Origin of the sequence: Pseudomonas sp. BS3782 TE3695, assembly GCF_050435305.1 — a bacterium.
Taxonomy (GTDB): Bacteria; Pseudomonadota; Gammaproteobacteria; order Pseudomonadales; family Pseudomonadaceae; genus Aquipseudomonas.
Map to the genome: position 1 here is coordinate 5,867,399 of NZ_JBNDKB010000001.1, position 115,343 is coordinate 5,982,741.

A 115,343-nucleotide genomic window follows, 5' to 3' on the forward strand; every position below is an offset into this window, starting at 1 on the left:
AAATCTCCGGCGATATCAATTCCTTTATTCAAACTACCGTTTGAAGAGAATTTACCAATCAGAATGCCATTAGAAGGCCACCCCCAGCCCGTCGGGGCCGGACCGGCAGGAGGCAGTGGAGCGGGTGCCGGCTTGTTGGCGACGGACGGTGCAAGCACTGTTGTAGTGGTCGTCGCGCCATTTGCCTGGCGCCGAATTACGGTGGTTTTACTCGACGACGAAGGCGAGGAACTGGACGAACTCACTACCGTCGTCGGCGTTGAACCGCTGCGACCGTCGAAGCGAATTGTCTGACCCGGATGGATCGTGTAAGGCGTAGGAATGTTGTTCCGTGCTGCGAGGGCTTTGTAGTCCCAACCGTAGCGAAAAGCGATCGAGAACAACGTGTCCTTGGGGCGGACAACGTATTGGCCGGTGGTCACGGCCGGACGCTGGGCGACCGCTTTGTTGCGATCGACGACGCTCGCACTACCTGATTTGGTGCTGGAACAGCCGACTAACAAGGTACTCAAGACAAGGCCAGTCACCAGACGCTGAAAGCTCGTTTTACCCATTCGCTGCGCAATGACTGTGAGACTCACCCGCCGCTCCCTTTGTGGTGGCTGAAAATATGGATTGCCGTGCTCCGGCACGAAATGTCGCAAGTATAACGGGCCGGACAGGCTTTAACTTTAATGAAGCGGATTCGCTTCGCGCACACGTTTGCTGCCTGAAGATGAATTGCGTTTAAACAATCGATGCCGCTGTAAGACCCGGTCAATCGAAGAGAATTCAGCGCGCTGAAACAAATGCTCAGGCCAACGGCCCGTTGAGCAATGGGACAAAGCGCACCGCCCCCAGAACACGTCTGGAAAAGCCCTGTTCCTCACGGATGATCAACATCAATTGTTGAACTTCACCGGAGCCGACCGGAATCACCAGTCGCCCACCCGGTGCCAATTGATCGAGCAGTGCCTGAGGCACATCGGTGGCCACGGCGGTGACGATGATGCCGTTGTAAGGTGCCAATGCCGGCCAGCCTTCCCAACCATCGCCCCAGCGAAATACCACGTTGCGCAGGTTCAGTTCCACCAGGCGCTCCTTGGCCCGGTCCTGCAGAACCTTGATGCGCTCCACGGAAAAAACCCGCTCGACCAATTGCGACAGCACGGCCGTCTGGTAACCCGAACCGGTGCCGATTTCCATCACCTTGTCCAAAGGACCGGCTTCCAGCAGCAGCTCGCTCATGCGCGCCACCATATAAGGCTGGGAGATGGTCTGGTTATGCCCGATCGGCAGCGCCGTATCTTCGTAGGCTCGATGAGCCAGCGCCTCATCGACGAACAGGTGACGCGGCGTGCGGCGGATGACTTCCAGCACCTTGGCGTTGGAGATGCCTTCTTCATAGAGGCGCTGAATCAGACGCTCGCGGGTCCGTTGCGAGGTCATCCCGATACCGCGATGCAGAATATGATCTTGTTCACGAGCCATTAACGCAGCCCCTCCAGCCAGCCATCGAGACTTCTGAAGGCATCATTAAAGGTGCGGTCCAGTTGCAGTGGCGTGATTGAAACATAGCCTTGCATCACCGCATGGAAATCGGTACCCGGGCCGCCATCTTCAGCGTCCCCCGCGGCGGCAATCCAGTAACCGGATTTACCCCGCGGGTCGACCACTTTCATCGGTGCAGCAGCGCGGGCGCGATGGCCGAGGCGGGTCAGCTGGATACCGCGGATGTGCTCCAGCGGCAAGTTGGGAATGTTCACGTTCAGTACCGTGCGCGGTGGCAGATCAAGGTCCGCGTGAGCCTCTACCAGTTTGCGCGCAAAATAAGCGGCTGTGGGAAGGTTCTCTACTTGCCGTGAGACGAACGAAAAGGCAAACGAAGGACGCCCAAGGAAGCGCCCCTCGAGGGCCGCCGCCACAGTGCCGGAATACAGCACGTCATCCCCCAGGTTGGCCCCCAGGTTAATGCCGGAAACCACCATGTCCGGCTCGAGCTCCAGCAAGCCGTTAAGGCCCAGGTGCACGCAGTCGGTGGGTGTGCCGTTAAGGCTGATAAAGCCGTTGGCGAGGATTTGCGGGTGCAACGGACGGTCGAGCGTCAGCGAGCTGCTGGCGCCGCTTTTGTCCTGGTCCGGGGCGATAACCACGCATTCGGTGTAATCCGCCAGCGCAGCATAAAGCGCGGCGAGACCGGGTGCGGCTACCCCATCGTCGTTAGAAATCAGAATACGCATGGGCTGTCCGTCTGCCCCACCGGCACCAGATCGACGAGTTCACGCACCAATACGGTGGCGAAGCATCCGGCCGGCAGGACGAATTCCAGTTGCAGAATGTCCAGCGAGGGATAATGCCACGTCAACCCGCCAATGGGCAGCCGCAGGATGCGACGTTCGTGGCTCATTCCGGCGTTAATCAACCAATCGCGCAGATCCGCTTCGCGCGCGGCGATTGCCTGCTCCAGTTCATGGACTGCGCCTGACGTCGGCGAGTCACCTTCGCCCCACTGCGGGCCGGTCGGGTGCAGGTCGAGAATCGACAGACGAGGATCGCTGCATTCGGCTTCACCCGCCGGGAAGAAACTGCGGCTGTCGGTGAACGCCAGCAGATCGCCCACCTGCGCGCGCTGCCAGGTGCCATCGGCGACGCGCGCCGCCAACACTTGATTGAACAGAAAACTACGGGCGGTGGAGAGCAAACGCGAACGGACGTTGCGCTGCTCCGGCAGGGCCTTGCGCGCTGCCCAGGCACGAGCATCGACCACGTTGCCGCCGTCAAAGCCGAAACGCTGGGCGCCGAAATAATTGGGAATACCTTGCTTGGCGATCAGTTGCAGACGCGATTCGATCGCCGCCTTGTCACCGGTGAACTGGGTCAAGCGCAAGGTGAAGCCGTTGGCCGAGTGGGCACCGCGTTGCAGTTTGCGTTTATGCCGACCGGTCTTGAGTATTTTCAGCGTGTCGTTTTCCGCCGCCGACAGATCAGGATCGGCCTTGCCCGGCAGTTGCACGCTGAACCATTGGCGAGTCAGCGCCTGACGGTCCTTGAGGCCGGCATAGCTGACGGTGCGCAACGGCACACCCGCCGCCTTGGCGATGCGCCGTGCCGCTTCTTCGGTATTCAGTCCGCGTTTTTCCACCCAGATCCACAGGTGTTCGCCGTCGCCGCTCAGGGGAATATCAAGGACTTCATCGACCTGGAAATCTTCCGCCGTGGCTTTCAGTACCGCGCTGCCCAAGGCTTCACCATAGGCCCGGGGGCCAAGTAATTGCGCCTCGTTCATGCGCGCAGCAACAAGGCAACGGAGTGCACGGCAATGCCTTCTTCGCGACCAACAAAGCCAAGCTTTTCGGTAGTGGTAGCTTTCACGTTCACTTGATCCAACTCAACTTGAAGATCCGCGGCAATCAGCGCGCGCATCGATTCGATATGGGGGGCCATTTTCGGGGCCTGGGCGACGATGGTGTTATCGACGTTGCCAACTTTCCAGCCTTTGGCATGGATCAGTGCGACGACATGACGCAACAGCACGCGGCTGTCGGCCCCCTTGAACTGCGGGTCGGTGTCCGGGAAGTGCTTGCCGATATCACCCAGCGCGGCAGCGCCGAGCAAGGCATCGCTCAAGGCGTGCAGCAGGACGTCACCGTCAGAATGGGCGAGCAGCCCGAAGCTGTGTGCAATCCGCACGCCGCCCAGAGTGATGAAATCGCCTTCAGCGAAACGGTGCACATCATAGCCGTGGCCAATACGCATAAAAAAACGCCCCGATTTTTGTCAGGGCGTGATTCTACCTGCATTAGAGGCCTAGAGCGCGTCCGTGATGCTGCAAGTGGTCATCAATGAAGCTGGCGATGAAGAAATAACTGTGGTCGTAGCCCGGTTGCAGACGCAACGTCAGCGGATGACCCGCCAGTTTGGCGGCCTGTTGCAAGGCGTCAGGCTTGAGCTGGGTCGCCAGGAAATCATCGCGATCACCCTGATCGACCAGCAGCGGCAATTTCTCGGCCGCCTCGGCGATCAACACACAGGCATCCCACTCGCGCCACTTCGAACGATCCTCTCCCAAGTAACGGGAAAAGGCTTTCTGGCCCCAAGGGCAATCAATCGGATTGTTGATCGGCGAGAACGCCGACACCGACAGATAACGCCCCGGATTGCGCAACGCACAGACCAATGCGCCGTGGCCACCCATGGAGTGACCGCTGATGCCACGCTTGTCCGATGCCGGAAAATGCGCTTCGACCAATGCCGGCAATTCCTGCACGACATAGTCATGCATCCGATAGTGGCGAGACCACGGTTCCTGCGTGGCATTCAGATAAAACCCGGCACCGAGACCGAAGTCCCAGGCGCCATCCGGATCACCCGGCACATCGGGACCGCGCGGGCTGGTGTCCGGCGCGACGATGATCAGCCCCAGCTCGGCGGCCATGCGCATGGCGCCGGCCTTTTGCATGAAGTTCTCGTCGGTGCAGGTCAGGCCAGACAACCAGTACAACACCGGCAATTTACCGCCCTGCTCCGCGTGCGGCGGCAGGTACACGGCAAACACCATGTCGCAGCCGAGCACGTCGGAACGGTGCCGATAGCGCTTGTGCCAGCCTCCGAAGCTTTTCTGACAGGAGATATTTTCCAGGCTCATGACCGACCTCAGAAATGGATGACGGTACGGATGCTTTTGCCTTCATGCATCAGGTCAAACGCCTTGTTGATATCTTCCAGGCCCATCGTGTGGGTAATGAAGGTATCCAGCGGGATCTCGCCGGTCTGGGCCATTTCGACATAGCTCGGCAACTCGGTACGCCCGCGCACACCACCAAACGCCGAACCGCGCCAGACGCGACCGGTCACCAATTGGAACGGACGAGTAGAGATTTCCTGACCGGCGCCGGCCACGCCGATGATCACCGACTCACCCCAACCTTTGTGGCAGCACTCAAGTGCAGCACGCATCAACTGGACGTTTCCGATGCATTCGAAGGAAAAGTCGACGCCGCCATCGGTCATGTCGACGATCACTTCCTGAATCGGACGATCGAAGTCTTTCGGGTTTACACAATCGGTCGCGCCCAATTGCCTGGCGATCTCGAACTTGGCCGGGTTGATGTCGATGGCGATGATCCGTCCTGCCTTGGCTTTGACCGCGCCAATCACCGCAGACAAACCGATGCCGCCCAGACCGAAAATGGCGACGGTGTCACCTGGCTTGACCTTGGCGGTGTTGATTACCGCGCCGATGCCGGTGGTGACACCACAACCCAGCAGACAGACTTTTTCCAGCGGTGCTTCTTTAGGAATTTTGGCGACGGAGATTTCCGGCAGCACGGTGTACTCAGAAAACGTCGAGGTGCCCATGTAGTGGAAAATCGTTTCGCCCTTGTAGGAAAAACGCGAAGTGCCATCCGGCATCAGGCCTTTACCCTGGGTCGCACGAATTGCCTGGCAGAGGTTGGTTTTGCCCGACAGGCAGAATTTGCACTTGCCGCATTCCGGGGTATACAGCGGGATCACATGGTCGCCGACCGCGACTGAGGTCACGCCCTCGCCAATCGCTTCAACCACCGCGCCGCCTTCATGACCCAGGATCGACGGGAAGATACCTTCCGGATCAGCGCCCGAGAGGGTGTAGGCATCGGTATGGCAAACACCGGAGGCGACGACGCGCAGCAGAACTTCCCCAGCCTTGGGCATGGCGACATCGACTTCAACGATCTCGAGGGGTTTCTTGGCCTCGAAGGCAACGGCGGCGCGCGACTTGATCATGCTGACTCTCCAGTGAATAAAAACGAGACAAGGAGTGTAATACAGCGACATACGATGAATAATCAGGACAAAAGCAAAACATTATTGCCATACAGGGATAATCCTGATGTCCGAAAACCGCTGGGAAGGCATCGATGAGTTCGTTGCCGTGGCCGAGTGCAGCCAATTCACTGCCGCGGCCGAACGCCTTGGGGTGTCTTCCTCTCATATCAGTCGCCAAATCGTACGTCTGGAAGAACGCCTGCAAACCCGTTTGCTCTATCGCAGCACCCGTCGGGTCACATTGACCGAAGCCGGGCAAACCTTTTTGCAACATTGCCAGCGTTTGCAGGACGGTCGCGAAGAAGCCTTGCGCGCTGTCGGCGACCTGACCAGCGAACCCAAGGGCATGTTGCGCATGACCTGTGCCGTGGCTTACGGCGAACGCTTCATCGTGCCACTGGTGACTCGCTTCATGGGGCTGTACCCGCAACTGCGCGTCGACATCGAGCTGAGCAACCGCCCGCTCGATCTGGTGCATGAAGGGCTGGACCTGGCCATCCGCCTCGGCCGCCTGCAGGATTCAAGACTGGTCGCAACGCGCCTGGCACCACGGCGCATGTACCTGTGCGCCTCACCGTCCTATCTGGAACGGTATGGTCGCCCACACAGTTTGTCGGAATTGAGTCGCCATAACTGCCTCATCGGCAGCTCGGACATCTGGCAACTGGAACAGAACGGGCGGGAATTTTCCCAGCGAGTGCAGGGAAACTGGCGTTGCAACAGTGGGCAAGCGGTGCTGGATGCCGCCCTGCAAGGGGTCGGATTGTGTCAGCTGCCGGATTACTACGTGCTGGAATACCTGAAAAATGGCGAATTGATTTCGCTGCTGGAAGCCCATCAGCCGCCGAACACAGCCGTGTGGGCGCTTTATCCACAGCAACGGCATCTGTCGCCGAAAGTGCGCAAGTTGGTGGATTATTTAAAGGAAGGGCTGGCCGAACGGCCGGAGTATCGGGCTTGAGATCAAAAAGATCGCAGCCTTCGGCAGCTCCTACGGGTGTACACATAACCTTGTAGGAGCTGCCGAAGGCTGCGATCTTTTAGCGGCGGTTAGCCCAACGCTGGCGCAACCATTCAAGGTCTTCAGGACGAGTGACTTTGATGTTATCGGATCGCCCTTCAATCAGGCGCGGCGCCAAACCCGCCCATTCCATGGCCGAAGCTTCATCGGTGATGACAACATCGGCCACCAGGCTATCGGCCAATGCCCGATGCAACGCGCCAAGGCGAAACATCTGCGGTGTATAGGCCTGCCAGATCACGCTGCGATCCACCGTTTCCAGCACGCGTCCATGCTTGTCGACCCGCTTTAGGGTATCGCGCGCAGGCACCGCCAACAGACCGCCTACCGGATCGTCAGCCAGCTCACTGAGCAATTTATCGAGATCATCACGCGCCAGATTCGGTCGTGCAGCATCGTGCACTAACACCCAATCCTCATCGTCAGCGCCTTGGGCATGCAGATGCAGCAAGGCATTGAGCACCGACCCGGAACGCTCGGCGCCGCCCTCAACCCGTTGAATACGCGGATCGGTAGCACATGCCAGGTTCGGCCAGTAAGGATCGTCGATTGCAAGACTGACCACCAACCCCTTCAAGGCAGGATGATCGAGGAAACAGCCGAGGCTGTGTTCGAGAATAGTGCGCCCGCCCAGTTGCAAGTATTGCTTGGGACGGTCCGCGGCCATACGGGCACCGACGCCCGCGGCTGGAATCACGGCCCAGAAGGCCGGTAACGAATTAATCATTGGGCCAACTGGTAAAGGGTTTCACCGTCCTTGACCATGCCCAACTCATGACGAGCCCGTTCTTCAACGGTCTCCATGCCCTTTTTCAATTCGCTGACTTCGGCGTCCATCACCCGATTGCGCTCCAGCAACGCCTCGTTCTCGGCGTGTTGATCCGCAATCTGCTGCTTCAGCTCGGCCACTTGCGCCAGACTGCCATTACCCACCCACAGGCGGTACTGCAGGCCGGCCAGCAGCAAGAGCAAGACGAGAAACAACCAATTGGGACTGCGCATCGAATATCAGGTATCCAGTGAAAAAAGACAGCCATGCCAAAACTTTGAAGCTTCTGATAGCACGAAGCCTGGAAGAACCAGGCTTGTGCTCTTAAGGCATCAGATTAGTGGCAAATCCATCGCTGCTGCGATTTTTCCGACACAATCCGGTGTCTTTTTATCGTTTACCACTCAGCCGCGAAACTCGCTACGACCGTTGTACTTGGCTTTGCCATTCAACTGCTCTTCGATACGCAGCAGTTGGTTGTACTTGGAAACGCGGTCGGAACGGCACAGGGAGCCGGTCTTGATCTGGCCAGCCGCAGTGCCCACAGCCAGGTCGGCAATGGTCGAATCTTCGGTTTCGCCGGAGCGGTGCGAGATGACGGCGGTGTAACCAGCGGCCTTGGCCATCTGGATCGCTTCCAGGGTTTCGGTCAGGGTGCCGATCTGGTTGAACTTGATCAGGATCGAGTTGGCGATCTTTTTATCGATGCCTTCTTTCAGGATCTTGGTGTTGGTCACGAACAGATCGTCACCTACCAGCTGAGTCTTCTCGCCGATCTTGTCGGTGAGGATTTTCCAGCCAGCCCAGTCGGACTCGTCCAGACCGTCTTCGATGGAGATGATCGGGTAACGCTCGGTCAGGCCTTTCAGGTAATCGGCGAAACCTTCAGCGGTGAACACCTGGCCTTCGCCGGACAGGTTGTACTTGCCGTCTTCGTAGAATTCGCTGGCTGCGCAGTCCAGTGCCAGGGTCACGTCAGTGCCCAGCTTGTAACCGGCATTGGCCACGGCTTCGGAGATCACTTTCAAAGCGTCTTCGTTGGAGGCCAGGTTCGGTGCGAAACCACCTTCGTCACCGACGGCAGTGCTCAGGCCGCGAGCCTTCAGAACGGCTTTAAGGTGATGGAAAATCTCGGTGCCCATGCGCAGACCTTCCGAGAAAGACTTGGCGCCGACTGGCTGAACCATGAATTCCTGGATGTCGACGTTGTTATCGGCGTGCTCGCCACCGTTGATGATGTTCATCATCGGAACCGGCATCGAGTAAACACCCGGGGTGCCGTTCAGGTTGGCGATGTGAGCGTACAGCGGCAGGTCCTGGTCCTGTGCTGCTGCCTTGGCCGCAGCCAGGGAAACGGCGAGGATCGCGTTGGCGCCCAGGGTCGCTTTGTTTTCGGTTCCGTCCAGCTTGATCATCGCGTGATCCAGCGCTTTCTGGTCGCTTGGGTCTGCACCCAACAACAGGTCACGGATCGGACCGTTGATGTTGGCGACAGCTTTCAGAACGCCTTTGCCCAGGTAACGGCTCTTGTCGCCATCACGCAGCTCGAGTGCTTCACGCGAGCCAGTGGAAGCACCGGATGGCGCGCAAGCGCTGCCGATGATGCCGTTATCGAGAAGCACATCTGCTTCCACAGTGGGATTGCCACGGGAGTCGAGAACTTCACGACCTTTGATGTCGACGATTTTTGCCATTGTTGTGAACACTCCAAAGTTGACGAAAACGACGCAGCTGAAGGAAATCTTTGGTCGTCGGCAAGTGACAGACAGCGGGCAGGCTTGCGGACGACAAGGCTCAAGCCCGAGGGCCTGAGCGTTAAACCGTGCAGTACTTTACCGGAGAATCGGGGTTTACGCGGTTTCTACTGTCGGAAAACTTTTAACCAATTCGTCCAGTGCCTTGAGCTGGGCCAGGAAGGGTTCCAGTTTGTCCAGACGCAAGGCGCAAGGGCCGTCGCATTTGGCGTTGTCCGGGTCCGGGTGCGCTTCGAGGAACAGACCGGCCAGCGACTGGCTCATGCCGGCCTTGGCCAGGTCGGTGACCTGGGCACGACGACCGCCGGCTGAATCGGAACGACCGCCAGGCATTTGCAGCGCGTGGGTCACGTCGAAGAACACCGGGTATTCGAACTGCTTCATGATGCCGAAGCCAAGCATGTCGACGACCAGGTTGTTGTAGCCGAAGCTCGAACCGCGTTCGCAGAGGATCAACTGATCGTTACCGGCTTCTACGCATTTGTTCAGGATGTGTTTCATTTCCTGAGGCGCAAGGAACTGGGCTTTCTTGATGTTGATCACCGCGCCGGTCTTGGCCATCGCGACCACGAGGTCGGTCTGGCGCGACAGGAAGGCCGGCAACTGGATGATGTCGCAGACTTCAGCGACGACCGCTGCCTGATCAGGCTCATGGACGTCGGTGATGACCGGCACGCCGAAGGCTTGCTTGATGTCCTGGAAAATCCGCATGCCTTCTTCCAGGCCGGGGCCACGGTAAGAGGTCACAGAAGAACGGTTCGCCTTGTCGAAACTGGCCTTGAACACGTAAGGGATACCGAGTTTTTCGGTGACCTTTACATACTCTTCGCAGACCTGCATCGCCATGTCGCGGCTTTCCAGCACGTTCATGCCACCGAACAGCACCATTGGCTTGTCGTTGGCAATCTCGATGTTGCCTACGCGGATGATCTTCTGTGCCATCAGGTTTACGCCTTCTTCTGGTGTTGGGCCAAAGCGGCTTTGACGAAGCCGCTGAACAACGGGTGACCGTCGCGTGGTGTCGAGGTGAACTCAGGGTGGAACTGGCAAGCGACAAACCATGGATGATCCGGCGCTTCGACCACTTCAACCAACGCGCCATCACCGGAACGACCGGAGATTTTCAGACCAGCCTCAATGATTTGCGGCAGCAGGTTGTTGTTCACTTCGTAGCGATGACGGTGACGCTCGACGATCACGTCCTTGGCATAGCAATCGTGCACCAGGGAACCTGGTTCAAGCAGGCAATCCTGAGCGCCGAGGCGCATGGTGCCGCCCAGATCGGAGGTTTCGGTACGGGTTTCGACTGCGCCGGTGGCATCTTCCCACTCGGTGATCAGCCCCACGACCGGGTGACCGCTGGTGCGATCGAACTCGGTGGAGTTGGCGTCTTTCCAGCCCATGACGTTACGAGCGAATTCGATAACGGCCACTTGCATGCCCAGGCAGATACCCAGGTATGGAATCTTGTTTTCGCGAGCGTATTGAACGGCAGTGATCTTGCCTTCAACGCCACGCAAGCCAAAGCCGCCCGGTACCAGAATCGCGTCGACGCCTTCCAGCAGCGCGGTGCCCTGGTTCTCGATGTCTTCGGAATCGATGTAGCGCAGGTTGACCTTGGTGCGGTTGCTGATGCCGGCGTGACTCATCGCTTCGATCAGCGACTTGTAGGCGTCCAGCAGCTCCATGTACTTGCCGACCATCGCGATGGTGACTTCATGCTCCGGGTTCAGCTTGGCATCCACCACCGCTTCCCACTCGGACAGATCGGCGCTGTCGCATTGCAGGCCGAAACGCTCGACGACGAAATCATCCAGGCCCTGGGAGTGCAGAATGCCCGGGATCTTGTAGATGGTATCGGCGTCTTCCAGCGCGATCACCGCACGTTCTTCAACGTTGGTGAACTGCGCGATCTTGCGACGCGAAGAGATGTCGATCGGGTGATCGGAACGGCACACCAGCACGTCTGGCTGCAGGCCAATGGAACGCAGTTCCTTGACCGAGTGCTGGGTTGGCTTGGTTTTGGTTTCGCCGGCAGTGGCGATGTACGGCACCAGCGTCAGGTGCATCAGCATCGCGCGCTTGGCGCCGACTTCGAAACGCAATTGACGGATCGCTTCGAGGAACGGCTGCGATTCGATGTCACCCACGGTGCCACCGATCTCGACCATGGCCACGTCGGCATCGCCGGCACCCTTGATGATCCGGCGCTTGATTTCGTCGGTGATGTGCGGGATCACCTGAATGGTTGCGCCCAGGTAATCACCACGGCGCTCTTTGCGCAGGACGTGTTCGTAGACACGGCCGGTGGTGAAGTTGTTGTTCTGGGTCATGGTCGTGCGGATGAACCGCTCGTAGTGACCCAGGTCCAGGTCGGTCTCGGCGCCGTCGTGGGTGACGAACACTTCACCGTGCTGGAACGGGCTCATGGTGCCCGGGTCAACGTTGATGTACGGGTCCAGCTTCAGCATGGTGACCTTAAGTCCCCGCGCCTCCAGGATGGCCGCCAATGAAGCCGAGGCAATGCCTTTCCCCAATGAAGAAACAACACCGCCCGTGACGAATATGTAGCGCGTCATGAAAAACCCTAGAAGTCTGCGTTAAAGCGGTCCGAGCCGCCGGGGAAAGCGAAGGAAGGCCGAAGCCCCCGATCACCTGCATTAATTACAGTGCACCTTTCAAAAAAACCGCCGCGTTGGGACAGACCGGCAGATGAAACACCGGTAGGTTGCTCGCTACACATTTTTTGGAATCGCCCAGCAAAGACTGCTTGGTAATCGGCAACTCCTGCGATTCAGGCGAATCCACAGAAGTTGTATCAAGAAGGGAGCGTAGTCTACCGGAAAGCCCCTTTCAGCTCAAACCTTGATCTTCGACTTGCGGCTGCCAATGCAAATGCCAGCCATCTTGCTTACCGCCATTTAGCCCCCGCAGATTCGCCACCGCCAGCAATTGCTGGTCTCTGTAGACCAGCGGCAATCTGCCACGGGTGAATCCCGGCACACCGCTTTCGTTGAGCAAACGCTTCAGGTCACGGTGGCCACGACCGGGCAGGTTCATGACCTCGCCTCCCTCACGATAGCGGATCAGCAGCGGGCCAGCGGGGATCTGACCGGTAAATTTGAGTACGCCATTATCCGGCAACGCCAACGATACCGAGGGATCAGCCCATAACACCGGGGATGGCGGAATGCGCAGCCAGCCACCCGACAACCACCACAGACGTCCGCCCGCGCGATGCAATTCACCCGCCGCCAGCCGCCAGACCGGATGCGCATCGCCGGTCGCATCGCGCACATTCTCCCAACCCGACCAATGGTCACTGTCCGGCAAAGTCGTCAGCGGTTTGAGCCAATGACTTAGCGCGTTGCGCTGACGCGCATCAGACAGTTTTTCCAGGGGGGCCAGCGCCAGCGACGGCAAAGCCAGCCAATCGAAATCACTGATGGTGCTGGCGTGGGCCAGATCGATTTGCGCCAATTCGTCGAGCAGTTCTTGCGCTTCGCTCAGATGCGCAGCGCTGCGTGCCATGGTCGCGACCGCTTGTGGCCAGCGCGCAGTCAACACCGGGAACACCTGATGACGCAGATAATTGCGCGAGAACTGGCAGTCCTGGTTCGACGGATCCTCGATCCAGTTCAACTGGTATTCAGTCGCGTAGGCCTCAAGTTCGGCACGGGTGACATCGAGCAAGGGTCGTAGCAGATGCCCGCGACCCAAAGGACGCTCGCTCGGCATTCCTGACAAGCCTCTCACCCCTGCCCCACGCATCAGCCTAAACAACAGGGTTTCTGCCTGATCGTCGCGGTGTTGGCCGGTGAGCAGCACGTCACCGACGTGAGTCGCCGCGATGAAGGCGCCATAACGCGCATCCCGCGCCGCGCGCTCAAGGCTGGCGCCGGGTTCAACCTGAACACGCACAACCTCTAGCGGCACGCCCAACGCATCACAGACCGACTGACAATGCTCCGGCCACGCATCAGCCGCAGCCTGAAGGCCGTGGTGGACATGGATGGCGGTCAGTGCCGGCAGGGATTGGGTTTTCGCAAGGTGCGCGAGCAGGTGCAGCAGGACGGTGGAGTCGAGACCACCGGAGAACGCGATGCGCCAGGTTGTGGCGTTGCGCCACGGTGCAAGATTCAGCAAGAGTCTGGCAGGCAAATCAATCGTGGGCTGACTCATATCGATCACTTCGCACAAATCAAATGTGGGAGCGGGCTTGCTCGCGAAGGCGGTTCAACATTCAACACATCAGTCGACTGTTATACCGCTTTCGCGAGCAAGCCCGCTCCCACATTATTAAAGCCGAGGTCAGATCAGAGACCGTAGCTCATCAAACGCTCGTAACGACGGGCCAACAGCGCCTCGTTATCGAACTTCTTCAACATCGCCAGTTGCGAGCTCAGCTCAGCGCGGATCGAGGCAGCCGCAGCAGCCGGGTTGCGATGAGCGCCGCCCAATGGCTCGCTAATCACTTTATCGACAATGCCCAGGCCCTTCAGACGCTCGGCAGTAATGCCCATGGCTTCAGCAGCATCCGGGGCTTTCTCGGAAGTTTTCCACAGAATCGAAGCGCAACCTTCCGGCGAAATTACGGCGTAGGTCGAGTACTGCAGCATGTTCAACTGATCGCAGACGCCGATTGCCAATGCACCACCGGAACCACCTTCACCGATCACGGTGGCAATGATTGGGGTTTTCAGACGAGCCATGACGCGCAGGTTCCAGGCGATCGCTTCGCTCTGATTGCGCTCTTCGGCGTCGATGCCCGGGTAAGCACCCGGGGTGTCGATGAAGGTCAGGATCGGCATTTTGAAACGCTCGGCCATTTCCATCAGGCGGCACGCCTTGCGGTAGCCTTCCGGACGCGGCATGCCGAAGTTGCGGCGAACCTTCTCGCGCACTTCGCGGCCTTTCTGGTGACCAATGATCATCACCGGCTGATCATCCAGACGGGCAACACCACCCACGATCGCGGCATCGTCGGAGAAGTGACGGTCGCCGTGCAGCTCATCGAACTCGGTGAAGATGTGTTCGATGTAGTCCAGGGTATACGGACGTTTCGGGTGACGCGCCAGACGTGCGATCTGCCAGCTGGTCAGCTTGCCGAAGATGTCTTCGGTCAGCGTGCTGCTCTTGTCCTGCAGGCGGGAGATCTCATCGCCGATATTCAGCGAATTGTCATTACCGACCAAGCGCAACTCTTCGATCTTGGCTTGCAGGTCGGCGATCGGCTGTTCGAAATCTAGAAAATTCGGGTTCATAGGCGTCCGTCTTGGGTCGACCTTCCAAGAGAGCTTGGGCCGGCCGGTTGTCTATTCGCGCCCTACCTTAAGGGACAGGCGCGTTCAGGTCGAGATTAAAAATTCGGGTCGGGATCAGGTGCGTTCCAATGGTAAGGAATGGCACCTTGCCGTCAACGGTATTGGAGGAAGACGTTGTCACGCCCGAACTGGTCACGCAGAGCTTGAATCAAGGCATCCGCCGGGTCGATTCGCCAGGTCTCGCCGAACTGCAACAAGGCCTTTGCATCAGGACTGGTGTACTCCATGGTGATCGGACACGCGCCGCGGTGGCGCTTGAACAGCTCACCCAGCCAGCGTAGCTGATCGCCCTTCAAATCCTTGGTGTGCAATTTCAGGCGCAGGCTTTCGGCCAGGTTGGTGCGCGCATCTTCCATGCTCATCACGCGCTTGACCCGCAGGCGCAGACCGCCAGAGAAATCGTCATTGCTGACTTCACCTTCGACCACCACCATCGCGTCGGTCTGCAACAGCGACTGCGCGGAATGGAAGGCATCGGCGAACAGCGAGGCTTCGATCCGTCCGGAGCGATCGTCGAGGGTGATGAAACCCATCTTGTCGCCCTTTTTGTTCTTCATCACCCGCAGGGCGATGATCATGCCAGCGACCGTCTGGGTATCGCGAGCGGGCTTGAGATCGATGATGCGCTGACGGGCGAAGCGACGGATCTCGCCTTCGTACTCGTCGATCGGGTGACCGGTCAGGTACAGGCCCAGGGTGTCTTTCTCCCCTTTCAGGCGTTCCTTGAGGGTCAGTTCCTTGGCCTTGCGATGATTGGCATAGACGTCGGCGTCTTCCTCGACGAACAACCCGCCAAACAGGTCGGCGTGGCCACTGTCGTGGGTGCGTGCGGTTTGTTCGGCAGCCTTGATCGCCCCTTCCATCGCGTTCAACAAGACCGCACGGTTCTGGTCGATGCTGGCCTGATAGGCTTTGGGTTCATCATGGAAATACGGACCCAGACGATCCAGCGCGCCGCTGCGGATCAAACCGTCCAGGGTGCGCTTGTTGATCCGCTTGAGATCGACACGGGCACAGAAATCGAACAGATCCTTGAACGGTCCGTCCTGACGCGCCTCGGTGATCGCTTCCACCGGCCCTTCACCCACCCCCTTGATTGCGCCGAGGCCATAAATAATGCGGCCTTCGTCATTCACCGTGAACTTGAACTCGGAAGTATTCACATCCGGCGCGTCGAGACGCAGCTTCATGGTGCGAATTTCTTCGATCAAGGTCACGACCTTGTCGGTGTTGTGCATATCCGCCGACAGTACCGCGGCCATGAACGGCGCCGGGTAGTGGGTTTTCAGCCACGCGGTCTGGTACGACACCAGGCCATAGGCGGCGGAGTGGGATTTGTTGAAGCCGTAACCGGCGAACTTTTCTACCAGGTCAAAGATGTTACCGGCCAGGTCGGCGTCGATATTGTTGGTGGCACAACCTTCAATGAAACCGCCACGCTGCTTGGCCATTTCTTCGGGTTTTTTCTTACCCATGGCGCGACGCAGCATGTCTGCACCGCCAAGGGTGTAACCGGCCATGACCTGGGCAATCTGCATCACCTGTTCCTGATACAGGATGATGCCGTAAGTCGGCGCCAGGACTGGCTTGAGGCCTTCGTACTGGTAATCCGAGTGCGGATACGCGAGCTCCGCGCGACCGTGCTTACGGTTGATGAAGTCATCCACCATGCCCGATTGCAACGGGCCCGGACGGAACAGGGCCACCAGTGCGATCAAGTCTTCAAGGCAGTCGGGCTTGAGCTTTTTGATCAGCTCTTTCATGCCGCGCGACTCGAGCTGGAACACCGCAGTGGTTTCAGCTTTTTGCAATAGCGTGTAGGTCGGTTTGTCGTCCAGCGGGATAAAGGCGATATCCAGCGGTGGCTCGTTGACCTTGGCACGATCGCGGTTGATGGTCTTCAGCGCCCAGTCGATGACCGTCAGCGTCCGCAGCCCCAGGAAGTCAAACTTCACCAGACCGGCCGCCTCGACGTCGTCCTTGTCGAACTGGGTTACCAGACCATCACCCGCTTCGTCGCAATAAATCGGCGAGAAGTCGGTCAGCTTGGTCGGCGCGATTACCACACCACCGGCGTGTTTGCCGACGTTACGCACAACGCCTTCAAGCTTGCGCGCCATTTCCCAGATTTCCGCAGCCTCTTCATCGACCTTGATGAAGTCGCGCAGGATTTCTTCCTGCTCGTAGGCCTTTTCCAAGGTCATGCCGACTTCGAACGGAATCATCTTCGACAGACGATCCGCCAAACCGTAGGACTTGCCCTGCACCCGCGCCACGTCACGGACCACCGCTTTGGCCGCCATGGAACCGAAGGTGATGATCTGGCTAACCGCGTTACGGCCGTATTTCTCGGCCACGTAATCAATCACCCGGTCACGGCCGTCCATACAGAAGTCGACGTCGAAGTCGGGCATGGATACCCGTTCCGGGTTAAGGAAACGTTCGAACAGCAGGTCATATTCCAGCGGGTCAAGGTCGGTGATCTTCTGCACATAGGCCACCAGCGACCCGGCACCCGACCCACGCCCCGGACCGACCGGCACGCCGTTGCTCTTGGCCCACTGGATAAAGTCCATCACGATCAGGAAGTAACCGGGGAAGCCCATCTGGATGATGATATCCAGCTCGAAATTCAACCGGTCGACATAGACCTGACGCTTGGCTTCGTAGTCTTCGGTGGTGTCCTTGGGCAGTAGAACGCTGAGGCGCTCTTCCAGACCGTCGAAGGAAACCTTGCGGAAATACTCGTCGATGGTCATGCCATCGGGAATCGGGAAGTTGGGCAGAAAGTGCTTGCCCAGTTTCACCTCGATGTTGCAGCGTTTCGCGATCTCAACCGTGTTTTCCAGCGCCTCGGGCAAGTCGCTGAACAGCTCGGCCATTTCCTCGGCACTTTTGAGGTATTGCTGATCGCTGTAATTCTTCGACCGCCGCGGATCGTCGAGGGCGCGGCCCTCACCGATGCACACGCGGGTTTCGTGGGCTTCGAAGTCTTCCTGCTTGATGAAACGCACATCGTTGGTGGCCACCAGCGGCGCGCCGATTTTCGTCGCCAGGGCCACGGCGCCGTGCAGTTGTTCTTCGTCATTGGGGCGGCTGGTGCGCTGGACTTCCAGATAGAAGCGATCCGGGAACACCGCCATCCACTCGCGAGCCAGGGTTTCGGCTTCGTCCGGGTTGCCGCTGAGCATGGCCAGACCGATCTCGCCCTCTTTCGCCGCCGACAACATGATCAAGCCTTCGCTGGCTTCAGCCACCCACTCGCGTTCGATGATCACCGAGCCATTGCGCTGGCCGTCGATGAAGCCACGGGAAATCAGCTCGGTGAGGTTGCGATAGCCCACCGCATTCATCGCCAACAGGCTGATCCGGCTCAAGGGGTTGTCCGGATCCTTGTTCGACAGCCACAGGTCGGCGCCGCAGATCGGCTTGATCCCCGCGCCCATGGCCGCTTTATAGAATTTGACCAGGGAACACATGTTGTTCTGGTCAGTGACCGCCACGGCAGGCATGTTCATGCCGACCAGGGTCTTGACCAGCGGTTTGATCCGCACCAGACCGTCGACCAGGGAATATTCAGTGTGCAGGCGTAGATGGACGAATGAAGCCGGCATAGTGATCCTGTCTAGAAACTAGAAACGTAAAGACAACAAGGCCCGGATTGTACCGGGCCTTGAGTAAAACATCAGCCTGCGACTAACTGCCCAACAGGTTTTCCAGCGCTTCGTAAGCCTCACGCACTGGCGCGAACGAACGGCGGTGGATCGGCGTGGGACCGAGACGCACCAACGCTTCCAGATGAACGGGCGTCGCGTAGCCTTTGTGGCTGCCAATCCCGTAACCCGGATAAATCAATTCGAACGCGGCCATTTCTCGATCACGGCTGACCTTGGCCAGAATCGATGCCGCAGCGATGGCCGGTACCTTGCCATCGCCCTGGATTACCGCTTCCGCTCGCATCGAGAGTTTCGGGCAACGGTTGCCGTCGATCATCGCCAGTTTCGGCTGAATGTGCAGCCCCTCGACCGCACGCTGCATGGCCAGCATGGTGGCGTGAAGAATATTCAGCTCGTCGATTTCTTCTACTTCAGCCCGAGCGACATACCAGCTCAGAGCTTTTTCGCAGATTTCGTCGTAAAGCGCTTCGCGACGGGCTTCGGTGAGCTTCTTCGAATCGTTGAGGCCCAGGATGGGGCGGCTCGGATCGAGGATCACTGCCGCCGTCACCACCGCACCGCACAGCGGGCCGCGACCGACTTCATCGACACCCGCCACTAGATCTACAAGTTCATCGACCAACATAAAATCCAGACCCAGCTGCTTACTCGCTTTGCTCATTATGCTCTGCCAATCAGGTTCAGTACCGCATCCGCAGCCTGATTGGAGGCATCCAAGCGCAGCGTTCGGTGGATTTCGTCAAAGCCTCGGGTCTGCTCCTGGCCACCTTCGATCAGTGGCGACAGGGTCTGGGCCAAGGCCTCAACCGTCGCATCGTCCTGCAACAACTCCGGCACCAGCAGGCGCTGGGCCAGCAGATTCGGCAACGAGACATAGGGACTCTTCACCATCCGTTTGAGAATCCAGAACGTCAGCGGTGCCAAGCGATAAGCGACCACCATCGGCCGCTTGTACAACAGTGCTTCCAGCGTAGCGGTGCCCGAAGCGATCAACACGGCATCGCAAGCCGCCAGGGCCAGATGGGATTTGCCATCGAGCAAAGTCAGTGGCAGATCACGACCAGCCAGCAGTTCTTCAAGCTGGGCCCGGCGCTGCGGGCTCGCGCAGGGCATGACGAACCGTACGCCCGGGCGCATGGCCCGCAAGCGCTGGGCAGTGTCGAGGAACAGCGCACCCAGGCGCCCGACTTCACCACCCCGGCTACCGGGCATCAGGGCGACTAGCGGCCCATCCGGCAAGCCAAGTTCGGCCCGCGCTGCGGCGCGATCAGCCTCAAGCGGTATCGCATCGGCCAGGGAATGACCGACAAACCGCACCGGCACACCCTTCTCTTCATAAAATTTAGCTTCGAACGGGAACAGCGTCAGCATCAGGTCGCATCCTTCGCGAATCTTCAGCACCCGCTTCTGCCGCCAGGCCCAGACCGACGGGCTGACGTAATGCACGGTCTTGATTCCGGCCTGACGCAGTTTGAGTTCGATATTGAGGTTGAAGTCCGGGGCATCGATACCGATGAAAACGTCCGGCTTCTCGGCGATCAGGTCTGCGACCAGTTTCTTGCGACGCGCCAAGAGTTCGCGCAGACGGCCCAGCACTTCCACCAGCCCCATGACAGAAAGGCGCTCCATCGGGAAATACGAGGTCAAGCCTTCAGCCTGCATCAGCGGACCGCCGACACCGATGAACTCGACTGCCGGATGCCGAGCCTTGAGCGCGCGCATGAGGCCCGCACCCAGAATGTCACCGGAAGCCTCTCCCGCCACCAGCGCAATACGCAAATTGGCCATGGTTAACGGGTGATGCCGCGGGTCGAAGACTGGATGGAGTCACGGAACACCGCGACTTCCGGGAACTGCAGCGAGGGTTCGGCCAGCTCAGCCAGCGCCTGCTCGACCGTCAGGCCCTGGCGGTAAACCACCTTATAGGCACGACGTAGCGCGTGGATCGCATCTTCGCTGAAACCGCGACGACGCAGGCCTTCGAAATTCATGCTGCGGGCTTCGGCAGGGTTGCCGAATACCGTGACGTAGGCGGGAACGTCCTTGCCAATGGCAGTGCCCATGCCGGAAAAACTGTGGGCACCAATGTGGCAATACTGGTGAACCAGGGTAAAACCGGACAGGATCGCCCAGTCTTCAACGTGCACATGGCCCGCCAACGCGGTGTTGTTGACCAGGATGCAGTGGTTGCCGATAACGCTGTCGTGACCGATGTGGGCATAGGCCATGATCAGGTTGTGATCACCCAGGGTCGTTTCCGAACGGTCCTGAATGGTCCCGCGATGAATCGTCACGCCTTCACGGATGACGTTGTGGTCACCGATGACCAGACGGGTTTCTTCGCCCTTGTATTTCAGATCGGGTGTGTCCTCGCCTACCGAAGAAAACTGGTAGATGCGGTTGTGCTTACCGATTCGGGTCGGGCCCTTGAGAATCACATGCGGCCCGATCACTGTCCCCTCGCCGATTTCCACACCTGCGCCGATGATCGACCAAGGGCCGACTTCGACGTCGTCGGCCAGAATGGCCGTCGGATCGATGATTGCGCGAGGGTCAATCAAACTCATAGTTTGCGTTCCGCGCAGATGATTTCAGCGGAGCAGACTGGCTTGCCATCGACCGAAGCCTGGCATTCGAACTTCCAGATCTGACGCTTGCAGCTCAGGAACTTGGCTTCCAGGATCAACTGATCACCTGGCAGCACGGGCTGACGGAAGCGCAGTTTGTCTGAGCCGACGAAGTAGTAAAGCGTGCCGTCGGCAGGCTTCACGTCGAGCATTTTGAAACCAAGGATCCCGGCAGCCTGAGCCATCGCTTCGATGATCAATACGCCCGGCATGATTGGATGCGCAGGGAAGTGACCATTGAAGAACGGTTCGTTGATGCTGACATTCTTGTAGGCGCGAATGCGCTTGCCTTCCACATCCAGATCCACGACCCGGTCCACCAGCAGGAACGGGTAACGGTGAGGCAGGTATTCGCGAATCTCGTTGATGTCCATCATTTCGGGGGGAAGCCTATGTAAAGATTGGGAGCGCGCGATTGACGCGCACTCCTCTAGCAAATCAAGGAGGCAGTCTAACGGCTGTGCACACTTGATATGGAAATGGTATCAGCCATCTGATGAAGCATTACCGTCAGGGGTCACGTCCCCTACACGCTTTTCCAGCTGTCGCAGTCGTCGCGCGATGTCATCGAGCTGACGGATACGGGCCGCGCTTTTGCGCCATTCGGCTGCCGGTTGCATCGCCGTACCGGAAGAATAGGAACCCGGCTCGGCAATCGAGTGGGTCACCATGGTCATCCCGGTCAGGAAAACGTTGTCGCAAATCTCGATATGGCCCACCAGCCCTACGCCACCGGCGAGCATGCAATGCTTGCCGATTTTGGTGCTGCCGGAGATCCCCACACAGGCGGCCATGGCAGTGTGATCACCGACCTGGACGTTGTGAGCGATCTGAATCTGGTTGTCGAGCTTCACACCATTGCCGATAACGGTATCGGCCAGTGCGCCGCGATCGATAGCGGTATTTACGCCTATTTCCACGTCATCGCCGATCGAGACTCCGCCAATCTGGGCTATTTTCTGCCAGACGCCTTTCTCGTTGGCAAAACCGAAGCCTTCACCGCCGAGCACGGCACCGGATTGAATCACCACCCGCTTGCCGATGCGCACATCGTGATACAGCGTGACACGCGGAGCCAACCAGCCGCCTTCGCCGATTTCGCAGCGCGCACCAATGAAGCAATGAGCCCCAACGGTCACACCTGCATCAATACGCGCAGCACTTTCGATCACCGCAAAAGCACCGATGCTCGCCGCCGGGTCGACCACCGCATCCGCCGCCACCACCGCTGTCGGATGAATACCGACAGACGCCTTGGGCTTGGGATCGAACAGGTGGGAAACGCGTGCGTAGGCCAGGTACGGATCAGGCACCACCAGCGCATCACCGGCAAAAGCCTCAGCGTCAGCGGCCTTCAGCAATACAGCAGCGGCCTGACTGTCAGCCAGGTATTTGCGGTATTGAGGATTTGCCAGAAAGCTCAACTGAGCTGGGCCAGCCTCTTGCAAAGTGGCTAGCCCAGTAATTGCTTTCTTCGGGTCGCCACGCAAGGTGGCGCCGAGGAACTCGGCCAACTGGCCGAGCTTTATAGTCGCTGTCATGGGTTACTTCAGCTGATTCATGCGCTCGATAACCTGGCGAGTGATGTCGTACTGAGGCTTGACATCAATCACTGCGCCACGCTCGAAGACCAGGTCAAAAGCACCTTTCTTGATGACTTCTTCCACAGCGCTGTCCAGTTTCGGCTTGAGCTGCTTCAGCATTTCACGGTCGGCAACGGCCTTGGCTTCGTTCAGTTCCTTGGACTGGAACTGGAAATCACGGGCCTTTTGCTTGAACTCGAGCTCCAGACGTTCACGCTCGCCTTGCTGCATCTTGTCGCCACCAGCCATCAGGCGATCCTGAATACCCTTGGCGCTGCTTTCCAGGCTTTTGAGCTTGGTCAGTTGCGGGCCGAACTTCTTCTCGGCGTCCACGGCGTATTTTTTCGCCGCATCGGATTCCAGCAAGGCCATCTGATAATTCAGTACGGCGATTTTCATATCGGCAAAAGCCGGTCCTGCAACCAGTACGGTCGCCAGGAGAACCAATTGAGTCAACTTACGCACGATGCACTCCTACAAAATCCATTGTCGTTATCTTGGGTCAGACGCTTAGAACGTCTGGCCGAGGGAGAATTGGAACACTTGAGTCTCAGCGTCATCCGGTTTCTTGATCGGCATGGCCAACGCGAAGCTCAAAGGACCCAGTGCGGTAACCCAGGTCACGCCGAGACCGACGGAGCTGGCCATATTGCTCAGACTGATGTCGTTGCATTCGGTTTGAGCGGTCGAACCGACATTGGCATTCGTCGTTTTGTCACACTTGGAGTCGAATACGTTACCCACATCCCAGAATACCGAAGTACGCAGGGAACGCTGATCCTTGACGAATGGCAGCGGGAACAGCACTTCGACACCACCCTGGATCAGAACGTTACCACCGAATGGCAGCGGATCCTGGTCCGGGTCGGCGACCGTACCGGCGTTACCCGTGACAGCCTGACCACGACTAGGTGTACTGCGCGGACCCAGTGTACTGTCCTTGAAACCACGAACCGAGTTGAAACCACCAGCATAGTAGTTCTCATAGAACGGCAAGCCATCAGTCGAACCGTAGCCATCGCCATAACCCAGTTCGGTATGAAGACGCACAGTGTAGTTTTCAGTAATTGGCTGGAACAACTGGCCACGGTAATCAAGCTTGAAGAACGACAGATCGCTACCCGGAGTGGTGGTTTCCAGCGTCAGGCTCTGGGAATGGCCACGGGTCGCCAATACGCCTTTGTTCAAAGTGGACTCGGACCAACCGGCCGAAGCCTTGAAGTTCAGGTAGCTATCACCTTCACGGTTAACGAAGTCGAAAATCTCGTCAACGGTGTATTGGCCGGTCTTGATATCGTCCTGCTGTGCCGATAGACCGAAGGTCAAACGCGAAGTCTCGCTGATCGGGTAGCCCACGTTCACGCCCGCACCCAGGCTATCTACCGCATAGCTGGTGAGGTCGGCGTCAAGCTCATCGTAGTCGGTAGTCCGATAGAAAGCGTTGTAACCCAGGCTCACACCGTCAGCAGTCCAGTACGGGTCGACATAACCGAAGTTATAGCGGCTCTGGTACTCACTGCGGGTCAAACCGACGCTGACCTTGTTACCGGTACCGAGGAAGTTGTTCTGGGTGATCGAACCACCGAGGATCAGACCTGCACTCTGGGCGAAACCGACGCTGGCGGTAATCGAACCGGATGCCTGTTCTTCAACGCTGTAGTTCACATCAACCTGGTCATCGACACCAGGCACGGCCGGCGTCTCGACGTTGACTTCCTTGAAGAAGCCCAGACGTTCCAGACGCGTCTTGGATTGATCGATCAGGTAAGTCGAAGCCCAACCGCCTTCCATCTGACGCATTTCACGGCGCAGCACTTCGTCTTCGGACTTGGTGTTGCCACGGAAGTTGATGCGGTTCACGTAAGCACGCTTGCCCGGATCGACAGCGAACGTGATGTCGACCGTATGGTCTTCATCATGGGGCTGAGGCACGCCGTTGACGTTGGCGAAGGTATAACCCTCGTTACCCAGACGACGGGTGATCAGTTCGGACGTAGTGGTCATCAGCTTGCGCGAGAACACCTGGCCTTTCTGGACCAGCAACAGGGACTTGACCTGGTCTTCAGGCACTTTCAGGTCGCCGCTGAGCTTGACGTCACGAACGGTGTACTTCTCGCCTTCGTTGACGTTGACGGTGATGTAGACGTGTTTCTTGTCCGGAGTAATGGACACCTGGGTCGAGGCGATATCCATATTGATATAGCCGCGGTCCAGATAGTAGGAGCGCAGACGCTCCAGGTCACCGGAGAGTTTTTCACGAGCGTACTTGTCATCGTTCTTGAAGAACGACAACCAGTTGCTGGTCTTGAGTTCGAACAGGTCGATGAGGTCTTCATCAGGGAAAACAGTGTTACCCACCACGTTGATGTGCTGGATAGCTGCAACGGTGCCTTCGTTGATGTTGACCTTCAGGCCCACGCGGTTACGCGGTTGTGGCACCACCTCGGTATCGACGGTAGCGGAGTAGCGGCCCTGAGCGACGTACTGACGCTGCAACTCGTTACGTACGCCTTCAAGGGTCGCGCGCTGGAAGATCTCGCCTTCAGCCAGACCGGATTGCTTGAGGCCCTTCATCAGGTCTTCAGTGGAGATCGCCTTGTTGCCTTCGATCTCGATACTGGCGACTGACGGACGCTCGACTACAGTAATGACGAGGACGTTGCCATCGCGCCCCAGCTGGATATCTTGAAAGAACCCGGTTTTGAACAACGCACGAGTGGATTCCACCAGGCGACGATCATCCGCCTGTTCGCCGACGTTCAACGGCAAGGCACCAAAGACGCTACCCGCGGAGACCCGCTGTAGGCCATTGACGCGAATATCAGAGATAGTGAAGGACTCGGCGTGAACTTCGGCGATCATCAATACGGTGAGAACCGCAGTTAGCAGCAGACGTTTCATGAAGTCCTTTCTTATTCCAACTGGCAATAAAAACTGCCGCAAAATGCGGCAGATTCGCAATTCAGCGAAGCGTTACAGTCGACCCAGATCATTGACCAGAGCAAGCAACATCACCCCGACCACCAAACTGATACCGATCTGTATCCCCCAACTTTGCACCCGATCCGACAAGGGGCGACCACGCGCCCACTCGATCAGATAAAACAACAAATGCCCCCCATCCAGTACAGGAATGGGCAACAAATTCAGAACCCCCAGGCTAATACTCAGATAAGCAAGGAAATTCAGGAAATCGGCGACGCCCGACTGGGCAGAAGCGCCCGCCACTTTAGCAATGGTTATCGGTCCACTCAAGTTTTTTACCGAGAGCTCACCGAACAACATTTTCTTGAGCGAATCGAGCGTCAGCACGCTCATGGTCCAAGTGCGTCGGGCACCTTCGCCAATCGCAGCCACCGGACCGTAACTGACTTCGCGAATCATCTCTGGTGGCCATTCGACCGCTTTCACCCCTGCACCCAGATAACCACTGGGCGACTTGCTCTCGCCACGAGCGGCCAATGTCACAGGGACGTCGATTTGAGCACCATCGCGCTCGACCCGCAGCATGATTTTGGTATCCGGATGCATACGCACGATATCGACGACTTGCTGCCAGTCGTCCAGCGCCTTGCCATCAAGGGCTAACAAGCGGTCACCGGCTTTCAGGCCGGCAGCCTTCGCCGGCCCTTTCGGATCAAATTCGGCCAGGACGGGTGGTAACGCCGGACGCCAAGGGCGAATGCCCAACGAGCGAATCGGATCTGGCTCCTCAGCCCCCTTGAGCCACTTGTCCAGCACCAGCTCACGGGGTGAGTCCACCGTTGAGCCCTGCTCACGTACCAGCAATTGAACGGCACCGCTCTCGCCCAGACGACGGATCAGTTGCAGATTCACCGCGGCCCAGCCGGAAGTTGGCTCGCCATCGACAGCCATGATTTCCTGGCCCGGGCTCAAACCTGCCTTGGAGGCAATACTGCCAGACTCGACCGCGCCGATAACCGGCCGCACCTGTTCGCTGCCCAGCATTGCCAATGCCCAGAAAAAAACCATTGCCAATAGAAAGTTGGCAATCGGGCCGGCCGCGACGATGGCGATGCGCTGACGGACGGATTTGCGATTGAAGGATTGATCGATCTGGTCGACCGGAACCTCGCCTTCACGCTCATCGAGCATCTTAACGTAGCCGCCCAACGGGATGGCGGCGATGACGAATTCAGTGCCTTTGCTGTCGTGCCAGCGCAGCAACGGCATGCCAAAGCCCACGGAGAAACGCAGCACTTTGACCCCACAGCGACGCGCGACCCAGAAATGGCCGAATTCGTGAAAGGTGACCAGCACACCCAGCGCTACCAGGGTGCCGACAATCATATAGAGCGCGCTCATGTACTTTCTCCGCAATCCTATCAGTGCTGCATGGGGCAACGTATTGCAGCACTTATCGCCCGTGACGGCTCAACCATTGCCCGGCCAGTACCCGTGCTTTCGCATCAGCCGTAAACACTGCCTCGAGATCATCCACTGCAACCACAGGCTCGAGGTTCAATACTTCCTCGATAATACTCGCGATTTCCAGGTAGCGAACCCGCCCGTCGAGAAAGGCCGCCACCGCCACTTCATTCGCGGCATTGAGCATGGCCGGCGCGCTATTGCCAGCTTCGGCGGCTTGACGCGCAAGGCGAAGGCACGGAAAACGCTCCTCATCGGGCGCCTGGAAATCCAGGCGAGCGATGGCAAACAGGTCCAGCGGCGCAACACCCGAGTCGATTCGTTCCGGCCAGGCCAAGGCATTGGCGATCGGCGTGCGCATGTCCGGATTGCCTAACTGCGCCAATACCGAACCATCGATATAGTCGACCAGCGAATGAATCACGCTCTGGGGATGAATCACCACTTCGACCTGGGACGGCGTGGCATCGAACAACCAGCAGGCCTCGATCAGCTCGAGCCCTTTGTTCATCATGCTGGCCGAATCCACCGAAATTTTGCGCCCCATGGACCAATTCGGGTGGGCACATGCTTGCTCGGGGGTAACATGCTCCAGTTCGGCCATGGGCGTCTGCCGGAACGGGCCACCAGAGGCTGTCAGTAAAATCCGACGCACCCCGACCGCGCCAAGCCCACGAGCGAAATCCTGTGGCATGCACTGGAAAATCGCATTGTGTTCACTGTCGATCGGCAGCAGCACTGAACCGCTTTTGCGCACAGCCTGCATGAACAGCGCACCGGACATCACCAGCGCTTCTTTATTAGCCAGAAGAATCTTCTTGCCAGCCTCGACCGCCGCCAGGGTCGGACGCAAGCCCGCCGCACCGACAATGGCCGCCATGACCGCATCGACTTGCGGATCGGAGGCGACCTGACACAAACCCTCCTCCCCTACCAGAACCCGGGTCGACAGACCGGCCGCGCGCAAATCATCCTGCAAGCGTTGGGCAGCGCCAGATTCCGGCACGACGGCAAAGCGCGGCACATGACGCACACACAGCGCCAGCAGCTCACTCAAACGAGTAAAACCGCTCAAGGCGAAAGCCTGATAACGCTCGGGATGACGGGCAATGACGTCGAGGGTGCTCAGACCAATCGAACCGGTCGCTCCCAGCACGGTAATCTGTTGTGGGCGGCTCACGGTGCCGCCATCCACAGCAACACGGCGAATACCGGAATCGCTGCCGTCAGGCTATCGATGCGGTCCAGCACGCCGCCGTGGCCGGGCAGCAGATTACTGCTGTCCTTGATCCCCGATTGGCGCTTGAACATGCTTTCGGTGAGGTCGCCGACCACCGAAATGAACACGATGACTGCGGCACCGAACAGCCCCATCAGCATCTGCGCGAAACTCCAGTCCCGCACAAAACCGACGATGGCGGTAATCACCAGACTCACCAGCAAGCCGCCGTACACGCCTTCCCAGCTCTTGCCAGGGCTGACTTGTGGCGCCAGCTTGCGTTTGCCGAAGGCCCGACCGGAAAAGTACGCACCGATATCGGCCCCCCAGACCAGCACCATCACCGCCATGATCAGCCAGTTACCCAAGGGCTGCTGCTTGATCAGCACCAGGCCTTGCCACGCCGGTAACAGAATCAACAAACCGATCACCAGCTTGCAGGCAGCACTGGCCCAATGTTGACTGGACTGTGGATAGGTCAATACCAGGTACGTGGCCATGCCCCACCAGAGCACCGCAGCCCCCAACACCCAAGGCGCGAGCCCCGGCAGGATGTACATGAAAAACAGCATCGACGCGACCACAGCGGCATAGGCAAGGCGAATTGACTGAGCAGCGAAACCTGCCAACCGCGCCCATTCCCACGCCCCAAGCGTCACCACCAGCCCGATGAACAGCGCAAAACCGGACCCTTCGAGCAGGAAAAACCCGCCCAAGGCAATCGGCAGCAGAATCAGTGCCGTGATGATTCGTTGTTTAAGCATTAAACCCGGGCTCCAGCCTCGACCTGCTCGCTCGTTTTACCGAAGCGACGCTGGCGAGAAGCGAAATCGGCTAGCGCATTGCGCATGGCGTCGTGTTTGAAGTCCGGCCAGAACAGGTCGGAGAAGTACAACTCGGCGTAAGCCAGCTGCCACAGCAGGAAATTGCTGATGCGATGCTCGCCACCGGTACGGATGCACAAGTCTGGCAACGGCAGATCACCGGTCGCCAGGCAGGTTTGCAACAGCTCGGGGGTAATGTCCTCCGGACGCAGATGCCCGGCCTGAACTTCTCGAGCCAGACGCTGCGCGGCTTGCGCGATATCCCACTGACCGCCGTAGTTGGCAGCGATCTGCAGGACAAAGCGGTTGGCGCCGACAGTCATCGCCTCGGCTTCGCGCATGGCGGCCTGAAGTTCCGGGTGAAAGCGTGAGCGATCGCCAATGATGCGCAAACTGATGTTGTTGTCGTTGAGGCGCTTGGCCTCGCGACGCAACGCCTTGAAGAACAAATCCATCAAGGCACTGACTTCATCGGCCGGGCGCTGCCAGTTCTCGCTGGAGAACGCGAACAGGGTCAATACTTCGACCCCGGCCTCGGCACACACTTCGATCACCGCACGCACCGCATCCACGCCCGCTTTATGGCCGGCGACACCGGGCATAAAGCGTTTTTTCGCCCAGCGATTGTTACCATCCATGATGATCGCGACATGGCGCGGCACCGCGGACGGCGCAGTCTGCTTTGTCTTATCCATTAAAACGCGACCCTTATACGGCCATCAGGTCTTTTTCTTTCTGCGCCAAATTCGCGTCGATTTCAGCCACGTACTTTTTGGTCAGATCATCAATTTCGCCAGCAGCGCGACGTTCTTCGTCTTCGCTGATTTCCTTTTCCTTGACCAGATCCTTGAGTTGGCTGTTCGCATCACGACGGATGTTGCGCACCGCAACACGGGCATCTTCGGCGACATCGCGAGCCTGCTTGGTGAAGCCCTTGCGGGTTTCTTCGGTCAGGGCCGGCATGGAGATCAGCAGCAACTCACCGAGGTTGGTCGGATTGAGGTTCAGACCTGCACTACCGATGGCCTTGTCGACAGCACCCAGCATGTTGCGCTCAAAGGCAACCACTTGCAGGGTACGGGCGTCTTTAACGGTGATGTTCGCCACTTGCTTGATCGGCGTGTCGGCGCCGTAGTACGGAACCATCACACCTTCAAGAATGCTCGGGTGCGCCTGGCCCGTACGAATACGACCGAAGTTGTGCATCAGCGACTCGACGGATTTTTTCATGCGCTCTTGAGCGTCTTTCTTGATTTCGTTGATCATTGTTGGCCTTCCTCGATCAGGGTCCCTTCAGCGCCGCCATGTACGATGTTCAGCAGGGCGCCGGGCTTGTTCATGTTAAATACGCGCAACGGCATCTTGTGGTCGCGGCACAGGCAAATGGCCGTCAGATCCATCACGCCCAGCTTGCGATCCAGTACTTCATCATAAGTCAGATGATCGAACTTCTCGGCATGCGGGTCTTTGAATGGATCAGCCGTGTAAACGCCATCGACCTTGGTTGCCTTGAGCACGACGTCAGCGTCGATTTCGATTGCACGCAAGCAGGCTGCCGAATCCGTGGTGAAGAACGGATTACCGGTACCGGCCGCGAAAATCACGACTTCCTTGGCGTTCAGGTGACGCATGGCTTTGCGGCGATCGTAGTGATCGGTCACGCCAACCATGGAAATGGCGGACATCACGATGGCCGAGATATTGGCACGTTCCAGCGCATCGCGCATCGCCAGGGCGTTCATCACAGTAGCCAGCATGCCCATGTGGTCGCCAGTGACCCGATCCATGCCCGCCGCGCTGAGCGCCGCGCCGCGGAACAGGTTGCCGCCACCGATCACCAGACCGACCTGAACACCGATGCCGACCAGTTGGCCAACTTCCAGCGCCATGCGATCCAGAACTTTCGGATCGATCCCGAACTCTTCCGAGCCCATCAGGGCCTCGCCGCTAAGCTTGAGTAGAATGCGTTTATAGCGAGCCTGATAACCACTGCCCTGCTGAGCCATTGCGAATCTCTCCTGCGGCGTATTTTAAAAATTCTTTGCGGGCTGTTTGCAGCCAGCGTTCACTCTAGCTTGACGCTATCACAGCGCCATCGGAACACGGCTTTGTAAGCCAGTTCCGACGAGAAGCCAAATAAATTGGCATCCCCATCTGAAAAGAGGCTGCGCGCGTGAGCGGGCAGCCTCTTCAGGGCGACAGTTAAAAAACTGTCTTATTGCTTGGCAGCAGCCAGTTGGGCAGCCACTTCTTCAGCGAAGTTGTCGACCGGCTTCTCGATGCCTTCGCCCACTTTGAAGTAGGTGAAGGAAACGATTTCAGCGCCGGCTTTCTTGGCCAGTTCGCCGACCTTGACTTCAGGGTTCTTGACGAACGCCTGCTCAACCAGGCTGGCTTCGGCCAGGAACTTGCTGATACGGCCTTTGACCATGTTTTCAACGATGTTTTCCGGCTTGCCGGCGATCTTGTCAGCGTTGAGAGTCAGGAATACGCCCTTCTCACGCTCAATCGCTTCAGCGGAAACTTCCGACGGCAGCAGGAATTCAGGGTTGGTCGCCGCTACGTGCATAGCGATGTCCTTGGCCAGCTCAACGGTGCCGCCCTTGAGAACGACTGCAACACCGATCTTGTTGCCGTGCAGGTAACCACCAACAACGTCACCTTCAACCCGTGCCAGACGACGGATGTTGACGTTTTCGCCAACCTTGCCGACCAGTACCAGGCGATCAGCTTCTTGAGCTTCGATCAGCGGAGCAACGTCAGTCAGCTTGTCAGCGAACGCTTTTTCAACGCTTGCAGTAACAAATGCCTTGAAGTCGTCCTGCAGAGCCAGGAAGTCGGTCTGCGAGTTCACTTCCAGCAGAACGGCGGATTTGCCGTCTTCCTTCAGAGCGATAGCGCCTTCAGCCGCTACGTTGCCGGCTTTCTTGGCAGCCTTGATGGCGCCCGAAGCACGCATGTCATCAATGGCTTTTTCGATGTCGCCGCCAGCCTTGGTCAAGGCCTTTTTGCAGTCCATCATGCCTTCGCCGGTACGCTCGCGCAGTTCTTTGACCAACGCTGCAGTAATCTCTGCCATTTTCAAATTCCTCTTGGATAGGTTTTCAACCATTCCACCCGATCGAACGGGCGTTCAATTCTTCCCGAACCACCCTTGTTAGCCGCTGCACGTTACAAATGCTGTAGCTGCGCTGCTCACAAATGGTTTTCGAGGTGGCAAAAAGGGGGCCAAGCCCCCTTTTTGCTTACTGAGTCAACGCCAGGGCGTCAATTACTCAGCTGCAGCTGCCGGAGCTTCTTCAACGAACTGCTCGGTACCACCAGCAACGTGGTTGCGACCGCGGATTACAGCGTCAGCCATCGAACCCATGTACAGCTGGATAGCGCGGATTGCGTCATCGTTGCCTGGGATGATGTAGTCAACGCCTTCCGGGCTGCTGTTGGTATCGACTACGCCGATAACCGGGATGCCCAGCTTGTTGGCTTCGGTGATCGCGATGCGCTCGTGATCAACGTCGATAACGAACAGAGCGTCTGGCAGACCGCCCATGTCCTTGATACCACCCAGGGAACGATCCAGCTTCTCAAGATCGCGAGTGCGCATCAGCGCTTCTTTCTTGGTCAGCTTGGCGAAAGTACCGTCTTCGGCTTGCACTTCAAGGTCACGCAGACGCTTGATGGAAGCACGGATGGTTTTGAAGTTGGTCAGCATGCCGCCCAACCAGCGGTGATCGACGTACGGCGAACCGCAACGTGCTGCTTCTTCAGCAACGATCTTGCCAGCGGAACGCTTGGTGCCGACGAACAGGATCTTGTTTTTGCCCTGGGCCAGACGCTCTACGAAAGTCAGAGCTTCGTTGAACATTGGCAGGGTTTTTTCAAGGTTGATAATGTGGATCTTGTTACGCGCGCCGAAAATGTACTTACCCATTTTCGGGTTCCAGTAACGGGTCTGGTGACCGAAGTGCACACCGGCCTTCAGCATATCGCGCATGTTGACTTGGGACATGATAGTTCCTTAATAAGTCGGGTTTGGCCTCCACGTATCCCAATGACCAACCAGCAGCATCAGCTGAAGGCACCCAGGTCATCGTGTCGACACGTGTGTGGATTTAAGCTTTTCAGGGTATCCCCGGAAAGCGGCGCATTTTATACCACAAGGCAGAAAAAAACGGAACCCGGATTCCGAAAACCTGAGGAATGCTTTTGGCCCCGGCCTTGGAATCTCCCCAGAATGCGCCATCCTATAGAGAGAAGCGATGCACAGAGGCTCAGATTTGCGCTGATCGTCTGGTAGAATCGCGTTTTTCAGGGCTGCGAAGATCGCTCACGCAATGCCCATTTCGTTTTAGAAGGCGCCATCGAGCGCAGAGAGAGCCTGTATGACCGTCACCCTCAAAACCCCAGAGGACATCGCAAAAATGCGGATCGCCGGCAAATTGGCCGCCGATGTGCTGGAAATGATTGCCGATTATGTCAAACCGGGTGTCACCACCGAAGAACTGGACCGCATCTGCCATGACTATATCGTCAATGAGCAGAAAGCCATCCCTGCCCCGCTCAACTACAAGGGCTTCCCGAAGTCGATCTGCACCTCGATCAACCATGTCGTCTGCCATGGCATCCCGAACGAGAAACCGTTGAAGGATGGCGACACGCTGAACATCGACGTCACCGTGATCAAGGACGGTTACCACGGCGACACCAGTCGTATGTTCCATGTCGGTACCGTGCCGGTCTGGGCCGAGCGCCTGTCCCAGGTGACTCAGGAATGTATGTACAAAGCCATCGAACTGGTCAAACCGGGCTGCCGCCTGGGCGATATCGGTGAAGTGATCCAGAAGCATGCCGAAAAGAATGGCTTCTCGGTGGTTCGCGAGTTCTGCGGCCACGGTATCGGCAAGGTGTTCCACGAAGAACCACAAATCCTGCACTACGGCCGCGCCGGCACCGGCATGGAACTGAAAGCCGGCATGACCTTCACCATCGAGCCGATGATCAACCAGGGCAAGGCCGACACCAAAGTGCTGGGTGACGGCTGGACCGCTATCACCAAGGATCGCAAGCTGTCGGCGCAGTGGGAACACACTTTGCTGGTGACCGAAACCGGTTACGAGATCTTCACCCTGCGCAGCGACGACACCATCGCGCGGGTTTCGGCTTGATCGCGCCCGCTCCGTTCCCAGCCTTATAGAAAGGAAAGCCAATCGATGCCGCAGGTGGATCCCGAACTCTTCGACCGCGGCCAGTTCCAGGCTGAACTGGCCCTGAAGGCAAGCCCTATTGCTGCTTTCAAGAAGGCGATCCGTCAGGCCCGCGAGGTGCTTGACGAGCGGTTCCGCAGTGGCCGGGACATTCGCAGGCTGATCGAAGATCGCGCCTGGTTTGTCGACAACATCCTTCAACAAGCCTGGGAACAGTTCAACTGGAGCGAAGACGCCGATATCGCCCTGGTGGCGGTCGGCGGCTATGGTCGCGGCGAGTTGCACCCCTATTCCGACATCGATCTGCTGATTTTGCTGGACAGCGCCGATCACGAAATCTTTCGGGATTCCATCGAGCGCTTTCTGACGTTGTTGTGGGACATTGGTCTGGAAGTCGGCCAGAGCGTTCGTTCGGTGGACGAATGCGCCGTCGAGGCCCGTGCAGACCTGACGGTCGTCACCAATCTGATGGAAAGCCGCACCATTTGCGGCCCCGAACGTCTGCGCCAGCGCATGCTGGACGTCACCAGCACCGAGCACATGTGGCCCAGCAAGGAATTCTTCCTGGCCAAACGCGCCGAGCAGAAAGCCCGCCACCACAAGTACAACGACACCGAATACAACCTGGAACCCAACGTCAAAGGCTCGCCCGGTGGCCTTCGGGATATTCAGACGATTCTCTGGGTCGCCCGACGTCAATACGGCACCCTGAACCTGCGGGCCTTGGCGGGCGAAGGTTTCCTGGTGGAGAGCGAGAACGCCCTGTTGGCCTCGTCTCAGGAGTTTCTGTGGAAGGTACGTTACGCCCTGCACATGCTCGCCGGCCGCTCCGAAGACCGCCTGCTGTTCGACCACCAGCGTTCCATCGCCGGGCTATTGGGGTTCGAAGGCAACGACGCCAAGCAAGCTATCGAAAACTTCATGCAGCAGTATTATCGGGTAGTCATGAGCATTGCCCAGCTCAGCGACCTGATTATCCAGCACTTTGAAGAAGTGATCCTGGCCCCCGAAGACGAAGCACCGCCACAGCCGATCAACTCGCGGTTCCAGCTGCACGACGGCTACATCGAGGCGCGTAGCGACAACGTGTTCCGCCGTACGCCATTCGCCATGCTCGAGATCTTTGTGCTGATGGCCCAGCAACCGGAAATCAAAGGTGTACGCGCCGATACCATCCGTCTGCTGCGCGAGAATCGCCATCTGATCGATGACGACTTCCGTAACGATATTCGTAATACCAGCCTGTTCATCGAGCTGTTCAAGTGCAAAATCGGCATCCACCGCAATCTGCGGCGGATGAACCGTTACGGCATCCTTGGGCGCTATCTGCCGGAGTTCGGCTTCATTGTCGGGCAGATGCAGCATGACCTGTTTCACATTTATACGGTCGACGCGCACACCCTGAACCTGATCAAGCACTTGCGTAAGTTGCAGTACACCCAGGTGTCGGAAAAATTCCCGTTGGCCAGCAAGCTCATGGCCAAACTGCCCAAACCCGAACTGATTTACCTGGCCGGTCTTTATCACGACATCGGCAAGGGCCGGCATGGTGATCACTCGGAAATCGGCGCGGTGGATGCCGAAGCCTTTTGCCAGCGCCACCAGTTGCCGATCTGGGACAGCCGCCTGATCGTGTGGCTGGTGCAGAACCATCTGGTGATGTCGACCACGGCCCAGCGCAAAGACCTGTCCGACCCGCACGTGATCCACGATTTCGCGCAGACCGTCGGCGATGAAACCCGCCTCGATTATCTGTACGTGCTGACCGTTGCCGACATCAACGCAACCAACCCGACGCTGTGGAACTCCTGGCGCGCAAGCCTGTTGCGCCAGCTCTACACCGAGACCAAGCGCGCCTTGCGTCGTGGCCTGGAAAACCCGGTGGATCGCGAAGAGCAGATCCGCCAGACCCAGAGCGCGGCACTGGACATTCTCGTACGCGGCGGCAACGATCCGGACGATGTCGAACAGCTCTGGGCACAATTGGGCGATGACTACTTCCTGCGTCACACCGCCGGCGATGTGGCCTGGCACACTGACGCGATTCTGCAGCAGCCGGCCGACGGCGGCCCGCTGGTGCTGATAAAAGAAACCACCCAGCGCGAGTTCGAGGGCGGCACGCAGATTTTCATTTATGCACCGGACCAGCACGACTTCTTCGCCGTGACCGTGGCGGCAATGGATCAGCTCAACCTGAACATTCACGACGCCCGGGTCATCACCTCCAGCAGCCAGTTCACCCTCGACACCTATATCGTGCTCGACACCGATGGCGACTCGATCGGCGATAATCCGGCGCGGGTCAAGCAGATCCGCGAAGGCCTGACCGAAGCCCTGCGCAACCCGGACAACTACCCGACCATCATCCAGCGTCGGGTGCCGCGCCAGCTCAAGCATTTCGCGTTTGCGCCACAGGTGACGATCCACAACGATGCCCAGCGTCCAGTGACCGTGTTGGAGCTCAGTGCACCCGACCGTCCCGGATTGCTGGCGCGGATCGGCACGATCTTCCTGGAATTCGACTTGTCACTGCAGAACGCCAAAATCGCCACCTTGGGCGAGCGCGTGGAAGACGTGTTTTTCATCACCGACGCAAACAATCAGCCGCTGTCCGACCCGTTGCTGTGCAGCCGTTTGCAGGATGCCATCGTCAAACAGCTGAGCGTCAGCCAGGAACCCGATATCAAACTGTCGCGCATCAGTATCTGAATTAATAACTTCCCCCCTGTGGGAGCGCCTGTGGCGAGGGGGCTTGCCCCCGTTTGAGTGCGTAGCACTCACAAGATCTTTGGTATATCAGAGAATTTGGGGCTACTTCACAGCCCAACGGGGGCAAGCCCCCTCGCCACAAGCTCGCTCCCACATTGAACGAGGCCCCCATGAACAACGCTCTGAACCAGTTGCAGCCCTACCCGTTCGAAAAGCTCCGCGCCCTGCTCGGCAGCGTTACGCCCAACCCGCAAAAGCGCGCCATCGCACTGTCCATCGGCGAACCGAAACACCGCTCGCCAGCTTTTGTCGCCGAAGCGTTGGCAAGCAATCTGGATCAGATGGCCGTGTACCCGACCACCCTCGGCATTCCGGCCCTGCGTGAAGCCATTGCCGCCTGGTGCGAACGTCGCTTCAGCGTCCCGAACGGCTGGCTCGACCCGGCGCGCAATGTGCTGCCGGTCAACGGCACGCGCGAAGCGTTGTTCGCGTTCACCCAGACCGTGGTCAACCGTGGTGACGACGCGTTGGTGGTCAGCCCGAATCCGTTCTATCAAATCTACGAAGGCGCGGCATTCCTCGCGGGCGCCAAGCCGCATTACCTGCCGTGCCTGGATGAAAACGGCTTCAACCCGGATTTCGACGCCGTTTCGCCGGACATCTGGAAACGCTGCCAGATTCTGTTCCTGTGCTCGCCAGGCAACCCGACCGGCGCGCTGATTCCAGTCGACACGCTGAAGAAGCTGATCGCCCTCGCCGACGAATACGACTTCGTGATCGCCGCCGACGAGTGCTACAGCGAACTGTATTTCGATGAGCAAACCCCACCGGCCGGCCTGCTCAGCGCATGCGTGGAGCTGGGTCGCAAGGACTTCAAGCGTTGCGTGGTGTTTCACAGCCTGTCCAAGCGCTCCAACTTGCCAGGCCTGCGTTCGGGCTTCGTGGCCGGTGATGCCGACATTCTCAAAGGCTTTTTGCTGTATCGCACCTACCACGGCTGCGCGATGCCGGTTCAGACCCAACTGGCCAGCGTTGCCGCATGGAATGACGAAGTGCATGTACGCGCCAACCGTGCGCTGTACCGCGAGAAGTATGACGCGGTGCTGGAGATTCTCGGCCCGGTCATGGATGTACAGCGGCCCGATGGCGGTTTCTACTTGTGGCCGAATGTTGAAGGGGATGACGAGGCGTTCTGCCGTGATCTGTTTGTTGAAGAACATGTGACCGTGGTGCCGGGCTCTTATCTGTCACGTGAAGTCGACGGCTTCAATCCGGGTGCGGGACGCGTGCGTATGGCACTTGTGGCTCCGCTGGCGGAATGCGTTGAAGCCGCCAAGCGGATTCGCGATTTCATAGTCACTCGCAGTAAGTAGTTGTTATTGCACCTGCACCGTGCAATGCGGTGCAGGGCATTTAACCTCCAACTTAAAACCCCATCACACATAACTACTGTAACAACTGGAACAACCACATAACCGGACAGTCGCACGGCATTTAAATACTTTAAAAGTCCATTTAATCATTGGACACCTATAAAACATGAGCACACTTACCTATTGCAAGAGCTTTGCATCTACGAATCTTCTCGACTCTTATAACGCCGCAATCAGCGAGCGCTCCAGCAATGTCACGCCTGACAGCGGGGGTAGGAAAAAGCGTGGCGTCGGTGAGCACACCAGATTCTGGACCCCTGGAAGAACTCTGAAAGTCCTGATTTTCAAATACAACGAGCATTCATTCGAGGCTGTGAAAAATGGTGCGATAAAATGGTCACCTTACATCAATCTAAATTTCGAGTTCCTGGAAATGGACGAAGAGGACATCTATAACTCAGAGGAATTCCTGGGCGATATCCGGGTTAATTTTCAGCCATTGCTCAAAAACAGCGGAAGCTCAAGAATCGGCACAGACGCACTCACAGGCCACCCTCACGACGCATCAATGCATCTGGGTACCTACTTTTCCTCGCCGGGCTACGAGGGGATGGTCACCCATGAGTTTGGCCACGCGCTAGGCCTGCAGCACGAGCACCAACATCCCGATGCCGGGATCCCCTGGGATCGTGAAAAAACATACGACTATTATGCAAGGACTGGCGGTTTATCCAGGCAGGAAGTTGACGCCAACGTCTTCCCCTTTGATCGTATTCCAGGTCAAACCTATACACCCTACGACCGACAGTCAGTCATGCACTATGACGTGCTTGATGAACTCACCCTCGGCGACCGGCAACTAACTGCAAGTTGGAGCATCAGCGAAGGTGACATCGCGTTTATTAAAAAAGCTTATCCATAAACCCTGGCCCCTGAACTCAACAAATAAGGATATTTTATTCAGGTACAACTAGTAGCCAGGTAAGTTTTTGCTGCTCGCCTACTTAATCGCCCCCAAGTTGGCCTCACTCAAATCCAGTTCACCCAACACTTCCCGCAACACGTCATCGCCAATCTGGTGATGACGTGTTGCGGCTGTACAACTCCAGGCGCTGCGCCCGCAGCGCCTTCAAGCGCAGACGCCGCTCCAGCAAGTCCATCTGAAACGCCAGCGCCTGGGCCTCCGCCGAATCGTTGAACACCTCCAGTTGATGCCGATACTCGGACATGATCCGTGCCTTCAGCTCTGCCGCCAGCGAAGCCTGGGCGGCGTCCTGCGGGTTGACCTCCTCGGTTTCGAGCGCATGAATGGCCGCCTCGAAGTGACATGTTGGCCACTTAGACTGCGGGCTGACCGTTGTACCAATGTCGCATCTTTGGAACACCGCAAAATCAATGTGGGAGCGGGCTTGCTCGCGAAATCGGTGTGCCAGTCGCCATCAACTCCGCCTGGCACACCGCCTTCGCGAGCAAGCCCGCTCCCACAGGTTTTGCGCTTTAACCGAAAGGCCATGGCATAATCCTTCACCTTTTTTTCCAGCACCTGCAAAGGAGGCAATTCCTTGACCGTTTCAAGCAAAACGTTGCACCTTTTCGGCATCAAAGCCTGCGACACCATGAAAAAGGCGCGCACCTGGCTCGATGAACACGCTGTCAGCTATGACTTCCATGATTACAAAACGGCCGGAATCGACCGTGAACACCTGAGCCAATGGTGCGACGAGCACGGCTGGCAAGTGGTGTTGAACCGTGCAGGCACGACCTTTCGCAAGCTCGACGACGAACACAAAGCCGATCTCGACCAGCCCAAGGCTATCGAACTGATGCTCGCACAACCTTCGATGATCAAGCGCCCGGTGCTCGATCTCGGTGACCGAACCCTGATTGGCTTCAAGCCAGATATCTACGCGGCCGCACTCAAGTAAGGCAGCCCGTTCCATTTTGTTAGAGGTATCAACATGTCCACTACCCTGTTCAGCCTGGCCTTTGGTGTTGGCACTCAAAACCGTCAAGGCGCATGGCTGGAAGTGTTTTACGCGCAGCCACTGCTCAACCCGTCGGCCGAACTGATCGCTGCCATTGCGCCGGTCCTGGGCTACACCGACGGCAATCAGGCCATCGCCTTCAGCACCGCTCAGGCGTCACAACTGGCCGAAGCGCTGAAAAGCATCGACGCGGCACAAGCGGCACTGCTGACCCGCCTGGCCGAGAGCCACAAGCCGCTGGTCGCCACCATTTTGGCCGAAGACGCTCAGCTGACTTCCACGCCCGAGGCTTACCTCAAGCTGCATTTGCTGTCCCATCGCCTGGTCAAGCCGCACGGCCTGAACCTGGCCGGGATCTTCCCGTTGCTGCCGAACGTCGCCTGGACCAGCCAGGGCGCGATCGACCTGGCCGAACTGGCCGAGCATCAACTGGAAGCCCGTCTGCGCGGCGAGCTGCTGGAAGTGTTCTCGGTGGACAAGTTCCCGAAAATGACCGACTACGTGGTACCGGCCGGCGTGCGTATCGCTGACGCGGCACGTATCCGTCTGGGCGCCTACGTGGGCGAAGGCACCACCGTCATGCACGAAGGTTTCGTCAACTTCAACGCCGGCACCGAAGGCCCGGGCATGATCGAAGGCCGTGTGTCCGCTGGCGTCTTCGTCGGCAAGGGCTCGGACCTGGGCGGCGGTTGCTCGACCATGGGCACTCTGTCGGGTGGCGGCAACATCGTGATCAAGGTCGGCGAAGGTTGCCTGATTGGCGCCAACGCCGGCATCGGTATCCCGTTGGGCGACCGCAACACTGTTGAGTCGGGCCTGTACGTGACCGCTGGTACCAAAGTGGCGCTGCTGGACGAACACAACAAACTGGTCAAAGTCGTGAAGGCGCGTGAACTGGCTGGTCAACCTGACCTGCTGTTCCGTCGTAATTCGGAGACCGGTGCCGTGGAATGTAAAACCCACAAATCGGCCATCGAACTGAACGAAGCGCTGCACGCTCACAACTGATTGCTGCAGCAACCCAACCGATCAACTGTGGGAGCGGGCTTGCTCGCGAAGCTTTTGGCGACCTTAAGGACGCCTTCGCGAGCAAGCCCGCTCCCACAGGGTCAGGCGTACACCTCGCCCATGTTTAGCAGGGCCCGATAGCATGATGATTCCTTCTCCCTGGCGCGCCGATTTCCCGGCCATCGCCGCCCTGCAACGGCAAGACCAGACTTATCTGGACAACGCCGCCACCACGCAAAAACCTCAAGCCCTGCTGGATGCACTGGCGCATTACTACGCCAACGGCGCGGCCAACGTGCATAGAGCGCAACACTTGCCCGGCGCCCATGCCACCCAGGCCTTCGAAGACAGCCGCAGCAAAGTCGCGCAATGGCTCAACGCCGGCGATTGCGGGCAGATCATCTTTACCCACGGCGCGACGTCTGCGCTGAACCTCCTGGCCTATGGCCTGGAACACGTACTCAATCCCGGCGATGAAGTTGCCATCAGCGCCCTGGAGCATCACGCCAACCTGTTGCCGTGGCAACAATTGGCCCACCGTCGCGACTTGAAACTGGTGATCCTGCCGCTGGATGCCGACGGTTTGATTGACCTTGAAGCCGCCGCTCGCCTGATCGGCCCGCGTACCCGCCTGCTGGCAGTCAGTCAGCTGTCCAACGTGCTCGGCGCCTGGCAGCCGTTGCCCGCGTTACTGGCGATGGCCAAAGCGCACAACGCGCTGACCGTGGTCGACGGCGCTCAAGGCGTGGTCCATGGCCGGCATGACGTGCAGGCGCTGGGTTGCGACTTCTATGTGTTTTCCAGCCACAAGCTCTACGGCCCGGATGGCCTGGGTGCGCTGTTCGGCCGTCATGATGCGCTCAAGCAACTGCGCCCCTGGCAGTTCGGCGGCGAAATGGTGCTGGATGCCAACTACCAGGACGCACGCTTTCGTCCTGCGCCGCTGGGGTTCGAAGCGGGTACGCCGCCGATTTCCAGCGCGATCGGCCTGGGGGCGACCCTGGATTATCTGGCCGGGCTGGATCAGGACGCCGTGTCCGCCCATGAAGCGGCGCTGCATGACTATTTGCTCAAAGGCCTTGAGGCGCGCAACGGCATTCGTCTGCTGGGCAAGCCGGAACTGGCACTGGCCAGTTTTGTCGTTGAGGGTGTGCATAACTCCGATCTGGCGCATTTGCTGACCGAACAGGGAATCGCCGTTCGTGCCGGTCATCATTGCGCCATGCCATTGCTCAAAAGCTTTGAGCTGGCCGGAGCGATTCGGGTGTCGTTGGCGTTGTACAACGACTCCGAAGACCTTGAGCGCTTTTTTGCTGCGCTGGATCAGGCGCTGGAGTTGTTACGATGACCTTGCCCGCCGATGCCGTCACCGCGCTGGATACTTTTCAGCAGGCTGCAAGCTGGGAACAGCGGGCGCGGTTGCTGATGCAATGGGGCGACCGCCTGCCGCCGTTGAGCGATGTGGATAAAGTCGAGGCCAACCGCGTGCATGGCTGTGAAAGCCAAGTGTGGCTGGTCGGTGCGTTGCAGGACGGGCACTGGCAATTCAGCGCCAGCAGCGATGCACGCTTGATTCGCGGGTTGGTGGCGCTGCTGCTGGCGCGGGTCAATGGGTTGTCCGCCGTTGAGTTGCAGCAGGTGGATTTGGCGGATTGGTTTAATCAGCTGGGGCTGGGGCGCCAGTTGTCCCAGTCCCGCAGTAATGGCCTCAACGCCGTGCTACAGCGGATGCGGAGCCTGAGCGACGTGTAGGAACTGCCGAAGGCTGCGATCATTTGATCTTCGGCGCCAGTGGTCACGCGAAAAATCAAAAGATCGCAGCCTTCGGCAGCTCCTACGCGGATTTACGTTTCAGCTTGAGGCTTGACCCGATCCGCCGGGCGCCGAACCCCGGCCACAATCTTATCCACAGCCTTGGTCGCCGCGACCATGCCGAACGTTGCCGTCACCATCATCACCGCGCCAAAGCCGCCGGCGCAGTCGAGCTTCACGCCATCACCGACAAAACTCTTCTGCAAGCAAATGCTGCCATCCGGTTTCGGGTAGCGCAGTTGCTCGGTGGAGAACACGCAGGGCACGCTGTAGTGACGGGTCACGGTGCGGGAGAAGCCGTAGTCGCGGCGCAACGTGGAGCGCACTTTCGACGCCAGCGGATCGTTGAACGTGCGGTTCAAGTCGCAGACCTGAATCAGTGTCGGGTCGATCTGCCCGCCCGCGCCGCCGGTGGTGATGATCTGGATCTTGCGACGTTTGCACCAGGCGATCAGCGCGGCTTTGGCGTTGACGCTGTCGATACAGTCGATCACGCAGTCGATGTTCGGCGTGATGTACTCGGCCATGGTTTCCCGGGTGACGAAATCCGCTACGGCATGAACGGTGCAGTCCGGGTTGATCCCGCGCAGGCGCTCGGCCATTACCTCGACCTTGGGCTTGCCGACGGTGCTGTCCAGCGCATGCAGTTGACGGTTGACGTTGCTGACGCAAACGTCGTCCAGGTCGAACAGCGAAATCTCGCCAACGCCACAGCGGGCAACAGCTTCCGCCGCCCAGGAACCTACGCCACCGACGCCGACGATCGCCACATGGGCCGCACGCAAACGCTCCAGACCTTCGATGCCATACAAGCGGGCGATGCCAGCAAACCGCGGATCTTCTGTACTCATGACCATTACCCCAAAAACCGGCGCGCATTATAGGGCCGTCGGCGGTCAAGAGCACCTTTGGGCTATGGACGGCAGTCTTGAGGGCTTCAATTGACGACAAATTTATTGGAATTGGGCTATAGCGCCCCGGTCAAAGAACTTAAGTCGACTTGGATTGCCCAACGTCCGGCCTTTCCCTGTCCGCTGTACGGTCAGTGAACGCCCGGTGTAGGATGCGCGCCCCGCCCCTTGGCAGCCGGCCGCCGACTGTTCCTTCGTTCAGTAGCCCCTGGAACCTGAAATAGCTATGTCATCGCGTAAATTTGGACTCAACCTGGTCGTGGTTCTTGCAATCGCCGCCTTGTTCACCGGTTTCTGGGCGTTGGTCAATCGCCCCGTCACCGCCCCCAACTGGCCTGAACAGATCTCCGGCTTTTCGTACTCGCCGTTTCAACAAGGCCAGTACCCGCAAAAAGCCCAGTACCCGACCGACGATGAAATGCGTCGCGACCTGGAGATCATGAGCAAGCTGACGGACAACATCCGGACCTACTCGGTCGACGGCACGCTGGAGAACATTCCCAAGCTGGCGGAAGAATTCGGCCTGCGGGTGACCTTGGGTATCTGGATCAGCCCGGATGAAGAGCGCAATGAGCGCGAGATCACCCGCGCCATCGAAATCGCCAACACCTCGCGCAGCGTGGTTCGTGTGATTGTCGGTAACGAGGCGATCTTCCGTAAGGAAATCACTGCAGCAGAGCTGAGCCTGATCCTGGATCGCGTCCGCGCGGCCGTAAAGGTTCCGGTCACCACCTCTGAACAGTGGCACATCTGGGAAGAAAACCCGAGTCTGGCCAAGCACGTCGACCTGATCGCGGCTCACGTACTGCCCTACTGGGAATTCGTTCCGGTGGACAAGGCCGGTCAATTCGTTCTTGACCGTGCCCGGGACCTGAAAAAGATGTTCCCGAAAAAACCGCTGCTGCTCTCCGAAGTCGGCTGGCCGAGCAACGGCCGCATGCGCGGTGGCGCCGATGCGTCGCCGGCGGACCAGGCGATTTACCTGCGAACGCTGGTCAACAAGCTCAACCGCCAAGGTTTCAACTACTTCGTGATTGAAGCGTTCGACCAACCGTGGAAAGCCAGCGACGAAGGTTCGGTGGGCGCGTACTGGGGTGTGTTCAACGCCGCACGCCAGCAGAAATTCAACTTCGAAGGCCCGGTCGTTGCAATCCCGCAATGGCGCGTGCTGGCTATCGGCTCCGTAGTGCTGGCATTGCTGTCGCTGACCCTGCTGATGATCGACGGCTCGGCCCTGCGTCAACGTGGCCGCACCTTCCTGACTTTTATCGCGTTCCTGTGCGGTTCGGTGTTGGTGTGGATCGGTTATGACTACAGCCAGCAATACAGCACCTGGTTCAGCCTGACGGTGGGCTTCCTGCTCGCCCTCGGTGCACTCGGCGTGTTTATTGTTCTGCTGACCGAAGCCCATGAACTGGCCGAAGCGGTCTGGACCCACAAACGCCGGCGTGAATTCCTGCCGGTGGTCGGCGATTCGCATTACCGACCGAAAGTCTCGATTCACGTGCCTTGCTACAACGAGCCGCCGGAGATGGTCAAACAGACCCTCAACGCCTTGGCCAACCTCGACTATCCGGACTTCGAAGTCCTGATCATCGACAACAACACCAAAGACCCGGCGGTCTGGGAACCGGTGCGCGATTATTGCGAGACCCTCGGCCCGCGCTTCAAGTTCTTCCACGTGGCGCCATTGGCTGGCTTCAAGGGCGGCGCGCTGAATTACCTGATTCCACACACCGCCAAAGATGCCGAAGTGATTGCGGTGATCGACTCGGACTACTGCGTCGACCCGAATTGGCTCAAGCACATGGTGCCGCACTTCGCCGATCCGAAAATCGCTGTGGTGCAGTCGCCACAGGATTACCGCGATCAGAACGAAAGCACCTTCAAGAAGCTCTGCTACGCGGAATACAAAGGCTTCTTCCACATCGGCATGGTTACCCGCAACGACCGTGACGCGATCATCCAGCACGGCACCATGACCATGACCCGGCGCTCGGTGCTCGAGGAACTGGGCTGGGCCGACTGGTGCATCTGTGAAGACGCCGAGTTGGGTCTGCGCGTGTTCGAAAAAGGCCTGTCGGCGGCGTATTACCACGACAGCTATGGCAAAGGCCTGATGCCCGATACCTTTATCGATTTCAAGAAACAGCGTTTCCGCTGGGCCTACGGCGCGATTCAGATCATCAAGCGTCACACCGCCAGCCTGCTGCGCGGCAAGGACACTGAACTGACCCGCGGCCAGCGTTACCACTTCCTCGCGGGCTGGTTGCCGTGGGTGGCGGACGGCATGAACATCTTCTTCACCGTCGGCGCACTGTTGTGGTCGGCGGCGATGATCATCGTGCCGCAACGGGTCGATCCACCGCTGCTGATTTTCGCAATCCCGCCGCTGGCGCTGTTCGTGTTCAAGGTTGGCAAGATCATCTTCCTCTACCGCCGAGCGGTCGGGGTCAACCTCAAGGATGCATTCTGCGCGGCATTGGCAGGGCTGGCGTTGTCGCACACCATCGCCAAAGCGGTGCTGTACGGTTTCTTCACCAGCAGCATTCCGTTCTTCCGCACCCCGAAAAACGCCGATAACCACGGCTTCTGGGTAGCCATTTCGGAAGCGCGCGAAGAGGTGTTCATCATGTTGCTGTTGTGGGGCGCGGCACTGGGGATCTTCCTGGTGCAGGGCCTGCCGAGCAACGACATGCGCTTCTGGGTAACCATGTTGCTGGTGCAGTCGCTGCCGTACCTGGCGGCGCTGATCATGGCGTTCCTGTCGTCGCTGCCAAAACCGGTGGCTGCGCCGGAACCTGCAACGGTGTGATCCGTTATTAGATAACGTCAAACGGCGGCCTTCGGGTCGCTGTTTTGCTTTAGAATGATCGCCCTTTTCAATGCCAACACACTCGGTAGGAGCTGCCAAAGGCTGCGATCTTTTGATTTTCAGAATCAGGATCAAAAGATCGCAGCCTTCGGCAGCTCCTACAGGTTTATCGTGCTGCACACATCGGAGCTTTCCATGACGGCCCACGCCGACCTTTCGCCGACCCTTCAACTCGCTATCGACCTGATCCGCCGTCCGTCCGTGACGCCGGTCGACGCCGATTGCCAGAAGCAGATGATGCAGCGCCTGGGCGATGCCGGTTTCAAGCTGGAACCGATGCGCATCGAAGAGGTGGATAACTTCTGGGCGACCCACGGTAAACACGAAGGCCCGGTGCTGTGCTTCGCCGGCCACACCGACGTGGTCCCGACCGGCCCGGTAACTGCCTGGCAGATCGATCCGTTCAACGCGGTGATCGACGAACACGGCATGCTATGTGGCCGTGGCGCGGCCGACATGAAAGGCAGCCTGGCCTCCATGACCGTGGCAGCCGAGCGTTTCGTCACCGATTACCCGGACCACAAAGGCAAGGTCGCGTTCCTGATCACCAGCGACGAAGAAGGCCCGGCCCATCACGGCACCAAGGCTGTAATCGAACGCCTCGCCGCCCGCAAGGAACGTCTGGACTGGTGCATCGTCGGCGAACCATCGAGCACGACCCTGGTGGGTGACGTGGTCAAGAATGGTCGTCGCGGCTCCCTCGGTGCCAAATTGACCGTGCGCGGTGTGCAGGGTCACGTGGCGTATCCGCACCTGGCGAAGAACCCGATCCACCTCGCCGCCCCGGCGCTGGCCGAACTGGCTGCCGAGCACTGGGACCACGGTAACGATTTCTTCCCGCCGACCAGTTTCCAGATTTCCAACGTCAATTCCGGCACCGGCGCGACCAACGTGATCCCGGGTGATTTGGTGGCGGTGTTCAACTTCCGCTTCTCCACCGAATCCACCGTCGAAGGCCTGCAAAAGCGCGTCGCCGATATTCTCGACAAGCATGGCCTGGACTGGCATATCGACTGGGCGCTGTCCGGCCTGCCGTTCCTCACCGAACCGGGCGCCCTGCTCGACGCGGTATCGGCTAGCATCAAGGACATCACCGGTCGCGAGACCAAGGCTTCCACCAGCGGCGGTACTTCCGACGGGCGCTTCATCGCGACCATGGGCACACAGGTTGTTGAACTGGGCCCGGTCAACGCGACGATCCACCAGGTCAACGAGCGCGTGCTGGCGGCCGATCTCGATGTGCTGACCGAAATCTATTACCAGACCCTGATCAAGTTGCTCGCCTGATGCTTGCGTGTCCGATCTGCAGCGAACCGCTGAACGCGGTGGACAACGGCGTGGCTTGCCCCGCAGGGCATCGTTTCGACCGTGCGCGACAGGGTTACCTGAACCTGTTGCCGGTGCAGCACAAAAACAGCCGTGACCCTGGGGATAACCTGGCGATGGTCGAAGCCCGTCGCGACTTCTTGAACGCCGGCCATTACGCGCCAGTGGCCAAGCGTCTGGCGGAACTGGCCGCGCAATACGCGCCCCAGCGCTGGCTAGACATCGGTTGTGGCGAGGGTTACTACACCGCGCAAATCGCCGAAGCCTTGCCCAATACCGACGGCTATGCGCTGGATATTTCCCGGGAAGCAGTCAAACGCGCCTGCAAACGCAACCCTGCCCTGACCTGGTTGATCGCCAGCATGGCGCGGGTGCCGTTGGCCTCAGGCAGCTGCCAGTTTCTCGCCAGCGTGTTCAGCCCGCTGGACTGGGAAGAAGCCAAACGCCTGCTCAGCCCCGGCGGCGGCTTGATGAAAGTGGGGCCGACCAGCGGCCATCTGATGGAATTGCGCGAGCGACTGTACGACGAAGTCCGCGAGTACACCGATGACAAGCATTTGGCGCTGGTGCCGGAAGGCATGGCGCTGCAGCACAGCGAAACCCTGGCGTTCAAACTGACGTTGGTCAGTGGTCAGGATCGCGCGAACCTGTTGGCCATGACACCCCACGGCTGGCGCGCCAGTGCCGAACGCCGGGCGGCGGTTATCGAACAGGCCGAGCCGTTCGAGGTCACTGTTTCGATGCGCTACGATTACTTCGTACTTCAATAATTTTTGGTCCCGAGCAACAGCTTGAGGCCGGCTAAATCCGCGAATGGATTTTTCAAGACCGCAGTGAGGACATCCATGCGCCAACCCGATATCGAGATTTATCTGAAAGACGCCGACGTCGACTACAAGGCCATCGCCGCCTGGCTCGGCACCGCTTTAGGGCCGTGCACCGACTGGGTCCAGAAAGGCCAGACCTACAAGTGCAAGGCCGGCAACGTGCCGGTCACCTGGCTGCCTAAAGCCGTCGGCAAATGGAATAGCCTGTACCTGGAAAGCGACCAGACCCCATGGGAAGACGACATCGCCTGCGCCCGCGCAGCCTTTGCCGCGCTAAACGTCGAAGTGCGTTGCGCACCGGGTAGCTGGGTCGAGGAAGAAGGTGAGGAAACAGCGGATCGCTGGATGCGCATCAGCGCCGATGGTGAAGAAGAAATCACCTGGAAAACCGCGTAAAACCAAAAAGATCGCAGCCTGCGGCAGCTCCTACAGGGTTATGTGTACACCCGTAGGAGCTGCCGCAGGCTGCGATCTTTTGATCTTAAAGTTTACAGCCCCACCACATCCTCAGCCTGCAAGCCCTTCTCGCCGGTCACCACTGCATACTCGACCTGCTGACCTTCAGTCAGCGACCGATGCCCTTCGCCGCGGATCGCGCGGTAGTGCACGAACACGTCCACCCCGTCCTCGCGCTGAATGAAGCCATAACCCTTGGCGTCGTTGAACCACTTCACATTGCCGGTTTCGCGCGTTGCCATGTCAGTACCCCCTTGTTTTTATTTTGAAGGGCCGAGTATATGACAGACGCAAAAACTCTCAACTCAAGTTTACTTCGCTGCTTTTTTGCCGATTTTCGGCGAATACGGCACACTATCTGCCCCCCGAGCAAACGCTCGGTTTTTTCCACTCACGCAGAAGCCGTATGACCCGTTCCCCGTTCCGCCGTCTTGTGTTTGGCACCCTGCGCCGACTGCTGTACCTCTGGGTTCGCTCGGAGACGATCAACCAGTCGTCGTTCACCCTTAACCTCGACCGCAGCCGGCCGGTGTTCTACGTCCTGCAAAATCCTTCACTGACCGACCTCGCCGTGGTCGATACCCAATGCAGCAAGGCCGGCCTGCCCCGCCCGGTGTTGCCGGTATCGGTGGGCGCGTTGATAGAACCCGCCGCGTTCTTTTACCTGACGCCGGAGCCAGACTGGCTCGGCCGCCAGGACAAACGCGGTGCGCCACCGACCCTGACCCGTCTGGTCAGCGCCCTGAGCCAGAACGCCGCCGAAGATGCGCAGATCATTCCGGTCAGCGTGTTCTGGGGCCAGTCGCCCGACAGTGAATCGAGCCCATGGAAACTGCTGTTCGCCGACAGCTGGGCGGTCACCGGGCGATTGCGTCGGCTACTGAGCATTATCGTGCTGGGGCGCAAGACCCGGGTGCAGTTCTCGGCGCCGATTCATCTGCGAGAACTGATCGAACACAACAAAGGCCACGAACGCACCGTGCGCATGGCCCAGCGGATCCTGCGGGTGCATTTTCGCAACCTGAAAGCCGCGGTGATCGGCCCGGACATTTCCCATCGCCGTAACCTGGTCAAAGGCCTGCTCAATCAGCCGTCGGTCAAACAGGCGATCCTCGACGAAGCCGAGCGCGAGAACATCTCGCCGGAAAAAGCCAAGGCCCAAGCCTTGCGTTATGGCAACGAAATCGCCTCGGACTACACCTACACCGCGATCCGCTTTCTGGAAGTGGTGCTGAGCTGGTTCTGGAACAAGATCTACGACGGGATCAAGGTCAACCACATCGAAGGTGTGCAAAAGGTCGCCCAAGGTCACGAAGTGATCTACGTGCCGTGCCACCGCAGCCACATCGACTATTTGCTGCTCTCCTATCTTCTATTTCGCAACGGCCTGACCCCGCCGCACATTGCTGCCGGGATCAACCTCAACATGCCGGTGATTGGTAGTTTGCTACGGCGTGGCGGCGCGTTCTTCATGCGCCGCACCTTCAAGGGCAACCCGCTCTACACCTCGGTGTTCAACGAATACCTGCACACCCTGTTCACCAAAGGCTTCCCGGTCGAGTACTTCGTCGAGGGCGGCCGTTCGCGCACCGGGCGCATGCTGCAACCGAAAACCGGGATGCTCGCGATTACCCTGCGCAGCTTCCTGCGTTCGTCACGCATGCCGATCGTCTTCGTGCCGGTGTACATCGGCTATGAGCGCGTGCTGGAAGGCCGCACCTACCTCGGCGAGTTGCGTGGCGCGAGCAAGAAAAAAGAATCGATTTTCGATATTTTCAAAGTCATCGGCGCGCTCAAACAGCGCTTCGGTCAGGTCGCGGTCAACTTCGGCGAACCGATCAAACTGGCGGAGTTCCTCGACAGCGAACAGCCAGACTGGCGCCAACAGGAACTCGGTCCACAATTCAAACCGGCCTGGCTCAACGAAACTACCAACCGCCTCGGCGAGAAAGTCGCCCAGCATTTGAATGAAGCGGCGGCGATCAACCCGGTGAATCTGGTGGCCCTGGCGTTGCTGTCCACCAGCCGTCTGGCCCTGGACGATCGCGCCATGGCGCGGGTACTCGATCTGTATCTGGCGCTGTTGCGCAAGGTTCCCTACTCCTCGCACACCACCCTGCCGGAGGGCGACGGTCGCGCGCTGATCGAGCACGTGAAGGACATGGACCTGCTGTCCGAGCAAAGCGATGCGCTGGGCAAGATTCTGTACCTGGACGAACAAAACGCCGTCTTGATGACCTACTACCGCAACAACGTGCTGCACATCTTCGCGTTGCCGTCGTTGCTGGCGAGTTTCTTCCAGAGCACCTCGCGCATGAGCCGCGAGCAGATCCTGCGCTATACCCGCGCACTGTATCCGTACCTGCAATCGGAGCTGTTCATTCGCTGGACGCTGGACGAACTCGATGGCGTAGTTGATCAATGGCTCGAGGCCTTCGTCGAGCAAGGCCTGCTGCGTTTCGAGAAAGATGTGTACCTGCGTCCGGCACCGAGCTCACGGCATTTCGTGCTGCTGACACTGTTGTCGAAAAGCATCGCCCAGACCTTGCAGCGCTTCTACATGACTGTTTCCTTGCTGCTCAACAGCGGCCAGAACAGCATCAGCGCCGAAGAACTGGAAGACCTGTGCACTGTCATGGCCCAGCGCCTGTCGATCCTCCATGGCCTGAACGCCCCGGAGTTCTTCGACAAGAGCCTGTTCCGTCATTTCATCCAGACAATGCTGGACCTCGACGTGCTGCGCCGGGACGAAGCCGGCAAACTGAGCTATCACCCACTGCTCGGCGAACTGGCCGAAGGCGCGGCCAAACGGGTATTGCCAGCGGAGATTCGCTTGTCGATCCGTCAGGTAGCGCTGCATCGCAGTGAAGATGCGGCCGATCAAGTCGCGGCTCCAGCGCAGACCGTCTAAATTCCTACAGGCGCCAGGCTTCTTCTGGCGCCGCAGCCACTGAAAATCCGCACAAGGAAGCCGCCATGCTCCGCCCCACCCTTCGCTTCGCCGGCCTGTGCGCCGGCTTGATGATCTGCGCCAACGCCCTGGCCTTGTCGCTCAATGACCTGTCGCAACAAGACGCCACCGGCGGTCTCAAGGACGCCCTGACCCAAAGTGCGCAACTGGCCGTTAAACAACTCGGCGCGCCTGGTGGCTTCAGCAACAACCCGGACGTGAAAATCGAACTGCCGGGCAAGCTGGGCAAAGTCGCCAAGAAAATGAAACAGTTCGGCATGGGCGATCAGGTCGATCAACTGGAAACCAGCATGAACAAAGCGGCTGAGGCGGCCGTGACGCAGGCTCAGCCAATTCTGGTGGATGCGGTGAAGAAGATGACCGTGGAAGATGCCAAGGGGATTCTCGGCGGCGGCAAGGACTCGGCGACTCAGTACTTGAGCAAAACCAGCCGCGAGCAGATCCGCACCAAGTTCCTGCCAATCGTCAAACAAGCCACCGACCAGGTCGGCCTGGCCCAGCAGTACAATTCGTTCGCCGGGCAAGCGGCGACCCTGGGTGTGCTGGATGCGAAAAACGCCAACATCGAAAGCTACGTGACCGAGCAGGCGTTGAACGGTTTGTTCGAGATGATTGGCAAGCAGGAAGAAACCATTCGCCAGAACCCTGCGGCGGCGGCGACCAGTTTGGCGAAGAAGGTGTTTGGTACGCTCTGAATCTCAACTCCGATTTTATAGGAATGAGCCTGCTCGCGATGGCGATGTATCAGCCACAGTTGATGTCGACTGACACGGCCTTATCGCAGGCAGGCTCACGCCCGCAAAGAATCAGACCGCCGACGCTGCCCGCAAGAAAAATACCCACTCTCGGCCCATCTTCCTTTTCTCGAACACCTTCAACTCGACCAATCCGTTCAGGGTGGCCGACGCGGTGTTGTAAGAACAGCTCAGATTCTCCTTCACATTGACCGCCGTGAACTCCTTGGCCATTCCACTCTTGGCCACTTGGTAGACGGCTCGCTGTTTTTCTGTGAGCTGGTCGAAAAAACCAGACGCCAGCAGCCATCGATCAAAGCTTTCGGCGTAGACCAGGCTTTTTCGATAAGCCTCAGTAAAAGCGCTGACAGCCCGGGAGATGACTGAACACTGGAAATCGATGAAGTAGGTCAGGTCCAGATCATCGGCCTCGGTATTCAGATACGAGCGTCCGTATTTCACCGGCGCATTGCGCAACAACAAGCTGATCGCGATGTAGCGAAAGGCCGAGAAGTCATTCTTGAACATGAACCAGTAAAACAGTGCCCGTGCGACCCGACCGTTGCCATCGCGAAAAGGATGCTCATAGCCCAGCGCAAAATGCAGCGCGATTCCTTTGATCAATGGATGAAGGTAATCCACTTGACCGGGATCGTCGTGAGACTGGTTGATCCACTTCGACAGCACCTGCAATCGCGACGCGAGCCCCACCGCGGGAGGCGGCGTATGCACGGTATTTCCGTCGCCATCCTGCACTACCACGTCATCGTTGATTCTGAAAGTACCCGGTGAATATTGCGGGTCATCGATACCTTCGACGCCGACACGATGCATCGCTGCGATCAGCTCGACGCTCAAAGGCTCATAACGCTTTTCCCAGGCGAAGTTCATCATCTTGTAGTTGCCGATGACCATCCGCTCATCCGGCGTCCGCGGCAGGCGCTTACGCTTGAGCATGTCCTTGGCCACCCGAGTGGTGGTTGCCGCGCCTTCGAGCTGGCTGCTGCTGATGGCTTCGTCTTCGATCAGATCGTTGAGCAGGTAGCTGAAATGCGCTCGTTCGCCGATCTGGCCGGTCATGTATTCCAGCGCTGCCGTCGTCGCTTGTCGATCGACGGCCGAAACAGCTTTCTGGGCCAATGGCGTCAGCACAAACCGGCCCCACTGAATGGGCTCGCCCAATGGCAACAGGCTGGAATACTGCGCGGTCCGGGCTTTCTTGACCAAGGCCCAGCACAGGTTCGCATCCAGCCCAGGCGCCCAGCGGTAGCGCAATTCATCGAACGGAAGATAGCGGCCCTGATCGTCCAGCGGCTTGAGCAGTGCGAGGTAATCCGAGAGGCGTTCCTTGTGGGGCGATTGCCCCAACAGGTCGAATACCGGGTCGGTTCTGCCCTTGAGCATGGGCGGCTTTTTCATTATCAGTGTCTCAAAAACTCATGAAATTGAGTCTTGAGTACAACAGTGCGCCTACGTTGACTCAATATCAGACGGATCTGAAATATGTGTAGGAGCCTGGACAGGCTTCGCGGGCAAGCCTCGCTCCTGCAAGTGGGTAGCGTACATTTGAAAGAAATTGGTTGGCTGTCAGGCCGCCAAGATCAAAAGATCGCAGCCTTCGGCAGCTCCTACGTGGGGTTGTGTACACCCGCGATAGATTGATCGGCTGGGCAGGCCGCCTTCGCGAGCAAGCCCGCTCCCACAATGGAGCGGCATACACCCGCCCCTCACCACTCGACAGGCCGAGCGTTAGCTCGCCTGCAGCTTTTGATCCTGATCCACCCGCCCCTTCGGGAGGCCTCGTTCCGGTGTTCATCTGGGGATTGGCGCGCAGCGCCGTTCGACGCAGTCGAACCCATCGCATGTAGGTCGTAGCGAAGCCCCCCACCAACAACAGCATGGTCGGCCCGAAGGCCGCCAAGATCAAACAATCACACAGACTCTTTCCGGACCCTGAACCAAGCCGCATACAACGCCGGCAAAAACAGCAACGTCAACGCCGTCGCCACGATCAGCCCGCCCATGATCGCCACCGCCATCGGCCCGAAAAACACACTGCGTGACAATGGAATCATCGCCAGCACCGCCGCCAACGCCGTCAGCACAATCGGTCGGAACCGCCGCACTGTCGCCTCGATAATCGCCTGCCAAGGCTTAAGCCCGGCAGCGATATCCTGCTCGATCTGATCCACCAGAATCACCGAGTTACGCATGATCATCCCGGACAAGGCGATGGTCCCGAGCATCGCCACAAAACCAAATGGCTGGCGGAACACCAATAGAAACAGGGTCACACCGATCAGCCCCAGTGGCGCCGTCAGAAACACCATCACCGTGCGTGAGAAACTGCGCAGTTGCAGCATCAGCAACGTCAGCACCACCACAATGAACAACGGCACGCCAGCATTCACCGAGCTCTGCCCACGGGCCGAGTCTTCCACCGTACCGCCGACGTCCAGCAAATAGCCGTCCGGCAGTTCGGCGCGAATCGGATCCAGGGTCGGCATGATTTGCTGCACCAGTGATACCGGTTGTTCCTTGCCGTAGATGTCGGCGCGAACCGTCACGTTGGGCAGGCGGTTACGGTGCCAGATGATGCCTTCTTCGAAGCCGTATTCCAGCGTCGCGATCTGCGACAGCGCCACGCTGCGACCATTGTCGGTCGGCACGGCCAGGCTTGGCAGCAACGCCAGCTCAGTGCGCTCATGCACCGTGCCGCGCAGCAAGATTTCGATCAACTCGTTGTCTTCGCGGTACTGGCTGACGCTGGCACCGGTCAGCGAGCTGCGCAGGAAACCCGACAGGTTCGTCGTGCTCACACCCAGCGCTCGTGCGCGGTCCTGATCGACGTTCAGATAAACGACTTTGCTCGGCTCTTCCCAGTCCAGATGCACGTTGACCACGTGAGGATTCTCGCGAACCTTGGCCGCGACTTTACGGGCCAATGCGCGGACTTCCTCAATGTGTTCACCGGTGACCCGGAACTGCACCGGATAGCCAACCGGCGGACCATTCTCCAGCCGCGTGACCCGCGAACGCAGGGCCGGGAATTGTTCATTGAGGGTTCCAATCAGCCAGGTGCGCAGGGTTTCGCGGTCTTCGATGGTTTTGGCCAGCACGACAAATTGCGCAAAGCTCGCAGCCGGAAGTTGCTGATCCAGCGGCAGGTAGAAACGCGGCGAACCGGTGCCGACGTAAGCCACGTAGTTGTCGATCCCGGCCTGATCCTTGAGCAGGCCTTCGAGGCGTTTAACCTCTTCGGCGGTGTTGCTCAAAGACGCCCCTTCGGCCAGTTTCAGATCGACCATCAACTCCAGCCGCCCCGAAGCCGGGAAGAACTGTTGCGGCACGAAACGGAACAACACCAGTGAGGCGACAAACATCAAGACCGTCAGCGCGATCACCGTTTTGCGCCGGCGCACGCACCATTCCACCAGACGTCTGACGCGCTGATAAAACGGTGTGCCATAAGGGTCGGGTTGACCGTCGCCAATGCCATGTTTGGCGGCGTGAATTTTCGCCAGGTCCGGCAGGAGTTTTTCCCCCAGATAAGGCACAAAGACCACGGCGGCAACCCACGACGCCACCAGCGCGATAGTCACCACCTGAAAGATCGAGCGGGTGTATTCGCCGGTGCCCGATTGCGCAGTGGCAATCGGCAGGAAACCGGCAGCGGTGATCAACGTACCGGTAAGCATCGGGAACGCAGTGCTGGTCCAGGCGTAGCTGGCGGCTTTGATCCGATCGAAGCCCTGCTCCATTTTGATCGCCATCATTTCCACGGCGATGATCGCGTCGTCCACCAGCAATCCCAGCGCCAGCACCAGCGCGCCAAGGGAAATCTTGTGCAGGCCGATGCCAAGGTAATACATGCAGGCGAAGGTCATCGCCAACACCAGCGGAATCGCCAGCGCCACCACCATGCCGGTGCGCACACCGAGTGAGAAGAAGCTCACCAGCAATACGATCGCCAGCGCCTCCACCAGCACCTGGACAAATTCCCCGACACCGGTTTTCACCGCGGCCGGTTGATCGGAGACCTTGCGCAGTTGCATGCCGGCCGGAAGACTCTTCTGGATCCGGGCGAATTCGACTTCCAGCGCCTTGCCCAGAATCAGAATGTCGCCACCGCTCTTCATGGCTACCGCCAGGCCGATGGCGTCTTCCGCCATGAAGCGCATGCGCGGCGCTGGTGGATCGTTGAAGCCACGACGAACGTTCGCCACATCGCCGATGCGGAACGTGCGATTGTCGACCCGGATCGGAAAGTTCCGGATCTCGTCGACCGTCTGAAAATTCCCGGAAACCCGCAGCTGCAAACGCTCGCTGGTGGTTTCGAAGAATCCTGCGTTGGACATCGCGTTCTGCTCTTCAAGCGCCTGCTGCACCGTCGCCAACGGTAATCCGAGGGTGGCCAGTTTGACATTGGAGAGCTCGATCCAGATTTTCTCGTCCTGCAGCCCGAGCAAGTCGACCTTGCCCACATCCTTGACCCGTTGCAGCTGAATCTGGACGCGGTCGGCGTAGTCCTTGAGCACCGCGTAATCAAAACCTTCGCCGGTCAGGGCGTAGATGTTGCCGAAGGTAGTGCCGAACTCATCGTTGAAGAAAGGCCCCTGGATGCCCGGCGGCAAAGTGTGGCGAATGTCGCTGATCTTCTTGCGAGCCTGATACCAGAGCTCCGGGATCTCCACCGAGTGCATCGAATCTCGAGCAATGAACGTGACCTGGGATTCGCCCGGGCGGGAGAACGAAGCGATCCGGTCGTACTCGCCGGTTTCCATCAGTTTCTTTTCAATGCGCTCGGTCACCTGGCGCGACACTTCCTCGGCCGTGGCGCCAGGCCAGTTGGTGCGAATCACCATGGCCTTGAAGGTGAAAGGCGGGTCTTCACTTTGGCCGAGCTTGGTGTAGGACAACGCGCCGACGACGGCCAGCAATAGCATCAGGAACAATACGATCTGGCGGTTACGCAGCGCCCATTCGGAAAGATTGAAACCCATCGGGGATTACTCCTTGTGCGCCAGATTGACCACGCGGTTGGAGCGATCCACCGGGCGTATTTGCTGCCCGTCGTGAAGCACATGAACACCGGCCACCACTACCCAGTCACTGGCGTTCAGGCCTTCGAGCACCGGCACGGTTTTCTCACCAAATGCTCCGACCCGCACCGGGGCTTTTTTCAAGGTGTTGTTGGCACCGACCACCCATACATAAGTGGCACCGTTTTCCGCAGTGACCGCCGACAGCGGCACCGACAACGACACCACATCGGCGGTCTGGATAAACACCCGGGCACTCTGGCCCAGTTCGGCGGGAACCTTGCCGGCGGTAAATGCAATGCGAGCGGCGAAGGTACGGGATTTCGGATCGGCCGCGGGTGACAGTTCACGAATGCGTCCGGGGAAACGTTGATCGGGTTGCGTCCAGAGTTCCACCGAGACTGGCTGGCCGACCTTGAAGCGACCAAAATTCTGCTCCGGCAGGCTGATCAACACCTCGCGTTCGCCATCGGTGGCGAGGGTAAACACGGTTTGCCCGGCCGCTACCACTTGCCCGACTTCAACCGCACGTTTGGCCACCACGCCATCTTGCGGCGCACGCAACACCGCGTAACTGGCCTGGTTGGTCGATACGTTGAATTCGGCTTTGATTTGCTTGAGGCGTGCTTCACCGGAGCGATAGAGGTTTTCCGCATTGTCGTACTGCGAACGGCTGACCATCTGCCGCTCCATCAGAGTCTTGTAGCGATCGCGCTCGGCGCGCACCAGGTTCAGATTGGCTTCGGCGGCGGCGACCTGGGCGCGGGTGGCTTCCAGTTGCAGGCGCACGTCCTGAGGATCGAGTTCCGCCAGAGGCTGGTCGGCCTTGACCCGCTGGCCTTCCTCGACCAGTCGTCGGCTGACTTTGCCGCCAATGCGGAAGGCCAGATCAGGCTCATAGCGCGCCCGGACTTCACCGGGATAACTTTCCATGGCCTGAGCCGAGGGCTCTGGTTGAACGACCATGGCCGGGCGGATGGTGACTTGAGGCGCCTCTTCATGGCCACACGCAGACAATAAAAAAGCCAGACTGAGAAGCAAGGCATAGCGGAACATGGGAAAGGACCTTTCGCTAATGGTGCTTTGAATAATTATACTGACCAGTATGTTATTAATAGCAAACTCACCAGTCCAGTATTAAAGCGAAGAATGTCTGACAATCTTTCCACACCCAGCGGTCCGGGCCGTCCCAAGGATCTGGCCAAGCGCCAAGCCATCCTCGACGCGGCGAAAATCCTGTTTCTGAGCAAGGGATACGCCAACACCAGCATGGATGCCGTGGCAGCCGCGGCCGGCGTATCGAAGTTGACGGTCTACAGTCATTTCAACGACAAGGAGACACTGTTCTCTGCCGCTGTCATCGCCAAGTGCGAAGAGCAATTGCCGCCCCTTTTCTTTGAATTGCCGGAGGGCATCGCGGTGGAAACCGTGCTGCTGAACATCGCACGCGGCTTTCATCAGCTGATCAACAGTGATGAATCGGTGAACCTGCATCGGCTGATGATGACGTTGGGTAGCCAGGACCCGAAACTCTCGCTGATTTTCTTCCAGGCCGGCCCAGAACGCGTACTTCACGGAATGGAGGGGTTGCTGAACAAGGTCAATCAGAGCGGCGCATTGAGTATCGACAAACCGCGCAATGCCGCCGAGCATTTCTTTTGCCTGCTCAAGGGCGCGGGGAATTTCCGGTTGCTGTATGGCTGCGGCGAGCCGGTGACCGGGGATACGGCCGAAGCCCATGTGCGGGAAGTGGTGGGGTTGTTTATGCGGGCTTATCGGCCGGAGTCGGCCTGATAAATGGAGGTGTCTGGGCTGACGCCTTCGCGAGCAAGCCCGCTCCCACATTGGACCTTTGTCGGTCACAGATTTTGTGTACCCCGGAGATCCAATGTGGGAGCGGGCTTGCTCGCGAAGCAGGCGACACGGTCTCAGGGTTTGAGCGCTTTCTTCGGATAAATGTCGTAACGGCTGGATTTGCCATCCAGCGCATGACTCGGCTTCGGCCCGTCGATGCACGGCGCCTTGCGCGGGCGTTTGACTACCACCCGGTGACTGGCCAGGGCCAACGCCGCTTCGAGCAATGCCGGCGCATCCGGATCATCGCCGACCAGCGGCCGGAACAGGCGCATTTCCTTCTTCACCAATGCGGTTTTCTCACGATGGGGAAACATCGGGTCGAGGTAGATCACCTGCGGTGGCTCGCCTTCCCAGTTGCGCATCACTTCGATCGAGTTGCCCTTGAGCAAACGCATCCGCGCCACAATCGGCGCCACGTCGAAATCTTCCGCGCCGCGGGCCAAGCCATCTTCAAGCAACGCGCCGATCAGCGGCTGGCGCTCGATCAGGCTCATCTCGCAGCCCAGGCTGGCCAGCACGAACGCATCCTTGCCCAGTCCTGCTGTCGCGTCCAGCACGCGCGGGCGCACGCCTTGGGCGATGCCGACCGCCTTGGCGATCATCTGTCCGCTGCCACCGCCGTACAACCGACGATGGGCCGCGCCACCTTCAACGAAATCCACCCGCACCGGTCCCGGTGCATCCGGCCCAAGTTGTTGCAGCTGCAACCCCTGCTCGCCTACCTGCAAGGCAAACTCGCCATCATCCACCTGCAACGGCAACCCCAGGCGCTCGGCCCATTGTTCGGCCTGTGGCTGAAAGGTCGTGCCCAAGGCCTCGACATGGATGCGGCAGGCCGCAGGTTGCTCAATCATGGGAACACACGCTCAAAAAATTAATGATCGGCAAAAACGGCCGATAACCAAACTATCGAGCATTTTGCCAGAGCTGAGCGTCGACCGAGAGAAATGTCAGACATTCAACGCACATCGATAGGTTACATCTCGCCCCACGGCGATTTTGGCCTGCGAAATTCCCAAGCACTGAGCGGCGTCAGTCACCTGTGGCAGGATTTTTTTGCCCAGGCCCTGGCCGATCAGTCGGGCGATGTCGTGCCGGAGTCTCTCAACTTTCCGCCGGTCGATCTCGACAGCCCGGTCGAACCGACCGTTGGCAGTGAGCTGCTGGCGCACATCATTTCCCAGCGCGAATGTGATGTGATCGAAACACCCGTCCGCCCGCCAGAGCCTCTGTTCCTGCCGATTGCCGAGTTCGAAATGGACCTGGCCGACAAACCATTCCCGCCATTCCCGGCGGAAGAAATCGTCGCGCAACAGAAACAACAGGACTTCGACAGTGGTTGGGTACGCCCGATCGTGCTCACTGCCGGTCAAGCGCTGCCAGAGCCAGGCGCCGCACCGCAACCACGTCCGCTGCGCTTGCCGATCGCCGAGTTCGAACTTGAGCTGCTGGATAAACCGTTCCCGCCCTTCTCGCCCGAAGAGCTGGTGGAACAACAAAAACAACTGGATTTCGATAACGGCTGGGCACGCCCGATCGTTCTGCAGAACCTGCGCATCGCCGCATAATCCTTCAGCGGCACCGCCACCACGGCCCGACATCCACATGAAAGTGGTTGCGATGGGCGGCGTTGTAGTCCGGGCTCAACACCACACTGAACATATCGCAGGCGCCATCGCGGACCTGACGCAGAAATCGCGCGTCCTGGTTATCCTTCGGCCAATCCCTGAGCACGCTGATCGATCGGCCGTCCGCCAGCCGGAATCCGCTGATATCCAGCGCATCGGCCGTGGCATGCTGGCTGCGTCTGCCGTTTTCGCGATTGTAGACATTGCGACAGGCGAAGCTGCCGAGATGGTCGACCCGTTTCACCGCCTGCCCGTAGACAGCCTTAGCCGCCGGTTGCAGGGCGTGGCGCTCGAACAAGGCGAACGCTACCGCCAGGCGGCAACTGGCGAGGAAACTGCTGCTCAGTGCCACCTCGCCACCTTGCACACGCAAGGCGTTGGTCAATGGGCAAGTCGCGTCCGGGCTGTCAGCCTGACGGGTTACCCGCAAACCTGAGCCGCTCAGGACCTGGTCGCATAATTGCGGATCATTGCGCAGACGCATCAGTTTGTAGCGGGTCAGCAGGTTCGGTTCGGCCTTCACGTCCAGCGGCGCCCAGGGGTTCCATTGCGGGGGTATGGAAACCCAGCCGCGCCAGACGCTCAACCCGGCAGCGCCGATGATCAACAGCATCAGCAACAGCCCCCACCGAAACCGCATCGTCAGCCTTTGAACAATTGATTGGCCTTCTGGAACGGCATCGACCGGGAGGTAAAGCCGAAGGTCCCGTGTTGCTGGATTTCCTCGGCGGCACGGAAGAACTCGCCATACGCCGCCAGGGCCAGGGCCGAACCGACGCTGATGCGTTTGACGCCCATTTCACTCAACTGCTCGACCGTCAGTTTAAGCCCGCCGGACATCAACACATTGACCGGTTTCGGCGCCACGGCGCGGACCACCGCCAAGACCTCTTCAGCGCTGCGCAGGCCCGGTGCGTAAAGCACGTCGGCCCCCGCCTCGGCGAATGCCTGCAAGCGGCGAATGGTGTCGTCGAGGTCAGGATTGCCGTGCAGAAAGTTCTCGGCACGCGCCGTCAGCACGAAGGGAAAAGGCAAGCTGCGAGCCGCCGCGACGGCCGCTTCGATACGTGCCACGGCATGTTCGAAGCAGTAGATCGGACCGTCCTCACGCCCTGTGGCATCTTCGATCGAACCGCCAACGGCACCGGCCTTGGCGGCCCGCATAATACTTTGGGCGCAATCAGCGGGGGCGTCGGCAAAACCGTTTTCGAGATCCACCGCCACCGGCAGATCGGTGGCCGCCACAATCGCCTCAACGTTCGCCAGGGTCTCGTCGAGCGTCAGCCCACCATCGGGACGCCCCCGGGAAAAGGCGTAACCGGCACTGGTGGTCGCCAGCGCCTCGAAGCCAAGGCTGGCGAGCATTTTCGCCGAGCCGGCGTCCCAAGGGTTGGGAATGACAAAAGCGCCCTCGCGTTCATGCAGTGCTTTGAACGCCTGGGCTCGAAGGGTTTGCGCATCCATTGGCAGACTCCTGAAAAGGGGAACGAATCCGCTTCAGAGCAAGCCAAGTTGCTCGGCGGCGGGCTCTCTGTATAGCTCAGGCAGCGGCGGCAAGCCAGGCAAACGCAGCATCAGTTGTGCGTGAAAACGTTGGGCGAGTTTTGCCGCCAGCAGGTTATCGGCGGTGTGCAGGAAGATATAGGGCGTGCGACCCTCTTCGATCCAGAGAGCGATTTTCTCGACCCACGGCACCAGGAATGGATCATTGGCTTCCAACTGCGGATGGCCGATGAAACGCACCTGTGGGAACTGAGAAAACGCAGCAGGACGAGGCGGCACCCTGGGCTTTTTCGATTGGGCGTGGAGCACCGAAGGATCGGTCGAGGTGGAACTGAACAGCGCTCGCGGATCAAGGCAGATACGCTCAACACCACGGTCCAGCAACAGGCGATTGAGCATCCGCTCGGCATCGCCCTTGGCGAAGAACTCATCGTGTCGCACTTCGACCGCCAAGGGCCGATCCACCGCGTCTATAAAACCGGCCAACTCGGACAAGCGTTGCGGGGTGAAGCTTTTGGACAATTGCAGCCAGAGGGGAGAAACCCGTTCACCCAGGGGGCTGAGCAATTGCAGGAAGGTTTCGGCGGCGGTCAATTGTTCGCGCAGGTCACCGCTATGGCTGATGTCGCCGGGGAACTTGGCGGTGAAGCGAAAGTGTTCGGGCATGGTCTCGGCCCAGCGCTGCACAGTGGCGGCAGACGGGCTCGCGTAGAAGGTCGTATTGCCTTCCACGGCGTTGAACACTTGAGCATAAAGACTGAGAAACTCGGCAGGCCTGGCGTCTTGCGGATACAAGTAATCGCGCCAGGCGTTTTCACTCCAGGACGGGCAGCCGAGGTAGTAAGGCAACATCAGATGTACAGGTCGAGACCCAGTACATCCGCATCCCAATCGACAAAAGTGGCGGTGCTCAGGTAACTGGCCAGTGCCATCGCCACACTTTTGCTCATCGCGCGGTGATAAATCATGTCTTGTTGGCGGGCGGGCAGATTGCTCAGGCGTTGTGCGGAAGCTTTGGCGGCGCGGGCGGCCAATTGCTCTTCGGTAGGGAATTCCAGCTCGCCGTCGATATCGACGGAGTCATCCTCGGACACATGGCCTTTGCGAGGCTTGCGCTTGATGGGGTAGGACTGAGAGGAAACGCCGTCTATACGCATAAGTGCATGCTCGGTATCGATGATGGCAGCTTAGTGGCACATAGCCCACTTCGCAAACTGCCGAGTGATAACTAGAACACAGAAAAGCGAAAAGGTTTAAAGCGCGGGTTAGAAAGTGACGATTGGAACACTTTGTGGCGAGGGAGCTTGCTCCCGCTGGGCTGCGAAGCTGCCCCCAAGCGCAGTCAGGTACACCGCGCCATCAGGTTCTACGACTGCTCCGCAGCCGAACGGGAGCAAGCTCCCTCGCCACAGAAATTAACGCGCTTTCGGGGTCGCGACTTTATCGCGCAGATACACCGGCTGCGCCTGATCGGCCACGATCGCTTCACCGCGCTCCCAGGCAAAACGAGCCAGGGTCAGCAGATCTTCGGCGTGGGGCAGCATGCCCGCGTCCTGCCCGCTCAAGTTGACGGCAATGCGCTCGGCATACCCCCAACCGGTGCCTGCGCCGAACCACTCGCCGCTGGCATCGGCCGGCAATGCAGCGGCTTCCGGTGGCAGTACCGCTTCATTGCCCACCAGCCGCATCTCCCCCGCCGTTTCGCGGTAGCAACCCCAATACACTTCATCCATACGCGCATCGATGGCCGCCGCGACCTGGCTGACGCCGTGTTCGCGATAGGCCCGCTGGGCGAGTACGGCGAGATTGGAGACCGGCAATACCGGGCGATCCAGCGCAAACGCCAGCCCCTGCACCACGCCGATGGCGATACGCACACCGGTGAACGCGCCCGGACCACGGCCGAACGCAATGGCATCGACCGCTTGCAGCGTGATCCCGGCATCGGCCAACAGTTGCTGGATCATCGGCAGCAGCTTTTGCGCATGCAGGCGCGGGATCACCTCGTAATGGCTCGTGACTTTACCGTCATGCAGCAAGGCAACGGAGCAAGCTTCAGTCGCGGTGTCCAGGGCCAGCAAGGTGCTCATCGATGTTTCCGTAAGAGAAGTCAAAAAAAGTGCGCCAGTATAAACAACTACGGCCCGCAAGCGGGCCGTAGAAGATGAAGCCGATCAGACTTTTCAGCTCAGTGCTTCAAGCACCTTGCCGGTGATCACTTCAACCGAGCCAACACCTTCGATGTGGCTGTACTTCGGCTTGCCCTGAGCAGAGGCCAGACCCTGGTAGAACTCCACCAGTGGTTTGGTCTGGGAGTGGTAGACCGACAGGCGATGACGCACGGTTTCTTCGGTGTCGTCCTTGCGCTGCACCAGCTCTTCGCCAGTGATGTCGTCTTTGCCGGCGATTTTTGGCGGATTGTAAACGGTGTGGTACACGCGGCCGCTGGCCTCGTGAACGCGACGACCGGCGATACGCTGAACGATTTCTTCGTCATCGACGGCGATTTCGACCACGTTGTCCAGTTCCACGCCCGCTTCTACCAGCGCTTCAGCTTGCGGAATGGTGCGCGGGAAACCGTCGAACAGGAAACCTTTGGCACAGTCAGGCTGCGCAATACGGTCCTTGACCAGGGCAATGATCAGGTCGTCGGAGACCAGCCCACCGGCATCCATGATGCTTTTGGCTTTAACGCCCAGCTCGGTGCCGGCTTTTACCGCAGCACGCAGCATGTCGCCGGTAGAGATTTGCGGAATGCCGAATTTCTCGGTGATGAACTTAGCCTGAGTACCTTTACCGGCCCCGGGAGCTCCCAGCAGAATGACGCGCATTAGATGTGCTCCTCAATTTTTTATATAGATAACGTCAGATTCGCCTCTTGGGGCCAATCTCAAAAATAGGATCGCGACCGCCCAAACGGCCAAAGGCTGATCAAGATACACAGCAGGCCCTGCCCACACAAGCCGCCGAAAGTCGGAGAAACCCGCCCCTCACGAGACCCGGCGAAGGGGTAACCCAAGTCGCAACCCCATCATTAACTGTCGCGTGGCAGACCTTTTCGAGCGCTCGCCAACAGGCACTCGACGCTCGCGCCGGGTGCCTGTTCCCCACGACGAAAACCTTAGCCGGTATTTCGCAAACCAGCGGCAATCCCCGCCACAGACACCAGTAATGCCTGTTCTACCGGGCTGCCCTGGGCCACATCCTGTTGCCGCGAACGTGCCAACAGCTCGGCCTGCAATAGATGCAGCGGGTCGAGGTAAGTGTTGCGCAGGCGGATGAATTCGAGGGTGGCTGGGCTATGTGCCAGCAGCTGCGACTGACCGGTCAACCCCAGGACCACCGCGCACGCCTGCGACAATAGGTCGCGTAAATGCGCCCCCAAAGGGAGCAGATCCGGCTCGACCAGACGTTCATCGTAAGACTGGGCGATATCGGCGTCGGCCTTGGCCAGCACCATTTCCAGCATATCGATGCGGGTGCGGAAGAATGGCCATTGCTCGCGCATTTGCCCCAACAGCTCACCCTCGCCGCGCTCCAGCGCCTTGCTCAGCGCTGCTTCCCAGCCGAGCCAGGCCGGCAGCATCAGACGCGTCTGGGTCCAGCCGAAGATCCACGGAATGGCACGCAGGCTTTCGATGCCGCCAGCACGACGCTTGGCCGGACGGCTGCCCAACGGCAAACGCCCCAATTCCTGCTCCGGGGTCGATTGGCGGAAGTACTCGACGAACTGCGGATTTTCCCGCACCACGGCGCGGTAAGCCTTGACGCCATCGGCGGCCAATTCGTCCATCAAATGGCGCCAGGCAGGCTCAGGCGGTGGTGGCGGCAACAAGGTCGCCTCCAGCACCGCCGCCAGGTACAGATTGAGGTTTTGCTCGGCGATGTCCTGCAGGCCGAATTTGAAACGAATCATTTCCCCTTGCTCAGTGGTGCGGAAACGCCCCGCCACCGACCCCGGCGGCTGCGACAGAATCGCCGCGTGCGCCGGACCACCTCCACGGCCCACGGTGCCACCGCGACCGTGGAATAACAGCAGCTCCACTTGCTGCTCGCGGCAAATATCCACCAGCCGCTCCTGAGCCCGATACTGCGCCCAGGCCGCCGCTGTAGTGCCAGCGTCCTTGGCTGAGTCGGAATAACCGATCATCACTTCCTGCGGCCCTTGCAGGCGCGAGCGATAGCCCGGCAGCAGCAACAGTTTTTCGATCACCGGGCCGGCGTTATCGAGGTCGGCGAGGGTTTCGAACAGCGGCACCACGCGCATCGGCCGCAATACGCCGGATTCCTTGAGCAGCAGTTGCACGGCCAGCACATCGGAAGCGGCACCGGCCATGGAAATCACATACGAACCGAGGGAGGCCCCCGGTGCCGCGGCGATTTCTCGGCACGTCGCCAGCACTTCGGCGGTGTCGGCAGACGGCTTGAAGTACGCTGGCAGCAACGGGCGGCGATTGTTCAGTTCACGCATAAGGAAGGCGATGCGCTCCTCTTCGCTCCAGTCCTCATAACGACCCAGGCCAAGGTAATCGGTGATTTCGGTCATGGCCGCGGTGTGGCGCGACGAGTCCTGCCGCACATCAAGGCGCACCAGAAACAGCCCGAATGTCACCGCACGGCGCAGGCAATCGAGCAACGGGCCATCGGCGATGACGCCCATGCCGCATTCATGCAGCGAGTGGTAGCACAGCTCCAGCGGGTCCAGCAGGTCGCGGTTGTTTTGCAGCACATCGGCCGACGCTGGCGTGTTTGCCGCCAGGGATGCGTGGGCCCAGTTACGGGTCGCGCGCAGGCGTTCACGCAATTGTTTGAGCACTGCGCGGTAAGGCTCGGCGCTGTCGCCGGCCTTGGCTTTCAACTCGTCGCTGGCCTGCTGCATCGACAACTCGGCGGCGAGGTGATCGACATCGCGCAGGTACAAATCGGCGGCCATCCAGCGCGCCAGCAGCAACACTTCGCGGGTCACCGCGGCGGTGACGTTGGGGTTGCCGTCGCGGTCGCCGCCCATCCAGGAGGCAAAGCGAATCGGTGCGGCTTCCAGTGGCAAGTACAGGCCGGTGGCAGCATGCAGGGCCTGATCGGCCTTGCGCAAATAATTGGGAATCGCCTGCCACAGCGAATGCTCGATCACCGCAAAGCCCCACTTGGCTTCGTCCACCGGTGTCGGGCGGGTACGGCGGATTTCTTCGGTGTGCCAGGCTTCGGCGATCAGGCGCTGCAACTTCGTCTTGATCTGCTCGCGCTCGGCGGTGGTCAGGTCGCGATGGTCCTGGGCGGCCAGTTGTGCAGCGATCGCATCGTACTTCTGGATCAGCGTGCGACGAGCCACTTCGGTGGGGTGTGCGGTCAATACCAGTTCGATTTCCAGTCGACCCAACTGCCGGGCCAGGGACTCGGGGTCATGGCCCGCGGTCAGCAGCCGAGCGAGCAGTTCCGGCAACACCCGAGCCTCGAACGGCGCAGGTTGCGACTCTTCACGGCGATGAATCAGCTGATACTGCTCAGCGATATTGGCCAGGTTGAGGAACTGGTTGAACGCTCGCGCCACCGGCAGCAACTCGTCTTCGCTCAACTGGTTGAGGCTGGCGCTGAGTTCGGCGTCCATCGAACCGCGACGGTCGGCCTTGGCGCCTTTGCGGATCTGCTCGATCTTGTCGAGAAAGTCATCCCCGTACTGTTCACGAATGGTGTTGCCCAACAGCTCACCCAACAGGTGAACGTCTTCGCGCAAGCGTGCATCAATATCGGTCATCAGCGTTCTCCAGCGAAAATCCGGGCGGCTATGCTTGGTTATCAGAGGTTCTGATACAGAGAGTGCCGCCGTAAAGCGCTTCTTACAAGCAGACCACGCCAAGGGCTTCAAACACCGGGCAATGCAGCTAATCTCAACCATAAGCCGTACAACGGCGTATCACCGGCTACCGCCGGACACTCACCCGGCCTGCCACGAGCAGGTGCGCAATGAGGTCATCATGAAAATCCGCGAGCTTGCCAAGCACTGGGAAGAAAACGCCAAGGGTCGCCTGACCGACACGGGCTACACGATTCGTCTGGACGTGGAAGCCGCCGCACGGCTGGCGGCGATTATCGACATGTACCCCAAGCGGCATCCCGAAGAACTGCTCGGCGAGCTGATCGGCGCCGCCCTGGAAGAACTCGAAGCGAGCTTTCCATACGTGAAAGGGTCAACGGTGGTGGCCACCGACGAGGAAGGTGATCCGCTGTACGAAGATGTCGGCCCGACCCCGCGTTTTCTCGCCTTGTCCCGGCGTCATTTGCATGATTTGTCGGGCGATAACGACAAACAGAAACACTGAATTTACCGCCGAACCTGTGGGAGCGGGCTTGCTCGCGAAAGCGGCGTGTCAGGCAACATTTATTTCAACTGATACGGCCTCTTCGCGAGCAAGCCCGCTCCCACGCTGGCTTGCTATTGCTTCGATAATTGCATGTTCCTGGGCCATGAAACGGTCGGGAATACCGCTGCACATCGCTAAAGCTCCCGATTAGAGCCCCTGTCCTCTCGATCAGGTTTTTTCGGGCGATAGGCCATCTTCTCTGAACTTTTGAAAAACGCCTCGGGTCACACCCAGTAACCACGCCTGGGACGGCCGTTTCAAAAAGCACTCTGGAAATTGTAGGTTGCGGCTCCTTGCCCAGGATGGATTCAGATGTTTTTCAGGAGTTATCCAATGGAGTTGAAGACCATGAAGACCAGCACTGCCCCATCCTCGTTCCCCCCTCTGCGCGGTCTCAAACTGGCGGCCCTGGCCATCGGCAGCAGCTTGGTTCTGGCCGGTTGCGCCGGTAACCCGCCGAGCGAGCAATACGCCGTGACCCAATCGGCTGTGAACAGTGCCGTCAGCGCCGGCGGTACCGAATTCGCTGCCGTGGAAATGAAGGCCGCTCAGGACAAGCTCAAACAAGCCGAAATTGCCATGCACGACAAAAAGTATGACGAAGCCAGAATGCTGGCCGAGCAAGCCGAATGGGACGCCCGCGTCGCCGAGCGCAAGGCCCAGGCGATGAAAGCCGAACAATCTGTGAAGGATTCCCAGAAAGGTGTTCAGGAACTGCGTCAGGAAAGTCAGCGCACCGTGCAGTAAGCGCCCATCCCGATGTTCAGACCTCAAACGCTTATCGATAGAAAGGACGAACTATTATGCGCAAACAATTGATGATCCCCGCCCTCCTGGCCGCAAGTGTTGCACTGGCTGCCTGTTCCACACCGCCCAACGCGAACCTGGAGCAAGCCCGCACCAACTACACCGGCCTGCAAGCCAACCCGCAAGCGAGCAAAGTCGCGGCGCTGGAAACCAAAGACGCCAGCGAATACCTGGACAAGGCCGAGAAGGCTTACCTGGATAGGGAAGACCAGGCCAAGGTCGACCAACTGGCTTACCTGACCAATCAACGCGTTGAAGTGGCCAAGCAGACCATCGCTCTGCGCACCGCTGAAAACAACCTGAAAAATGCCGCGGCACAACGGGCCCAGGCTCGTCCAGACGACGTTGAAGTGGCCAAGCAGACCATCGCTCTGCGCACCGCTGAAAACAACCTGAAAAATGCCGCGGCACAACGGGCCCAGGCTCGTCTGGATGCCCGCGACCAGCAGATCAAACAGCTGCAGGACAGTCTGAACGCCAAACAGACCGATCGCGGCACGCTGGTGACGTTTGGTGATGTGCTGTTCGCCACCAACAAGGCGGACCTGAAGTCCAACGGTTTGGTGAATATCAACAAACTGGCGCAGTTCCTTCAGGAAAACCCGGACCGCAAAGTGATTGTTGAAGTGGCCAAGCAGACCATCGCTCTGCGCACCGCTGAAAACAACCTGAAAAATGCCGCGGCACAACGGGCCCAGGCTCGTCTGGATGCCCGCGACCAGCAGATCAAACAGCTGCAGGACAGTCTGAACGCCAAACAGACCGATCGCGGCACGCTGGTGACGTTTGGTGATGTGCTGTTCGCCACCAACAAGGCGGACCTGAAGTCCAACGGTTTGGTGAATATCAACAAACTGGCGCAGTTCCTTCAGGAAAACCCGGACCGCAAAGTGATTGTCGAAGGCTACACCGACAGCACTGGCTCGGCATCGTACAACCAGTCGCTGTCCGAGCGTCGCGCGACCTCGGTGCAAGTGGCCCTGATCAAGATGGGTGTCGATCCTGCGCGGATCGTCGCCCAGGGTTATGGCAAGGAATACCCGGTTGCGGAGAACTCCAGCGTCTCGGGCCGTGCGATGAACCGTCGGGTGGAAGTGACCATTTCCAATGATAACCAGCCGGTGATCCCGCGTTCGGCGGTTAGCTCGAACTAGATTGAACCTGCGGTAATGCAAAAGCCCCGCCTGAATTGATCAGGCGGGGCTTTCGTTTTTAAGATCAAAAGATCGCAGCCTTCGGCAGCTCCTACAGAGTTTGCCTTGGCTGCGATGTCGCGGGTGTACCCGGTCAATGTAGGAGCTGCCGAAGGCTGCGATCTTTCCGGGCGGGCTACGGTTGCAGTTTTTGCGGCGTTTGCTCGCCCATGCAGCGCACGGCCTTTTTCTTGCTGTTGACCAGCACACCGGTCAGGCCTTTCTGTTCGGTGTCGAACAGCACCAGCACGCCATCAATGCACTGGGCCACTTGCGGGGCCGGTTGCAGGGAGACTTTATAGTCTTCGCCCGGCACGGTCTTGAGCATGGTGAAGTCGCTGAGCAGTAGCGCATCTTCGGGTTTGGCGAAGTGCAGGTAGCCGTACCACCACAGGGCGCCAACGGTGCCGAGGATGCTGCAGATACCGGTGATGATCAGCGGGATGGCGTTACGTTCTTCACTCATTGCGGACTCTCTGGTGGTTCATCTTCAGAATTCGGGGGTGCCGGGTAATTCGGGATCTCACCCAGGCGACGCAGGCCGTCGAAATGCTGCGGGTCTTCGAGGTAACGCAGCATGACCTTTCGCCAGACCGGGTCGGCGAAGGTTTGCACATGTCCGCCACGGGTCATTTGCAGCACTCGCGGCGGCGGCGCAGCTTGATACAGTCGGATGCCGTTGGAAAGGGGTACCAACTGATCATCGATGCTGTGATAGATCAGTTTCGGTACGCCATTGAGCTGCTTCATGGAATGGATCGCACTGTCGCCGTCCGGCACCAACCAGGATAACGGCACCTGAAACGGCCAGGTCATCCATGAGGTGCTCAGGGCGAAACGCCCGACATCACGGTAACTGGCAGGCACGCCATCGAGCACAAAAGCCTTGAGTTGCCGCTGGCGCTCGGGGTGCCGGGCCAGGAAATGCACGGCCATCGAACCGCCAAGGCTCTGACCGAGAAGGATCAGCGGTTTACCCTTGACCTCCGGGGCCTGGTCGAGCCATTTGAACGCGGCGTCGATGTCTTGATAAATCGCCGGCAACGCTGGTTTACCTTCGGACCAACCGTACCCGCGATAGTCCACCAGCAACACTTGATAGCCCTGCTCCGGCAACCACCAGCTGCCACCCAAATGCCACGCCAGGTTGCCGCCGTTGCCATGCAGATGCAGCACCGTGCCTTTGACCTCGACCTCTTTTTTCGCCGGCAACCACCAGCCATGCAGCTTGAGGCCGTCAGCGGTGACCAGGGTGACGTCGCGAAATTCGAGTTTGGCTTTTGCCGGAGTGAACGGCTGGCCGGGCTCGGGATAGAACAGCAGAGAGTCGCAACCGCCGAGGGCCAGGAGCAGGCAAAAGATGCCGAGGATTCTCATCCGGTGAAGCCTCGCGAAAACAGGGTTGGAATACGATCCAATGTGGGAGCGGGCTTGCTTGCGAAAGCGGTTTTCCATCCAACATTGATGTCGACTGACACACCGCTTTCGCGAGCAAGCCCGCTCCCACATTTGGACTGCGTCATCGTTAGAGGATGTTGGAATAATCCGCTTCGATCCGGTCCAGGCTCAGGTGGTTGAGGAAGTTGGAGAAGCACATCCAGGCCGATAGCGCGTTCATGTCGCGGAACTGGTCGGGCAAGTACTTGGGCGGCACGATCAGGCCTTCGTCCACCAATTGGCGCAAGGTCCGCATGTCTTCCAGCGTGGTCTTGCCGCAAAACAATAGCGGTATCTGCTCCAGCTTGCCTTTACGCACGGCCAACTGAATGTAGTTGTAAACCATGATAAAGCCCTTGAGGTAGGACAAGTCTTTGGTAAACGGTAGACCGGTCGGCACCGATCCGCGGAAAACCCGACTGGCGTTGCCGTAGCTTTCGGCCATTTCGAAGCCTTGTTCACAGAAAAAATCGTAAATCTGCAAGAAGTCCGCGCCCTCCTCCACCATATGAATGGCTCGGGTGCGGTTGGTCAGTTTGCGCAGGCGGCTCGGGTAGGAGGCGAAGGTGATGATTTCCATCAGGATCGCCAGGCCTTCCTGGGTCACAGTGGACGACGGCGGGCCTTTGGACAGGAAGGTGCAGATCGGCTGATTCAGACCGTTGAGCGTGGTGCCCACGTGCACCAGCCCTTCGTGGACTTCCAGCGCACGCACGTCGCGGTCGTTGAACATCGCGTCGGCGCGGATCTTGATGTAGTCGGCTCCGGCCGCCGCATCGGCGACGATCCCGTCGGACTCGAACACCCGAATGGTTTCTTCGTTCTCGCCAAACACCTTGTTCAACCGATGTTGCAGGAGGTCGACGGCTTCCTTGGCGGTAAGGATTTTCGGTTCATCCTTGAGGTCGCCACGGCCCGCGATGTTGTTCAGGTAATCGGAGAGCATCAGACCCAGGTCGGCCAGGGTCGGGTCGCCGGCGTGAAACGCATCGGACGCCGCGCCATACAATTCCTGGGAAATCAGCCCGAAATCCTCGGTGCCGCGCGCTTCGAGCATGCGCACCACCATCCGGTATTCCTTGCACATGCGGCGCATGATCTGTCCGACCGGATTGAACTGGCCGAGCTGGCGGGTGATGTCGCGCTCGATGTTCTGGAATTCCAGCTTCACTTTGCTGGAGTCAAATGCCAGCGGTCGATTGAGGTAGTAGTCGCGGTCCACGGCCGGCATTTCCTTGCCCTTGCCTTTGAAGAACCCCTTGCGAATGCTGTCGTCCCACTTGACCGCATCCAGAACGCGAATCGGCGTCTGCGCCAGCACTATGCGATCGGACAAAATGCGTATCGTCTGCTGGTATTCGTCCACCCGAAACTCCTGTAGTAAAACCGTTACGTGCTGGGTTTATTTGGTACTGGCCAGGCGCTGGTAGCGCACTGCTTCGACGAAAACATCGGAATTGGCCGGGTCATCGAGGTAGGCAAACACTTGATCCAGGCTGTTGTTGATCAACACCCCGTCGCCGTCGTCGGTCTGGAAGCCTTGGCCACTGAGGGCTTCCTGGCCCATGGCCTGTTTGATCTGCTCAAGGTCGAGGTTGTAGACCACCAGTTCGTGGTTATCGTTGAGTTCGAAACCGGTGATGGTGAAGTTCCCGCCGAACTGCGCCGGCACCTTCGCCGACAGGTACCAGCGATTACCATGGCGCGACACCGTAAAGGGGTAGGCTTCACGCTCATGGGGCTTGGCCTTGAAGTAGCTGACCGCCTGATAGCGATTGTCGCCGATGCGCGTCAGTTCCAGGTTCATCGGCTCACCCCAGGCATTGGTGCTGGTCCATTTGCCGAGCAAGCCTTTGGGCGCGGGCTCGCTGGCAGGCAGCGGTTCCTTGAAGGTCACCAGACAGCCACTGAGCAGCAGGATCGACAAGGCGATCACAACGACGCGCCAGGCTTTCATTCAACACTCCCTATGAACACAGCGCCGCCCCTGTAGGAGCTGCCGCAGGCTGCGATCTTTTGATCTTTTATCGGTGCGGCATTGTCGAAGATCAAGATCAAAAGATCGCAGCCTGCGGCAGCTCCTACAGGGGACCGGATTACACCGACGCCAGCACCAAATGCATGTAGCGGTTGAGGATGCCGAGCATTTCCTCTTCGGCCACAGGCTCGGCGTCGTTGAGCAGGCCCTGATATTCCATCCGTCCGATAATCGCCGTCAACACTTTGGCATCCTGTTGTGGCTCACGGGAACCCAATACTTCGAAAAGCTGGCAGGTGCCCTGCAGGAGAATTTGCTGATGGGAGCGTACCAACAACGCCAGGCGCGGGTTAAGCAACGCTTCCTGGCGGAAGGCTTGCTCGGCCATCAAGTGCTCGCGGCGATTGATCAATTGCCGATGAACATAGTCAGCCATCAGCCGGGCGATATCGTCCGCCAGCTGTGAGCGGGACTCGGCGGTGCCATCGCCGCTGACAACCATCTCGCGCAACAGGCCTTCGTTGCTGGCCCATAACCGGGCCATGAACGCCGCGCTGCGTTCCACGTATTGGGCGAAGGTATCGGTGAGCAGGTCATCGATGTCTTTGAAATAGTAGGTGGTGGCCGACAGCGGCACACCCGCTTCAGCGGCCACTGCACGGTGCCGCACGGCCCGCACGCCATCGCGCACGACAATGCGCATCGCAGCGTCGAGAATGTCCTGTCGACGCTGTTCACTGCCCTGTCGGCTGGCCTTGCGGCCTTGGTACTGAACACTTTCAGCGACCGCAGTGGCGATACCCGCTGCACCTTCTTGAGCCATTGCACGATTCACGACAGGTATTCCTCTCTCTAAACGTCAAAAGTAACCAATCTAAACGTCAAAAGTAACCAATTGATACGTTTGTACCAGACAGGCAATAAAAAGCCGCCTGTTATAGGCGGCTTTTTAATTGAAACACTTACGCTTGTGGCCGCATGTGCGGGAACAGAATCACATCGCGGATCGACGGTGAGTTGGTCAGCAACATCACCAGACGGTCGATGCCGATCCCTTCACCGGCGGTGGGCGGCATGCCGTACTCCAGCGCGCGAACGAAGTCGGCGTCGTAGTGCATGGCTTCGTCGTCACCGGCGTCCTTGTCGGCCACCTGCGCCATGAAACGCTCAGCCTGGTCTTCCGCGTCGTTCAACTCGGAGTAGGCGTTGGCGATTTCACGACCGCCGATGAACAGTTCGAAACGGTCGGTGACGTTCGGATTCTCGTCGTTACGACGGGCTAGCGGCGACACTTCGAACGGGTACTGGGTAATGAAGTGCGGCTGTTCCAACTTGTGCTCGACCAGCTCTTCGAAAATCATCACCTGCAATTTGCCCAGACCTTCGAAGCCCAGCACCTTGGCGCCGGCCTTCTTGGCAATGGTGCGGGCCTTGTCGATGTCATTCAGGTCGTCAGCGGTCAGCTCAGGGTTGTACTTGAGGATCGAGTCGAACACCGACAGACGCACGAACGGCTCGCCGAAGTGGAACACTTTGTCGCCGTACGGCACGTCGGTGCTGCCCAGAACCAGCTGAGCCAGTTCGCGGAACAGTTCTTCGGTCAGGTCCATGTTGTCTTCGTAGTCGGCGTAAGCCTGGTAGAACTCCAACATGGTGAATTCAGGGTTGTGACGCGTCGAAACGCCTTCGTTACGGAAGTTGCGGTTGATCTCGAACACTTTTTCGAAACCGCCGACCACGAGGCGCTTGAGGTACAGCTCAGGCGCGATACGCAGGAACATTTCCATGTCCAGCGCGTTGTGGTGAGTCTCGAACGGTTTGGCCGCCGCGCCGCCTGGAATGGTTTGCAGCATCGGCGTTTCCACTTCCAGGAAGTCACGCTTCATCAGGAAGCTGCGGATGTGCGCAATCACTTGCGAACGTACGCGGAAGGTCTGGCGCACCTCTTCGTTGACGATAAGGTCAACGTAACGCTGACGGTAGCGCTGTTCGGTGTCGGTCAGGCCGTGGTGCTTGTCCGGCAGCGGACGCAGGGATTTGGTCAGCAGGCGCACGCTGGTCATTTCAACATACAGGTCGCCCTTGCCGGAACGCGCCAGGGTGCCTTCGGCTGCAATGATGTCGCCCATGTCCCAGGTTTTCACCGCGGCCAGGGTGTCTTCGGACAGGGTTTTACGGTTGACGTAGACCTGGATGCGACCGGTCATGTCCTGAATCACCATGAACGAGCCACGGTTGAGCATGATGCGACCCGCCACCTTGACCGGGATTGCAGCTTCTGCCAGCTCTTCCTTGGTCTTGTCCGCGTACTGTTTCTGCAAATCTTCGCAGTAATTGTCGCGGCGGAAGTCGTTGGGGAAGGCATTGCCCTTGGCGCGCTCGGCAGCAAGCTTTTCCTTGCGCAGGGCGATCAGGGAGTTTTCTTCCTGTTGCAGGGCTTGCGGGTCGAGTTGTAGGTCGCTCATGTCTTTAAATATTCCATCACAGGTTCGTTGCCCCCAGCCTTCGGCTGGGGATCGCGGGCAAGCCCGCTCCCACAGGATCGCGGTGAATCAGCTGATCACTGCATGCATGTCTTACAAGCCTTGTTTCAAGCTGGCCACCAGGTACTCATCGATGTCGCCGTCGAGCACCTTGTCGCAATCGCTGCGTTCGATGTTGGTACGTAGATCCTTGATCCGCGAGGCATCGAGCACGTACGAACGGATCTGATGACCCCAGCCGATATCCGACTTGGTGTCTTCCAGGGCCTGGGAAGCGGCGTTGCGCTTCTGCACTTCCTGCTCGTACAAGCGCGCCCGCAACATTTTCATCGCGGTGTCTTTGTTCGCATGCTGGGAACGTTCGTTCTGGCAGCTGACCACAGTGTTGGTCGGTACGTGGGTAATCCGTACGGCCGAGTCGGTGGTGTTAACGTGCTGACCACCGGCACCGGAGGAGCGGTAGGTGTCGATACGCAGGTCCGACGGGTTGATGTCGATTTCGATGTTGTCATCGATTTCCGGCGACACGAACACGGCCGAGAACGAGGTATGACGACGGTTGCCGGAGTCGAACGGGCTCTTGCGAACCAGACGGTGCACGCCGATTTCGGTACGCAGCCAGCCAAAGGCGTATTCGCCCTTGATGTGCACGGTAGCGCCTTTGATACCGGCGACTTCACCGGCCGACAGTTCCATGATGGTGGCGTCGAAACCGCGTTTATCCGCCCAGCGCAGGTACATGCGCAGCAGGATGTTGGCCCAGTCCTGAGCCTCGGTACCGCCGGAGCCGGCCTGGATGTCCAGATAGGCGTTGTTGGCGTCCATCTCACCGCTGAACATGCGACGGAATTCGAGTTTTTCCAGGGATTCGCGCAGGCGTTCGACTTCGGCAGCGACGTCATCGACGGCGGCCTGGTCTTCTTCTTCGGCGGACATCAGCAGCAGGTCTTTGGCATCGGCCAGACCACTGTGCATTTCGTCGAGGGTTTCGACGATCTGAGCCAGCAGCGACCGCTCGCGGCCCAGCTCCTGAGCGTACGACGGGTTGTTCCAGACACTCGGATCTTCAAGCTCGCGATTGACTTCAGTCAGACGCTCATGCTTTTGATCGTAGTCAAAGATACCCCCGAATAGTTTCGGAGCGCTCGGACAGGTCCTTGATACTGTTAAGGATCGGGTTGATTTCCATGGCGGGCAGCACTCGTTGGCGAACTTTTGAAAGCCGGCGAGTATAACGTAATCAAGCTGCCACGGCAGCCCGCCCGGCGGCTTTAGCGGCGAATGGTTTGGGGCTGAAACATGTAGACATTGCGCTACGAACTGTAGGAGCTGCCGAAGGCTGCGATCTTTTGATCTTCGCCTTTAAAGCAACATCAAAAGATCGCAGCCTGCGGCAGCTCCTACGGGGCGTCGTATTCAACGCTTTACTCGATCCCCACCTGATTGCGCCCATTGTTCTTCGCCAGGTACAGCCCCTTGTCTGCCGCCGAGATCAATTGGCGGCAATCGCTGCCCGGCTGCGGAATCATGGTCGACAGGCCGATGCTGATGGTCAGGCTTGAACCTTCGCTGGGAAAAATGTGCGGGATCCTCAACCCGGCCACGGTCTGGCGCAGTTTTTCCGCCACCATTCGCGCACCGCCCGGCGAGGTGTTGGGCAGGACCAGCACGAACTCTTCGCCGCCGTAACGGGCCGGCAAGTCCGAAGGTCTGGAGCTGGCGTCGCGAATCGCCGTAGCCACTTTGCGCAAGGCCTCATCGCCTTCGAGGTGGCCGAAGCTGTCGTTGTAGGACTTGAAGTAGTCAACGTCGATCATCAGTAGCGACAATTGAGTCTGGTCCCGCAGCGAACGCCGCCACTCCAGCTCCAGGTATTCGTCGAAATGCCGACGGTTCGACAGCCCGGTCAGGCCGTCGGAGTTCATCAGGCGTTGCAGCACCAGGTTGGTATCGAGCAATTGCTGCTGGCTGACCCGCAGCGCGCGGTACGCCGCATCACGTTGCAGCAGGGTCATGTAGGAGCGCGAGTGATAGCGGATGCGTGCCACCAGCTCGATGTTGTCCGGCAGTTTGACCAGGTAATCATTGGCGCCGGCGGCAAATGCTGCACTCTTGATCAGTGGATCTTCCTTGGTCGACAGGACAATGATCGGAATGTCCTTGGTCGCCGGGTGATTGCGGTATTCGCGCACCAGGCTCAGGCCATCGAGGCCAGGCATGACCAGGTCCTGAAGGATTACGGTCGGCTTGATGCGGATCGCCTGGGCGATGGCCTGGTGCGGGTCGGCACAGAAATGGAAGTCGATGTTTTCTTCGTTCGACAAACCACGCCGCACTGCCTCGCCGATCATCGCCTGATCGTCCACCAACAACACCATGGCGGCGTTTTCGTCGGTCTTGAAGTCGTCGAGCTGTAAATCATTCATGTGCGGTCACCTGAGTACTGCTTTGGCCACGATTGCTGCTAATGATAGTCATTTTGAGAAAATTTCCAGCAATCTTGGCGCTATCTTGTCCAGTGGGCGAACTTCCACAGCCGCGTTAATGGCCGCGGCCGCCTTCGGCATGCCATACACCGCACTGCTCTGTTGGTCCTGAGCGATGGTCAGGTAGCCCTGCTGGCGCATGAGTTTAAGTCCTTGCGCGCCGTCGCGCCCCATACCGGTGAGCAAAACGCCCACGGCGTCACCACTCCAGTAACTGGCCACACTCTCGAAAAACACATCGATCGACGGCCGATAGATCTCGTTGACCGGTTCGGCGGTGTAGGCAAGCGTGCCGTTTTTCAACAATCGAATGTGATGGTTGGTACCGGCCAGCAGGACCACGCCGCTTTGCGGCCGTTCGCCTTCCAGGGCCAGGCGCACGTCCAGGCCGCTGGCGCTGGCAAGCCATTCGGCCATGCCGGCGGCAAATACCTGATCCACATGCTGGACCAGCACGATGGCCGCCGAAAAATCTCGAGGCAGGCCCTTGAGCAGCACCTCCAGCGCGGCCGGGCCTCCAGCGGATGAACCGATCGCCACCAAATGCTGGCGCGAAGACGAGTGGCGGTGCGAACTCGGTGCCGATCGTACCCGATTGCTCTGCTCGCCGATCAGCCAGCCAATGTTCATGATCTTGCGCAGCAACGGCGCGGCAGCGTCCTGAGGATTGCCCCCGCCGATAGCCGGTGTATCGACCACATCCAGCGCACCGTAGCCCATGGCTTCGAACACCCGGTGCACGTTCTGCTCGCGGTCGACAGTGACAATGACTATCGCGCATGGGGTCTCGGCCATGATTCGCCGGGTCGCTTCCACACCGTCCATCAACGGCATGATCAAATCCATCAGGATCAGATCCGGGGTGTATTCAGTGCAACGTTGCACCGCCTCGGCCCCATTGCCGGCGACCCAGACCACTTCGTGCGCCGGTTCGAACGCCAAAGCGCGGCGCAAGGCCTCCACCGCCATGGGCATGTCGTTAACGATGGCGATTTTCATGCCCGCGCGCCTCCAATAAGTTCAACCACTGCATCCAGCAACGCGTCATCATGAAAACTGGCCTTGGCCAGATAATAGTCGGCTCCGGCGTCCAGTCCACGGCGACGGTCTTCTTCGCGATCCTTGTAGGACACCACCATCACCGGCAGGGATTGCAGACGGTTGTCGCGGCGCACCAAAGACACTAGCTCGATGCCGTCCATGCGCGGCATGTCGATGTCGGTGATCAACAGATCGAAGTCCTCTGAACGCAGGGCGTTCCAGCCATCCATGCCGTCCACCGCCACCGCGACGTCATAGCCGCGATTGAGCAGCAATTTGCGCTGCAACTCACGAACCGTCAGCGAGTCGTCCACCACCAGAATCCGTTTACGCGCCGCTTCGACGGCCTGATTGGCATGCCGGGCAATGCGCTCCAGACGCCCGGTATTGAGCAGTTTGTCCACCGAACGCAGCATGTCTTCGACGTCGACGATCAGCACCACCGAGCCGTCGTCGAGCAACGCCCCGGCGGAGATGTCCTGCACCTTGCCCAAGCGCTCATCCAGCGGCAGTACCACCAGCGTTCGCTCGCCGATGAAGCGCTCGACTGCCACCCCGTAGATCGCCTCGCGCTCGCGGATGACCACGACTTTGAGGGTTTGCGCGTTATTCTGGCTCGCCGGACGATGCAACAGCTGACTGGCGGCAACCAGCCCGACATGCCGGCCTTCGTACCAGAAGTGCTGCCGGCCTTCGACCTGCACGATATCTTCCGGCGCCAGGTCGCACATGCGCTCGATGTGCGCCAACGGGAAGGCATACGCCTCGTCACCGACTTCCACCACCAGGCTGCGCACCACCGACAGCGTCAGCGGCACTTCCAGATGGAAACGACTGCCCACGCCTGCCGTCTGCTCCAGCACCACGGCACCGCGCAACTGGCGAACCATGTGCTGAACCGCATCCAGCCCCACGCCGCGCCCGGAGACTTCAGTGACGGAGTCGCGCAGGCTGAAACCCGGCAGAAACAGGAACGTCAGCAGCTCCTCTTCGCTCAATTGAGCGGCGGTGCCGGCTGGGGATAACTGCCGCTCGACGATGTTGCGCCGAAGCTTTTCCAGGTCGACGCCGTTGCCATCATCGCTCAGCTCCAATACCAGCAAACCGGCCTGATGGGACGCTCGCAAACGGATCACGCCTTCTTCCGGTTTGCCGGCCAATAGCCGTTGTTCCCGGGTTTCGATGCCGTGATCGACCGCATTGCGCAACAGGTGCGTCAGCGGCGCTTCGAGTTTTTCCAGTACGTCGCGGTCGACCTGGGTCTTATCGCCCTCGATCTCCAGTCGTACCTGTTTGCCCAGGCTGCGGCCGAGGTCGCGGACCATGCGCACTTGCCCGCTCAGCACATCGGCGAATGGCCGCATGCGACAGGCCAGCGCCGTGTCGTACAACACCTGCGCACGCTGGCTGGCGTGCCAGGCGAATTCGTCCAGCTCAGCGTTTTTTTCCACCAGCAATTGCTGAGACTCGGCCAACAACCGGCGGGCATCGCCCAAGGCTTCCTGGGCTTCGAGACTCAAGGCATGGTCCTTGAGATGGACGTTGAGGTTTTCCAGCGCCCGCAGGCCGTTGCTCTGCATGCGTTTGAGGCGTTGCATGGTGGCCAGGTGCGGCTTGAGCCGCTGGGTTTCCACCAGGGATTTACTCGACAGGTCGAGCAGGCTGTTCAAGCGCTCGGCCGTGACGCGCAATACGCGCTCGCTACTTTCGGCGGTGCGTTTAATCGTAGGCGCTGGCTCGGCGGGCGCTGCCGGGGAGGCGTCGGCGGTGGCCGACATGGGCGGCTCAACCTTGGGCGTCGGCGGTTCCATCTGAAGCTCTGCCATCGGTGGCGCGATGGGCGCAGTGGCCGCCATGTGATCAAGCAGCCGTCCCATCAAGATGACGTAAGCGTCGATATCCGCAGGCGCCGGAGCATTGCCTGGCGTCGCAATCCGCATCAGCAGATCGGTGCCTTGCAACAGTGCATCAATGTGTTCGGGCCGCAGGTACAGGCGGCCTTCCTGGGCGCTGACCAGATAATCTTCCATCACATGGGCGACACGGACCCCGGCATCGACCCCGACAATCCGCGCCGCGCCCTTGAGCGAATGGGCGGCGCGCATGCACGACTCAAGATAATCGGCCTGGGTCGGATCGCGCTCAAGCGCCAAAAGACCTGCGCTCAGCACCAGGGTCTGGGCCTCGGCTTCGAGACTGAACAGTTCCAGCAAAGAGGCGTCACGCATTTGCTCGGGGGTCATGTGAGGCTCCGGGTCACGGCGGACAGCAGCTGCTCTTCATCCAGCCAACGCAGGCTGCGACCTTTGAATTGCAAGACGCCACGGGTATATCTGGCGCTGGCCTGGGTGCCGGACCGGGACGCCGCATCGAGAATGTGCTCGTCGATGGCGTGAATCCCGTCCACCTCATCCACCGGCACCACCACCGGTCCGCCGTGGGCGGCGATGATCAGCATCCGCGGCATCACCCGCGCGCCGGATGCCACGCCACTGGTGGCATCAAGCCCCAGCAATTCCACCAGCGACAGGCACGCCACCAAGGCACCGCGCACGTTCGCCACGCCGAGCAACGCCCCGGAGCGTTGGTGGGGCAAGGAATGAATCGCTTGCAGCGGCGCCACTTCGACCAGGCTGCGGGTGGCCAGGCCCAACCATTCTTCGCCGAGACGAAACATCAGCAGCGAGCGGGTTTGCACATCGCTCCCGGCCACGGTGGAGACTTGCTCGCGGTCGTCCTGCTGCAACGCATAGCGATCGAGCAAGCGTGTGGCGGCAGCCGAATACACCGCACAATTGCGGCAATGAATGTGCTCGCTCAGCAATGGGCAGGACTTGTCGCCGTGGATACCGATGCGGTTCCAGCAATCGTCGATGGCCTGGGCATCTTCATGGGTGACGCTCAAGGTGTCGGCGGCGTTCATCGTTTACGCTCACTGTCAGCGGCGCGCTCGCTACGGGCGGCGCGGGCCTGTAATCGTCTGGCACCGGCCGTATCGCCCTGGGACTGCAGCAAAGCGGCCAGATGCATCAACGCGTCGGGGTGTTGCGGCTCCAGGTACAACGCCTTGCGATAAAAACCCTGGGCCTCGAGGGCGCTGCCGGCGATATCGCTGAGCAGACCCAGCCAGTAGAACACCTGGGCCACCGGCTCGTGACTGCGCAAAAAACTGTCGCACGCAGCGCGGGCCTCGGCACTTTTGCCTTCGTTGGCCAGCGCGGCGATGTTTGCCAGCAGCGTAGCGGTGTCCGAAGGGGCTTTCGAAGGGATGGTTTTCGAAGGGGTGGCGGCGACCTGAGCCATCGGCAGCACCGTCGCGAAAGGCCGACTGCGCACTGGCGGCGGTGTCACGCTGCGCACCGGTTGTTGCACCGGCAGCGGCGTCGGCACGAAGGTCGCGAGCGGTTCGGGTGCACTTTGACGGCTGAAGGCGAACGACTGCGGGATGCCGATCGAGCGCATGCCGAAACGCCCCAGCAGACTGCCCTCCGCCGGGCCGATAAACAGCACGCCGTCAACGTGGGTCAGGCGCTTGAGCACTTCGAACACTTGCTGCTGGGTCGGCTGATCGAAATAGATCAGCAAATTGCGGCAGAACACGAAGTCATAAGGTGGCTCATTGGCCAGCAAGGCCGGATCCAGCAGATTGCCGACCTGCAAACGCACTTGTTCAAGCACGCGCCCACTGAGGCGATAGTTGTCGTTTTCAGCGGTGAAGTGCCGCTCGCGGAAGTCGATGTCCTGGCCGCGAAAAGAATTCTTGCCGTACAGCGCGAGCCTGGCCTTCTCCACCGACAGCGGGCTGACGTCCATACCGTCGACCTTGAACTGGTGCGGCGCCAGCCCGGCATCGAGCAATGCCATGGCGATGGAGTACGGTTCTTCGCCGGTGGAACACGGCAGGCTGAGAATCCGCAGGGCGCGCATGTTATTGATCGCCGCCAGCCGTTTGGCCGCCAGTTTCGCCAGCGTGGCAAAGGATTCCGGGTAACGGAAAAACCAGGTCTCGGGGACGATCACCGCTTCGATCAGCGCCTGTTGTTCGTCGCGCGAGCCGAGCAAGGTGTGCCAATACTCATCGGCCGTCCGCGCCCGGGCCGCCGTGATGCGCTGGCGCACCGCACGTTCGATGATCGCCGGGCCGACCGAGCCCACATCGAGGCCGATACGCTGTTTGAGGAAATCGAAAAACCGTTGATCGCTGCTCATCCCTGCTCCTCAAACTGCGCCAGATCCAGCGGCGGCGAGGGAAATAACAAGGCGCGGACCTGTTCGTCCAGCAAATCGGCAACCCGCACCCATTGCAATAAACCCTGGGCATCTTCGCGTACCGGCCCCAGGTACGGCGCCTGGCGATTGTCCAGGCCATAAGGCTGAAAGTCCGCCGGGTTGCAGCGCAACGTGTCGGTGGCCTGCTCCAGAATCAGCCCGAGCAATTGCCCAGGCGTTGCCTCATCCGGGCGATAGTGCACCAGCACCAGCCGCGTGCTGGTACGGGCCTGGGCCGGTTGGCCGAACGTCAGGGCGCTGAGGTCGATCACCGGCACCACCGCGCCGCGACAGGCAAACACCCCCGCCACCCAATCCGGTGCCTGGGGAATCGGTTTCAACGGCAGCTGCGGCAGCACTTCGGCCACCTCGATGGCCTGCAACGCGTAACGCTCGTTGCCGATGTGGAACACCAGAAACAACGACTGTTTCACCGGCATCACCGCGCCGCGCTTGACCGCGAGCTCGCTCATCAGACTTTGAATCGCGAGACGCCGCCACGCAGCCCTACGGCCACCTGGCTCAGTTCATCAATGGCGAAACTGGCCTGACGCAAGGACTCGACGGTCTGGCTGCTGGCATCGCCCAACTGCACCAACGCATGGTTGATCTGCTCGGCACCGGTGGCCTGGGCCTGCATGCCTTCGTTGACCATCAACACCCTTGGCGCCAGCGCCTGAACCTGATGGATGATCTGCGACAGTTGCTCGCCCACCTGCTGCACCTCGGACATGCCACGGCGCACTTCTTCGGAAAACTTGTCCATGCCCATGACCCCGGCCGACACCGCCGACTGAATCTCGCGCACCATCTGCTCGATGTCGTAGGTGGCCACCGCGGTCTGGTCCGCCAGGCGCCGCACTTCGGTGGCGACCACGGCAAACCCGCGACCATATTCACCGGCCTTCTCGGCTTCGATTGCGGCATTCAGGGACAACAGATTGGTCTGGTCGGCAACTTTGACGATGGTCACCACCACCTGATTGATGTTGCCGGCCTTCTCATTGAGGATCGCCAGTTTGGCATTGACCAGATCGGCCGCGCCCATCACCGAGTGCATGGTGTCTTCCATGCGCGCCAGGCCTTGTTGACCGGAACCGGCCAGCACCGAAGCCTGATCGGCGGCGGTGGAAACTTCGGTCATGGTGCGCACCAGATCCCGCGAGGTGGCGGCAATTTCCCGCGAGGTCGCGCCGATTTCGGTGGTGGTCGCTGCGGTTTCGGTGGCCGTGGCCTGCTGCTGCTTGGATGTCGCGGCGATTTCCGTGACCGACGTGGTGACCTGCACCGAGGAGCGCTGCGCCTGGGACACCAGCGAGGTGAGCTCGGTCATCATGTCATTGAAGCCGGTTTCCACCGCACCGAACTCGTCCTTGCGATCAAGATTCAAACGGCTGCTGAGATCGCCGCTGCGCATGACTTCGAGGATATCCACGATGCGATTCATTGGGGCCATGATCGCGCGCATCAGCAGCAGGCCACACAAACCCGCGACGATGATCGCCACCAGCAAAGAGACGCCCATGCTGATTTTGGCGGCGGTCACCGCTTCGGCGATGGCCAGCGTGGCTCTGTCAGACAGGTCGTGATTCATTTCGATAAGGGTGTTCAACTGCTTGCGCCCATTGACCCAGGCCGGCGTGAGCTTTTGCTCCAGGGCAAGACGCGCTGGCTCGTACTCTTTGCGCTGATAGAGGTCGAGGACGTTGGTCATCTCTTGATTGAACAGCTGATGACGCGCTTCGAATTCATCGAATGCGGCCTGATCCTGGGGAGTGAAAATGGTCTTGCGGTAATTGACCATCTGCTCGCTCAAGCGCTCTTCAAAGCTCTTGAACATGGCGTGGTCGGCGGGTGTTATTTCGCGACGTCCGGAAAGACCGACAATTTGCTGGGTCAGGTTATAACTGTCGACCCAGGCACCGCGCATCATCGAACTGAAATACACCCCGGGAACCGCATCGGTACGGACCTTTTCTGCACTGGCGTCGATCTTCATCAGCCGAGAAAAGGACACCACAACCATCAACAGCATGATCGCGATAATCACCGCAAAGCTCGCCAAAATGCGTTGGCGCAACGTCCAGTTCTTCACAGTCAGTCCTCGGTGCGGTTCGAATTGCGGGGGAGTATAGCCGAGGGTCTGTGGGAACGGGCTTGATCGCGAAGAACGAAAACGCGGTACTCCTGACGAACCTTTGTGGCGAGGGGACTCGCCCCCGTTCGGCTGCGCAGCAGTCGCAAACCCGGCCAATGAGTACGCAAAAAGATCGCAGCCTTCGGCAGCTCCTACACGGACAGCGTACACCCGTCCCTAACGGATAAACGCGATCCCGTAGGAGCTGCCGAAGGCTGCGATCTTTTTAAAAAGCGCCGCTTACACCGAAGCCTGCCGCACCTGTTTCTCCAACTCGGCCTTCAACCCTGGTTCCAGTTTCAACTGCCGCGCCAGTTCATCCAGATAGGACTTCTCCATGAAGTTCTCCTCATCCACCAGCATCACACTGGCGATGTACATCTCAGCCGCCATTTCCGGCGTACTCGCTGCACGGGCGACGTCGGTCGGGTCCAGCGGCTTGTTGAGTTCAGCGTGCAGCCAGTGTTGCAGTTCCTGATCGTTGTCGAGTTTGCGGAACTCGCCTTCGATCAATTCACGTTCACGCTCATCGACATGCCCGTCAGCCTTGGCCGCGGCCACCAGTGCCTTGAGGATCGCCTGACTGTGTTGCTCGACCTGGGCCGCGGGCAAGCGGTCGATCGTTTGCGGCTCTGTTGTGGCTGCGGCGCCCTGCTGGGCCTGCCAGTTGCCATAGGCCTTGTAGGCAATCACGCCCAATGCCGCGAGACCGCCGTAGATAGCCACTTTGCCGCCTACCTTGCGCACCTTCTTGTTGCCGAGCAACAGGCCCATGGCACCAGCCGCCAGAGCACCGCCGCCGGCGCCGGAGAGCACACTGCCGAGGCCACCCGAACCACTGGAGCCTCCCAGCAAATCGCCCAAACCACCGCTGGACGCTTTGTTCCGGGTACCGCCGGCCTTGTTCTGCAACAGATCCTGACCGGATTTGAGTAGTTGATCGAGCAATCCACGAGTGTTCATTTTGCTGCCTCCACGAATTCGGGTTAACCGGATCTTTAAGGCCCTCAGCCTAGATCGAAAGTGCCCGACATCCTTCCATGAGAGTGCTTCCAGATGTTGCTCATATTTAGACGAACCGGCTGCAGCCTCCCTCGCGAAACGATTTCATCGAATGCAGCCTTTGAGATTTGTCGACCGTGGAACCGCGCACTAGGCTGGATAAATCCATAAGACAGCCAGGCCTCAATCTGCCTCTCACAAAGCGCACTAAGCTAATAACAGGCCACTCACGGCGCATCACCCCGTTCAGAACTGCCCCGACCATAATTTGAAGAAGAGGGTTCACCATGCTTGTGCACAAGACCGCACTGCTCAGTGCAATCACGACAGCACTTCTGGCCAGCGCCAGCCTGCAGGCCGCCGAACCGCTGAAAGCGGTGGGTGCCGGCGAAGGTCAGCTGGATATCGTCGCCTGGCCTGGCTATATCGAACGGGGCGAAACCGACAAGGCCTATGACTGGGTGACCGGTTTCGAGAAAGAAACCGGCTGTAAGGTCAACGTCAAGACGGCCGGCACATCCGATGAAATGGTCAGCCTGATGGCCAAGGGCGGTTACGACCTGGTGACGGCGTCCGGCGACGCCTCCCTGCGCCTGATCGCCGGCAAACGTGTGCAGCCGATCAATACCGCATTGATTCCCAACTGGAAAAATCTCGATCCACGCCTCAAGGATGCGCCGTGGTATGTGGTCAACAACCAGACTTACGGCACTCCCTATCAATGGGGACCGAACGTGCTGATGTACAACACCAAGGTGTTCACGCAGCCACCTGGCAGTTGGGGGGTGCTGTTCGAAGAGCAGAAGCTGCCCGACGGCAAAACCAACAAGGGCCGCGTGCAAGCGTATGACGGCCCGATCTACATCGCCGACGCGGCGCTGTACCTGAAAACCGCCAAGCCGGAACTGGGCATCACGGATCCTTACTTGCTCGACGAAAAACAGTACAAGGCCGTTCTCGACCTGCTGCGCGCCCAGCAAAAGTTGATCCATCGCTATTGGCACGACACCACCGTGCAGATGAGTGACTTCAAGAATGAAGGCGTGGTGGCCTCCAGTTCCTGGCCCTATCAGGTCAACGGCTTGATGAACGAGAAACAGCCCGTCGCCTCGACCATCCCCAAAGAAGGCGCCACCGGGTGGGCCGACACCACCATGCTGCATGCCGAGGCCAAACACCCGAACTGCGCTTACAAATGGATGGACTGGTCGCTCACACCGAAAGTCCAGGGCGATGTGTCTGCCTGGTTCGGCTCATTGCCGGCGGTTCCGGCGGCGTGCAAGGCCAGTGAACTGCTGGGCGCCGAGGGTTGCAAGACCAACGGTTTTGACCAGTTCGACAAGATCGCCTTCTGGAAAACTCCGCAGGCTGAAGGTGGCAAGTACGTACCTTATAGCCGCTGGACCCAGGATTACATTGCGATCATGGGGGGTCGTTAAGCCCGCTTGAGGTCAACAGAGAGATCAAAAACAAGATCAAAAGATCGCAGCCTTCGGCAGCTCCTACGCCGACGGCATGCATCGCAAATGTGGCGTCTTCTGCAAATCCCGTAGGAGCTGCCGAAGGCTGCGATCTTTTAACGCAAAGCGTGCCTTCTCGGAGCACCGCACCATGACGCTTGCAGTCCAGTTCACCAACGTTTCCCGACAGTTCGGCGAGGTGAAGGCCGTTGACCGGGTTTCTATCGACATTCAGGACGGCGAGTTTTTTTCCATGCTGGGCCCCTCCGGCTCGGGCAAAACCACCTGCCTGCGCCTGATCGCCGGTTTCGAACAACCGAGCGCGGGTTCCATTCGTATTCACGGCGCCGAAGCTGCAGGGTTACCACCGTATCAGCGTGACGTGAACACCGTGTTCCAGGACTACGCGCTGTTCCCGCACATGAACGTGCTCGACAACGTCGCCTACGGTTTGAAAGTCAAAGGTGTCGGCAAGTCCGAACGTCAGAAACGCGCCGAAGAAGCTCTCGACATGGTCGCCCTCGGCGGCTACGGCGAGCGCAAACCGGTGCAACTCTCTGGTGGCCAGCGCCAGCGTGTAGCCCTGGCCCGCGCGTTGGTCAATCGCCCTCGCGTGTTGCTGCTCGACGAGCCCTTGGGCGCACTCGACCTGAAGCTGCGCGAGCAAATGCAAGGTGAGCTGAAGAAGCTGCAACGCCAGCTCGGTATCACCTTCATCTTCGTTACCCACGATCAGACCGAAGCGCTGTCGATGTCCGACCGCGTGGCGGTGTTCAACAAGGGCCGCATCGAACAGGTCGACACACCGCGCCATCTCTACATGAAGCCGGCGACGACCTTTGTCGCCGAATTCGTTGGCACTTCCAATGTGATTCGCGGCGATCTGGCCCGGCAGTTGAGCGGCAATCCACAGCCGTTTTCGATCCGCCCCGAACACGTGCGTTTCGCCGAAGGCCCGCTGGCCAGCCATGAAATCGAAGTCAGTGGCCTGCTGCACGACATCCAGTACCAGGGCAGCGCCACCCGCTATGAACTGAAACTGGAAAACGGCCAGACGTTGAACATCAGCCAGGCCAACGTTCAGTGGCTGGATGTCAGCACGCAACATCAGACCGGGCAACGCATCAGCGCTCGTTGGGCGCGCGAAGCGATGATTCCGCTGCACGACAATGTTGTGGGCGGGGTATGAGATGAACAGCGTGGCCGCTCCTCAACCCCCTGCCAGCAGTTCGCCGTTGCGCCGGTTTTCGAACGTGCTGTACCGGCGGCCGAACCTGTATCTGTCGCTGCTGCTGGTGCCGCCGTTGCTGTGGTTCGGCGCGATCTATCTTGGTTCGCTGTTGACGTTGTTGTGGCAAGGCTTCTACACCTTCGATGACTTCACCATGACGGTCACGCCCGAGCTGACCCTGGCGAATTTCACCGCACTGTTCCAGCCGTCGAACTTCGACATCATCCTGCGCACCCTGAGCATGGCCGTCGTTGTGTCGATCGCCAGCGCAATCGTGGCGTTCCCGATCGCCTACTACATGGCGCGCTACACCAGCGGCAAGACCAAGGCATTTTTCTACATCGCGGTGATGATGCCGATGTGGGCCAGTTACATCGTCAAGGCCTACGCCTGGACCTTGCTGTTGGCCAAGGGTGGCGTGACCCAGTGGTTCGTTCAGCACCTGGGGCTGGAGCCTGTGTTGCAGTTCGTGCTCGGGATTCCGGGCGTCGGCGGCAGCACCTTGTCGACCTCGCATCTGGGGCGGTTCATGGTGTTCGTCTACATCTGGCTGCCGTTCATGATCCTGCCGATCCAGGCCTCACTGGAACGCCTGCCGCCGTCCTTGCTGCAAGCCTCGGCGGACCTTGGTGCCAAGCCGCGTCAGACCTTCATGCAAGTGATTCTGCCGCTGTCGATTCCGGGCATCGCCGCCGGTTCGATCTTCACCTTTTCCCTGACCCTGGGCGACTTCATCGTGCCGCAACTGGTGGGTCCGCCGGGTTACTTCATCGGCAGCATGGTCTACGCCCAGCAAGGAGCGATCGGCAATATGCCGATGGCGGCGGCCTTTACCTTGGTGCCGATCGTGCTGATCGCCATTTACCTGTCCATCGTCAAACGTCTGGGGGCTTTCGATGCGCTCTGATGCTTCATCTCAAGACCGGGCATCCCTGGGCCTGCGCATCGCTGCCTGGGGCGGGTTGGTATTCTTGCACTTCCCGATCCTGATCATCTTCCTCTACGCCTTCAACACCGAAGACGCGGCGTTCAGCTTTCCGCCCAAGGGCTTTACCCTGAAGTGGATCGGCGTGGCGTTCTCCCGGCCCGACGTGCTGGAAGCGATCAAGTTGTCGTTACAAATCGCCGCCGTCGCCACATTGATTGCGCTGATCCTGGGGACTCTTGCGTCGGCGGCATTGTACAGGCGGGATTTCTTCGGCAAGCAAGGCATCTCGCTGATGCTGATCCTGCCGATTGCCCTGCCCGGGATCATCACCGGGATCGCGCTGCTGGCGACCTTCAAGACCTTGGGAATCGAGCCGGGGATGTTCACCATCATCGTCGGGCACGCGACCTTCTGCGTGGTGATCGTCTACAACAACGTCATCGCCCGCTTGCGCCGCACTTCATACAGTTTGATTGAGGCCTCGATGGACCTCGGCGCCGACGGTTGGCAGACCTTCCGCTACATCGTCCTGCCGAACCTCGGCTCGGCGATGCTGGCCGGTGGCATGCTGGCGTTTGCGCTGTCGTTCGACGAAATTATCGTCACCACCTTCACTGCCGGCCATGAACGCACCTTGCCGCTGTGGCTGCTCAACCAGCTCAGCCGCCCACGGGATGTACCGGTCACCAACGTCGTCGCAATGCTGGTAATGATAGTGACCATGCTGCCGATCCTCGGCGCTTATTACCTGACCCGGGGCGGGGAAAGCGTTGCGGGCAGTGGCGGGAAATAACGGACAACTCATTTCCAAGGTGGAAACCGGATTCTGTGGGAGCGAGGCTTGCCCGCGATAGGGGTCTTACAGTCGACATTTCAGTTGAATGTCAGTCAGTCATCGCGGGCAAGCCCGCTCCCACAGGGGGCCGGTTCAGCAGGAACACATAAGCATCTTCGATGAGGACATAGCCATGCAAACCAAACTCTTGATCAACGGCCAACTCGTCAACGGCGACGGCCCTACCCAAGCCGTGTTCAATCCGGCCCTCGGCCGTGTACTGGTAGAAGTCAATGAAGCCAGCGAAGCCCAGATCGATGCGGCGGTGCGGGCCGCCGACAACGCCTTCCAGGCCTGGTCGCAAACCACTCCGAAAGATCGTTCGTTGCTGCTGCTCAAACTCGCTGACATCATCGAAACCCACGGCGACGAATTGGCCAAACTGGAGTCGGACAACTGCGGCAAACCTTACAGCGCTGCGCTGAACGATGAGATCCCGGCGATTGCCGACGTGTTCCGTTTCTTCGCTGGCGCCAGTCGTTGCATGAGCGGCGCGCTGGGGGGTGAATATTTGCCCGGCCACACCTCGATGATCCGCCGCGACCCGGTGGGCGTGATTGCCTCCATCGCGCCGTGGAACTACCCGCTGATGATGCTCGCCTGGAAAATCGCCCCGGCCCTGGCCGCCGGTAATACCGTGGTGCTCAAGCCGTCAGAGCAAACCCCGCTGACCGCCCTGCGCCTGGCAGAACTGGCGTTGGACATCTTCCCGGCCGGTGTCCTTAATCTGGTGTACGGCCGTGGTTCCGCGGTCGGTACCGCATTGGTCAATCACCCGAAAGTGCGCATGGTGTCGCTGACCGGCTCCATTGCTACCGGCTCGAACATCATTTCCAGCACTGCCGGTAGCGTCAAACGCTTGCACATGGAACTGGGCGGCAAGGCGCCGGTGATCATCTTCGACGATGCCGACATCGATGCCGCCGTGGAAGGTATTCGCACTTTCGGCTTTTACAACGCCGGTCAGGATTGCACCGCTGCCTGCCGCATTTACGCGCAAGCGGGCATCTATGACCAGTTCGTCGAAAAAATCGGTGCGGCGGTCAGCAGTATCAAGTACGGCGTGCAGGACGATCCATCGACGGAGCTTGGCCCGTTGATCAGCGCCCAACATCGAGACCGCGTGATCGGTTTGGTTGAACGTGCGATGGCGCAACCACACATCCGTTTGATCACGGGTGGCAAAGCGGTGGAAGGCATAGGCTTCTTCTTTGAGCCAACGGTGCTGGCCGATGTGCAACAGGACGACGAGATCGTGCGCCGCGAAGTGTTCGGCCCCGTAGTGTCGGTCACCAGGTTCACCGATGAAGCGCAGGCACTTACCTGGGCCAACGATTCAGACTATGGCCTGGCGTCATCGGTCTGGACCACGGACGTCGGCCGCGCCCATCGCCTCTCTGCCCGTTTGCAGTACGGCTGCACGTGGGTGAACACCCACTTCATGCTGGTCAGCGAAATGCCCCATGGCGGTCAGAAACTGTCCGGTTACGGGAAAGACCTGTCGATGTATGGGCTGGAGGATTACACCGTTGTGAGGCATGTGATGTTCAAGCATTAAAAGCGGAAAGATCGCAGCCTGCGGCAGCTCCTACAGGATTTGCGCCTGCCGCGGTATCTGCGGCGCATGCAATCGACGTAGGAGCTGCCGCAGGCTGCGATCTTTTCCAACAGACGCACAGATGGCAAGGGATCCGACCGCAACACGGTCACGGCCGAATCCTTTAACATCAAAACCGCGAAACACTCCTCATCGCATCCACCAGATACCGCATCGCAATCCGATCGCTCTCCGACAGTTCGCGATACCGCTCCACCAATTTCATCTCTTCCACACTCAGCCGACGCCTTCGCCGACCGGTGGTCAGCCAGGGAAAGAGTCCTAACATTTCGGTGATGCCTTGTACTTTCGACATGGACGATGTCCTTCTATACGTCAGAGAAAACTGCAAACCGCATCGCCCTATCACTTTCAGCGGCTGTCTTGTGCGCGCTGAACCCACCGGCCTGAAGGGCCGAAACCGGTCATGCCCATAGAATAGAAATTAAATCGGTGCTGAAAAGCGGTTTTTAGAGTAATTAGTCGAAAAAAGCAGGTATGCCCTATAAATCAGAAAGTGCTGTGAGAAACGTTACCTGAAATGTCTTGTTTCATTGCGGCGCTGTCGCTGTGCCATCAATCATTTTTGCTCTACAACTGAACGGTTTAAGCTTATTGGCATCTGCTCTAAAGTCCGTTGCGTTTGGCCAAGGCATGTCCGAACCGTTATTTCTGATCCAGCACGTGCCAGGAACGGCGCGGGATTGTTCACGACAGGTTGTACTTATGCACCGCAGGAATTTGCTCAAAGCCTCCATGGCCATCGCGGCTTACACCGGTCTTTCGGCCACCGGTCTATTGGCCGCACGCGCCTGGGCTGGCAGCAGCGCGGCTGATGGCGACGCCGTGGCGTTCGACTTCGAAGCGCTGAAGCGCCAAGCCAAACAGCTCGCCGGCAAGCCTTATCAGGACACCAAACAGGTACTGCCGCCGACGCTGGCGACCATGACACCGCAAAACTTCAACGCGATCCGCTACGACGGCAATCACTCGCTGTGGAAGGACCTGAAAGGTCAGCTGGACGTGCAGTTTTTCCACGTCGGCATGGGTTTCAAGCAACCGGTGCGCATGTACAGCGTCGATCCCAAGACTCGACTGGCGCGCGAGGTGCATTTCCGCCCGTCGCTGTTCAACTACGAAAAAACCACCGTTGACACTAAACAGCTCAAAGGCGATCTGGGTTTCGCCGGGTTCAAGCTGTTCAAAGCTCCAGAGCTGGATAAGCACGACGTGTTGTCGTTCCTGGGGGCCAGCTATTTCCGCGCGGTGGATGCCACCGGCCAGTACGGTTTGTCGGCCCGCGGCCTGGCGATCGATACGTACGCCAAGAAGCGTGAAGAATTCCCGGACTTCACCAAGTTCTGGTTCGAAACTCCGGATAAAGACAGCACCCGTTTCGTGGTTTACGCCCTGCTCGATTCGCCGAGCGCCACTGGCGCCTACCGTTTTGACATCGATTGCCAGGCCGAGCGCGTGGTGATGGAAGTCGACGCTCACGTCAATGCACGCACCGCCATCGAGCAATTGGGCATCGCGCCGATGACCAGCATGTTCAGCTGCGGCACTCACGAACGGCGCATGTGCGACACCATTCACCCGCAAATCCACGATTCTGATCGCCTGGCGATGTGGCGCGGCAACGGCGAATGGATCTGCCGCCCGCTGAACAACCCGGCCACCCTGCAATTCAATGCCTTTGCCGACACCGACCCCAAAGGGTTCGGCCTGGTGCAGACCGATCACGAGTTCGCCAATTATCAAGACACCGTCGACTGGTACAGCAAGCGTCCGAGTCTGTGGGTAGAACCTACAACCGCGTGGGGTGAAGGCTCTATCGATTTGCTGGAAATTCCTACAACCGGCGAAACCCTGGATAACATTGTTGCGTTCTGGACGCCGAAAAAACCGGTCGCGGCCGGGGATTCCCTCAACTACGGCTACAAGCTCTATTGGAGCGCCCTGCCACCGGTGAGCACGCCGCTGGCACGGGTCAATGCGACCCGTTCGGGCATGGGTGGTTTCATTGAAGGCTGGGCGCCGGGCGAGCATTACCCAGAGGTCTGGGCACGACGCTTTGCCGTGGACTTTACCGGCGGCGGTCTGGACCGCTTGCCTGAAGGCGCGGGGATCGAGCCGGTGGTGACCTGCTCGAATGGCCAAGTGAAGGACTTCAACGTGTTGGTGCTGGATGACATCAAGGGCTACCGCATTACCTTCGACTGGTACCCGACCAACGACAGCGTTGCCCCGGTGGAGCTGCGGTTGTTCATTCGCACCAATGAACGGACGTTGAGTGAAACCTGGTTGTATCAGTATTTCCCGCCAGCGCCGGAGAAGCGTAAGTACACCTGAGAGTTAGTCGGGGTGTGAATGGCCCCTTCGCGAGCAAGCCCGCTCCCACATGTGAACTTTGTCGTACACGGAATCTGTGCACCATGAAGATCCACTGTGGGAGCGGGCTTGCTCGCGAAGACGGCCGAACCGCCGACTAACATCCCGAACCAGAAATCAAAAAGCCCCGGTCAACACGACCGGGGCTTTTTGGTTTTTAGCAGTACTCACTCACGCAAATCCGATTCATGAATTGGCTGGTCACGATGGGTCGCCCGATGATATTGCGCCGGCCAGATAGCTTTGTGCCCACCCAGATCGTCATCGGCATGCAACGGCCAATACGGATCACGCAACAACTCCCGGGCGAGGAAGATGATATCGGCCTGACAGGTACGCAGAATGTGCTCGGCCTGGGCCGGTTCGGTGATCATTCCTACAGTGCCAGTGGCAATGCCTGACTCCTTGCGTACGCGCTCGGCGAAGCGGGTCTGATAACCCGGGCCTGTAGGAATCTCGGCGTTCACCGCCGTACCGCCCGATGAGACATCGATCAGGTCCACGCCCAGATCTTTGAGGCGTCGCGCCAGCTCCACGGTTTCATCGGGGTTCCAGCCATCTTCCACCCAATCGGTGGCCGACACCCGCACAAACACCGGTAACTCTTCAGGCCACACCGCACGCACCGCTTCGGTCACTTGCAGCACCAGCCGAATCCGGTTCTCGAACGAACCGCCGTACTGATCGCGCCGCTGATTGCTCAGGGGCGAAAGAAATTGGTGCAACAGGTAACCGTGGGCGGCGTGCACTTCGACCACTTTGAAACCGGCGGTCAGCGCCCGTTTGGCCGAATCGACGAAGGCCTGAATGATCTCACCGATCTCGCCCTCATCGAGCTGCTTCGGTGGTGTGTGCTGGGGGTCAAAAGCGATCGGCGAAGGACCGACCGGAGTCCAGCCGCCGTCTTCCGGCTTGATGCTGCCATGCTTGCCGAGCCACGGCCGATGCGTGCTGGCCTTGCGCCCGGCGTGCGCCAACTGAATGCCGGCAACGGCGCCCTGGGCGGCGATGAAGCGCGTAATACGCTGCAAGGGTTCGATCTGTTGATCACTCCAGAGACCGAGGTCCTGGGCGGTAATGCGCCCATCAGCGGTGACCGCCGTGGCTTCGGTAAATACCAGACCAGCGCCGCCGATAGCGCGGCTGCCGAGATGGACCAGATGCCAGTCATTGGCCAGTCCATCGACGCTGGAGTATTGGCACATCGGTGACACCGCGATGCGGTTAAGCAGGGTCAATTGACGAAGGGTATAGGGTTCAAGCAGCAGACTCATGGGGCACCTCTCGGATCAGTGGGCAGGCTCCAGGGTTCTGTTTGAATAGTCGACGAGTGACAGGAAAAAGGATGCAGCACCCGCCCCCGCGGGCAAAAAATTCGACAAGACGTCACAAGGATAATCAAGCAGTGCTTAGAGACTAGTCGACTTCGCAGATCAGTGGAGGGTTCAAGAAAAGATCGCAGCCTTCGGCAGCTCCTACAGGTGTACGGCATGCCTTTGTAGGAGCTGCCGAAGGCTGCGATCTTTTGATCTTTAACGCACTATCGCGGCTCGATGTGGGCAATCATCAACTGAACGGTCTCGTTCCCACGGAACTCATTGAGGTCGAGCTTGTAAGCCAGTTCAACCCACTTGATGGTCGGATTTGGCCAGATATCACGGTCGATACCAAAGGCAATGCCGTCCAGCTTCACCGAACCGCATTCACTTCTCAGCACCACTTTGAGGTGCCGCTCCCCCACAACGCGTTGCTCGACCAACTGAAACACCCCATGAAACAGCGGCTCCGGGAAGTGTTGCCCCCAAGGCCCGGCGTGGCGCAGGGCGCGGGCCAGCTCCAGGTGAAACTCTTCGACCGCCAAAGTGCCATCCGACAGCAGGCGCCCGGTCAGGTCTTCTTCGCGCAGTTGCCTACGCACTTCAGCGTCAAAAGCCTCGGCAAATAACGGAAAATTCGCTTCCGGCAAGGTCAGGCCCGCCGCCATGGCGTGGCCGCCGTATTTGCTGATCAGGTTCGGATGTTGCGCCGCGACCACGCTCAAGGCGTCGCGAATATGAAAGCCCTGAACCGAACGCCCCGAGCCCTTGAGCAGGCCATCGCCGGCATCGGCAAAGGCAATGGTCGGACGGAAATAGCGCTCTTTCATACGCGAGGCGAGGATTCCGATGACACCTTGGTGCCACTCGGGATCGAACAGGCACAGGCCGAACGGCATCGACTCCACCGGCAAATCCTTGAGTTGGGCCAGCGCCTCACGCTGCATGCCCTGCTCGATGGATTTGCGGTCCTGGTTCATGCCGTCCAGTTGAGCGGCCATTTCACGGGCAGCACCCGCGTCTTCGGTGAGCAGGCATTCGATGCCCAGGCTCATGTCGTCCAGACGCCCCGCCGCGTTCAGACGTGGGCCGAGGATGAAGCCGAGATCAGTGGAGGTGATGCGCGAATGGTCGCGCTTGGCCACTTCAAGGATCGCCTTGATCCCCGGCCGCGCACGCCCGGCGCGAATCCGCTCCAGCCCCTGATGCACCAGAATCCGGTTGTTGGCATCCAGCGGCACCACGTCGGCGACGCTGCCCAGTGCCACCAGGTCCAGCAGTTCGCCAATGTTCGGCTGCGGCTTGCTCTCGTACCAACCCAGGCTGCGCAAGCGCGCGCGCAGGGCCATCAGTACATAGAAGATCACCCCGACTCCGGCCAGGGCTTTGCTCGGAAACGCGCAACCCGGCTGATTCGGATTAACGATGGCATCGGCCAACGGCAGTTCATCGCCGGGCAAGTGGTGATCGGTGACCAGCACCTTGAGCCCGGCCTTTTTCGCCGCCGCCACACCTTCGACGCTGGAGATGCCGTTGTCCACGGTGATCAGCAGGTGCGGCTCGCGGGTCAGCGCCACTCCGACGATTTCCGGTGTCAGGCCGTAGCCATATTCGAATCGGTTCGGCACCAGATAGTCGACGTGCGCCGCGCCCAGCAGGCGCAACCCCAGCAGGCCCACGGTACTGGCCGTCGCACCGTCGGCGTCGAAGTCGCCGACGATCAGAATCCGCTGACGCTGTTCCAGAGCCGTCACCAGCAAATCCACCGCGGCATCGATGCCTTTGAGCTGTTGATATGGAATCAACCGCGCCAGGCTCTTGTCCAGTTCAGCCTCGGATTGCACGCCGCGAGCTGCGTAAAGGCGGGTCAGCAGCGGTGGAATATCACCGAGGAATGGCAGGGTATCGGGCAACAGGCGAGGTTCGATGCGCATGGGGTGACAGGTGCTTCTCTTGAATACGTAGGATAAAACCGGGTAAAGCGGTTCAGCGGCGAATAATCAGCCGCGTTCACCGCTCAGCCACTGCAACTGGACTTCGTGCTGACCACGGTCGTCGGTGACGAAAATCGTTCCTTCGCTGATCATCACATCCCACTTGATAACGCGCGGCATGTCCTTGGCCAGGGTTTCCAGCACGTCCTGAGGCACGGCGGCGATGTGAACGTTTTTCAGGTTCTTGATCGCCGGGATCACTTTGGTTTCCCAGACCCGCAGGCTGCCGTAAGCCAGCAGGCTGGTGCGCTCGGTGCGGCGCGAGCACCAGGTCAGGCGATCGGCGTCTGGCTGGCCGACTTCGATCCAGTGCAGTACACGATCATCCAGGCTCTTTTCCCACAGCGCCGGTTCATCCACGTCTGACAGACCGCGACCGAAGGACAGCTGTTCGTTGTACCAGAAGGCGTAGGCCAGCAGCCGCACGGTCATGCGCTCTTCGGTTTCCGAAGGGTGACGGGCAATGGTCTGCTTCACATTCTCGTAGACACTGCGGTCGAGGTCGGTGAGGTTCAGTTCAAACTTGTAGGTCGTGGACGGCTGGGCCATGAACGGGCTTCTTGATACGAGGAAAGGCGGCAAGTCTAACCGATGCAACAGGCAATCAACGAATTGAAGGCATCAACTTTGGGCGATGGGCGTCGGCCTATGTTAAAACTCTGCATTCGCTCAGCCTTTGTCCTACAGGATTCAGTATGCCGTTCTCCAACAAACCGCTCTCGGGTCTGAAAGTCATCGAATTGGGTACGTTGATTGCCGGGCCGTTTGCCTCGCGTATTTGCGGCGAGTTCGGCGCCGAAGTGATCAAGATCGAATCCCCGGACGGCGGTGATCCGTTGCGCAAATGGCGCAAGCTGTATGAAGGCACTTCGCTGTGGTGGTTCGTTCAGGCGCGTAACAAGAAATCTTTGACCCTGAACCTGAAACACCCCGATGGCCTGGCGATCCTGAAACAGCTGCTCAGCGAAGCAGACATCCTGATCGAGAATTTTCGCCCTGGCGTGCTGGAAAAGCTTGGCCTGGGCTGGGACGTCTTGCATGCACTGAACCCGAAACTGGTGATGGTGCGGCTTTCGGGTTTTGGCCAGACCGGACCGATGAAAGATCAGCCAGGCTTCGGCGCGGTCGGTGAGTCCATGGGCGGCCTGCGCTACATCACCGGGTTCGAGGACCGGCCGCCGGTGCGCACCGGGATTTCCATCGGCGATTCGATTGCCGCGCTCTGGGGCGTGATCGGCGCACTGATGGCCTTGCGTCATCGCGAGGTCAACGGCGGCTTGGGCCAAGTGGTGGATGTGGCGTTGTACGAAGCGATCTTCGCCATGATGGAAAGCATGGTCCCGGAGTTCGATGTGTTCGGCTTCATCCGCGAACGCACCGGCAACATCATGCCGGGTATCACGCCCTCCTCTATCCATACCAGCGCTGATGGCAAACACGTGCAAATCGGCGCCAATGGCGATGCGATCTTCAAGCGTTTCATGCTGGTCATCGGTCGCGAAGACCTGGCCAATGACCCTGTGCTGGCGAGCAACGATGGGCGTGACAGCCGTCGCGACGAGATTTACGGTGTGATCGATCGCTGGGTCAACTCGCTGCCGCTGGACGCCGTGATCGAACAGCTGAACCAGGCCGACGTTCCCGCCAGCCGAATCTTCAGTGCCGAAGATATGTTCAGCGATCCGCAGTACCTGGCCCGGGAAATGTTTTTGCAAGCCAAGCTGCCCGACGGCAAGGACTTCAAAATGCCCGGCATTGTGCCAAAACTCTCTGAGACGCCCGGCAGCTCCGAATGGGTCGGGCCGCAGTTGGGTGAGCACAATGCGCAGGTGCTCCACGACCTTGGCTACGACTCGGCACAGATCACACGGTTGCGTGAAGACGGGGCCATCTAAGCTGAAGCGCCTGCTTTCATCCGCAATCGATTACGCCGGCATCGGGCGTGTGCTAGTGCTGCTCGGGCTGTTGGCGGGGCTGATATCCCCGGCCCTGGCGCAACCTAAGGAACATTTGTTCTGGCTGCTGCGCGACCTGCCGCCACTGACGGTCTTCGAAGGCCCGAAAAAAGGCCAAGGCGTTATCGATCAGTTGATGCCGCTGTTGATCGCCGGGATGCCCCAGTACGAACACACCCTGATGCGGGTCAATCGTGCCCGTGGCATGCAAATGCTCCATGAGAAGTCTTTCACTTGCGACCCCTCGCTGATCTGGAGCGAGGAGCGCGAACACTGGATTGCGTTTTCCATACCGGTCTTCCGGGCAGTCAGCAATGGGCTGGTGATCCGACGTGAAGATCGGTCGGCTCTGAAGCCTTTTCTCTTTGGCGATGAAGTCGATCTGGCAGCATTGTTGGCCAGCGGTCGAGAGAAAGTCGGTGTGGTCGCCGAGCGTCGTTACGGTCAAATCCTCGACACGTTGCTGCAACAAGCGCCGCCCGGCGTGCTGACGGCTCACTACGGCAACGACGCCCTCGGCAATCTGTTGCAGATGCAGCGCCTGGGTCGCTTGCAAGTGGTCTTGGGTTACTGGCCGGAAATCCGCTATCAGGCTCACCAGGAACAGATTGCCGATGATCAGTTGGAGTTTTATCCGGTCAAAGGCACGGGTAAATACTTGTCCGGATACATCGGCTGCTCGAACACGCCCCAGGGGCGACAGGCGATCAGTGAAATCAACCAGCTATTGCGTGCATTGCCCCGCGAGCGCCTGGCCCCGCTATACGCCGACTGGCTCGACCCACAAAGACGCAAGGACTACCTGGAAGAAACCAGAGCCTTTTTCGAGCGTCAGGCCGCGCAATGACAAATCGCAGGCAAAAAGAAACCCCGAGAAGTGGGGAGACATCTCGGGGTTAAACGTGGCCTGAATCAGGCCAGTGACAACAAGCTACAAGCACCGGAGCACAATGCTTGATCCTGCTGTTACAAAGTCTGACTGAACGGGGCGCAGGAAGGTTCCCACAAAAAATCATTCAATTTCGGCTGGCCAGGATCTTGTCCTGAGCCGCATTGCGCAACGCTGCGATGACACAGGGCTCCAGGCGTCCTTCAGCAATCAGCACGTCACGGTGCAGGCCGTCGACGACATCCGTCAGCAGACGTTTATCGGTTAACTGGTCGTGATTGAACGTCCGTTCAACCACGGTTGCGCCGCTCGTACTTTTCAATGTCACCAAACACTCGCCATGGGCACCCGACGGGGTCAACGTGACCTGATACGGGCTCAGAGCCTCACCGAGCAATAGACTGATACTTTCCATCTCGATCACCACTCAATAGTCCGAAAACAAAGTGCCTGGGGCGTGTCCACAGTAAATGACCACAGGCCCGAGAAGAAAGTTCTGAATTCCAACGGCAGGCGCACCGGCGCCTCTGGTAAATAGAGCATGCACGGTCAAGATGACAGTAAAAAAACAGCTGACTCACGTTTAATGCCAGGTGCAGAACTTGTGGGAGCGGGCTTGCTCGCGAAGGCGGTGTGCCAGGCAATATTAATGTCGACTGATATTCCCTCTTCGCGAGCAAGCCCGCTCCCACAGGGATTGCGCCTGACTGACAGGCATTACCACTTCACACCTGGCGTGTACGCTTACCAATGTCGCTCCACCCGCCCAGCAGTCCTCGCAATTGTCCGTCCGCGCTGTAAAACGGCACCGTCCACTGATAGATGTCCCTGACGCCATCCTTGAACATCAATTGACGCTCGCTGAAACGGGTCTTGTGAGTACCTAGCTGGGCCATAAACTCGGTGTGCAGCTGCTCGGCAGTCGCTTTGGGCAAGACATCAAGTTCGGTCAGCTGTCGCCCCTGAACCTGGTCGAAGCGGGTCGACAAACGCTCTTCATAGCTTTTGTTGCACATGATCAAACGCCCTTGCAGATCACGCACGAACATCGGATCGGGCATGGCATCTATCAAGGCGTGCTGGAAGGCGAGCTGGTCATTGAGGTCTTTCTCGGCGTCCCGACGTTGCTTGATCAGTGCCGCGAGCCTGCGGTTCCACAGCAATGAGAGCAAGCCGAACAGGCTAACGATGAACAGGCTCCAGCACCCCCAATGGGTTATCCGTTGCCAGGTCGAGGGCGCGTGTACCGACGCAATTCCGTTCAGCCATTTCAACCGCATGGCGCGTAATTCGTCGGGTGGAAATGCTTCGAGCGCCTTGTTGAGGATGCTCAACAACTGTGGCTGCGCTTTGCGGACGGCCAAATGATCAGCCTCCCATTTACCCTCCACCGCATGCCCGACCTTGAGCCGGCCCGAGGGATAGAGCTGCGCGCCAATTTCGTTCTCAATGGTGGCGTAGGCCTCGCCGCTTTCTACCAGAGCCCGGGCTTCAGCATAGGTTTTGACCGACCGCAGCTCAATTGCCGGGTAGTCACGACGAATCGTACCTTCCAGGGCGTGCCGGGTCGGCAATACCAGGACTCTTTTCGACAGCTGTTTCAGGGACTGTATCGCGGGGGTGCCGGCCAGTCCTACGAGTACCCAGCCCGCCCCGCCGAATGCATGGCTGAAATCCAGAAACTCCTTGCGCTCATCATTCATTGCCAACGTTGTACTCATTTCTGCCGCGCCGCTTTCCAGGCGCTCCAGCAATTGGTCGGTGGAAAACGACTCTTCATGGACGAACCGCAACCCTGTCATGGCGCTGATGCGGTTGAGAATGTCGTTGTTCAAACCGCTCCAGTGACCGTGCTCATCCTTGAACAGATACAGCGGGTACTGCACTGACGCCACGATCACCATCGGATGTTCAGCAATCCATTGCCGCTCCTGAGCGTCCAGCTCAATACGTTCGACGGTGGTTGACTCCCGGGACTCATGTGTCGTCAATTGTGCGGCCTTCACCCATGGCCCAAAACCCAGGGTGCCCAGCAAAAACATCCAGCACACGGCTGGTTTAAACCCTCTGAAAAACAGCATTGCCACTTCCTTGGTGATCGTCTCGCCCGTCCTTCATGGGCGGCTCTTCTTTTACGAAACCCGGCAAGTGTGGCATGCAGAAATGAGAAAGCCCGTCAGGAGACGGGCTTCAAAATGTGACAGCTTTTACCGGTTACAGCGGCTTGCCGCGGTTGCCATGCTGACTGACAAAGGCCTGCACGGCTTTCAGGTCGTTCGGCAATACGGTGTAACGCTCATCTCGCTCAAACAAATCAGAAAGATGTGCAGGTAGTTCGAGCGCTTTTCCTACACCAGCTTTTTCCACTGCGTCCGGGAATTTGACCGGATGGGCTGTACCGAGGATCACCATCGGGATATCCAGGCTACGTCGGCATTCGCGCGCAGCCTTCACGCCGATAGCGGTGTGTGGGTCCAGCAGTTCGCCGGTTTGCTCAAACACTTCGGCAATGGTTTCGCATGTTTGGGCGTCGTCCACGGCCAGCGAATCGAACAGTTTGCGTGCCTCGGTCCAGCGCTCCTCTTCGACGCTGAAACCGCCGCCCTGCTTGAAGGTGTCCATCAAACCGGCAATTGCCGCGCCGTTACGACCGTGCAAGTCGAACAGCAGGCGTTCGAAGTTCGACGACACCATGATGTCCATCGACGGCGATAACGTCGCGTGCAGGGTTTCCTTGACGTACTGATTGCCGCTCATGAAGCGGTGCAGGATGTCGTTGCGGTTGGTGGCGACGATCAACTGATTGATCGGCAGGCCCATGTTGCGCGCCAGGTAACCGGCGAAGATATCGCCGAAGTTGCCGGTTGGCACCGAGAACGACACCGAACGCGCCGGGCCACCCAGCTGCAGGGCTGCGTGGAAGTAGTAAACGATCTGGGCCATGATCCGCGCCCAGTTGATCGAGTTCACCGCCACCAGGCGCGTACCCTTGAGGAAGCTCTGGTCGGCGAAGCTGGCCTTGACCATTTCCTGGCAGTCATCGAAGTTGCCTTCGATGGCAATGTTATGGATGTTTTCGCCGAAGATGGTGGTCATCTGGCGACGCTGCACTTCGGACACACGGTTGTGCGGGTGCAGGATGAAGATGTCGACGTTTTCGCAGTGCTTGCAGCCTTCGATGGCGGCCGAGCCGGTGTCACCGGAGGTGGCGCCAACAATCACCACGCGTTCGCCGCGCTTTTCCAGCACGTAGTCGAGCAGACGACCGAGCAGTTGCAGGGCGAAGTCCTTGAATGCCAGGGTCGGGCCGTGGAACAGCTCCAGTACCCATTCGTTGCCATTGAGCTGACGCAGTGGCGCAACGGCGTTGTGGGAAAACACGCCATACGTTTCTTCAAGAATCTTTTTGAAATCGGCATCGGGAATGCTGCCGGTCACGAACGGACGCATCACCCGGAAGGCCAGCTCGTGATACGGCAGGCCGGCCCAGGAAGCGATCTCTTCCTGGGTAAAACGAGGCAGGTTCTCCGGCACGTACAGGCCGCCATCCGTGGCCAAACCGGCCAGCAGGACGTCTTCGAAATTCAGGGCCGGTGCCTGGCCGCGGGTACTGATATAACGCATAGGGGCAAACCTTTGGTTTGAGCTGCAAGCTACGAGCTACAAGCTGCAAGTAAAAGCCGAACTGCCTTTGACTTGCCGCTTGAGGCTTGCAGCTTGCCGCTGCTGTTGTTAGTTCAAGTGCTCGACGCGGATTCGTACGACCGGGCCGACCACGCCTTCCAAGGCCTCCAGGGCGCTGATCGCGTCGTTCATGTGCTGTTCCAGCACACGGTGCGTCAGCAGGATCATTGGCACCAGACCGTCTTGCTCTTCGACTTCTTTCTGCATGATCGATTCGATGTTGATACCGCGCTCCGACAGGATGCTCGCCACCTGAGCCAACACGCCCGGATGGTCCTTGGCCTGAATGCGCAGGTAGTAAGCGCTTTCGCAGGCTTCGATCGGCAGGATCGGATGGGCCGACAGCGAATCCGGCTGGAAGGCCAGATGCGGCACGCGGTTTTCCGGATCGGAAGTCATGGCGCGAACCACGTCCACCAGGTCAGCGATCACCGACGAAGCGGTCGGTTCCATGCCGGCGCCGGCGCCGTAGAACAGGGTCGAACCGGCAGCATCACCGTTGACCATCACCGCGTTCATCACGCCGTTGACGTTGGCGAGCAAGCGATCGGCCGGGATCAGCGTCGGGTGCACACGCAACTCGATACCGGCCGCGGTGCTACGCGCCACGCCCAGGTGCTTAATGCGATAGCCCAGCGCTTCGGCGTAGTTCACGTCAGCGGTGGTCAGCTTGGTGATGCCTTCGGTGTAAGCCTTGTCGAATTGCAGCGGAATGCCGAAAGCGATAGACGCCAGGATCGTCAGCTTGTGGGCTGCGTCAATGCCTTCGACGTCGAAGGTCGGGTCGGCTTCGGCGTAACCCAGGGCTTGCGCTTCGGCGAGTACGTCTTCGAAGGTGCGACCCTTCTCACGCATTTCGGTGAGGATGAAGTTGCCTGTGCCATTGATGATCCCGGCCACCCAGTTGATGCGGTTGGCGGACAAACCTTCACGGATCGCTTTGATCACAGGAATGCCGCCGGCCACAGCCGCTTCGAACGCCACGATGACGCCCTTCTCGCGAGCCTTGGCGAAAATTTCATTACCGTGAACGGCAATCAGTGCCTTGTTCGCGGTGACCACATGCTTGCCATTCTCGATGGCCTTGAGTACCAGCTCGCGGGCAACGGTGTAGCCGCCCATCAGCTCTATAACGATGTCGATCTCAGGGTTCGTGGCCACTTCGAACACATCGTTGGTAATCGCAATACCGGTCGTCTGGAACTGAGGCTTTGGCGTGCGCATGGCAATTTGTGCCACTTCGATTCCACGCCCGGCACGACGAGCAATTTCCTCGGCGTTGCGCTGAAGTACGTTGAAGGTACCGCCACCGACGGTCCCTAACCCACAGATGCCTACTTTGACCGGTTTCACTGTGAACTCCCCATAAAACGGCCGACTCAAGGCCGGCCGTGAAAACAACCGCATATTCGCGGCTCTCGATTAATGGCCCGACAATATTGCCGCCGAACCATGATCGTCAAAGGCTGACCATGACGATGCGAAACTATTTCGCGCCCAATGCCAGTTTGGCGACTTGTGGCGCAGGCTGGTAGCCCGGAATGACCTGTCCATCAGCCAAAACGATGGCCGGTGTACCGTTCACGCCGATCGACTGGCCGAGGGCGAACTGCTTGGCTACCGGGTTCTCGCACTTGGCGGCCTTGATTTCCTTGCCATCGACCATTTTGTCCATGGCCGCTTTCTTGTCCTTGGAGCACCACACGGCTTGCAATTGCTCGTCACCCGCCGAACCCAGGCCCTGGCGCGGGAACGCAACATAACGCACTTCGATACCCAGCTTGTTCAACGCCGGCACTTCGGCGTGCAGCTTGTGGCAATACGGGCAGGTGGTGTCGGTGAACACGGTGATGTGCGACTTGGTTTCACCGATGGCCGGGTAAACCACGGTTTCAGCCACTGGAATGTTATTGATCAGTTTGGAAACACCCAGGCGCTCGGTCTTCTCGGTCAGGTTGACCGGTTTGCCGTCCTTGAGCTGGAACAGGTAACCCTGAACGACGTATTGGCCATCGGCGCTGGCGTAAAGCACACGGCTGCCCTTGAGTTTGACTTCATACAGACCTGGCAACGGGCTGGCGGTAATGCTTTCGACCGGCACATCGAGCTCAAGGGTTTGCAGGCTTTTACGAATGGCTTTGTCGGCCGTGTCATCGGCGACGGCAAAAGTACTGACCAACGCAATGGCTGCGGCGGCGAAAATCTGGGTCAGACGCATGAGAACTCCTGAAGGCGGACAAATGGGACGATCAGAACACCCGTGCCGAAACACCGGGTCATAACCGCCCATCGTGCAAACCGGCAAAGCCTACCACATAAGGCCCCCGTGGCCGAATGCGGGTGACGCGAGACACCCATGCCTGACTGACACCCATTATTGTGGCGAGGGAGCTTGCTCCCGCTCGGCTGCGTAGCAGTCGCAAATAGGCCAGTCGGGCTTTCCTGAATAAATGCAGCGCCTGGTTTTGGGGTTGCTACGCAACCCAGCGGGAGCAAGCTCCCTCGCCACAGGGTTTACGCTAGCCTCTGGGGTGATGCTTGGCATGCAGGTCCTGCAAGCGCGCGCGGGCGACGTGAGTATAGATCTGGGTGGTCGACAGATCGCTGTGGCCGAGCAGCATTTGCACCACGCGCAAATCGGCGCCGTGATTGAGCAAGTGCGTGGCGAAAGCGTGGCGTAGCGTGTGCGGCGACAGTGACTTGCTGATCCCGGCGACCTTGGCCTGGTGCTTGATGCGATGCCAGAAAGTCTGGCGGGTCATCTGCTCGCCGCGCAGGCTGGGGAACAGTACATCGCTGGGACGCCCGCCTAGCAACTCGCCACGGGCATCGCGCATGTAGCGCTCGACCCAGACAATCGCCTCCTCGCCCATCGGCACCAGTCGTTCCTTGCTGCCCTTGCCCATCACCCGCAACACGCCTTGGCGCAGGTTGACCTGTTCCAGCGTCAGGCTGATCAGCTCCGTAACCCGCAAGCCACAGGCGTAAAGCACTTCCAGCATGGCGCGGTCTCGCTGGCCGATGGCTTCGCTCAGGTCTGGCGCGGCCAGCAGCGATTCCACATCGGCTTCCGACAAGGACTTAGGCAACGGCCTGCCTAGCTGAGGCATATCGACACGCAATGTCGGATCGACCGCGATCAGCTTTTCCCGCAACAAATAGCGATAGAAGCCACGCACACCGGAAAGAAATCGCGCCGTGGAACGGGGTTTGTAGTGTTGTTCCAAACGCCAGGCCAGGTGATCGAGGATCAACTCGCGACCGGCGTTGATCAACTCCAGATTCTTTTCCTGCAACCAACCGTTGAACAGGGCCAGGTCGCTGCGATAAGCATCGCGGGTATTATCGGACAGGCCTTTTTCCAGCCACAGGGCGTCAAGGAACTGGTCTATCAGGGGATGATCAATGGCAGGCATGAGGTCTCGGACAGGCAGGCGCAAGGCCGCGAAAAATGAGAAGTCTTTCATAGCACGTTGGCGGCGAACATAAAATTCAGGCACAAAAAAAGCATCCCTCTCGAGATGCTTCTTTTTGCTTGAGGCGCTTAGTTTATTGTTGAGCCGGTTCGTTCTGGCTCAGGATCAACTTGCCTTCCTTGTCGACCGGAATCTGGTTGCCCGGATCGCGATCCATCCGCACTTTGCCTTCCTTGCCATCCAGCGAATAACGAACGTCATAGCCTACAACTTTGTCGCTGATGTCATTCACGGTGTTACAGCGGGTTTGAGTGGTGGTGTAGGTGTCACGCTCCTGCATGCCTTCCTGCACCTTGTTACCCGCATAACCGCCGCCGACCGCACCGGCCACTGTGGCGATTTTCTTGCCTGTACCGCCGCCGATCTGGTTGCCCAACAGGCCACCCGCCAGCGCGCCGACCACCGTACCGGCGATCTGGTGTTGATCTTTCACCGGCGCTTGCCGGGTAACCGTAACGTCCTTGCACACTTCACGTGGAGTCTTGATTTGTGTCTTGACCGGTTCAACGGCCAACACTTGCGCATACTCAGGGCCGCTTTTAACCAGGTTGTAGGTGGCAACAGCACCCCCGGCAGTGACACCGACAGCACCCAATACCGCACCAACCAGCAACGACTTGTTCACATGAACCTCCTGACCATCACAGACGGGACAAACCCGCGCTTCTCCCAGCCTTGGAGCATAAAAAAAGGCGCGAGTTCAATACTCGCGCCTTCTCGGGCTTCAGCTGGAAAAGCGATAACCGTTATGGACGGTCGTCGACTTCAGTCTCTGCCACTGCAGCGGGAATCAGGTCCTCGCTGCTCAGGTTCAGCCAGATCAGCACCACGTTCGCGATGTAGATCGACGAGTAAGTACCCGCCAGAACACCGATGAACAGGGCGAAGGAGAAGCCGAACAGGTTGTCGCCACCGAAGAACAACAAGGCTGCGATCGCCAGCAACGTGGAGATCGACGTCGCCATGGTCCGCAGCAGGGTTTGCGTAGTCGAGATGTTGATGTTCTCGATCAGGCTGGCCTTGCGCAGTACCCGGAAGTTCTCACGAACCCGGTCGAATACCACGATGGTGTCGTTGAGCGAGTAGCCAATGATCGCCAGCACCGCCGCCAGTACCGTCAGGTCGAAGGTGATCTGGAAGAACGACAGGATACCGATGGTCACGATCACGTCGTGGATCAGCGAAATGATCGCACCGACTGCAAACTTCCACTGAAAGCGGAAAGCCAGGTAAATCAAAATGCCACCCAGCGCCATCAGCATGCCGAGGCCGCCCTGGTCGCGCAGTTCTTCACCGACCTGAGGGCCGACGAATTCGACACGCTTGACCACCGCAGGGTTGTCGCCACCGAGCTTCTGCAAGGCCTCGGCCACCTGGTGACCCAGTTGCGGGTCATCACCTGGCATACGCACCAGCAAATCGGTAGTCGCACCGAAGCTCTGTACGATTGCCTCCTGATAACCCGACGTCACCAGTTGCTCACGCACCTTGGTGACGTCAGCCGGACGCTCGTAGGTCAGCTCGATGAGCGTACCGCCGGTGAAGTCCAGCCCCCAGTTCATGCCCTTGGTGGCGACGCTGAACAGAGCCAGAACCGTAAGGAACAATGTGACGCCGAACGCAACGTTGCGAACGCCCATGAAGTTGATTGTACGTAACATGGCAGCCCCTTAAATCCACAACTTCTTGAAGTCACGACCGCCGAAGATCAGGTTGACCATCGCGCGGGTCACCATGATGGCCGTGAACATCGAGGTAAAGATCCCCAGGGACATGGTCACTGCGAAGCCCTTGACCGGGCCGGTGCCCATGGCAAAGAGAATCCCGCCGACCAACAAGGTTGTCAGGTTGGCGTCGAGAATCGCGGTGAATGCCCGGCCGAAGCCTTCGTTGATTGCCCGCTGCACGCTCATGCCGGCCGCAATCTCTTCACGTATCCGCGAGAAGATCAGTACGTTGGCGTCGACCGCCATACCCATGGTCAACACGATACCGGCGATACCTGGCAGGGTCAGCGTTGCACCCAGCAGCGACATCAGGGCCAGCAGCATCACCATGTTCACCGTCAGCGCAACGGTGGCGATGAGGCCGAAGAAGCGGTAGATGGCCATGATGAACAGCGAGACAAACAGCATGCCCCACAGCGATGCATCGATACCTTTGGTGATGTTGTCGGCACCCAGGCTTGGACCGATGGTACGTTCTTCAGCGAAGTACATCGGTGCCGCCAGACCACCGGCACGCAGCAGCAATGCCAGCTCGGACGACTCGCCCTGGCCGGTCAGGCCGGTGATGCGGAACTGGGCACCCAGCGGCGACTGAATGGTCGCCAGGCTGATGATTTTCTTCTCTTCTTTGAACGTCTGAACCGGTACGTCTTTCTCGACGCCGTTGACCACTTGCTTGACGTAAGTAGTGACAGGACGTTGCTCGATGAAGATCACCGCCATGCTGCGACCGACGTTGTTACGCGTCGCGCGATTCATCAGCTCGCCGCCATGGCCATCCAGACGGATGTTCACTTCTGGCGTGCCTTGCTCGCCGAAGCCAGCCTTGGCGTCAGTCACCTGGTCACCGGTGATGATCAAGCCACGCTCGATCAGCGCCGGAGGACGATTGCCTTCCCGGAACTCGAACGATTCGGAAGTGGCTTTCGAAGCACCAGGCTCAGCCGCCAGACGGAACTCAAGGTTGGCCGTCTTGCCGAGGATACGCTTGGCTTCTGCAGTGTCTTGCACGCCCGGCAGCTCAACCACGATGCGGTTGGCGCCTTGACGCTGAACGATAGGTTCGGCAACACCCAGCTCGTTGACGCGGTTACGTACCGTGGTCAAGTTCTGCTTGATGGAGTATTCGCGGATTTCCGCCAGCTTGGCCGGGGTCATCGCCAGACGCAGTACCGGTTGGCCATTGAGGTCGGCCGGAACAATATCGAAATCGTTGAAGTTCTTGCGAATCAGCGCACGCGCCTCTTCACGGGCTGCTTCATCAGTGAAGCCCAGCTGAATGGCACCGCCCAGTTGCGGCAGGCTGCGATAGCGCAGACGCTCTTTGCGCAACAGGCTCTTGACGTCGCCTTCGTAGACTTTCAGGCGTGCATCGAGGGCTTTATCCATGTCCACTTCCAGCAGGAAGTGCACACCACCGGACAAGTCCAGACCCAGTTTCATCGGGTGCGCGCCAAGGCTGCGCAGCCATTGCGGGGTCGTTTGGGCCAGGTTCAATGCAACGACGTAGTCATCACCCAATGCCTTGCGTACGACGTCTTTGGCTGGCAGCTGATCTTCAGCCTTGGTCAGACGGATCAGACCGCCCTTGCCGCCTTCAGCCAGGGTGGCCGCCTTGACGTTGATCCCGGAATCCTTGAGCGCGGTGCTCACACGATCCAGATCAGCCTGAGTAACCTGCAGTGCAGTGCTTGCACCGCTGACCTGAATGGCCGGGTCATCAGGGTATAGATTGGGAGCGGAATAAATCAGACCGATCGCCAGCACCGCCAGGATCAGAATGTATTTCCACAGAGGGTATTTGTTCAGCATCACGCCGCCCGCTTATGACGCGGGGCGCCTTGCGCGCCCCGTCGATTGAGTAGAAGTTGGAACTTAGATCGCTTTGAGCGTGCCTTTTGGCAGCGTGGCGGCGATGGCGCCTTTCTGGAATTTCATTTCGACGGTGTCAGAGACTTCCAGGACAACGAAGTCGTCGGACACTTTGGTGATCTTGCCGGCGATACCACCGGTGGTCACAACTTCGTCACCTTTTTGCAGGCTGCTCAGCAGGGTTTTCTGCTCTTTGGCGCGCTTGGCCTGTGGACGCCAGATCATCAGGTAGAAGATGACCAGGAAGCCGACCAGGAAAATCCACTCGAAACCGCCGCCCATCGGGGCTGCCGCAGGTGCAGCAGCGTCAGCCATGGCATTAGAGATAAAAAAGCTCATTTAGCACTCCAGTTGCAAATGTTGAATCTTGGGGTCAGGAAACTCAGTCCAAAGGCGGAACAGGTAAACCGCGTTTGGCATAGAAGGCATCGACAAAGGCGGCCAATGTACCCTGTTGAATAGCCTCGCGCAAACCAGCCATAAGCACCTGGTAATGGCGCAAATTGTGGATGGTATTCAACATGCTACCCAGCATTTCGCCGCATTTGTCCAGATGATGCAGATAAGCGCGGGAGAAGTTCTGGCAGGTGTAGCAATCGCAGGTTGGATCCAGCGGCGAATCATCATGGCGATGGAACGCGTTACGGATCTTCAGCACGCCTGTATCAATGAACAGATGCCCATTGCGGGCATTACGGGTTGGCATCACGCAATCGAACATGTCCACACCGCGGCGCACACCCTCAACCAGATCTTCCGGTTTGCCAACGCCCATAAGGTAACGAGGTTTGTCAGCCGGCATCTGGCCCGGCAGGTAATCCAGCACTTTGATCATCTCGTGCTTGGGCTCGCCCACCGACAGACCGCCGATGGCCAGGCCATCGAAGCCGATCTTGTCGAGGCCTTCCAGCGAGCGCATGCGCAAATCCTGGTGCATGCCGCCCTGAACGATGCCGAACAATGCTGCGGTGTTGTCGCCATGGGCGTTTTTCGAACGCTGGGCCCAGCGCAACGACAGTTCCATCGAGACGCGAGCGACGTCTTCATCGGCCGGATACGGGGTGCATTCGTCGAAAATCATCACGATGTCCGAGCCCAGATCGCGCTGGACCTGCATCGACTCTTCCGGGCCCATGAACACTTTGGCGCCGTCGACCGGAGAAGCGAAGGTCACGCCCTCCTCCTTGATCTTGCGCATCGCGCCCAGGCTGAACACCTGAAAACCGCCGGAGTCTGTAAGAATCGGGCCTTTCCACTGCATGAAATCGTGCAGGTCGCCGTGCTTCTTGATCACTTCGGTGCCAGGACGCAGCCACAAGTGGAAGGTGTTACCCAGAATGATTTCCGCGCCAGTGGCGGTGATATCCCGCGGCAACATACCCTTGACCGTGCCGTAGGTGCCCACCGGCATGAAGGCCGGGGTCTCGACGGTACCGCGCGGGAAGGTCAAACGACCGCGACGAGCCTTGCCATCGGTGGCAAGGAGCTCAAAAGACATGCGACTGGTGCGACTCATTCTGTTTCCTCAGGGCCACGTGGTGCGGGATTACGGGTGATAAACATCGCATCACCGTAGCTGAAAAAGCGGTATTCGTTGTCGA

At 59.1% G+C, this 115,343-nt stretch carries 101 protein-coding genes and 3 pseudogenes (2 of these 104 running past the window's edge); 29 read left to right on the forward strand and 75 right to left on the reverse strand.

The window, feature by feature from the left end; translation table 11 throughout:
- The 7 genes from ABH909_RS26605 to ABH909_RS26635 all read right to left on the reverse strand — a co-directional run.
- On the reverse strand, positions 1 to 581 hold the 5' portion of the coding sequence (locus ABH909_RS26605; RefSeq protein WP_429438847.1) for a peptidoglycan DD-metalloendopeptidase family protein. 277 nt of this gene lie to the left of the window's left edge; only the first 581 of its 858 coding nucleotides appear in the window; its start codon is at positions 579 to 581; its stop codon lies off the left edge, out of view.
- A 211-nt stretch (positions 582 to 792) separates the two neighbouring features.
- Positions 793 to 1,428, reverse strand: a complete 636-nt coding sequence (locus tag ABH909_RS26610; protein WP_177318845.1) for a protein-L-isoaspartate(D-aspartate) O-methyltransferase — start codon at positions 1,426 to 1,428, stop codon at positions 793 to 795.
- Positions 1,429 to 1,469: 41 nt separating this feature from the next.
- The gene (surE, locus tag ABH909_RS26615; RefSeq protein ID WP_429438850.1) at positions 1,470 to 2,219 is read right to left on the reverse strand and encodes a 5'/3'-nucleotidase SurE; all 750 of its coding nucleotides are present in this window, start codon (positions 2,217 to 2,219) and stop codon (positions 1,470 to 1,472) included.
- A complete protein-coding gene (truD, locus tag ABH909_RS26620) occupies positions 2,207 to 3,265 on the reverse strand; it encodes a tRNA pseudouridine(13) synthase TruD (RefSeq protein ID WP_429438853.1) in 1,059 nt (352 codons plus the stop codon). Before truD ends, surE begins: the two co-directional genes overlap by 13 nt.
- Entirely contained in the window at positions 3,262 to 3,735 is a 474-nt protein-coding gene (ispF, locus tag ABH909_RS26625) for a 2-C-methyl-D-erythritol 2,4-cyclodiphosphate synthase (protein WP_038979164.1), read from the reverse strand. Before ispF ends, truD begins: the two co-directional genes overlap by 4 nt.
- Before the next feature lie 43 nt (positions 3,736 to 3,778).
- Entirely contained in the window at positions 3,779 to 4,624 is an 846-nt protein-coding gene (gene fghA, locus ABH909_RS26630; protein WP_429438855.1) for an S-formylglutathione hydrolase, read from the reverse strand.
- Positions 4,625 to 4,632: 8 nt separating this feature from the next.
- On the reverse strand, positions 4,633 to 5,745 hold the full coding sequence (locus tag ABH909_RS26635) for an S-(hydroxymethyl)glutathione dehydrogenase/class III alcohol dehydrogenase (RefSeq protein ID WP_095054145.1): 1,113 nt from the start codon (positions 5,743 to 5,745) through the stop codon (positions 4,633 to 4,635).
- Between the two features lie 106 nt (positions 5,746 to 5,851).
- Here ABH909_RS26635 and ABH909_RS26640 point away from each other — a divergent pair, with 106 nt between their 5' ends.
- Positions 5,852 to 6,748, forward strand: coding sequence for a LysR substrate-binding domain-containing protein (locus ABH909_RS26640; RefSeq protein WP_038979161.1), 897 nt, complete (start codon positions 5,852 to 5,854; stop codon positions 6,746 to 6,748).
- A 79-nt stretch (positions 6,749 to 6,827) separates the two neighbouring features.
- On the opposite strand, the gene ispD is transcribed toward ABH909_RS26640, so the two are convergent.
- From ispD to rpsB, 23 genes are all read right to left on the reverse strand, one after another.
- Entirely contained in the window at positions 6,828 to 7,535 is a 708-nt protein-coding gene (ispD, locus tag ABH909_RS26645) for a 2-C-methyl-D-erythritol 4-phosphate cytidylyltransferase (protein ID WP_429438858.1), read from the reverse strand.
- A complete protein-coding gene (gene ftsB, locus ABH909_RS26650) occupies positions 7,532 to 7,810 on the reverse strand; it encodes a cell division protein FtsB (RefSeq protein WP_007907178.1) in 279 nt (92 codons plus the stop codon). The genes ispD and ftsB overlap by 4 nt, the downstream gene beginning before the upstream one ends.
- A gap of 171 nt (positions 7,811 to 7,981) precedes the next feature.
- On the reverse strand, positions 7,982 to 9,271 hold the full coding sequence (gene eno, locus ABH909_RS26655) for a phosphopyruvate hydratase (RefSeq protein WP_007907175.1): 1,290 nt from the start codon (positions 9,269 to 9,271) through the stop codon (positions 7,982 to 7,984).
- 156 nt (positions 9,272 to 9,427) lie between these two features.
- Entirely contained in the window at positions 9,428 to 10,273 is an 846-nt protein-coding gene (kdsA, locus tag ABH909_RS26660; RefSeq protein ID WP_008072675.1) for a 3-deoxy-8-phosphooctulonate synthase, read from the reverse strand.
- 5 nt (positions 10,274 to 10,278) lie between these two features.
- Positions 10,279 to 11,910, reverse strand: coding sequence for a CTP synthase (locus ABH909_RS26665; RefSeq protein WP_008072674.1), 1,632 nt, complete (start codon positions 11,908 to 11,910; stop codon positions 10,279 to 10,281).
- A gap of 274 nt (positions 11,911 to 12,184) precedes the next feature.
- Complete coding sequence (gene tilS, locus ABH909_RS26670) at positions 12,185 to 13,513, reverse strand: tRNA lysidine(34) synthetase TilS (RefSeq protein ID WP_429438861.1); 1,329 nt, start codon at positions 13,511 to 13,513, stop codon at positions 12,185 to 12,187.
- A 134-nt stretch (positions 13,514 to 13,647) separates the two neighbouring features.
- Positions 13,648 to 14,595 carry an acetyl-CoA carboxylase carboxyltransferase subunit alpha gene (locus ABH909_RS26675; RefSeq protein ID WP_095631662.1) on the reverse strand — a complete coding sequence of 316 codons (948 nt, stop codon included), beginning with the start codon at positions 14,593 to 14,595 and terminating at the stop codon, positions 13,648 to 13,650.
- Positions 14,596 to 14,747: 152 nt separating this feature from the next.
- A complete protein-coding gene (dnaE, locus tag ABH909_RS26680) occupies positions 14,748 to 18,269 on the reverse strand; it encodes a DNA polymerase III subunit alpha (protein WP_429438864.1) in 3,522 nt (1,173 codons plus the stop codon).
- A gap of 82 nt (positions 18,270 to 18,351) precedes the next feature.
- On the reverse strand, positions 18,352 to 18,993 hold the full coding sequence (gene rnhB, locus ABH909_RS26685; protein WP_429438867.1) for a ribonuclease HII: 642 nt from the start codon (positions 18,991 to 18,993) through the stop codon (positions 18,352 to 18,354).
- On the reverse strand, positions 18,993 to 20,120 hold the full coding sequence (gene lpxB / locus ABH909_RS26690; protein WP_007907162.1) for a lipid-A-disaccharide synthase: 1,128 nt from the start codon (positions 20,118 to 20,120) through the stop codon (positions 18,993 to 18,995). The genes rnhB and lpxB overlap by 1 nt, the downstream gene beginning before the upstream one ends.
- A 2-nt stretch (positions 20,121 to 20,122) precedes the next feature.
- Positions 20,123 to 20,899: an acyl-ACP--UDP-N-acetylglucosamine O-acyltransferase gene (lpxA, locus tag ABH909_RS26695; protein ID WP_008010226.1), complete on the reverse strand. Its 777-nt coding sequence runs from the start codon at positions 20,897 to 20,899 to the stop codon at positions 20,123 to 20,125.
- Positions 20,896 to 21,336 (reverse strand): 3-hydroxyacyl-ACP dehydratase FabZ, encoded by a 441-nt coding sequence (gene fabZ / locus ABH909_RS26700; protein WP_007907157.1) that lies wholly within the window; start codon positions 21,334 to 21,336, stop codon positions 20,896 to 20,898. The genes lpxA and fabZ overlap by 4 nt, the downstream gene beginning before the upstream one ends.
- Positions 21,337 to 21,444: 108 nt before the next feature.
- Positions 21,445 to 22,500 carry a UDP-3-O-(3-hydroxymyristoyl)glucosamine N-acyltransferase gene (gene lpxD / locus ABH909_RS26705; protein WP_429438870.1) on the reverse strand — a complete coding sequence of 352 codons (1,056 nt, stop codon included), beginning with the start codon at positions 22,498 to 22,500 and terminating at the stop codon, positions 21,445 to 21,447.
- Between the two features lie 3 nt (positions 22,501 to 22,503).
- On the reverse strand, positions 22,504 to 23,007 hold the full coding sequence (locus ABH909_RS26710) for an OmpH family outer membrane protein (protein ID WP_007907155.1): 504 nt from the start codon (positions 23,005 to 23,007) through the stop codon (positions 22,504 to 22,506).
- Between the two features lie 45 nt (positions 23,008 to 23,052).
- Complete coding sequence (gene bamA, locus ABH909_RS26715; protein WP_429438872.1) at positions 23,053 to 25,443, reverse strand: outer membrane protein assembly factor BamA; 2,391 nt, start codon at positions 25,441 to 25,443, stop codon at positions 23,053 to 23,055.
- 72 nt (positions 25,444 to 25,515) lie between these two features.
- Positions 25,516 to 26,868, reverse strand: a complete 1,353-nt coding sequence (rseP, locus tag ABH909_RS26720; RefSeq protein WP_429438874.1) for a sigma E protease regulator RseP — start codon at positions 26,866 to 26,868, stop codon at positions 25,516 to 25,518.
- A gap of 52 nt (positions 26,869 to 26,920) precedes the next feature.
- Positions 26,921 to 28,111, reverse strand: coding sequence for a 1-deoxy-D-xylulose-5-phosphate reductoisomerase (gene ispC, locus ABH909_RS26725; RefSeq protein ID WP_429438876.1), 1,191 nt, complete (start codon positions 28,109 to 28,111; stop codon positions 26,921 to 26,923).
- Entirely contained in the window at positions 28,108 to 28,914 is an 807-nt protein-coding gene (locus ABH909_RS26730) for a phosphatidate cytidylyltransferase (protein WP_429438878.1), read from the reverse strand. The genes ispC and ABH909_RS26730 overlap by 4 nt, the downstream gene beginning before the upstream one ends.
- A complete protein-coding gene (gene uppS, locus ABH909_RS26735; RefSeq protein WP_007907977.1) occupies positions 28,914 to 29,669 on the reverse strand; it encodes a polyprenyl diphosphate synthase in 756 nt (251 codons plus the stop codon). The genes ABH909_RS26730 and uppS overlap by 1 nt, the downstream gene beginning before the upstream one ends.
- A gap of 13 nt (positions 29,670 to 29,682) precedes the next feature.
- Complete coding sequence (gene frr, locus ABH909_RS26740; protein ID WP_095631672.1) at positions 29,683 to 30,240, reverse strand: ribosome recycling factor; 558 nt, start codon at positions 30,238 to 30,240, stop codon at positions 29,683 to 29,685.
- The gene (gene pyrH, locus ABH909_RS26745) at positions 30,237 to 30,980 is read right to left on the reverse strand and encodes a UMP kinase (protein WP_003172271.1); all 744 of its coding nucleotides are present in this window, start codon (positions 30,978 to 30,980) and stop codon (positions 30,237 to 30,239) included. The genes frr and pyrH overlap by 4 nt, the downstream gene beginning before the upstream one ends.
- A 209-nt stretch (positions 30,981 to 31,189) precedes the next feature.
- A complete protein-coding gene (gene tsf, locus ABH909_RS26750) occupies positions 31,190 to 32,053 on the reverse strand; it encodes a translation elongation factor Ts (protein WP_429438882.1) in 864 nt (287 codons plus the stop codon).
- 192 nt (positions 32,054 to 32,245) lie between these two features.
- Positions 32,246 to 32,983 (reverse strand): 30S ribosomal protein S2, encoded by a 738-nt coding sequence (rpsB, locus tag ABH909_RS26755; protein ID WP_007907989.1) that lies wholly within the window; start codon positions 32,981 to 32,983, stop codon positions 32,246 to 32,248.
- Positions 32,984 to 33,356: 373 nt separating this feature from the next.
- Here rpsB and map point away from each other — a divergent pair, with 373 nt between their 5' ends.
- The 4 genes from map (at position 33,357) to ABH909_RS26775 (ending at position 39,182) form a co-directional block, all read left to right on the forward strand.
- Positions 33,357 to 34,139 carry a type I methionyl aminopeptidase gene (map, locus tag ABH909_RS26760; RefSeq protein ID WP_095631674.1) on the forward strand — a complete coding sequence of 261 codons (783 nt, stop codon included), beginning with the start codon at positions 33,357 to 33,359 and terminating at the stop codon, positions 34,137 to 34,139.
- Positions 34,140 to 34,184: 45 nt separating this feature from the next.
- Entirely contained in the window at positions 34,185 to 36,887 is a 2,703-nt protein-coding gene (locus ABH909_RS26765; protein WP_429438884.1) for a [protein-PII] uridylyltransferase, read from the forward strand.
- 170 nt (positions 36,888 to 37,057) lie between these two features.
- Positions 37,058 to 38,260: a succinyldiaminopimelate transaminase gene (gene dapC, locus ABH909_RS26770; RefSeq protein WP_429438886.1), complete on the forward strand. Its 1,203-nt coding sequence runs from the start codon at positions 37,058 to 37,060 to the stop codon at positions 38,258 to 38,260.
- Between the two features lie 166 nt (positions 38,261 to 38,426).
- Positions 38,427 to 39,182, forward strand: coding sequence for a M12 family metallopeptidase (locus ABH909_RS26775; RefSeq protein WP_429438889.1), 756 nt, complete (start codon positions 38,427 to 38,429; stop codon positions 39,180 to 39,182).
- Positions 39,183 to 39,260: 78 nt separating this feature from the next.
- Here the strand turns inward: ABH909_RS26775 and ABH909_RS26780 are convergent.
- Positions 39,261 to 39,579 (reverse strand): annotated as a pseudogene (locus tag ABH909_RS26780) (Na+/H+ antiporter); the annotation flags it as partial.
- Between the two features lie 297 nt (positions 39,580 to 39,876).
- Here ABH909_RS26780 and ABH909_RS26785 point away from each other — a divergent pair.
- From ABH909_RS26785 to ABH909_RS26800, 4 genes are all read left to right on the forward strand, one after another.
- Positions 39,877 to 40,185 (forward strand): arsenate reductase, encoded by a 309-nt coding sequence (locus ABH909_RS26785; RefSeq protein ID WP_429440121.1) that lies wholly within the window; start codon positions 39,877 to 39,879, stop codon positions 40,183 to 40,185.
- 33 nt (positions 40,186 to 40,218) lie between these two features.
- Positions 40,219 to 41,253 (forward strand): 2,3,4,5-tetrahydropyridine-2,6-dicarboxylate N-succinyltransferase, encoded by a 1,035-nt coding sequence (dapD, locus tag ABH909_RS26790; protein ID WP_429438891.1) that lies wholly within the window; start codon positions 40,219 to 40,221, stop codon positions 41,251 to 41,253.
- A 142-nt stretch (positions 41,254 to 41,395) separates the two neighbouring features.
- Entirely contained in the window at positions 41,396 to 42,601 is a 1,206-nt protein-coding gene (locus ABH909_RS26795) for an aminotransferase class V-fold PLP-dependent enzyme (RefSeq protein ID WP_429438894.1), read from the forward strand.
- Positions 42,598 to 43,005: a SufE family protein gene (locus ABH909_RS26800; RefSeq protein ID WP_429438897.1), complete on the forward strand. Its 408-nt coding sequence runs from the start codon at positions 42,598 to 42,600 to the stop codon at positions 43,003 to 43,005. The genes ABH909_RS26795 and ABH909_RS26800 overlap by 4 nt, the downstream gene beginning before the upstream one ends.
- 92 nt (positions 43,006 to 43,097) lie before the next feature.
- Here ABH909_RS26800 and tcdA read toward each other — a convergent pair whose 3' ends face one another.
- Complete coding sequence (gene tcdA / locus ABH909_RS26805; protein WP_429438900.1) at positions 43,098 to 43,922, reverse strand: tRNA cyclic N6-threonylcarbamoyladenosine(37) synthase TcdA; 825 nt, start codon at positions 43,920 to 43,922, stop codon at positions 43,098 to 43,100.
- A gap of 280 nt (positions 43,923 to 44,202) precedes the next feature.
- On the opposite strand from tcdA, the gene ABH909_RS26810 reads away from it, so the two are divergent.
- The 4 genes from ABH909_RS26810 to ABH909_RS26825 all read left to right on the forward strand — a co-directional run bounded on the left by ABH909_RS26810 (position 44,203) and on the right by ABH909_RS26825 (position 49,400).
- Complete coding sequence (locus tag ABH909_RS26810) at positions 44,203 to 46,791, forward strand: glycosyltransferase (protein ID WP_429438902.1); 2,589 nt, start codon at positions 44,203 to 44,205, stop codon at positions 46,789 to 46,791.
- A gap of 195 nt (positions 46,792 to 46,986) precedes the next feature.
- A complete protein-coding gene (gene dapE / locus ABH909_RS26815; RefSeq protein WP_192344207.1) occupies positions 46,987 to 48,138 on the forward strand; it encodes a succinyl-diaminopimelate desuccinylase in 1,152 nt (383 codons plus the stop codon).
- Entirely contained in the window at positions 48,138 to 48,947 is an 810-nt protein-coding gene (locus ABH909_RS26820; protein WP_429438905.1) for a putative RNA methyltransferase, read from the forward strand. Before dapE ends, ABH909_RS26820 begins: the two co-directional genes overlap by 1 nt.
- A gap of 75 nt (positions 48,948 to 49,022) precedes the next feature.
- Positions 49,023 to 49,400: a hypothetical protein gene (locus tag ABH909_RS26825; protein ID WP_214380940.1), complete on the forward strand. Its 378-nt coding sequence runs from the start codon at positions 49,023 to 49,025 to the stop codon at positions 49,398 to 49,400.
- Between the two features lie 92 nt (positions 49,401 to 49,492).
- Here ABH909_RS26825 and ABH909_RS26830 read toward each other — a convergent pair whose 3' ends face one another.
- A complete protein-coding gene (locus ABH909_RS26830; RefSeq protein WP_007964248.1) occupies positions 49,493 to 49,702 on the reverse strand; it encodes a cold-shock protein in 210 nt (69 codons plus the stop codon).
- Positions 49,703 to 49,866: 164 nt separating this feature from the next.
- On the opposite strand from ABH909_RS26830, the gene plsB reads away from it, so the two are divergent.
- Together plsB and ABH909_RS26840 are read left to right on the forward strand one after the other, a co-directional pair.
- A complete protein-coding gene (gene plsB / locus ABH909_RS26835) occupies positions 49,867 to 52,371 on the forward strand; it encodes a glycerol-3-phosphate 1-O-acyltransferase PlsB (protein ID WP_429438910.1) in 2,505 nt (834 codons plus the stop codon).
- Between the two features lie 65 nt (positions 52,372 to 52,436).
- On the forward strand, positions 52,437 to 53,126 hold the full coding sequence (locus ABH909_RS26840) for a DUF4197 domain-containing protein (protein WP_429438913.1): 690 nt from the start codon (positions 52,437 to 52,439) through the stop codon (positions 53,124 to 53,126).
- A gap of 111 nt (positions 53,127 to 53,237) precedes the next feature.
- On the opposite strand, the gene ABH909_RS26845 is transcribed toward ABH909_RS26840, so the two are convergent.
- From ABH909_RS26845 to ABH909_RS26855, 3 genes are all read right to left on the reverse strand, one after another.
- On the reverse strand, positions 53,238 to 54,584 hold the full coding sequence (locus tag ABH909_RS26845) for a Fic family protein (RefSeq protein WP_429438916.1): 1,347 nt from the start codon (positions 54,582 to 54,584) through the stop codon (positions 53,238 to 53,240).
- Between the two features lie 512 nt (positions 54,585 to 55,096).
- Complete coding sequence (locus tag ABH909_RS26850) at positions 55,097 to 58,168, reverse strand: efflux RND transporter permease subunit (protein ID WP_429438919.1); 3,072 nt, start codon at positions 58,166 to 58,168, stop codon at positions 55,097 to 55,099.
- A 6-nt stretch (positions 58,169 to 58,174) separates the two neighbouring features.
- Positions 58,175 to 59,263 (reverse strand): efflux RND transporter periplasmic adaptor subunit, encoded by a 1,089-nt coding sequence (locus tag ABH909_RS26855; RefSeq protein WP_429438922.1) that lies wholly within the window; start codon positions 59,261 to 59,263, stop codon positions 58,175 to 58,177.
- A 93-nt stretch (positions 59,264 to 59,356) separates the two neighbouring features.
- Between ABH909_RS26855 and ABH909_RS26860 the strand changes: the two genes are divergently transcribed.
- A complete protein-coding gene (locus tag ABH909_RS26860; protein WP_429438925.1) occupies positions 59,357 to 60,001 on the forward strand; it encodes a TetR/AcrR family transcriptional regulator in 645 nt (214 codons plus the stop codon).
- Positions 60,002 to 60,135: 134 nt separating this feature from the next.
- Here ABH909_RS26860 and ABH909_RS26865 read toward each other — a convergent pair whose 3' ends face one another.
- Positions 60,136 to 60,918, reverse strand: a complete 783-nt coding sequence (locus ABH909_RS26865) for a class I SAM-dependent methyltransferase (RefSeq protein ID WP_007906283.1) — start codon at positions 60,916 to 60,918, stop codon at positions 60,136 to 60,138.
- Positions 60,919 to 61,011: 93 nt separating this feature from the next.
- Here ABH909_RS26865 and ABH909_RS26870 point away from each other — a divergent pair, with 93 nt between their 5' ends.
- Positions 61,012 to 61,632, forward strand: a complete 621-nt coding sequence (locus ABH909_RS26870) for an energy transducer TonB (RefSeq protein ID WP_429438928.1) — start codon at positions 61,012 to 61,014, stop codon at positions 61,630 to 61,632.
- 4 nt (positions 61,633 to 61,636) lie between these two features.
- Here ABH909_RS26870 and ABH909_RS26875 read toward each other — a convergent pair whose 3' ends face one another.
- The 7 genes from ABH909_RS26875 to ppc all read right to left on the reverse strand — a co-directional run bounded on the left by ABH909_RS26875 (position 61,637) and on the right by ppc (position 68,947).
- Complete coding sequence (locus ABH909_RS26875) at positions 61,637 to 62,332, reverse strand: extensin family protein (protein ID WP_429438930.1); 696 nt, start codon at positions 62,330 to 62,332, stop codon at positions 61,637 to 61,639.
- Between the two features lie 2 nt (positions 62,333 to 62,334).
- Positions 62,335 to 63,156 (reverse strand): isocitrate lyase/PEP mutase family protein, encoded by an 822-nt coding sequence (locus ABH909_RS26880; protein WP_429438933.1) that lies wholly within the window; start codon positions 63,154 to 63,156, stop codon positions 62,335 to 62,337.
- 33 nt (positions 63,157 to 63,189) lie between these two features.
- Entirely contained in the window at positions 63,190 to 64,050 is an 861-nt protein-coding gene (locus ABH909_RS26885) for a DUF72 domain-containing protein (protein ID WP_429440123.1), read from the reverse strand.
- Positions 64,047 to 64,352 carry a hypothetical protein gene (locus tag ABH909_RS26890; protein WP_007940187.1) on the reverse strand — a complete coding sequence of 102 codons (306 nt, stop codon included), beginning with the start codon at positions 64,350 to 64,352 and terminating at the stop codon, positions 64,047 to 64,049. Before ABH909_RS26890 ends, ABH909_RS26885 begins: the two co-directional genes overlap by 4 nt.
- A gap of 258 nt (positions 64,353 to 64,610) precedes the next feature.
- Positions 64,611 to 65,285 (reverse strand): tRNA (adenosine(37)-N6)-threonylcarbamoyltransferase complex dimerization subunit type 1 TsaB, encoded by a 675-nt coding sequence (gene tsaB / locus ABH909_RS26895; protein WP_429438936.1) that lies wholly within the window; start codon positions 65,283 to 65,285, stop codon positions 64,611 to 64,613.
- 93 nt (positions 65,286 to 65,378) lie between these two features.
- Entirely contained in the window at positions 65,379 to 66,026 is a 648-nt protein-coding gene (gene adk, locus ABH909_RS26900; RefSeq protein ID WP_429438939.1) for an adenylate kinase, read from the reverse strand.
- A 290-nt stretch (positions 66,027 to 66,316) separates the two neighbouring features.
- Complete coding sequence (gene ppc / locus ABH909_RS26905; RefSeq protein WP_429438942.1) at positions 66,317 to 68,947, reverse strand: phosphoenolpyruvate carboxylase; 2,631 nt, start codon at positions 68,945 to 68,947, stop codon at positions 66,317 to 66,319.
- A 220-nt stretch (positions 68,948 to 69,167) separates the two neighbouring features.
- On the opposite strand from ppc, the gene ABH909_RS26910 reads away from it, so the two are divergent.
- The 4 genes and pseudogenes from ABH909_RS26910 to ABH909_RS26925 form a co-directional block, all read left to right on the forward strand.
- A complete protein-coding gene (locus tag ABH909_RS26910; protein ID WP_429438945.1) occupies positions 69,168 to 69,512 on the forward strand; it encodes a pilin assembly protein in 345 nt (114 codons plus the stop codon).
- A gap of 375 nt (positions 69,513 to 69,887) precedes the next feature.
- A complete protein-coding gene (locus ABH909_RS26915) occupies positions 69,888 to 70,301 on the forward strand; it encodes a DUF4398 domain-containing protein (protein WP_429438947.1) in 414 nt (137 codons plus the stop codon).
- Between the two features lie 56 nt (positions 70,302 to 70,357).
- Positions 70,358 to 70,987, forward strand: a pseudogene (locus ABH909_RS26920) (DUF4398 domain-containing protein); the annotation flags it as partial.
- Positions 70,982 to 71,515 (forward strand): annotated as a pseudogene (locus ABH909_RS26925) (OmpA family protein); the annotation flags it as partial. The pseudogenes ABH909_RS26920 and ABH909_RS26925, both read left to right, overlap by 6 nt.
- 175 nt (positions 71,516 to 71,690) lie before the next feature.
- Here the strand turns inward: ABH909_RS26925 and ABH909_RS26930 are convergent.
- The 15 genes from ABH909_RS26930 to ABH909_RS27000 all read right to left on the reverse strand — a co-directional run bounded on the left by ABH909_RS26930 (position 71,691) and on the right by ABH909_RS27000 (position 88,348).
- Complete coding sequence (locus ABH909_RS26930) at positions 71,691 to 72,020, reverse strand: hypothetical protein (protein ID WP_429438950.1); 330 nt, start codon at positions 72,018 to 72,020, stop codon at positions 71,691 to 71,693.
- Positions 72,017 to 72,931, reverse strand: coding sequence for an alpha/beta hydrolase (locus tag ABH909_RS26935; protein WP_429438953.1), 915 nt, complete (start codon positions 72,929 to 72,931; stop codon positions 72,017 to 72,019). The genes ABH909_RS26930 and ABH909_RS26935 overlap by 4 nt, the downstream gene beginning before the upstream one ends.
- A gap of 148 nt (positions 72,932 to 73,079) precedes the next feature.
- Positions 73,080 to 74,357 carry a flavohemoglobin expression-modulating QEGLA motif protein gene (locus ABH909_RS26940; RefSeq protein ID WP_429438956.1) on the reverse strand — a complete coding sequence of 426 codons (1,278 nt, stop codon included), beginning with the start codon at positions 74,355 to 74,357 and terminating at the stop codon, positions 73,080 to 73,082.
- Between the two features lie 36 nt (positions 74,358 to 74,393).
- A complete protein-coding gene (locus ABH909_RS26945; protein ID WP_429438959.1) occupies positions 74,394 to 74,948 on the reverse strand; it encodes a hypothetical protein in 555 nt (184 codons plus the stop codon).
- Positions 74,949 to 75,087: 139 nt separating this feature from the next.
- Positions 75,088 to 75,804, reverse strand: coding sequence for a TetR/AcrR family transcriptional regulator (locus ABH909_RS26950; RefSeq protein ID WP_253549942.1), 717 nt, complete (start codon positions 75,802 to 75,804; stop codon positions 75,088 to 75,090).
- Positions 75,805 to 75,931: 127 nt separating this feature from the next.
- Entirely contained in the window at positions 75,932 to 77,434 is a 1,503-nt protein-coding gene (gene lysS / locus ABH909_RS26955) for a lysine--tRNA ligase (RefSeq protein WP_007897652.1), read from the reverse strand.
- Between the two features lie 111 nt (positions 77,435 to 77,545).
- A protein-coding gene (gene prfB / locus ABH909_RS26960) for a peptide chain release factor 2 (RefSeq protein ID WP_095920368.1) occupies positions 77,546 to 78,641 on the reverse strand; the annotation gives its coding sequence in 2 pieces (ribosomal slippage) (positions 77,546 to 78,568 and positions 78,570 to 78,641; 1,095 coding nt in all).
- Positions 78,642 to 78,876: 235 nt separating this feature from the next.
- The gene (locus ABH909_RS26965; RefSeq protein WP_429438963.1) at positions 78,877 to 79,878 is read right to left on the reverse strand and encodes a diguanylate cyclase domain-containing protein; all 1,002 of its coding nucleotides are present in this window, start codon (positions 79,876 to 79,878) and stop codon (positions 78,877 to 78,879) included.
- 48 nt (positions 79,879 to 79,926) lie between these two features.
- Positions 79,927 to 80,937 carry a chemotaxis response regulator protein-glutamate methylesterase gene (locus tag ABH909_RS26970; RefSeq protein WP_429438966.1) on the reverse strand — a complete coding sequence of 337 codons (1,011 nt, stop codon included), beginning with the start codon at positions 80,935 to 80,937 and terminating at the stop codon, positions 79,927 to 79,929.
- A complete protein-coding gene (locus ABH909_RS26975) occupies positions 80,934 to 83,222 on the reverse strand; it encodes a hybrid sensor histidine kinase/response regulator (RefSeq protein WP_429438968.1) in 2,289 nt (762 codons plus the stop codon). Before ABH909_RS26975 ends, ABH909_RS26970 begins: the two co-directional genes overlap by 4 nt.
- Positions 83,219 to 83,902, reverse strand: a complete 684-nt coding sequence (locus ABH909_RS26980; RefSeq protein ID WP_429438970.1) for a chemotaxis protein CheW — start codon at positions 83,900 to 83,902, stop codon at positions 83,219 to 83,221. Before ABH909_RS26980 ends, ABH909_RS26975 begins: the two co-directional genes overlap by 4 nt.
- A complete protein-coding gene (locus tag ABH909_RS26985) occupies positions 83,899 to 85,188 on the reverse strand; it encodes a CheR family methyltransferase (RefSeq protein ID WP_429438973.1) in 1,290 nt (429 codons plus the stop codon). The genes ABH909_RS26980 and ABH909_RS26985 overlap by 4 nt, the downstream gene beginning before the upstream one ends.
- A complete protein-coding gene (locus ABH909_RS26990; RefSeq protein ID WP_429438976.1) occupies positions 85,185 to 85,721 on the reverse strand; it encodes a chemotaxis protein CheW in 537 nt (178 codons plus the stop codon). The genes ABH909_RS26985 and ABH909_RS26990 overlap by 4 nt, the downstream gene beginning before the upstream one ends.
- Positions 85,721 to 87,343, reverse strand: a complete 1,623-nt coding sequence (locus tag ABH909_RS26995; RefSeq protein WP_429438978.1) for a methyl-accepting chemotaxis protein — start codon at positions 87,341 to 87,343, stop codon at positions 85,721 to 85,723. The genes ABH909_RS26990 and ABH909_RS26995 overlap by 1 nt, the downstream gene beginning before the upstream one ends.
- A 282-nt stretch (positions 87,344 to 87,625) precedes the next feature.
- Positions 87,626 to 88,348, reverse strand: coding sequence for a tellurite resistance TerB family protein (locus tag ABH909_RS27000; RefSeq protein WP_429438981.1), 723 nt, complete (start codon positions 88,346 to 88,348; stop codon positions 87,626 to 87,628).
- Positions 88,349 to 88,674: 326 nt separating this feature from the next.
- Between ABH909_RS27000 and ydcS the strand changes: the two genes are divergently transcribed.
- From ydcS to ABH909_RS27025, 5 genes are all read left to right on the forward strand, one after another.
- Positions 88,675 to 89,826 (forward strand): putative ABC transporter substrate-binding protein YdcS, encoded by a 1,152-nt coding sequence (gene ydcS, locus ABH909_RS27005; protein WP_429438983.1) that lies wholly within the window; start codon positions 88,675 to 88,677, stop codon positions 89,824 to 89,826.
- Between the two features lie 172 nt (positions 89,827 to 89,998).
- Entirely contained in the window at positions 89,999 to 91,036 is a 1,038-nt protein-coding gene (locus ABH909_RS27010) for an ABC transporter ATP-binding protein (RefSeq protein WP_429438986.1), read from the forward strand.
- 1 nt (position 91,037) lies between these two features.
- Entirely contained in the window at positions 91,038 to 91,985 is a 948-nt protein-coding gene (locus ABH909_RS27015) for an ABC transporter permease (RefSeq protein ID WP_429438988.1), read from the forward strand.
- On the forward strand, positions 91,975 to 92,799 hold the full coding sequence (locus ABH909_RS27020; protein WP_429438991.1) for an ABC transporter permease: 825 nt from the start codon (positions 91,975 to 91,977) through the stop codon (positions 92,797 to 92,799). The genes ABH909_RS27015 and ABH909_RS27020 overlap by 11 nt, the downstream gene beginning before the upstream one ends.
- A 175-nt stretch (positions 92,800 to 92,974) precedes the next feature.
- A complete protein-coding gene (locus ABH909_RS27025) occupies positions 92,975 to 94,399 on the forward strand; it encodes a gamma-aminobutyraldehyde dehydrogenase (RefSeq protein ID WP_429438994.1) in 1,425 nt (474 codons plus the stop codon).
- A 169-nt stretch (positions 94,400 to 94,568) separates the two neighbouring features.
- Here the strand turns inward: ABH909_RS27025 and ABH909_RS27030 are convergent, their stop codons facing one another.
- Entirely contained in the window at positions 94,569 to 94,754 is a 186-nt protein-coding gene (locus tag ABH909_RS27030; protein ID WP_429438996.1) for a hypothetical protein, read from the reverse strand.
- Between the two features lie 410 nt (positions 94,755 to 95,164).
- On the opposite strand from ABH909_RS27030, the gene ABH909_RS27035 reads away from it, so the two are divergent.
- Complete coding sequence (locus ABH909_RS27035) at positions 95,165 to 96,790, forward strand: glucan biosynthesis protein D (protein ID WP_429438999.1); 1,626 nt, start codon at positions 95,165 to 95,167, stop codon at positions 96,788 to 96,790.
- Positions 96,791 to 96,996: 206 nt separating this feature from the next.
- Here the strand turns inward: ABH909_RS27035 and ABH909_RS27040 are convergent, their stop codons facing one another.
- The 3 genes from ABH909_RS27040 to ABH909_RS27050 form a co-directional block, all read right to left on the reverse strand.
- On the reverse strand, positions 96,997 to 98,103 hold the full coding sequence (locus ABH909_RS27040) for an NADH:flavin oxidoreductase/NADH oxidase (protein WP_429439002.1): 1,107 nt from the start codon (positions 98,101 to 98,103) through the stop codon (positions 96,997 to 96,999).
- Positions 98,104 to 98,369: 266 nt separating this feature from the next.
- On the reverse strand, positions 98,370 to 100,079 hold the full coding sequence (recJ, locus tag ABH909_RS27045; protein ID WP_429439005.1) for a single-stranded-DNA-specific exonuclease RecJ: 1,710 nt from the start codon (positions 100,077 to 100,079) through the stop codon (positions 98,370 to 98,372).
- Between the two features lie 66 nt (positions 100,080 to 100,145).
- Positions 100,146 to 100,688, reverse strand: coding sequence for a YaeQ family protein (locus ABH909_RS27050; protein WP_095631726.1), 543 nt, complete (start codon positions 100,686 to 100,688; stop codon positions 100,146 to 100,148).
- 146 nt (positions 100,689 to 100,834) lie between these two features.
- Here ABH909_RS27050 and ABH909_RS27055 point away from each other — a divergent pair, with 146 nt between their 5' ends.
- Positions 100,835 to 102,034 (forward strand): CaiB/BaiF CoA transferase family protein, encoded by a 1,200-nt coding sequence (locus ABH909_RS27055; RefSeq protein WP_429439008.1) that lies wholly within the window; start codon positions 100,835 to 100,837, stop codon positions 102,032 to 102,034.
- Positions 102,015 to 102,941 (forward strand): TIGR02285 family protein, encoded by a 927-nt coding sequence (locus tag ABH909_RS27060; protein ID WP_429439010.1) that lies wholly within the window; start codon positions 102,015 to 102,017, stop codon positions 102,939 to 102,941. The genes ABH909_RS27055 and ABH909_RS27060 overlap by 20 nt, the downstream gene beginning before the upstream one ends.
- Before the next feature lie 169 nt (positions 102,942 to 103,110).
- Here the strand turns inward: ABH909_RS27060 and ABH909_RS27065 are convergent, their stop codons facing one another.
- The 12 genes from ABH909_RS27065 to queA all read right to left on the reverse strand — a co-directional run.
- Positions 103,111 to 103,398, reverse strand: coding sequence for a DUF3509 domain-containing protein (locus ABH909_RS27065; protein WP_429439013.1), 288 nt, complete (start codon positions 103,396 to 103,398; stop codon positions 103,111 to 103,113).
- 310 nt (positions 103,399 to 103,708) lie between these two features.
- Positions 103,709 to 105,064: a transporter substrate-binding domain-containing protein gene (locus ABH909_RS27070; protein WP_429439016.1), complete on the reverse strand. Its 1,356-nt coding sequence runs from the start codon at positions 105,062 to 105,064 to the stop codon at positions 103,709 to 103,711.
- Positions 105,065 to 105,197: 133 nt separating this feature from the next.
- Entirely contained in the window at positions 105,198 to 106,607 is a 1,410-nt protein-coding gene (gene thrC / locus ABH909_RS27075) for a threonine synthase (RefSeq protein ID WP_429439019.1), read from the reverse strand.
- 108 nt (positions 106,608 to 106,715) lie between these two features.
- Positions 106,716 to 108,020 (reverse strand): homoserine dehydrogenase, encoded by a 1,305-nt coding sequence (locus ABH909_RS27080; protein ID WP_429439021.1) that lies wholly within the window; start codon positions 108,018 to 108,020, stop codon positions 106,716 to 106,718.
- A gap of 133 nt (positions 108,021 to 108,153) precedes the next feature.
- The gene (gene dsbC / locus ABH909_RS27085) at positions 108,154 to 108,885 is read right to left on the reverse strand and encodes a bifunctional protein-disulfide isomerase/oxidoreductase DsbC (RefSeq protein ID WP_429439024.1); all 732 of its coding nucleotides are present in this window, start codon (positions 108,883 to 108,885) and stop codon (positions 108,154 to 108,156) included.
- A gap of 301 nt (positions 108,886 to 109,186) precedes the next feature.
- Positions 109,187 to 110,083, reverse strand: a complete 897-nt coding sequence (gene xerD / locus ABH909_RS27090) for a site-specific tyrosine recombinase XerD (RefSeq protein WP_429439027.1) — start codon at positions 110,081 to 110,083, stop codon at positions 109,187 to 109,189.
- A gap of 133 nt (positions 110,084 to 110,216) precedes the next feature.
- Entirely contained in the window at positions 110,217 to 110,768 is a 552-nt protein-coding gene (locus tag ABH909_RS27095) for a glycine zipper 2TM domain-containing protein (protein ID WP_429439030.1), read from the reverse strand.
- A gap of 121 nt (positions 110,769 to 110,889) precedes the next feature.
- Entirely contained in the window at positions 110,890 to 111,804 is a 915-nt protein-coding gene (secF, locus tag ABH909_RS27100) for a protein translocase subunit SecF (RefSeq protein ID WP_429439033.1), read from the reverse strand.
- Between the two features lie 9 nt (positions 111,805 to 111,813).
- Positions 111,814 to 113,682 (reverse strand): protein translocase subunit SecD, encoded by a 1,869-nt coding sequence (gene secD, locus ABH909_RS27105; RefSeq protein WP_429439035.1) that lies wholly within the window; start codon positions 113,680 to 113,682, stop codon positions 111,814 to 111,816.
- Between the two features lie 63 nt (positions 113,683 to 113,745).
- Positions 113,746 to 114,081 (reverse strand): preprotein translocase subunit YajC, encoded by a 336-nt coding sequence (yajC, locus tag ABH909_RS27110; RefSeq protein ID WP_095631737.1) that lies wholly within the window; start codon positions 114,079 to 114,081, stop codon positions 113,746 to 113,748.
- Positions 114,082 to 114,124: 43 nt separating this feature from the next.
- Positions 114,125 to 115,240, reverse strand: a complete 1,116-nt coding sequence (tgt, locus tag ABH909_RS27115) for a tRNA guanosine(34) transglycosylase Tgt (protein ID WP_162130630.1) — start codon at positions 115,238 to 115,240, stop codon at positions 114,125 to 114,127.
- Between the two features lie 14 nt (positions 115,241 to 115,254).
- A protein-coding gene (queA, locus tag ABH909_RS27120; protein WP_007903547.1) for a tRNA preQ1(34) S-adenosylmethionine ribosyltransferase-isomerase QueA crosses the window boundary here: on the reverse strand, positions 115,255 to 115,343 show its 3' end. Its footprint extends 961 nt past the window's final position; only the last 89 of its 1,050 coding nucleotides appear in the window; its start codon lies beyond the right edge, outside the window; it ends in the stop codon at positions 115,255 to 115,257.

What these genes read in the sequence shown, in the direction of transcription:
- dsbC (WP_429439024.1), bottom strand. Translation starts at nt 108,885, where the DNA reads ATGCGTCTGACCCAGATTTTCGCCGCCGCAGCCATTGCGTTGGTCAGT.
- recJ (WP_429439005.1), bottom strand. Translation starts at nt 100,079, where the DNA reads ATGCGCATCGAACCTCGCCTGTTGCCCGATACCCTGCCATTCCTCGGT.
- rnhB (WP_429438867.1), bottom strand. Translation starts at nt 18,993, where the DNA reads ATGAGCAAAGCGAGTAAGCAGCTGGGTCTGGATTTTATGTTGGTCGAT.
- ABH909_RS27010 (WP_429438986.1), top strand. Translation starts at nt 89,999, where the DNA reads ATGACGCTTGCAGTCCAGTTCACCAACGTTTCCCGACAGTTCGGCGAG.
- ABH909_RS26945 (WP_429438959.1), bottom strand. Translation starts at nt 74,948, where the DNA reads ATGAAAGCCTGGCGCGTCGTTGTGATCGCCTTGTCGATCCTGCTGCTC.
- ABH909_RS26855 (WP_429438922.1), bottom strand. Translation starts at nt 59,263, where the DNA reads ATGTTCCGCTATGCCTTGCTTCTCAGTCTGGCTTTTTTATTGTCTGCG.
- ABH909_RS26635 (WP_095054145.1), bottom strand. Translation starts at nt 5,745, where the DNA reads ATGATCAAGTCGCGCGCCGCCGTTGCCTTCGAGGCCAAGAAACCCCTC.
- ABH909_RS27055 (WP_429439008.1), top strand. Translation starts at nt 100,835, where the DNA reads ATGCCGTTCTCCAACAAACCGCTCTCGGGTCTGAAAGTCATCGAATTG.
- yajC (WP_095631737.1), bottom strand. Translation starts at nt 114,081, where the DNA reads ATGAGCTTTTTTATCTCTAATGCCATGGCTGACGCTGCTGCACCTGCG.
- ABH909_RS27015 (WP_429438988.1), top strand. Translation starts at nt 91,038, where the DNA reads ATGAACAGCGTGGCCGCTCCTCAACCCCCTGCCAGCAGTTCGCCGTTG.
- ydcS (WP_429438983.1), top strand. Translation starts at nt 88,675, where the DNA reads ATGCTTGTGCACAAGACCGCACTGCTCAGTGCAATCACGACAGCACTT.
- ABH909_RS26775 (WP_429438889.1), top strand. Translation starts at nt 38,427, where the DNA reads ATGAGCACACTTACCTATTGCAAGAGCTTTGCATCTACGAATCTTCTC.
- bamA (WP_429438872.1), bottom strand. Translation starts at nt 25,443, where the DNA reads ATGAAACGTCTGCTGCTAACTGCGGTTCTCACCGTATTGATGATCGCC.
- ABH909_RS26830 (WP_007964248.1), bottom strand. Translation starts at nt 49,702, where the DNA reads ATGGCAACGCGCGAAACCGGCAATGTGAAGTGGTTCAACGACGCCAAG.
- dapC (WP_429438886.1), top strand. Translation starts at nt 37,058, where the DNA reads ATGAACAACGCTCTGAACCAGTTGCAGCCCTACCCGTTCGAAAAGCTC.
- ispD (WP_429438858.1), bottom strand. Translation starts at nt 7,535, where the DNA reads ATGATTAATTCGTTACCGGCCTTCTGGGCCGTGATTCCAGCCGCGGGC.
- tsaB (WP_429438936.1), bottom strand. Translation starts at nt 65,285, where the DNA reads ATGAGCACCTTGCTGGCCCTGGACACCGCGACTGAAGCTTGCTCCGTT.
- ABH909_RS26665 (WP_008072674.1), bottom strand. Translation starts at nt 11,910, where the DNA reads ATGACGCGCTACATATTCGTCACGGGCGGTGTTGTTTCTTCATTGGGG.
- ABH909_RS27000 (WP_429438981.1), bottom strand. Translation starts at nt 88,348, where the DNA reads ATGAACACTCGTGGATTGCTCGATCAACTACTCAAATCCGGTCAGGAT.
- xerD (WP_429439027.1), bottom strand. Translation starts at nt 110,083, where the DNA reads ATGCCTGCCATTGATCATCCCCTGATAGACCAGTTCCTTGACGCCCTG.
- ABH909_RS26875 (WP_429438930.1), bottom strand. Translation starts at nt 62,332, where the DNA reads ATGCGGTTTCGGTGGGGGCTGTTGCTGATGCTGTTGATCATCGGCGCT.
- ABH909_RS26980 (WP_429438970.1), bottom strand. Translation starts at nt 83,902, where the DNA reads ATGAACGCCGCCGACACCTTGAGCGTCACCCATGAAGATGCCCAGGCC.
- ABH909_RS26825 (WP_214380940.1), top strand. Translation starts at nt 49,023, where the DNA reads ATGCGCCAACCCGATATCGAGATTTATCTGAAAGACGCCGACGTCGAC.
- uppS (WP_007907977.1), bottom strand. Translation starts at nt 29,669, where the DNA reads ATGGATAAGACAAAGCAGACTGCGCCGTCCGCGGTGCCGCGCCATGTC.
- ABH909_RS26640 (WP_038979161.1), top strand. Translation starts at nt 5,852, where the DNA reads ATGTCCGAAAACCGCTGGGAAGGCATCGATGAGTTCGTTGCCGTGGCC.
- ABH909_RS27070 (WP_429439016.1), bottom strand. Translation starts at nt 105,064, where the DNA reads ATGCTGTTTTTCAGAGGGTTTAAACCAGCCGTGTGCTGGATGTTTTTG.
- ABH909_RS26910 (WP_429438945.1), top strand. Translation starts at nt 69,168, where the DNA reads ATGAAAATCCGCGAGCTTGCCAAGCACTGGGAAGAAAACGCCAAGGGT.
- ABH909_RS26820 (WP_429438905.1), top strand. Translation starts at nt 48,138, where the DNA reads ATGCTTGCGTGTCCGATCTGCAGCGAACCGCTGAACGCGGTGGACAAC.
- ABH909_RS26765 (WP_429438884.1), top strand. Translation starts at nt 34,185, where the DNA reads ATGCCGCAGGTGGATCCCGAACTCTTCGACCGCGGCCAGTTCCAGGCT.
- ABH909_RS26795 (WP_429438894.1), top strand. Translation starts at nt 41,396, where the DNA reads ATGATGATTCCTTCTCCCTGGCGCGCCGATTTCCCGGCCATCGCCGCC.
- ABH909_RS26860 (WP_429438925.1), top strand. Translation starts at nt 59,357, where the DNA reads ATGTCTGACAATCTTTCCACACCCAGCGGTCCGGGCCGTCCCAAGGAT.
- thrC (WP_429439019.1), bottom strand. Translation starts at nt 106,607, where the DNA reads ATGCGTTATATCAGTACCCGCGGCCAGGCACCGGCCCTGAATTTCGAA.
- truD (WP_429438853.1), bottom strand. Translation starts at nt 3,265, where the DNA reads ATGAACGAGGCGCAATTACTTGGCCCCCGGGCCTATGGTGAAGCCTTG.
- ABH909_RS26985 (WP_429438973.1), bottom strand. Translation starts at nt 85,188, where the DNA reads ATGAGCAGCGATCAACGGTTTTTCGATTTCCTCAAACAGCGTATCGGC.
- ABH909_RS26915 (WP_429438947.1), top strand. Translation starts at nt 69,888, where the DNA reads ATGGAGTTGAAGACCATGAAGACCAGCACTGCCCCATCCTCGTTCCCC.
- ftsB (WP_007907178.1), bottom strand. Translation starts at nt 7,810, where the DNA reads ATGCGCAGTCCCAATTGGTTGTTTCTCGTCTTGCTCTTGCTGCTGGCC.
- rpsB (WP_007907989.1), bottom strand. Translation starts at nt 32,983, where the DNA reads ATGTCCCAAGTCAACATGCGCGATATGCTGAAGGCCGGTGTGCACTTC.
- ABH909_RS26865 (WP_007906283.1), bottom strand. Translation starts at nt 60,918, where the DNA reads ATGATTGAGCAACCTGCGGCCTGCCGCATCCATGTCGAGGCCTTGGGC.
- ABH909_RS26800 (WP_429438897.1), top strand. Translation starts at nt 42,598, where the DNA reads ATGACCTTGCCCGCCGATGCCGTCACCGCGCTGGATACTTTTCAGCAG.
- ispF (WP_038979164.1), bottom strand. Translation starts at nt 3,735, where the DNA reads ATGCGTATTGGCCACGGCTATGATGTGCACCGTTTCGCTGAAGGCGAT.
- ABH909_RS27050 (WP_095631726.1), bottom strand. Translation starts at nt 100,688, where the DNA reads ATGGCCCAGCCGTCCACGACCTACAAGTTTGAACTGAACCTCACCGAC.
- ABH909_RS26975 (WP_429438968.1), bottom strand. Translation starts at nt 83,222, where the DNA reads ATGACCCCCGAGCAAATGCGTGACGCCTCTTTGCTGGAACTGTTCAGT.
- ABH909_RS26810 (WP_429438902.1), top strand. Translation starts at nt 44,203, where the DNA reads ATGTCATCGCGTAAATTTGGACTCAACCTGGTCGTGGTTCTTGCAATC.
- ABH909_RS26890 (WP_007940187.1), bottom strand. Translation starts at nt 64,352, where the DNA reads ATGCGTATAGACGGCGTTTCCTCTCAGTCCTACCCCATCAAGCGCAAG.
- kdsA (WP_008072675.1), bottom strand. Translation starts at nt 10,273, where the DNA reads ATGGCACAGAAGATCATCCGCGTAGGCAACATCGAGATTGCCAACGAC.
- ABH909_RS26935 (WP_429438953.1), bottom strand. Translation starts at nt 72,931, where the DNA reads ATGAGAATCCTCGGCATCTTTTGCCTGCTCCTGGCCCTCGGCGGTTGC.
- ppc (WP_429438942.1), bottom strand. Translation starts at nt 68,947, where the DNA reads ATGACCGATATTGATGCACGCTTGCGCGAAGACGTTCACCTGTTGGGT.
- tcdA (WP_429438900.1), bottom strand. Translation starts at nt 43,922, where the DNA reads ATGGTCATGAGTACAGAAGATCCGCGGTTTGCTGGCATCGCCCGCTTG.
- ABH909_RS27025 (WP_429438994.1), top strand. Translation starts at nt 92,975, where the DNA reads ATGCAAACCAAACTCTTGATCAACGGCCAACTCGTCAACGGCGACGGC.
- ABH909_RS26840 (WP_429438913.1), top strand. Translation starts at nt 52,437, where the DNA reads ATGCTCCGCCCCACCCTTCGCTTCGCCGGCCTGTGCGCCGGCTTGATG.
- surE (WP_429438850.1), bottom strand. Translation starts at nt 2,219, where the DNA reads ATGCGTATTCTGATTTCTAACGACGATGGGGTAGCCGCACCCGGTCTC.
- secF (WP_429439033.1), bottom strand. Translation starts at nt 111,804, where the DNA reads ATGTTACGTACAATCAACTTCATGGGCGTTCGCAACGTTGCGTTCGGC.
- ABH909_RS26990 (WP_429438976.1), bottom strand. Translation starts at nt 85,721, where the DNA reads ATGAGCGAGCTCGCGGTCAAGCGCGGCGCGGTGATGCCGGTGAAACAG.
- ABH909_RS27040 (WP_429439002.1), bottom strand. Translation starts at nt 98,103, where the DNA reads ATGAGTCTGCTGCTTGAACCCTATACCCTTCGTCAATTGACCCTGCTT.
- ABH909_RS26870 (WP_429438928.1), top strand. Translation starts at nt 61,012, where the DNA reads ATGTCAGACATTCAACGCACATCGATAGGTTACATCTCGCCCCACGGC.
- plsB (WP_429438910.1), top strand. Translation starts at nt 49,867, where the DNA reads ATGACCCGTTCCCCGTTCCGCCGTCTTGTGTTTGGCACCCTGCGCCGA.
- dapD (WP_429438891.1), top strand. Translation starts at nt 40,219, where the DNA reads ATGTCCACTACCCTGTTCAGCCTGGCCTTTGGTGTTGGCACTCAAAAC.
- lpxA (WP_008010226.1), bottom strand. Translation starts at nt 20,899, where the DNA reads ATGAGTTTGATTGACCCTCGCGCAATCATCGATCCGACGGCCATTCTG.
- pyrH (WP_003172271.1), bottom strand. Translation starts at nt 30,980, where the DNA reads ATGGCTCAGCAGGGCAGTGGTTATCAGGCTCGCTATAAACGCATTCTA.
- fghA (WP_429438855.1), bottom strand. Translation starts at nt 4,624, where the DNA reads ATGAGCCTGGAAAATATCTCCTGTCAGAAAAGCTTCGGAGGCTGGCAC.
- adk (WP_429438939.1), bottom strand. Translation starts at nt 66,026, where the DNA reads ATGCGCGTCATTCTGCTGGGAGCTCCCGGGGCCGGTAAAGGTACTCAG.
- lysS (WP_007897652.1), bottom strand. Translation starts at nt 77,434, where the DNA reads ATGAGCGACCTACAACTCGACCCGCAAGCCCTGCAACAGGAAGAAAAC.
- fabZ (WP_007907157.1), bottom strand. Translation starts at nt 21,336, where the DNA reads ATGATGGACATCAACGAGATTCGCGAATACCTGCCTCACCGTTACCCG.
- ABH909_RS26970 (WP_429438966.1), bottom strand. Translation starts at nt 80,937, where the DNA reads ATGAAAATCGCCATCGTTAACGACATGCCCATGGCGGTGGAGGCCTTG.
- ABH909_RS26930 (WP_429438950.1), bottom strand. Translation starts at nt 72,020, where the DNA reads ATGAGTGAAGAACGTAACGCCATCCCGCTGATCATCACCGGTATCTGC.
- ABH909_RS27020 (WP_429438991.1), top strand. Translation starts at nt 91,975, where the DNA reads ATGCGCTCTGATGCTTCATCTCAAGACCGGGCATCCCTGGGCCTGCGC.
- map (WP_095631674.1), top strand. Translation starts at nt 33,357, where the DNA reads ATGACCGTCACCCTCAAAACCCCAGAGGACATCGCAAAAATGCGGATC.
- ABH909_RS26965 (WP_429438963.1), bottom strand. Translation starts at nt 79,878, where the DNA reads ATGAATGATTTACAGCTCGACGACTTCAAGACCGACGAAAACGCCGCC.
- ABH909_RS26880 (WP_429438933.1), bottom strand. Translation starts at nt 63,156, where the DNA reads ATGGATGCGCAAACCCTTCGAGCCCAGGCGTTCAAAGCACTGCATGAA.
- ABH909_RS26730 (WP_429438878.1), bottom strand. Translation starts at nt 28,914, where the DNA reads ATGCTTAAACAACGAATCATCACGGCACTGATTCTGCTGCCGATTGCC.
- dapE (WP_192344207.1), top strand. Translation starts at nt 46,987, where the DNA reads ATGACGGCCCACGCCGACCTTTCGCCGACCCTTCAACTCGCTATCGAC.
- eno (WP_007907175.1), bottom strand. Translation starts at nt 9,271, where the DNA reads ATGGCAAAAATCGTCGACATCAAAGGTCGTGAAGTTCTCGACTCCCGT.
- rseP (WP_429438874.1), bottom strand. Translation starts at nt 26,868, where the DNA reads ATGAGCGCGCTCTATATGATTGTCGGCACCCTGGTAGCGCTGGGTGTG.
- lpxB (WP_007907162.1), bottom strand. Translation starts at nt 20,120, where the DNA reads ATGGCCAATTTGCGTATTGCGCTGGTGGCGGGAGAGGCTTCCGGTGAC.
- ABH909_RS27035 (WP_429438999.1), top strand. Translation starts at nt 95,165, where the DNA reads ATGCACCGCAGGAATTTGCTCAAAGCCTCCATGGCCATCGCGGCTTAC.
- tgt (WP_162130630.1), bottom strand. Translation starts at nt 115,240, where the DNA reads ATGTCTTTTGAGCTCCTTGCCACCGATGGCAAGGCTCGTCGCGGTCGT.
- ABH909_RS26610 (WP_177318845.1), bottom strand. Translation starts at nt 1,428, where the DNA reads ATGACCTCGCAACGGACCCGCGAGCGTCTGATTCAGCGCCTCTATGAA.
- ABH909_RS26785 (WP_429440121.1), top strand. Translation starts at nt 39,877, where the DNA reads ATGAAAAAGGCGCGCACCTGGCTCGATGAACACGCTGTCAGCTATGAC.
- ABH909_RS26845 (WP_429438916.1), bottom strand. Translation starts at nt 54,584, where the DNA reads ATGAAAAAGCCGCCCATGCTCAAGGGCAGAACCGACCCGGTATTCGAC.
- secD (WP_429439035.1), bottom strand. Translation starts at nt 113,682, where the DNA reads ATGCTGAACAAATACCCTCTGTGGAAATACATTCTGATCCTGGCGGTG.
- ABH909_RS27030 (WP_429438996.1), bottom strand. Translation starts at nt 94,754, where the DNA reads ATGTCGAAAGTACAAGGCATCACCGAAATGTTAGGACTCTTTCCCTGG.
- ABH909_RS27065 (WP_429439013.1), bottom strand. Translation starts at nt 103,398, where the DNA reads ATGGAAAGTATCAGTCTATTGCTCGGTGAGGCTCTGAGCCCGTATCAG.
- frr (WP_095631672.1), bottom strand. Translation starts at nt 30,240, where the DNA reads ATGATCAACGAAATCAAGAAAGACGCTCAAGAGCGCATGAAAAAATCC.
- lpxD (WP_429438870.1), bottom strand. Translation starts at nt 22,500, where the DNA reads ATGACAGCGACTATAAAGCTCGGCCAGTTGGCCGAGTTCCTCGGCGCC.
- ABH909_RS26850 (WP_429438919.1), bottom strand. Translation starts at nt 58,168, where the DNA reads ATGGGTTTCAATCTTTCCGAATGGGCGCTGCGTAACCGCCAGATCGTA.
- tsf (WP_429438882.1), bottom strand. Translation starts at nt 32,053, where the DNA reads ATGGCAGAGATTACTGCAGCGTTGGTCAAAGAACTGCGCGAGCGTACC.
- dnaE (WP_429438864.1), bottom strand. Translation starts at nt 18,269, where the DNA reads ATGCCGGCTTCATTCGTCCATCTACGCCTGCACACTGAATATTCCCTG.
- tilS (WP_429438861.1), bottom strand. Translation starts at nt 13,513, where the DNA reads ATGAGTCAGCCCACGATTGATTTGCCTGCCAGACTCTTGCTGAATCTT.
- ABH909_RS26675 (WP_095631662.1), bottom strand. Translation starts at nt 14,595, where the DNA reads ATGAACCCGAATTTTCTAGATTTCGAACAGCCGATCGCCGACCTGCAA.